Genomic DNA, 113,851 nt, shown 5'->3' on the forward strand with positions numbered 1-113,851 from the left:
CAATGCCGCCAAAGTAGGGGCCTACGGCCGGGCCGAATACCGCCAGGATACCGAAGATGCCCATGGCGAAACCCTGTCGCTCGGCCGGGAAAACCCGTGTCATCACATACATGGCCACCGGCAGGAAAAAGCCGTAGGCCAGCCCCTGGACGATACGGGCAGCAATCAGGATGCCGGCATTGGGGCTGGCACCGCACACGGCGGAGCTGACCAATACCACCAGGCTGGACATGATAAAGGTGTCGCGGGTGCCGAAACGGCGCAGGCACCAGCCGGACATCAGCATGCTTACGGTGGCGCTGGCGAGATAACCGGTGGCCAGCCATTGGGCTTCACTCTGGGATATGCCAAACGCCGTCATGATGGGCGGGATGGCCACATTGACGATGGTGGAGAGCAGCATCACCGCGATGGTGCCGGCGCCGACCGCGGCAATGGCCAGCAGGCGGTAGCGCTCGCCGTAGCGCTGAAACAGGGATTCAATGGACTCCTGGTTGCCTTTGGCGAGCCAGTGAGACGCAGTGTCAAAAAGTGCCAATGGAGTACCTCGGCCAATTAGCATGGGTGTCAGGTGTGGGTGCCGGGCGCGCCGGCTGTGCTCAATCGCTGCTGTCGGAGGCGGGTGCCGACAGCTGCTGGCGAATACCCAGCAGGTTGTTTTGTACCCGGTCCAGCAGGTTGGTCAGTGTTTCCACTTCCCCGGGCGTCAGCCCATCGACACACTGCTGCCGCAACTGCAGGGCCTGCTGCTCAATAATAGGCAACAGCGGCGCGGCTGCCGGTGTCATATAGACCCGCCGTACCCGGCGATCCCGCTCGTCTGCCCGGCGCTCAACCAGGCCGTTCTGCTCCAGCTTGTCCAGCAGTGTGCCGAGGGGGGCTTTCTCCATCAGCAGGCGCTCCGCCAACTCCGACTGGGTGGGGCCATTGCCGTGGTTCAGGTGAGCGATAACCCGCCACTGGGAGGGGGTGAGGCTGATACCGTCAGCGCGCAGGTTGCGGAACAGGGTGGCACTGAAAAAGCGGTGAATATTGGCTACCAGTGTGGGAAAGCCTGCCGGGGGTGGCTGTGATGGCATGCCTGAATATTCCGTAACAATAATTAAAGTAACATATATTACTATTTTGTCCGCGGGCTCGCAATCCGGCTGTGGTTTGGTGGCCGCGGAAAACGCATCTGCGGTAAAAATCCGGTAGAATGTCGCCCTTTCTTCAGGCTTTGGAAGTATCTGTGAGCGGTTTTTCCCCATCCTTTGAGCGGCGTGCCGTGGTGTCGCTGGCCAGTCTTTATGCGTTTCGCATGTTGGGCCTGTTCATGGTGCTGCCGGTACTGGTCCTCTATGGCGGGGATTACGAAGGTGCCACGCCGGCGCTGTTGGGGCTGGCGCTGGGAGCCTACGGGTTCAGCCAAGCACTGCTGCAGATCCCCTTCGGCATGCTTTCCGACCGTCTGGGGCGCAAGCCCATTATCGCGCTGGGGTTGCTGATCTTCGCCGCCGGATCGGTGGTGGCGGCTACCGCTGACAGTGTCTACGGGTTGATTCTTGGTCGCTGCCTGCAGGGTGGCGGTGCCATTGCCAGTGCCATCATGGCGCTGGTGGCGGATCTCACCAATGACGCCAGCCGTACCAAGGCCATGGCCAGCATCGGGGCTTCCATTGGTATCTCCTTTTCGGTGGCGCTGGTACTGGGCCCGCTGCTGGCCGGCTTCGGTGGTTTGCCGCTGCTGTTCTGGGCAACCGCCGGACTGGCGCTGGCCGGTCTCTGGATCCTCCTGCGCCTGGTGCCGAGCCCGGTGGGTGCCGCCGGTGGCCACCGGGAGGCGGGTGCGGTGCCGCAGCTGTTTGTTTCCACGCTGCTGAATCGTGAACTGCTGCGCCTGAATGTGGGCATATTCACGCTGCATTTTGTGCTGATGGCCTGCTTTCTGGTGTTGCCCGGGATTCTGGAGAGTTCGATTGGCATCGCCCGTACCGATCACTGGATGGTCTACCTGCCGCTGCTGTTGCTGGCGTTTATAGCCATGGTGCCGTTCATCATCATTGCCGAGAAGCGCCAGAAGATGAAGCCGGTGTTCCTGGGCGCCATAGCCCTGTTGGGCTTGAGCCTGGCAGGCATGTCCCACTGGCAGCAGCCGGTACTGTTCCTCCTGTTGCTCTTTACATTCTTTATTGGATTTAACCTGTTGGAAGCCACCCTGCCATCGCTGATGAGCAAAATGGCGCCAGCCGGCGGCAAGGGTACCGCCTCCGGGATTTACGCCACCTGGCAGTTTCTGGGGGCCTTTGCCGGAGGTGCCTGTGGCGGCTGGCTGCAGCAGCATTATGGCGGTAGTACCGTGTGGCTGGTGGGTGCCGGTTTGATCGCCTGCTGGTGGTTGCTGGCCAGTTTTATGCCGCCGCCACGTCACCTTGCCAGTGTGCAGGTGCCGCTGACCGCAGCCGCCATGCCGTTTGCATCGGCGCGGCTGGCGGCACTGCCCGGGGTCGTAGAGGTAGTGCTGATCCGCGAGGAGTGTGCCGCCTACCTGAAGGTGGATCCCCGCCACTTCCATCCGGAAAGTGCGGCCAGCATCGACTGGGCCGCCGAGGCCGTCTGATACACACCACTTCCGTGCTCCAACCTTTTTCGGGGGTGGTTGTCATCCGGTTGCTGGTGTAGCATCGACCTTTATATCTGGCGTGACGCCAACGGCAGTCAGGCATACAGATTTCAGTACTTTTAGCGGGTGGCAGGTGGTTGGCCGGCCAACCCGTTTTGCATATACCAGGAGAGGCAGGATATGGCGCGTGGCGTTAATAAAGTGATATTGGTTGGTAACGTGGGGCAGGACCCGGAAATGAAGTACATGCCCAGTGGCGGTGCTGTGACCAATGTCAGTATTGCCACCTCCGAGCAGTGGAAAGACAAGCAGACCGGCCAGCCACAGGAGCGTACCGAGTGGCACCGTGTCGTGTTCTTCAATCGCCTGGCGGAGATCGCCGGCGAATACCTGCGCAAGGGCTCCAAGGTCTATATCGAGGGTTCCCTGCGTACCCGCAAGTGGCAGGACCAGAGTGGCCAGGACCGTTACACCACCGAGATTGTGGCCGGCGATATGCAGATGCTCGACAGTCGTGGTGACGCCGGTATGGGTCAGGGCGGTGGTTACGCGCCAGCCGGACAGCAGTACGCCCCCCAGCAGCCTGCTGCCATGGGTAACCCAGGTATGAACCAGGCGCCCGCCCGCGCGCCGATGGGCGGCGCTCAGGCGCCCGCGCCCCAGCAGTCTTATGCCCAGCCGCAGCGCCAGGCTCCCCAGCAGGCTCCAGCGCCTCAGGGTCCGCAAGGCTTTGATAATTTCGACGACGATATTCCGTTCTGACGGAAGCTGTTTCATCAAAACCGGCGACCGGCGTTCTGCGGGTCGCCACAATTCCGGTGTTCCTCGCGCGGTTAATGTTGAGTGGCCAGTAAAATTCTTATAACCGATGCCTTCTCCTCCCTTGGGCAGGCCATCTACAGTGCCTTTGAACACTCTCCCTACTCGGTGCTGACACCGACCCGCAGCAAGCTCGACCTGCAGGCAGCGGATGCTGCTGCGCTGGTGGATTACATCCGCCGTCACGATGTGGCAGTGATCATCAATACCTTCGGTTGGAGCGAAGAACCTACGGTGGAGGATCAACGCGCCCTGGTGACGGTTGCCGGGGTGGTGGCGAAGGCGGCCAGCGAGACCGGTTGCATTGTCATGCACATCTCCAGCTACCGGGTATTCGGCGGCGAGAACAAGTCCAGCTATGACGAAGAGGATGTGCCCTCGCCCCTGAGCACTGCCGGTGAGGCTTTCCTGCAGGCAGAATCCCTGTTGTCGGATCAGTTGCAGCGTCTGGTTTGCCTGCGCCTGAGCTGGGTTATTGACACCCTGGGAGACTCCATCTTTTCCTCGTTGTTGGGGCAGCTGAGTACCACCGGGCCGGAATTGCAGGTCACTCACCAGCGCCGCGGGGCACCGGTAAGCACCATGGAAGTTGGCTGGGTGTTGCTGGGCATGGTGAATCAGTTGCTGTGCGGGGCTGACAACTGGGGGGTCTTCCACCTGGCCTCCAGTGACACCTGCACCTCTGCCGAGTTTGTGGAGGCACTGGCGGATGTACTGGAGCGGGAAGGTGAGTTGCGCCGCCAGTGGCAGCTGCAGCAGCTGTCAACGGCGCAGCTGGAGACGCAGCAGGAGCCGGACAGCTCCGTCCTTACGGTGCGACGCTGTCGTGACAATTTCGGTTATCAGGCGCGCAGCTGGCGGCAGGGACTGACCGCACAGGTGCGCTCCTGGCTGCAGTTGCAAAAAAGGCTGCAGGCCGAAGCCTAGCCATCGCTGCAGCTCTGCCTGCGGGTAATGAAGGGGTAGCAGTCCCTGAGCCAGTTACTCACCTCCAGCCTCGATTTGACACCGATCTTGCGGAAGAGATTGTACATATGGCTCTTTACCGTGTGTTCGCTCAATCCCATCTGTATTGCTATTGCCCCGTTGGTCAGCCCGGCGTAAATGCCGTGTAGCATCTGTTGCTCCCGCTGGGTGAAGTGCAGCCCGGGGTTGTGCAGTACATTGTGTGAGGGGGCGTAGCGCCGCCGCCGCAGAAAGTCCTGACAGAGTCGCCGGCAAAACCACAGATCTCCCTCGCGAATATGCTGTAACCCCTGGTAAAACAGGGTGCCGGCGGTGTTGCGGGAGAAGATGCCGCGCAGCTGGGGCCATTCGATCAGGCGTTCATGGTCGCTATTTCTACTGCAGTTAATCAGTGCACAGGGCGGTGCCTTGTGTCCGTCTGCGCTCAGCTGGTTGAACCAGAACTGGATATTGGCTGCGGAGACTTCCCGGCAGTCGATCAGTACCAGCGCACTGTCAGTGAGGGGCAGGGCGGCGGTAATGTCGCTGCCGCACTCCAGTCGCGCCTGGATCTCGCGGCTCAGCAAGATGTTGTCGATACTGCGTGCGGGGCTGAACAGCAGTATGGGCAGGTGGAGTAGTGGTTCTTTTTCCGGTTGGGTGGACGGTAGTGCAGAGGGGTATGTTAAGTGCGTCATTGCTCAGCATCCTTTGCTTGTCAGTATCGAGCCTGAGGCTTTTATTGTTGTGTGTGGGCTTCCTGCCCGTTATCAATATAAAAAGCGTGTTCAACAGGCGCAACGGCTCACGGTGCCAGCCTTGTGACGGACTCGTCAAAATGGGAGGGGTTAAACCCGGATTTTAATGCTTTGGTAGGAGGAGGCTGCCGGCGGAGAGGGCCGCCGGCAGTTCAGGCGATCAGCCCTTGAAGCGCTCAAACACCAGGCTGGCGTTGGTGCCGCCGAAGCCGAAGCTGTTGGACATGACGCGGTTCAGTTCCACGTTTTCCTGAGTCTGCTGCACGATGTGCATACCTGCCGCTTTTTCATCGAGGTTGTCGATGTTGGCGGAGGCGGCGATGAAGTTGTGCTCCATCATGATCAGGCTGTAGATGGCTTCCTGTACGCCGGTGGCGCCAAGGGAGTGGCCGGTGAGGGATTTGGTTGAGCTGATGGGCGGCGTCTTGTCGCCGAACACTTCAGCGATCGCTTTCAGCTCGGCCATGTCGCCGACCGGGGTGCTGGTGCCGTGGGCATTGATGTAGTCGAGGCTGCCATCCAGGCTCTGCATAGCCTGGCGCATGCAGCGGGCCGCGCCTTCACCGGACGGGGCAACCATGTCGTAGCCGTCGGAGGTGGCGCCGTAGCCAACCACTTCAGCGTAGATCTTGGCGCCGCGTGCCTTGGCGTGCTCCAGCTCTTCCAGTACCAGGCAACCGCCGCCGCCGGCGATCACAAAGCCGTCACGATCGGCGTCATAGGCGCGTGAGGCCTTGTCCGGAGTGTCGTTGTACTTGGTGGAGAGCGCGCCCATGGCATCAAACAGGGCGGTCAGGGTCCAGTGCTCCTCTTCGCCGCCGCCGGCAAAAACCACGTCCTGCTTGCCCAGCTGGATCAGCTCCATGGCGTTGCCCACACAGTGGGCGCTGGAGGCGCAGGCGGAGGAGATGGTGTAGTTGACGCCCTTGATCTTGTAAGGGGTTGCCAGACAGGCGGAGGTGGTGCTGCCCATGGTCTGGGTAACCCGGTAGGGGCCCACTCGTTTGATGCCCTTTTCCCGCAGGATGTCGGCTGATTCCACCAAATTCTTGGAGGAGGCGCCGCCGGAGCCCATGATAATGCCGGTGCGCTCGTTGGAGACCTGCTCCTCGCTGAGGCCGGAATCGGTAATGGCTTCGCCCATGGCGATATAGGCGTAGGCCGCGGCCTCGCCCATGAAACGGAGGGTCTTGCGGTCGATGAATTCCGCCGGATCCAGGTCGACGCTGCCAGCTACCTGGCTGCGGAAGCCCATCTCCTTGTACTCCTCTTTGTATTTAATACCTGAACGCCCGGTTTTGAGGGCGTCCAGTACCGCGCCCTTGTTGTTACCGAGGCAGGAGACAATGCCCATTCCAGTCACCACGACTCGTTTCATAGTAGTCCTCTGTTGCTGTATATGTTGTAGTTGCAGCCGTCAGTACGACGCTCAGAAGTTGTCGGTGCTTTGGAAAAGCCCTACACGCAGGTCGCGGGCGAGGTAGATCTCGCGTCCGTCGACGCTCACAGTACCATCGGCAATACCCATAATCAGCTTGCGCTCAATCACTCGCTTCAGGTTTATACGGTAGGTTACTTTCTTGGCAGTTGGAAGTATCTGGCCGGTGAATTTCACCTCGCCGGAGCCCAGTGCCCGGCCCTTGCCCTCATTGCCTTTCCATGCGAGGAAAAAGCCCACCAGCTGCCACATGGCATCCAGGCCGAGACAACCCGGCATTACCGGGTCGCCGGGGAAGTGGCAGTCGAAAAACCACAGGTCCGGAGAGATATCCAGCTCGGCAACGATCTCGCCTTTACCGAATTCGCCGCCCTCGGCACTGATGTGGGTAATGCGGTCCAGCATCAGCATATTGGGAATAGGGAGCTGGGCGTTGCCCTCGCCGAACATGCGGCCGTGGCCACACTCCAGCAGTTCATCGCGGCTATAGGCATTCTTGCGGGTGGATAAATCCATAGATTTCGACCTTAAAACACTGATGGGCAAGCCGGCCACTGGCCACTTGCAAAAAGGGCACCATTCTACCGCCTGCGGGCACCATGTCCAGCCTGACCAACGTCGATTGATCGCCATTCCTGGGCCTGAATGAAGTTGGTGCAACGTAATGGCGGGTTTGCCTCCGGATTGGGCGAGGCAAAGTTTCCCTGTTGGCCGATAAATTGCACCAGAGTTGTAGTAATCTTGCGCTAGGATTAGGGTGAGCGCTACCGCCGCTCGATTGTTGCGCAGGATCACGCACCAAAATAAAGCAAGGATCTGGATTCATGATTAAAAAGTGTTTGTTCCCCGTTGCCGGCTACGGCACCCGTTTTCTGCCTGCCACCAAGGCCATGCCCAAAGAGATGCTGCCCATCGTTAACAAGCCCCTGGTTCAGTACGGGGTGGAGGAGGCCATCGAGGCCGGATTGGTGGATATCGGCCTGATCACCGGTCGTGGCAAGCGGGCTATCGTTGATCATTTCGACGTCAATTATGAGCTGGAGCACCAGATCTCCGGCACCAGCAAAGAGGAGTCACTGGCGTCCATCCGCAATGTGATGCAGAAGGCGTCCTTTTCCATCACCCGCCAGGTGGAAATGCGCGGTCTTGGGGATGCGATCCTCAATGGCAAGCGGCTGGTAGGTGATGAACCCTTTGGCGTGGTGTTGTCCGATGACCTGTGTCTGCCCGGTGAAGAGGGCGAGGGCGTTATGGCGCAGATGGTCAAGCTGTTCAAGCAGTTCCGCTGCAGCATTGTGGCCATCCAGGAAGTGCCCGATGAGCTGATCCACAAGTTTGGCGTTATCCAGGGTGAGCAGATCAAGGACGGGCTCTACCAAGTGACCGATATGGTGGAGAAGCCCAAGCTCGAAGACGCCCCCAGTAATCTGGCCATTATCGGTCGCTACATCCTCACGCCGGACATCTTCGATATTATCGAAAATACCCCTCCCGGCAAGAACGGCGAGGTGCAGCTGACCGATGCCCTGCTGACCCAGGCCAAAAATGGCTGTGTGCTGGCCTATAAGTTCAAGGGCCGCCGCTTCGACTGCGGCAGTGTGGAGGGCTTTGTGGAAGCCACCAACTTCGTCTATGAGAATATCTACAAAGGCTGAAAGCCGGCGGGCCACACCCGGCCGGTTGTGATAGCCGGGCGTGGCCAGCGGTGTGATACCGCCGGGGAGTGACGCCGCTCGTGCAGCAGGCGGATCCCCCGCGCTACTTCTTTTATCTTTCCCATCTTTTGGGCTCAGAACCTGGAATTGAACCGGACAGAGGTCTATGGCGCATCCTGAAGCAGGCAAACAACCCCATCACAGTACGTTGATCAATATCCCGGCACTGGTAGCGGCCTATTACCGGCAGCAGCCGGACATTGATACCTACCCGGAGCAGCAGGTCAGCTTTGGCACCTCGGGCCATCGCGGGTCGGCAGCGAATACCACGTTCAATGAGTGGCATATCCAGGCCATCTGCCAGGCGATTGCCGAGTATCGACTGGCACAGGGCATTGACGGGCCGCTCTATCTTGGCAAGGACACCCACGCGCTCTCCGAGCCGGCTCACACCACGGCACTGGAGGTGCTGGCGGCCAACGGTGTGCGGGTGCGGGTGGCGCAGGACAATGGTTACACGCCCACCCCGGTTATCTCTCATGCCATCCTCACCCACAATGCCGGCTCGACGGATGTGGCCGATGGCATCGTGATTACGCCGTCCCACAATCCGCCGGGTGACGGCGGTATCAAGTACAACCCTCCCAAGGGTGGGCCGGCCGATACCGATATCACCGGCTGGATTGCCGATCGCGCCAATCAGTTGCTGGGGGCAGGGCTGGCCGGCGTCAAACGCCTGTCCGCCGAGCAGCTCGCCAACAGCGAACGGGTGGAGGCTTTTGACTACATCAGTCACTACGTTGACGACCTGGGCTCGGTGATTGATATGGAGGCCATTGCGCGCAAGGGTATCCGTATCGGCGTGGATCCCATGGGGGGCTCCGGTATTCACTTCTGGAAGCCCATTGCCGACAAATACGGTCTCGATATTGAGGTGGTGAATGACAGGGTGGATTTCACCTTCGGCTTCATGCCGCTGGATAAGGACGGCAAGATCCGTATGGATTGTTCGTCGCCCTATGCCATGCAGAATCTGTTGTCCCTGCAGGATCGCTTCGATGTTGCCATTGGCAATGACCCGGATTATGACCGTCACGGTATCGTCTGCCGCGGTTCCGGGCTGATGAACCCCAATGCCTATCTGGCGGTGGCGATTGAATACCTCGCCACACACCGCCCACAGTGGCCGGCAGAGCTCCAGTTCGGCAAAACCCTGGTGTCGAGCGCCATGATTGACCGGGTGGTGGCATCGCTGGGCAAGAACCTGTGCGAAGTTCCGGTGGGGTTCAAGTGGTATGTGGACGGGCTGTACGAGGGCAAGCTGGCGTTTGGTGGTGAGGAGAGCGCCGGAGCATCGTTCCTGCGTCGCAATGGCAGCGTCTGGAGCACGGATAAGGACGGCATTATTCTCGGTCTGTTGGCGGCGGAGATGCTGGCGGTCACCGGTCAGGATCCACAGCAGCACTACGAATCCCAGGTGGCGCGGTTTGGACGTCCCTACTATCGCCGCCTGGATGCGCCCTGCACTGCCGAACAAAAAGCCCTGTTGTCCAGGCTCGATGCCGGTGCCGTGACCAGTGACAGCCTGGCGGGAGATCCCATTACCGCGGTCTTGACCGCAGCGCCGGGCAATGGCGCTGCGATCGGTGGCCTGAAGGTGGCAACGGCCAATGGCTGGTTTGCGGCGCGGCCGTCCGGTACGGAAGACATCTACAAGATTTACCTGGAGAGCTTTGTCTCTGAGGAGCACCTGGCCCTGCTGGAAGCGGATGCCCGGGCCCTGGTGGATACGGTACTCAGCTGATTGCCGACTGCCGGATGGGGGCTTTACCAGTCCTCCGTCCGGCGCAGTTGCCGCCCCCGCGCTCTATCCGCTAGAGTGCGCCCCTGATTGACCCGATTCCCTTTTTTGAATAGTTACAAAGAGTTGAGGCCCTGGATGGCAGAGTTAACCTGTTTTAAAGCCTACGATATCCGTGGGCGACTCCCCGATGAGCTGAATGAAGACGTTGCCTACCGCATCGGTCGTGCCTACGCGCAATACCTGCAGCCGCAGTCTGTGGTGGTGGGGCATGATATCCGTCTCACCAGTGCCGAGCTGACCGACGCGCTGGCGCGGGGGCTGATGGATGGCGGCAGTGATGTGATCCACATCGGTCAGTGCGGCACCGAGGAGGTCTACTTCGCCACCTTCCATCTCGGTGTTGATGGCGGTATCTGCGTGACCGCCAGCCACAACCCCAGGGACTACAACGGCATGAAGCTGGTGCGCCAGGGTTCACGCCCCATCAGTGGCGATACCGGCTTGCTGGATATCAAAAAGCTGGCCGAGGCCAACGACTTTGCCGTGGCGGACAAGCGCGGCGAGCTGAAGCAGCTGGATACCCGGCCGGCCTATGTGGAGCATCTGCTGCAGTATGTGGATCGCGGGCAGTTGCAGCCCCTGAAGATCGTCTGCAACGCCGGCAATGGCGGCGCCGGTCTGGCAGTGGACGCGCTGGAGCCACACCTGCCGTTTGAGTTTATCAAGGTGCATCACCAGCCGGATGGCAACTTCCCGCACGGAGTGCCCAATCCTCTGCTGGAGGAGAATCGTCACTCTACCGCCAGTGCGGTGATGGCCAGCGCTGCCGACCTGGGTATTGCCTGGGATGGGGACTTTGATCGCTGTTTCTTTTTTGATGCCTCCGGTCGCTTTATCGAAGGCTATTACCTGGTGGGACTGCTGGCGGAAACCTTCCTGCTGAAAAGTCCCGGCGCCAAGGTGGTACACGATCCGCGCCTGACCTGGAACACGGAAGCCATCTGCGAGCGCATGGGTGGCATTGCCGTGCAAAGCAAAACCGGCCACGCCTTTATCAAGGAGCGTATGCGCGCCGAGGATGCCATCTACGGTGGCGAGATGAGTGCCCACCATTACTTCCGCGACTTCGCCTACTGCGACAGCGGCATGATTCCCTGGCTGCTGGTGACCGAATTGATGAGCCGCACCGGCAAATCCCTGGCCCAGCTGGTGGATGACTGCATCGCCGAATTTCCCTGCAGTGGCGAAATCAATAACCGCATTGAGGATCCCAAAGCGGTGTTGGCGGCGGTGGAGGCCCATTACGGCGAGCTGGCCGAGGCGGTGGATCGCACGGACGGTATCAGCATGAGCTTCGGCAACTGGCGCTTCAACCTGCGCCTGTCCAACACCGAACCGGTGGTACGCTTGAATGTGGAGAGTCGTGGCGACTACGCCCTGATGGAAGCGAAGCGGGATGAACTGCTGGCACTGATGGGTGTGAGCTGATCAGTCATCCGGGGCCTTGTGGCCCCGGACGGTTTCCGGTACTTGCCGGATCAATCTGCGCCTGCGCTTTGGTTTTTCCCTGCCGGCCTCAGTAGTTGGCCATAATCAGGTCGCGCACATAGCGGAACAGCTTGCGGGCCGTGGCTGGCGGTTTCTGCTCTTTCTGTTCTTTCTGGGCGTTGCGCAGTAGCTGGCGCAGGTGCTGCACGTCGGCATCGCTGTACTGGCTGACAAACTCCTGCACCGCATCATTACCCTCGCTGAGCAGGCGGTCGCGCCACTGCTCGGCCAGGTGCTGGATGTGGGTGTGCTCCTGCCCCAGCTTCTGTATCCGCTCAAACGCCTGCTGAATCTCCTCCAGATTTTCCGCCAGTCGCATCTGTTTGCCAATGTACTGCAGCATGCGCCGCCGGGCCTCGCGGTGCTTCATACCGCGGGCTTCGTGGATGGCCTCGCCCAGGCGCCCATGGAGAGGAATCATGGCGATGTGTTTATCGCTCAGCTCGACGATCTGTGTACCCAGGTCCTGCAGGGCCTGCATCTCTTTCTTGATGGCCGTTCTGGATTTGGGCTGGTCGTCGTGGTTGTCGTAGTTCAGGTCGTCAAAATCAGACATGGGATATCCGTGGTTGGTGTGCCGTGGCCTGGTGTGCCAGGCTCATGGGGGGGTCAGGCGTAAAAATAGGTGGCCAGGCCCAGAAACGCAAAGAATCCCACCACATCGGTAACCGTGGTGAGGGCGACGCTGCCGGCTAAGGCGGGGTCAATATTCATTTTGCGCAGGGTAATGGGCAGCAGTGCACCTGCGGTCGCGGCGGTCAGCAGGTTGATCACCATGGCGACGGCAATAATAAAGGCAATAACCGGGTCGTTAAACCAGGCACCGGCGACCGCGGCCATCAGTAATGCCCACAGCAGGCCGTTGATGGTGGCGACCTGAAACTCCCGCGACAGCAGCCAGCTGATGTTGTTCTGGCCGATCTGGCCCAGCGCCATACCGCGGATCACAACCGTCAGGGTCTGGCTGCCGGCTACCCCGCCCATGCTGGCAACGATGGGCATCAATACCGCCAGTGCCACCACCTTGTCGATGGTGTCCTGAAAGATATTGATGACCGACGAGGCGATCAGTGCGGTGAGCAGGTTGATGCCCAGCCAGATGGCGCGCCTTGGCGTGGTGCTCATGACGCTGGCGAAGGTGTCCTCCTCCTCGTCGAGACCGGCCATGCTCATAAAGGAGTGGTCGGCGTCCTCGCGGATTACGTCCACCACGTCATCGATGGTAATCCGGCCCAGTACCACGCCGTCGCTGTCGATCACCGGCGCGGAAATCCAGTCGTGACGCTCAAACAGTTTGGCCACCTCCGTGTCCGGCATCTGTGCCGGAATCGCCTCGACGTCGGTGAGCATGATTTCGCGCACGGTCATGGCGGGGGAGGAGGTGAGCAACTTGGTCAGCGGCAGCAGGCCGACAAACTGTCCCTTGGTGTTTACCACGATCAGGTTGTCGGTAGAGGCGGGCAGCTCGTCGTGGCGGCGCAGGTAGCGCAGCACTACATCCAGGGTCAGGCGTGGACGGATAGTGATGGTATCGGTATCCATCAGGCCGCCAGCGGTGTCCTCGTCGTAGGAGAGCACCTGCTCGACCCGGGCGCGGTCCTGGGCGCTCATGGCCGCCAGTACTTCCTGGATCACCTGGTCCGGCAGGCGCTGCAGTATGTCCGCCAGGTCGTCGGTGTCCATGCCTTCGGTCAGTTCCACAACCGCGGCGGTGTCCATGCGCTTGAGGATCTGGGCCTGCAGGTCTTCCGGCAGTTCCTGCAGTACCTCGCCTTCCAGCTCCTTGTCGATCAGTTGCCAGAGGATTTTGCGGCTGGGGGCGGGTGAGGACTCAATGAGGTGGCCGATTTCCACCGGGCGCAGGCCGTTGAGCATGCGCCGTACCTGTTGAAAGGTACCGCTGTCGAGGGCGTTGCGGATCTCTCCCAGCTGGGTCTGAATCGAATCGCGATGTTCGTCGGCTTGTGCCATGGAAACTCTCAGCTGGAGGGGAGGGGGGCTTGCGGCGCTATTCTAAGTGGCCGGGACCGCCGATACCAGTGCCGCGGGGGTGGCACCGGGGCAGGGCTTCTATTCCTCTTCGTTAAAGCGGTTGGCGATCAGTTGCAGCAGGGTTTGCATGGCTTCCTGCTGGTCATCACCTTCGGCCAGCAGGGTAATGTCGGTGCCCTGGCTGGCGCCCAGCAGCATCAGTGACATAACACTCTTGCCGTCGACCTGTTTGCCCTTGACGGCCACCAGTACCTGGCTGGAAAAGCGCGCGGCGGTGCTGGCAAACAGTGCTGCCGCGCGGGCGTGCAGGCCAAGTTTGTTGATGATGGTGGTGTTTTCGCTGAGCATGGATGTCGTCGTTACTTGTCCAGTTCCCGGTGGCGGCGCTGGGTGTTGCCGTAGTGTTCGCGGAAGCTATTGTACAGTCTTTCGCAGAGATAAACCGAGCGATGTTGCCCACCGGTGCAACCGATGGCCACGGTGAAGTAGCTGCGGTTGGTGGCAACGAATTTGGGTAGCCAGCGGGCCAGGTAGTTGGCGATATCGCTGTACATGGCCTCCACATCCTCGTGCCCTTCGAGGAACTCGATCACCGCCTGGTCGCGGCCGGTGAGGGTGCGCAGGTGCGGTTTCCAGTAGGGGTTGGGGAGGCAGCGCACGTCGAATACCACATCCACATCGGCGGGGATGCCGCGCTTGAAGCCGAAGGACTGGAATTGCAGGGCCATGCTGCCGTGATCCCGGCCCACCACCCGCTGCTTGATCATGTCACGCAGCTCGTGCAGCGTCAGGCTGGTGGTGTCGATGGTGAGGTCGGCGGCGTTGGCGATGGGCTCCAGATAGCGGCGCTCCAGGGCGATGGCGGCAGACAGGTCGGTGGCCTGGCCGCTCAGCGGGTGGCGGCGACGGGTTTCGCTGAAACGCTGGATGAGGACGTTGGAGCGTGCATCCAGGAACAGAATCTCCACGCTCAGCTCGGGTTGCTTGATCTGGTTGAGTAGTTCGGGAAAGCGCTGCAGCTCCTGCCAGGTGTTGCGGGCATCAATGCTGACGGCAAACTTCTGGCTGGCGGGGTGCACGTGCAGCTGCTGCACCAGTGCCGGTAGCAGTGAGGCAGGCAGGTTGTCGATGCAGGTAAAGCCCACATCTTCGAGGACGTGCAGTGCAGTACTCTTGCCTGAGCCCGAGCGGCCACTGATGACAACTAAACGCATACGGCTTTATGGCTCCTGCAGCGGGTAAGTGGTTCAGGACAAAGACGTTAGCGCAGTTTATCCCCGAGCACCAGTGTCCGGAGGATCAGTCGCGCTGGTCCAGGCTGATGGCGGCGGCAAACAGGGATTCGTCGTCTGCGGCGTGCCTCAGGGTCTTGAGAAAGTCCGGATTGTGGAGGCGCTCGGCGATGGCGGCCAGGGTCTGCAGGTGCGCATCGTGAGCCTCTTCCGGGACAATCAGGGCAAACAGTATGTCCACCGGTTGACCATCAATGGACTCGTAGTCGATGGGTGAAGGCAGGGTGACCAGGGCGCCGATGGTGCTGGAGCAGTTGCTCAGCCGGCAGTGGGGTATGGCGATACCCAGGCCCAGCCCGGTGGATCCCAGCCGTTCGCGGGCGGTCAGATTGATAAAGATTTCGTCGGCATTGAGGGCGGGCTGGTCTTCCGAGATGATCAGGGAAAGGACTTCCAGGGCCCGCTTCTTGCTGTTGGCCTCAACACCGCAGCGGGTGCGGTGTTGGGACAGAAATGATTTTACATCCATAAATTCAGCGGTGGTTTCGCATTTTCTCTTTGTGTTTGATCAGCTGGCGATCCAGCTTGTCGGTCAGCAGATCAATCGCGGCGTACATGTCTTCCGATTCGCAGTCGGCGTGGAAGTCTTTTCCGCTGACGTGAATAGAGGCTTCTGCTATCTGGCGTAGTTTATCAACAGTTAGTATCACGTTGGTACTGGTAATTCGATCGTGATGCCGCTCCAGCTTTTCGAACTTGTTACTGACGTAGTCTTTCAGGGCTGGGGTCAGGTCAACATGATGTCCGCTGATGTTGATTTGCATGCGTAGCTCCTATTGTCATGAGTGGACCGGAAGTCGGTGCCTCCGGCGGCGGGGTGACAACCCCGCCTGTTTATCCTAGGGCGACTCATCCGTAGACCCCTTGACGTGGATCAGACCAGACGCTTGCGCTCGTTGGATGCGGGTATGCCGAGGGATTCCCGGTACTTGGCGATGGTGCGGCGCGCCACCTGGATGCCCTGTTCACTCAGCAGGGAGGTGATTTTGCTGTCGCTGAGCGGCTTTTTCGGGTTCTCGGCGGCCACCAGTTTCTTGATGATGGCGCGGATGGCCGTCGAGGAGCACTCTCCGCCGCTGTCAGTGCTGACGTGGCTGGAGAAGAAATACTTGAGTTCGAAAATTCCCTGCGGGGTGTGCATGTACTTCTGTGTGGTCACCCGGGAGATGGTGGATTCGTGCATGCCCACCACTTCGGCGACATCGTGCAGCACCAGCGGGCGCATGGCTTCTGCGCCGTGGTCGAGGAAGCCGCGCTGTTTTTCCACAATACAGGTGGCCACCTTGAGCAGGGTTTCATTGCGGCTCTGCAGGCTCTTCAGGAACCAGCGGGCCTCCTGCAGGTTGTCCCGCAGGAAGGCGTTGTCGGTGCTGCTGTCGGCGCGCTTCACCAGTGCGGCGTAGGAGTCGTTGATCCGCAGTCTGGGGGCGATATCCGGGTTCAGGTTCACAATCCAGCGGCCATCCTGTTTGGTGACAAAGACATCGGGCACCACATACTCGGTCTCCCCGGTGTTGATCAGGTCGCCCGGGCGGGGGTTGAGGGTCTGGATCAGCAGGATGGCATCCCGCAATTGTTCTTCCTTGAGGCGGGTTTTGCGCATCAGCTGTTTGTAATCGCGACTGCCCAGCAGGCCGAGATGATCTTTTACGATCAGTTTAGCATCTGCCAGCGCGGGCGTGGCCGGCGGCATCTGGTTGAGCTGTATCAGCAGGCACTCGCTGAGGTTCTGGCCGGCCACGCCGGGCGGGTCAAACTGCTGCACACGGTGGAGGACGGCTTCCACTTCATCCAGTTCCAGCTCCTCCAGCTCCTGTTCCAGCCCGGAGAAGATCTCCTCGGCGCTGGAGCTCAGCAGGCCGGAAGGCTCAACGGCGTCGATGATGGCCATGGCGATGAGCTGGTCGCGATCTGACATGGGGGTGAGGTTCAGCTGCCACATGAGGTGTTGTTGCAGGGACTCCTCGGAGCTGTTGCGGTTGTCGTAATCGTTCTCTTCCGTGTCCGGTGCCGACAGGCCGGTACCTGTGGGGCCGGATTGGTAGATGTCGTCCCAGCTGGTGTCTACCGGCAGGTCTTCCGGGATGGCGTCGGCCCAGTTGTCGTCACTGCTGCCGGCGCTGTCGCCATCCATGTCGGCGTCGCTGTCAGCGGAAGCGCTTTCGGAGTTGGTGCGGGTATCGCTGTCTGGTGTCTGTTCGTTGCGGTCGTTATTGCTGCGCTGCTCGTCGGCTCCCTGGTCTTCGTCTACCAGTTCGAGCATGGGATTGGAGTCCAGGGCTTCCTGGATTTCCGCCTGAAGATCGAGGGTCGACAGCTGCAGGAGCCGGATGGCCTGCTGCAGTTGTGGGGTCATGGTGAGTTGTTGACCCAGCTTCAGTTGTAAGGACTGTTTCATAGGGTGCAGCGCGTTCGTTTACCGGAATTTCTGGGCGCTCTGCCGGCGGTTGCCAAGGCGGCGGGGTCGCAGAGCGGGAGTATCACTGACGGGTTCGCTGAGGCGCGGTGGCAGTGTCAGATTCAGGTTAGCGGACGCAGGCTGAATTGACAAGCAAATATTGTGCCGAGTTGGCTTGCTTGCGGGTTTTTTGCGGGGGAGGCGGACACTATAAGCTGAATTGGTGCCCGAGGTAAACCTCCCGCACCTGGTCGTTGTTGAGAACGGTCTGCGGGTCTCCCTCGGCGATAATGTGGCCTTCGCTGACAATGTACGCCTTCTCGCAGATGTCGAGGGTCTCGCGCACATTGTGGTCGGTAATCAGTACCCCGATGCCGCGATCCTTGAGGTGCTGGATAATCTGTTTGATATCGCTGACCGAGATGGGATCGACGCCGGCGAAGGGTTCGTCCAGCAAAATGAAGTCGGGGTCGGTGGCCAGGGCACGGGCAATCTCCACCCGTCGCCGCTCGCCGCCGGAGAGCGCCATGCCGAGGCTGTTGGTGAGGTGGGTGATGTGGAATTCCCGCAGCAGCTGGTCCAGCTTCTGCAGGCGCTCGCGGCGATTGAGATCCTTGCGGGTCTCGAGGATGGAGAGGATGTTTTCCGAAACCGTGAGCTTGCGGAAGACCGAGGCCTCCTGGGGCAGGTAGCCAATGCCGGCGCGGGCCCGGCCGTGCATTGCCAGGTGCGTGATGGAGCGGTCATCAATCTCGATCTGGCCTTTGTCGGCCTCGATCAGCCCGGCGATCATGTAAAAGCAGGTGGTTTTACCGGCGCCATTGGGGCCCAACAGGCCAACGATCTGGCCGCTGCTGACCGACAGGGATACGTCGATGACAACGCGGCGTTTCTTGTAGCTTTTGGCCAGGTGTTTGGCGCGTAAAGTTGGCATGTGGTCAGCGGATCCCTGGGGTGTCGGTTCAGTTGCGTTTGGGCTGAATAACAATGTGTACGCGCTCGCCTTCAGTAGTGTTGTTACCTTCGGCGGTAGCGACAGACTCTTTGATGTTGTAGTCGATGCGCTGCCCGGACATGGATGTGCCGTCCGCCTGTGTCAGCGAGGCGTTGGTGGTCAGGTGCAGCATATCGTTGCTGATCAGGTATTCAATGCGTTCACCCCTGGCGGTGACTACCTGCTTATCCGGTGCCGGTTGCTGCTGGTAGTGGGCGGGAGTGCCGGTGGCGATGATGCGGTCCACCTCGTTGTTGACCGAGTGGATCACCACCTTGTCAGCCAGTATGCGCATGCTGCCCTGATCCATCTGCACGGCGCCACTGTAGATGGTGGTGCCGGCTTTCTCGTTGCGCTCTGCCCGGTCCGAGCTGATGTAAATAGGTTGCTCCCGATCGCTGGCTAACGCCCACAGGGAATTGCTGGCAGTGGCGCCCAATGCGCACAAAAGTACACCGCACAGCATTTTACTGAATTTCATGTCTGCCTCGGACTCGCGATAAAAGTTTGATCAGATCCTGTTGCAACATCGCCTGCATGCCGACGGCTTCGGTGGTATTGCCGGGGGCGCTTAGCTTAACAGCTTTGTCGGTCTCGGCGTATTGCTGCCCGGGTTTTACGACCAGTCGGGTAGTGGTGAGTTCCGAGCGTTCGCCGGTGGCGGTGACCTGCCAGATGCGCACGTCACCGCGCAGCTCAATCCACTGGCCATTCTCCCGCGCGGTTCCCTCTTTGGCGGAGAGGTGCCAGGGTGGCTTGTTGTCAGAGTAGAGGGTCAGGCGTGGCTCCGTGAGCTCCGCGTAGTCATCGGGTGTGCGCCGTTTCGGGTGCATCTGGAAGTAGCGCGATTCGCTGGCGCTGAATTCCGAGTGCAGGGCCCCGGCCTCGTCGAAGTGGCGGTCGCTGAGGTTATAGGCGATGTTGGCGGGATAGCTGCTGGGGGCGGCATCTGCGGGGTCTTCGCCCAGCAGGTTCTGCGGCGGGGTGTCCCACAGCAGAATGGCCGCCAGTACCAGGCCGCCAACAATCAGGGGGGTGAGCCAGTTCTTCAGCATAGGGGTTGCGGGCTCAGATCACGCCGGCGCGCAGAATGTCGTGCATGTGAATGAGCCCGATAACGTGTTTGTCGTTATCTTCTACCACCAGTGCCGTGATCTTGCGCTCTTCCATAATGCCCAGTGCTTCGGCTGCCAGTGTGTTGCCGTTGACGGTTCTGGGGTTGGCGGACATGACGTCAGTAATCAGGGCGGTGCTCAGGTCGAGGCCATGATCCACGGAGCGGCGCAGGTCGCCATCAGTGAAGACACCCAGCAGCTGGTTGTCGGTATCGATAATGGTGGTCATACCAAAGCCTTTGGTGGTCATCTCCACCAGCGCCTGTGACAGCGGTGTGGTTGCGGCTACCCGCGGCACTTCGCTGTCCTTGTGCATAATGTCTTCCACTTTCAGCAGCAGTTTGCGGCCCAGTGCCCCGCCGGGGTGGGAAAAGGCGAAGTCCTCGGCGGTGAAGCCGCGAGCTTCCAGCAGGGCCACCGCCAGGGCGTCGCCCATGGCCAGGGTAACGGTGGTGCTGGTGGTGGGGGCCAGGTTGAGCGGGCAGGCTTCGGTCTCGATACTGATGTCCAGCTGCGCACTGGCGGCCAGTGCCAGCGGCGAGTCCGCTTTGCCGGTCATGCTGATCAGGGGTATGCCCATGCGCTTGAGCAGCGGCAGCAGGGTGACCACCTCGGCGGAGGAGCCGGAGTTGGAGATGCCGATGACCACGTCGTCACGGGTGATCATGCCCAGGTCACCATGGCTGGCTTCCCCGGGGTGCACAAAGAAGGAAGGAGTGCCGGTGCTGGCCAGCGTGGCTGCGATCTTGTTGCCAATGTGGCCGGATTTACCCATGCCGGTGACGATGGTGCGGCCACGGCAGTTGAGGATCAATTCGCAGGCTTTGATGAACTGGGCATCAATGCGCGGCGTCAGCGCCTGCACAGCCTCAGCTTCCAGGCGCAGGGTGCGCTGGCCGGACTGGATCAGTTGTTCAGGATTGAGGGGCTTTTGCATGATCTGTTCCGCTGCTTCTGTTGTTCTGTGCGTGGCGACGGGTGGCCGCAGGAGGCGGAATAGTAGCTGATGTTGGCAGGCAACAACAGTCGCCGGTCTGCTTGTTCAGCAGGCGTTCACCCTAGGCTGATGGTATAGTAGCCGCTTCTCTGGTTGGTGGGGGCAAATAGCGCCCACGCCGACGATTATAGTTATAACAGGGCAGTGTTGATAAACGGGGCAGCGGCAGCTGCTGCCGTTGTGGAGAGAGTGAATGCAGGTTTTTAAGAGATTGAGTGTGGTGTCTGGCATGGTGCGGCCCGGGGCTGCGGTGCGGGGATTGGCGCTGGTGCTGGCACTGCTGGCGCTGTCGGTGCAGGCCCGGGCAGAGGAGCTCGGGGCGCCGCAACAGGTGGTGGCGGAAGTCACCGAGCAGGTGTTGGCGGTAGTGCGGGAACAGGGTGCGAAGCTGGACAGTGAGCCAGAGGCCTTTTTCGCCGCGATTGAAGAGGTGTTGGCGCCGGTGGTGGCGTTTGACTTTATTGCCCGCGGGGTGATGGGTAACTATGCGAAAGAGGCGTCAGAGGAGCAGCGCAAGCGTTTCAGTGAAGTGTTCCAGCAGGATCTGGTCAGCACTTATGCCCGTGGACTGGCCATCTACAGTGCCAATCCCATTACCGTGGATCCGGGCTCCGATGCGCAGCAGGGGCAGCGCCGGGTGAGTGTGATCCAGCGGGTGAAAACCGACGCCGGTGAGCACGTGCTGGCTTACACCATGGGTCTGGATCGCAATGACAACCGCTGGAAGCTGCTGAATGTGGTGATCAACGGGGTGAATCTGGGCAATACCTTCCGCTCCCAGTTTGCCCAGGCGATGCAGAAGAGCGGTGACCTGGACAGTGTTATCGAGGGCTGGGGCCGCAACGGCTGAGCCGCCGGCACCCGTGCTGCCTGGAAGGCCGGTTGAGGGTGCGCCCGCCGGCCTTTTTCATTACACTAGCGCCCTTTTTCAGAATTCACCCTGCCGGCCCCGCAGCCGGGGGCTATTATCCAGGAGAGGCGTATGCAACCCGAACAGATTCAGGCGCTGCTGCAGGCACAGATCGCGGACAGCCAGGTGCAGGTCAGCATCGATGGCAGCCACGTCAATGTGGTGGTGGTCAGCCCGGCATTTGAGGGGCTGACTCCGGTTAAAAAGCAGCAGCTGGTTTATGCTGTGTTGTCCGAGCAGATCGCCAGTGGCGTCATTCACGCCGTGCACATGAAAACCTATACCCCCGCGCAGTGGGCTGCAGCACAGTAATTCCATTGCCGTCGGGTACCCAGCGGCACTCAACATAAGAAGGTCAGATCCTCTCAATGGATAAATTAATCATCACTGGTGGTCGCGCGCTGTCCGGCGAAATCCGTATTTCCGGCTCCAAGAACTCGGGGCTGCCCATTCTGGCGGCCACGCTGCTGGCGGATGAGCCGGTGCACATCTGCAACCTGCCGCACCTGAACGACATTACCACCATGCTGACACTGCTGCGCTGTATGGGCGTTGGAGTCACCATTGATGAGCGTATGTGCGTCGAAGTTGATGCCTCCCTGATCAATGATTTCACCGCTCCCTATGAGCTGGTGAAGACCATGCGTGCCTCCATTCTGGTGCTGGGGCCGATGCTCTCCCGCTTCGGGGTGGCCAATGTCTCCTTCCCGGGTGGTTGTGCTATCGGTAGCCGGCCGGTGGATATTCACCTGCGTGGCCTGGAGGCCATGGGGGCCGAGATCGAGGTTGATGGTGGCTATATCCGTGCCCGCAGCAACGGCCGCCTGAAGGGCGCCCATATCTTTATGGATACCGTCACCGTAGGTGGTACCGAAAACCTGCTGATGGCGGCGGCGCTGGCACAGGGCACGACTATTCTTGAAAATGCGGCCCGTGAACCGGAGGTGGTGGACCTGGCCAACTTCCTGGTGGCCATGGGGGCACAGATTGAAGGTATTGGCTCCGATACCCTCACCATTCACGGGGTAGAGCGTCTCACCGGTTGTACCTATCCGGTTATGCCGGATCGTATTGAAACCGGCACCTTCCTCACGGCTGCCGCTGCCGCCCGCGGTCGCGTACTGCTGAAAGACACTGACCAGCACATGCTGGAGGCGGTGTTGCTGAAGCTGGAAGAGGCGGGCGCCTTTATCAATACCGGTAAGGACTGGATTGAGCTTGATATGAAGGGCAATCGCCCCAAAGCGGTGAACCTGAAAACCGCTCCCTATCCGGCTTTCCCCACGGACATGCAGTCGCAGTTCACCGCCATGAATGCGGTGGCTGAAGGCACGGGTACGGTGATCGAGACCATCTTTGAAAACCGTCTCATCCAGATTCACGAGCTCAATCGCATGGGCGCCAGCATCAAGCTGGAGGGCAATACCGCGATTGTCACCGGTGTGGAGCGGCTGAAAGGGGCGCCGGTAATGGCCTCCGACCTGCGCGCGTCTGCCAGTCTGGTGATTGCCGGGCTGGTCGCAGATGGCGAGACGGTGGTGGACCGCATCTACCACATCGACCGCGGCTACGAATGTATCGAAGAGAAACTGCAGCTGCTGGGTGCCAACATTCGCCGGGTGCCCTCCTGACACTGGCCTGACGGGGCCGGTTATTAACTGAACTGAAAGACTGAAGATCATGCCTCAATCCCTGTTGACCATTGCGCTGACCAAAGGGCGCATTCTGAAAGAGACTCTGCCGTTGCTGGCCAAGGCCGGCATTGAGCCGCTGGAAGACATCAGCAGCAGTCGCAAGCTGATCTTCCCCACCACCCAGGACGATGTGCGCCTGCTGGTGTTGCGCGGCAGCGATGTGCCCACCTACGTCACCTTTGGGTCGGCTGATATGGGGATTGCCGGCAAGGACACCCTGATGGAGAGTGGCAGCGACGAACTGTACGAGCCGCTGGACCTGGGTATTGCCCGCTGCCGCCTGATGACCGCCGCAGTGAAAGGCAGCAAGACCCCGGAAGGGCGTATTCGTGTCGCCACCAAGTACGTCAATGTGGCCAAGCGTTACTATGCGGCCCTTGGGCGTCAGGCGGACATTATCAAGCTCTACGGTGCCATGGAGCTGGCTCCCATCATGGAGTTGGCGGACGAGATTGTGGATATCGTGGATACCGGCAACACCCTCAAGGCCAATGGCCTGGAACCCCGCGAGCACATTGCCGACATCAGCTCCCGCCTGGTGGTGAACAAGGCTTCCATGAAAATGAAGCACGAAAAGATTCAGGCGGTCATCGACGCCATTGCCACCGCCGTGTGATGCCGCGGTACCCGCGGATTTGAAGTAGAGAGACGTTATGACTGCTACCACGCCCATTGCCCGCCTGGACGCCAGTGCCGACAACTTTGAACAGCAATTGCAGCAGTTGCTGGCTTGGGAGGCGGTGTCTGACCAGTCAGTGGCCCAGTCAGTGGCCGATATCCTCGCCGCCGTGCGCCAGCGGGGCGATGCCGCAGTGCTGGAGTTCACCAACCGCTTTGACGGCCTGCAGGTCGGGGATATGAATGAGTTGGTGGTGCCGCAGGCGCGACTGCAGCAGGCGCTGGAGAGTATCAGTACCGAGCAGCGCCAGGCGCTGGAGCAGGCGGCGGAGCGGGTGCGTCGCTACCATGAACACCAGCGCCAGGAGTCCTGGCAGTACACCGAGGCGGACGGCACGGTGCTGGGGCAGCAGGTGGTGGCCATGGACCGGGTGGGGTTGTATGTGCCTGGCGGCAAGGCCTCCTATCCCTCGTCTGTGCTGATGAACGCCCTGCCGGCCAAGGTGGCGGGTGTGGGTGAGATTATTATGGTGGTACCCACGCCGCGGGGCGAAGTGAACGATGTGGTGTTTGCGGCGGCGGCCATTGCCGGTGTGGACAAGGTGATTACCATCGGTGGCGCCCAGGCGGTGGCGGCACTGGCCTATGGCACGGAGGCCGTGCCCAAGGTGGACAAGATTGTCGGTCCCGGCAATATCTATGTGGCCACAGCCAAGCGCGCTGTGTTCGGTGAGGTGGCTATCGACATGATTGCCGGGCCGTCGGAAATCCTGGTGGTCTGTGACGGCAAGACCGATCCCGACTGGATTGCCATGGATCTCTTCTCCCAGGCGGAGCATGACGAGCAGGCACAGTCCATCCTGGTATCTCCCGATGCGGAATTCCTGCAGCGGGTGCAGGAGAGTATCGATCGGCTGCTGCCGACCCTGGCCCGTGAGGCCATCGCCCGTCAGTCCCTGAGCGACCGCGGGGCGTTTGTTCTGGTGAGGGATATGGAGCAGGCCATTGAAGTGGCCAATCGTATTGCGCCGGAGCACCTGGAGCTGTCAGTGGGTGCGCCGGAGCAGTACCTGCCGCAGATTCGCCACGCCGGCGCTATCTTCCTGGGGCGTCACACACCGGAGGCCCTGGGCGACTACTGTGCCGGGCCTAACCACGTGTTGCCCACCTCGGGTACCGCCCGTTTCTCCTCGCCGCTGGGGGTGTATGACTTCCAGAAGCGCAGCTCCATTATCAACTGTTCCCCGGAAGGCGCGTCCGTCCTCGCACGGGTGGCTTCGGTGCTGGCCCGCAGCGAGTCGCTGGAAGCTCACGCCCGCTCGGCTGAATACCGCATCAAGGATTAAGGCTGCTGCAGAGGGGCTGGCCATCATGAGGGGCCGGCCTTGTAGCCGGCCACGGGCCCCTATTGCGGGGTCGGCTTGGTGCCCAGTACGGCATTCACAACCTGTTGTTTTCCGTTGCGGATAATCCCCAGCTCCACCGGGTCGCCGGGATGCCCCTGGGCCACCTGGTGCATGCTCAGGCGACCATCGATAACCAGGGTGTCGTTGATACGCAGGATGATATCCCCCGGGCGCAGCCCTGCCTGATGGGCGGGCCCCTGATTGTAGATGGCGGTTATGATGACGCCGTTGCTTTCGCTGAGACCAAAGGATTGCGCCAGCTCCGGTGACATCTGTTGTGCTTCAATTCCCAGCCAGCCCCTGACAACCTTGCCGTAACTGACCAGATCGTGCATCACCTTGATGGCGGTATCGGCCGGGATGGCAAAGCCAATTCCCACCGAAAAGCCGGTTCTGTCGAGGATGGCGGTGTTGATGCCCAGCAGCTTGCCGTCGGCATCGATCAGTGCGCCGCCGGAGTTGCCGGGGTTGATGGCGGCGTCGGTCTGCAGGTAGTTCTCGTAAGTGTTGATGCCGAGCCCATAGCGGCCGGTGGCACTGATAATGCCCTGGGTGACGGTCTGGCCAACTCCGAACGGGTTGCCGATGGCCAGCACCACATCGCCGATGCGGGCGTTGGCGGGGTCACCCACCTGGATTGCCTGCAGCTTTTTCAGTTCTATCTTGAGTACCGCCAGATCGCTCTCCGGGTCGGTTCCCACCAGTTTGGCCTGGGCTTCGCGGCCATCCTGCAGCAGCACCAGAATTTCGTCGGCGGCGTCAATGACATGGTTGTTGGTGAGCAGGTAGCCGTCATTGCTGATGATCACCCCCGAGCCCAGGGCCGACTGCATACGCTCTTGTTGGGGCAGATCCGAATTGTTGAAAAAGTGCCGGAACAGCGGGTCGTCCAGCATGGGGTGACGGCGTCTTTTCAGGGTTTTGCGGGTATAGATGTTGACCACCGAGGGGGCGGCATTGTGGACTGCGTCGGCGTAGGAGCGGGGCTCGGTAATGGCCTGGCCGGATTGTGTTGCCGGTGTGGCGAGCGCCGGTTGTTCGTTGTTGCTGCCACTGTCAGGCAGGCGCAGCCAAAGGATAATGCACAGGCCCAGCAGCGTGCCGGTCGCCAGGGGCCAGGCCCAATAGCTGTGGGATTTTCGGGGTGACATGAAGAGCCTTGTCTGGGGGTGGTTAGGGGCGTGTTTCCTGGCGGCCGGGGCGGGAATCAGCTGCGCGGTGGTTCCGGATCCTGGTTGGAATCGTCCTGGCGCAGGTCGAAGTCCTCGCTCAGCTGGCCTTTGGCACCGGGCTCCCGTGGCGCCCAGTCTCGGGGCGCCTCAATGCTGTTGTCACCGTCATCGTTGGCCTGGGTGTTGTGGGACAGCAATTTGCCATCGGCGGCGTCGATCAGCTGGCGGCTGATGTCCGGGTTAGTCAGCTTCAGGGCGCTGCTGGCCAGGTGTTCGTGGACCTCCTTATAGCTGTGGGTGAGGCGGTTCACCAGCTGTGAGGTCTCCATGAAATGCTCGGTCACTTCCTGCTGGTAGTTGCGCAGCTTTTCTTCGGTGTTTTGCAGGCGCTGTTCCAGCTCTTTGCTCTGCTGCTGTTGTTGCGGATTCATGCCTTTGACCGCCAGTGCGCCTATGGCACAGCCAACCAGCAGGGTGATCACAGCGATAATGATAAGAGTAGTGAGACTGAACACGTTGCGCTCCTGAGTCGGCGGCCGGAGGTAAGTCGGGGCCAGTTGCAGACGGCTCCCACCTCAAGATGGTGTTTTGGTATTATAAACAGCTTCTTAGTTACTTTGCTCCTGTTTGGCGGATGAGTCCGACCAAGGTCGGGTTGCATTGTTGTCGGTCGGGAAAAGGACATGAGTAATCAGGAACCCTCCACTACGCTCCCAGCCCCCTTTGCCGGGCGCGATGCGCCTGTTTGGCTGCCCGGCGGTGCCGGAATAATTGAGGCCCGTATCAGTGAGCCGGCGACGGCCGGTGCGTTGGCGGGGCAGGCGCTGGTGGCCGTGGTGTGTCATCCCCATTCGCTGCACGGTGGCAGCATGGACAATAAGGTGGTCACCACGCTGGCGCGCGGTTATCGCGACCTGGGGGTGCCGGTGTTGCGCTTCAATTTCCGCGGTGTGGGTGCCAGTGCCGGCCAGTTCGATAACGGCGCCGGTGAGAGTGAGGATCTGTTGCAGGTGGTGGCGTGGGTGCGCCAGTGCTATCCGCAGGCGCGGCTACTGCTGGCGGGCTTCTCCTTTGGTTCGGCGGTGGCCGCCCGCGCCAGTCATCAGCTTGACGGGTTGTTGCAACACCTGGTGCTGGTGGCGCCGCCGGTGGAGCGCTATCCCTACGATCAGGCTGGTCGCTTCTGTGCGCCGCTGACAGTGGTCATGGGAGATCAGGATGAGCTGGTGGATGCGGCTGGTGTCTATCGCTGGGTGGAGGAGTTGCAGAGTGAAGTGACACTGTTGCGCTACCCGGAGATGACCCACTTTTTCCATGGTGGCCTGGGTCCGCTGCGGCAGGACCTGATGCAGGCCGTGGCGCAGCACTGCCCTGACTAACGGGTGAAAACAGTCGATTTACCGTATTAACCTTGTCTGTCCGGCAGTGCGCCGCTAGAGTGTGCGCCGCGCCGGAATGCTGTCTGTAAGAGTTATCGCTATGCCTCAACAAGCCTCTGCTACCCCCCTGGAACGCTATCACAATGATCTGCAGCGGGAAGGATTTCGTCACGACCCGGCGCAAGAGATGGCGGTGCGCCACCTGCAGGATCTGTATGAGCGGCTGGTGGCCGATTGGCGGGCGGAGCAAAACCAGAAAGGACTGCTGGCGAAGCTGAAAGGGCTGGGGGGCAACAAGTCCCGTCCGCTGCAGCGCGGGCTCTATTTCTGGGGCGGGGTAGGGCGCGGCAAGACCTACCTGATGGACAATTTCTTCGAGAGCCTGCCCTTTCCGCAGAAGATGCGTGCCCACTTCCACCGCTTTATGCGCCGTGTGCACCAGGAGCTGAAAACCCTGGGTGGTAAAAAGAACCCGCTGGAGATTGTGGCCGACCGGCTGGCGGCAGAGGCGCGGGTGATCTGTTTTGACGAGTTCTTTGTGTCGGACATTACCGATGCCATGATTCTCGGCAATCTCATCCAGGCCCTGTTTGATCGCGGCGTCTCGCTGGTGGCCACCTCCAATATTGTGCCGGATGGCCTGTATAAGGACGGCTTGCAGCGGGCCCGTTTCCTGCCCGCCATCGCCATGCTCAATGAGCACACGCTGGTGGTGAATGTGGATGGCGGGGTGGATTACCGCCTGCGGGCACTGGAGCAGGCCGAGCTCTACCACTATCCGCTGGATGCGGCGGCCGATGCCAGCCTGCTGGCCAGCTTTGAAAGCCTGGTGCCGGATAAGCAGGAGATTCGTGCCGACGTGGAAATCGAGGTGGAGGGGCGTCCGATCCTGGCCCGCTTTGAGGCTGAAGATGTAGCCTGGTTTGACTTTAAGGCCTTGTGTGACGGACCGCGTTCGCAGAACGATTACATCGAACTGGCGAAAGAGTATCACGCGGTGCTGGTGGCCAATGTGCCTTGCCTGGGGCGTGATACCGACGATCAGGCGCGCCGCTTCATCAACCTGGTGGACGAGTTCTACGACCGCAACGTCAAATTGATTGTCTCCGCCGAGATGCCACTGGCGGAGATCTACGCCGGCGGCAAGCTCAATTTCGAATTTGAGCGCACCACCAGCCGCCTGCTGGAGATGCAGAGCAAAGAGTATCTGGCTGCCCCTCACCGCCCCTGAGGCGTTAGTTCGGGTGGCGGCCAGAAGGGTGGGGCATTCCTGACCGGGAACGCTGGGCCCTGTCCGGGAGAAGGCCCTAAGTGGCTCTGGCGCCAGCTTGCAAAGCCTGCCCAGTATCCGTATAATCCGCGCTCCCAATTTGTTGGGCAATATTTAGCTCGTCATCTTATTGACTTGTCGAAGATTTTTAACACGTCGAAGGCACTACAACATGAAGACATATACTGCCAAATCGGAATCAGTCCAGCGCGACTGGTACGTAATCGACGCAGAAGGCAAGACTCTGGGCCGCATGGCTGCCGAGATTGCGACCCGTCTGCGCGGTAAGCACAAGCCGGAATACACCCCACACGTGGATACCGGTGATTACATTGTTGTTATCAACGCCGCTAAAGTGGCTGTGACCGGCAACAAGGCCAAAGATAAAATGTATCACGCTCACACCGGCTTCCCCGGTGGCCTGAAGTCCATCAGCTTCGAAAAGCTGATCCAGAAGGCCCCTGAGCGCACCATTCAGAGCGCTGTGAAGGGCATGCTGCCCCGTGGTCCTCTGGGTCGCGCCATGTTCAAGAAGCTGAAAGTTTACCCAGGCGCCGAGCATCCACATGCGGCTCAGCAGCCTAAAGAACTGAACGTCTAATCAGGAGCGGATACAACATGGCAGCAACACAATACTACGGCACCGGTCGCCGTAAGACTTCCACCGCTCGCGTATTCATTACTCAGGGCACTGGCAATATCGTTGTTAACGACAAGTCTCTGGACGACTACTTCGGTCGTGAAGTGGCCCGCATGATCGTGCGTCAGCCTCTGGAGTTGGTGGATATGACTGAAAAGTTTGATGTAAAAGTAACCGTTAAAGGCGGTGGTAGCTTCGGTCAGGCGGGTGCTATCCGTCACGGCCTGACCCGTGCCCTGATGGAGTATGATGAGACCCTGCGTAAGTCTCTGCGTGCCGCTGGTTACGTTACCCGTGACGCCCGTGAGGTTGAGCGTAAGAAAGTGGGCCTGCGTAAAGCCCGTAAGAAGCCTCAGTTCTCCAAGCGTTAATTGGATTTGTGGCTGCTGTGTGGGCATTCATGTTCATCCTGCAGCGCACATAAAAGTTTTGCCCGGACTGGTTTCAGTCTGGGCTTTTTTTTGCCTGTTCCAGATCAAATACCCTTATATGACAAGTGGTTTTGCCTTGTCAGTCGGGGGTAACTTCTTTAATATGTGGCGATTTTTTAAAAACTGTCCGACTCAACCGTAAACCTTTGGAATTCAGTAAGTTACTGGATGTTTTCAGCGGTCTTACCGCGTTGGGCAACAGTAGCGCTGTAATGGGAGAAAGACGTCATGAGCAATGACGGAGTGAATAAAGGACGGCGCCGTTTCCTGACGGCAGCTACCTCCGTGGTAGGTGCTGCAGGTGCTGTGGGTGTGGCCGTTCCTTTTGTGGCTTCTTGGAATCCAAGTGCCAAGGCGAAAGCCGCAGGCGCCCCTGTAAAAGCTAACCTTGCCAAGATCGAGCCGGGCCAGATGGTGGTCGTCGAGTGGCGAGGCAAGCCGGTCTACGTGGTGCGCCGCACGCCGGAGATCCTGGCTAACCTGCCAAAAATGAACGACAAGCTGCGCGATCCCGAGGCTCTGGAGCTACAGCAGCCGGAGTACGTCAAGGGTATTGCCCGCAGTATTCCCGGTCATGAAGAGTTCCTGATCCTGCTGGGTCTGTGTACGCACCTGGGTTGTGCGCCGATGTTCCGCCCCGAAGTGGGTGCCGCGGATCTCGGTGGTGCCGAGTGGCTGGGAGGCTTCTTCTGTCCTTGTCACGGTTCCAAGTTCGACCTTGCCGGTCGCGTGCTGAAAGGCGTTCCCGCTCCGTTGAACCTTGAGGTTCCCCCGCATAAGTACGAAACCGACACCGTGGTTACCATCGGTGTGGATCAGGAGGCTTGAGCATGAATTGGATGACTAACCTGGTCAATTGGGTAGACGCTCGCCTGCCGATCGTGCGCACGTGGGAAACCCACATGAGCAAGTACTACGCGCCGAAGAACTTTAACTTCTGGTACTTCTTTGGTGTGCTCTCCATCCTGGTTCTGGTAAACCAGCTGCTGACCGGCATCTGGCTGACCATGAACTTTACCCCCAGCGCTGAAGAAGCGTTTGCGTCTGTTGAGTACATCATGCGCGACGTGGATTACGGCTGGCTGCTGCGTTACATGCACTCCACCGGGGCTTCGGCCTTCTTCGTGGTTGTCTACCTGCACATGTTCCGCGGCCTGCTGTACGGCTCCTACAAGGCGCCCCGCGAGCTGGTGTGGATCTTCGGTATGACCATCTACCTGGCGCTGATGGCAGAAGCCTTCATGGGCTACGTACTGCCCTGGGGTCAGATGTCCTACTGGGGCGCACAGGTGATCGTATCCCTGTTCGGTGCTATCCCGGTTGTGGGCGATGCGCTGGTTGAGTGGATCCGTGGTGACTTCCTGATTTCCGGTGCCACCCTGAACCGCTTCTTCTCCCTGCACGTGGTGGCCCTGCCTATCGTGATCCTGGCGCTGGTTGTGCTGCACATCCTGGCCCTGCACGAAGTGGGTTCCAACAACCCCGATGGTGTTGAGATCAAGAAGAACAAGGACGAAAACGGTATTCCTAAAGACGGCGTACCTTTCCACCCGTTCTACACCGTGCACGACCTGGTGGGTATCTGCGTCTTCCTGTTCGTATTCTGTTTTGTCATCTTCTTCCTGCCGGAAATGGGTGGCTTCTTCCTTGAGTACGCCAACTTTGAAGAGGCTAACGGCCTGAAGACTCCGCCGCACATTGCGCCGGTCTGGTACTTCACCCCGTTCTACGCTGTGCTGCGTGCGGTGACTTTCGACCTGGGTCCATTGAGCTCCAAGTTCCTTGGCCTGGTGGGCATGGGTGGTGCGATTGCGATCCTGTTTGTCCTGCCCTGGCTGGACAAGAGCCCGGTTAAGTCCATGCGTTACAAGGGCTTTATGCCACGCATATCGCTGATGGTGTTTGCAGCCATGTTCGTGGTGCTGGGTTACCTGGGTGTTAAGTCGCCAACTCCTGAGCGTACCATCCTGTCTCAGCTGGCAACCGTCTATTACTTTGCCTACTTCCTGCAGATGCCGATCTTCACTAATCCGCAGGGTAACAGCAAAGGTCCTGTGAGCATTGTGATCTCGCTGTTGCTGGGCTTCTGGTTGTTCTACATCACCTTCTTCACCGCGGTGGAGTACCACTCAATAGTACTGACTGGTTTCGGTGTGCTGCTGGCGCTGTTTGTTGCCGCCACTCCATGGCTGACTGCCAAAGACAGTGTTCAGCAAGAGCCAACCCGTACCCAGGCCAAGGGTCTGCCAGCGATGCTGGTATGGGGTGGTTTCCTGTTGTTCCTGGTGTTGACCATTGCGCCTATCAAGGCGGTAGCTGCAGGTGGTGCCTTTGAGTGTGGCGCTATCCCCTGTGATCACATGGAGCCGGACCTGAAGGACAAAGAGTCCCTGCAGCGCGGTGCCAAGTGGTTTGCCAACTACTGCATGGGTTGTCACTCGGCCAAGTTCTCCCGCTACGAGCGCGTAGCGGACGACCTGGGTATCCCCCATGACGTGATGATGGCGAACATGGTATTTGGCGATCAGAAAATCGGTGACCTGATGAAGATCCCGATGCAGCCGGCTGAATCCAAGGCCTGGTTCGGTGCTACCCCGCCGGACCTGACCCTGGTGGCCCGCTCCCGTTCGCCCGAGTGGCTCTACACCTACCTGCGTAACTTCTACAAGGATGACAGCCGTCCTACCGGGGTGAACAACAAGGTGTTCGACAAGGTGGCCATGCCGCACGTGATGCTGGAGCTGCAGGGTCTGCCTGAGTGTGCCCCGGGTCCTGTGCTGGATCACCACGGGCACATCAAGCGTGACACTGTTACCGGTGCCCCGATCGCCGATGCACCTTGTGGCAGCCTGAAGGTTGGCGCCGAGAAGGGCAGCATGAGCACTGAAGAGTTCGACGAGGCCGTCTATGACCTGGTGAACTTCCTCGAGTACGTGGCTGAGCCAATGGCCCTTGAGCGTGAGCGCCTGGGCATGTGGGTACTGCTGTTTATCGCGGTATTCTTCGTGTTTGTTTATCTGCTGAACCGCGAGTATTGGAGAGATATCCACTAAGACGCGGTACAACAGTTTTTCCGGGCGGGCTGCTTGTAAGGGCACCCCGCCCGTTTGTGTTTTAATTTTCCAGAGATTGAGGTGAGCCTAATGGGCGTTGTGGCCAAGCGTTCTTCCATGACCTACTTTTCCGATGCTGCGGATCACTACAGCCACCGCGTGCGCATCGTATTGGCAGAGAAGGGTGTATCTGTCGACATCATTGATGTGGACCCCAAAAACAAGCCTGAAGAGCTGGCTGAACTGAATCCCTACAATGCGCTGCCGACTCTGGTGGATCGTGATCTGTCGCTCTACGAAACCAAGGTGATGATGGAGTACCTGGACGAGCGCTTCCCGCACCCGCCCCTGCTGCCTGTCTACCCAGTTGCCCGCGCCCAGAGTCGTCTGTGGATGCATCGCATCGAGAAGGACTGGAGTCCGCTGGTGGATATCATTCTTGGTGGCAAGAACAAGGAAGCGGCCGCGAAAGCGCGCAAGGAGCTGAAGGACAGCCTGCTGACCATCGCCCCGATCTTCTCCGAGCTGCCTTTCTTTATGAGTGAAGAGTTCACCATCGTTGACTGCTGTCTGGCGCCGATCCTGTGGCGTCTGCAGGTGATGGAGATTGAACTGCCGAAAACCAAGCAGGCCAAGCCGCTGCAGGATTACATGGACCGTCTGTTTGCCCGTGAATCTTTCCAGGAAAGTCTCACTGAGATGGAAAAAGAGATGCGCCTCTAAGGGCGCATCGCTGTTATGAGCCGAATCAGGGAGTACCGCCCATGGGTATGACGTCCAGTCGCCCCTACATGATCCGCGCGTTGTATGAGTGGATCATCGACAACAACTGCACGCCCTACCTGTTGGTTGACGCTCACGCTCCCGGCGTGAAAGTGCCACTGCAGTACGTGAATAAAGATGGCCAGATCGTTCTTAATATCGCCCCCAGTGCGGTAATGGGGCTGGTTATCGAAAATGGCTCAGTGGCTTTTAATGCCCGCTTTGGCGGTATTCCCACCGATATCTTTGTGCCCTGCAGTGGTGTGCTCGGAATCTACGCCCGGGAGAACGGCCAGGGTATGATTTTCGAGCCGGAACCACACCCGGATCCGGATCCAACCGACCCGGAAACCGACGGTTCTGAGCCAGAATCAAAATCGGGCGCCAAGCGCCCGAGTCTGAAAGTCGTTAAGTAAAAAGCAGGACGCTGCGCTTCCAGGTCGCTTCGCTACTAGGCACTAGGAAAAGCAGGGGGGTACAATCCTGCAGCTCCTAGCTCCTAGCTCCTAGCTCCTAGCTCCTAGCTCCTAGCTCCTAGCTCCTAGCTCCTAGCTCCTAGCTCCTTTTACTGCTGCAACTCCTTCTCGCCAAACTCCCCGGCAAACAGCGGGCTGGAGAGATAGCGTTCGCCGGAGTCTGGCAGGATCACCACAATATTCTTACCGGCGTTTTCCGGCAGTTCAGCCTGGCGCAGTGCGGCGCACATGGCGGCACCGCTGGAGATGCCGGCCAGAATACCTTCTTCCCGCATCAGTCGGTGCGCCATGGCCATGGCCTCTTCATTGCCAATCTGTTCGGTGCCATCGATGATGGAGAGGTCCAGATTTTTGGGCACAAAGCCGGCACCGATACCCTGAATCTTGTGGGGGCTGTGGGTCAGTTCCTCACCGGCCAGGGTCTGGCGAATCAGCGGTGAAGACTCGGGTTCAACCGCTACCACCTTCACATTCAGCCCGGCGCTCTGCTTCAGGTAGCGACCGGTGCCGGAGATGGTACCGCCGGTACCGACGCCTGCCACCAGCACATCCACCTTGCCGTCCAGGTCCTTGTAGATCTCCGGGCCGGTGGTCTTTTCATGGATGGCCGGGTTGGCGGGGTTTTCAAACTGGCGTGGCATGAAGGTGTTGTCCGGGTCGGCCGCCACCAGCTCTTCCGCTTTGGCAATGGCCGCCTTGATGCCCAGTTCACCGGGGGTCAGTTCGAGGTTGGCACCCAGCGCCTTGATCAGCTGGCGACGCTCCAGGCTCATGGTGCTGGGCATGGTCAGGGTCAGCTTGTAGCCGCGGGCGGCACAGACGAAAGCCAGGGCGATACCGGTATTACCGCTGGTGGGTTCCACCACTTTCATGCCGGGCTTCAGCAGGCCGCGCTGCTCGGCGTCCCAGATCATGTTGGCGCCGATACGGCACTTGACGGAGAAGGCGGGATTGCGGGATTCCAGCTTGGCGTAGACGTTCTTGTCGGTCAGGTGGCGAACCCGGACCAGTGGCGTGTTGCCGATGCTCTCGGCATTGTCCTCAAATACGTGTGACATGGGGGCTCCTTGCGGGGTTAATGGTGCGCAACCCGGTAATTGTAGCGCCTGAAGCAGACGCGGGTGAAACCTTGTGTGCTTATGCCCCCGAAGAGGGCAGTCTACTGCAGGGAGAGGGCCAGCTTCTGGGAGGCGGGTGCGAGACTGAAAGTGCCGCTCAGGTTGAGGGTGAGGTCCATCAGTTCGTCCCAAGGGTCGGCATCGCGCAGTCCTTTGATGGATTTGTCGATGGCGTTGGCCTTGCGCAGCAGGGTGTTGAGCTGGGGCAGTCGCAGCCGTTGCAGGGCGCCGCGCACCAGTGGCTTGCGCTTGTCCCAGACGCCCTGTGACTGGGCGGCGCGATCAAAGGGCTGGCCCTGCTGTTGCTGCAGCAGGATCTGGTTGAGGGTGCGGATCTCCCGCGCCAGTGCCCACAGGATCACGGTGGCGTCGGTGCCTTCGCCGCGCAGCCCCTGCAAGGTGCGCACGGCGCCGCGTGCGTCGCCGTGCAGGGCGCGATCAATCAGGGAGAAAACGTCGTAACGGGCGCTGTCGGCGACGCTGCCGGCAACGGTTTCGGCGGTGATGAAATTGTCCGTGGCCAACAGCTTGAGCTTTTCAATCTCCTGCACCGCGGCCAGCAGGTTACCTTCGGTACGCGCAGCCAGCAGTTCTACGGCGTGGCGGTCGGCGCGCAGGCCGGCCTGTTGGATACGCTGCTCTATCCAGCGCGGCAGTTGGGGGCCGGCGATGGGCCATATCTGCACCACGTCACCGCAACTCTCGATGGCCTTGAACCACTTGCTGCGCTGGGCACTGCCGTCCAGTTTGGGGGTCACCACCAGCAGCAGGTTGTCTTCCGAGGGGTTGCTGCAGTATTCCAGCAGCGCCTTGCTGCCCTTGTCACCGGGCTTGCCGTTGTCGATGCGCAGTTCCAGGATTTTGCGTTCCGCAAACAGGGACAGGCTGTTGGCAGCGGTGAGCAGGCCTTCCCAGTCAAAACCGGCGTCAGCGTGATAGAGCTCGCGTTCGCTGAAACCGTTGGCGCGGGCCTGCTGCCGGATCTGGTCACAGGTTTCCTGGGCCAGCAGCGGCTCGTCGCCACACACCAGGTAGACTGGTGCCAGTTGGCGCTTCAGCGCGGCGGCCAGCTGGTCAGGGCGCAGCTTGGCCATCGTCGCCTGCTGCTGCAGTGGCCTGGCTGACAAATTGCAGCCGGCGGATAATCTGCTGGATCAGGTTGGCGCGCAGCTCGCGCTCAATCAGTTTCTCCTCTTCGGCGATGGCCACCACGGCGTTGCGATCGAAGTTGTAGGAGCGCAGCGCCATGGCTTCAGAGGTGGGGGCCAGCACCGTGCCGGCGCGGTCGGTGAGCAGGTAGTTCACACTCAGTGTCAGCTCATACTCCGAAGCCAGTGCCTCGTTGCCCACTGACACCACGCGACGATCACGCCGTTCCTTGCTCAGGCGAATCTGGTACTGGGCGCTGCCGGCGTCCTGACTGACGCTGACGTCGCTGGCTGTCAGTGCCCGGCGTAGTTCCGAGGCGAGTTCGCCGTGCTGGTTGTCAGCCTTGACGTAAACGCTGTCGATGGCCAGTTCTGCGGTGGTGCTGCCGCGCAGGTGCCAGCCACAGGCGCTCAGCAGGCTGGTGACCAGCAGCAGGCAGGTGGCGGCGATCAGCTGTTTCATAGAGTGTCCCTAAATTCCGCTGGGTAGAGTGGGTTGGCCGTTATTTCACCGCAAAGGTGACCAGCTTGCCAGGGACCACCTTGCACATCTTGATCTCCTTGCCCTCGATGAACTTCTGCACATTCTCGTTGGCTTTGGCGATGGCGATGATGCTCTCCTCGTCGGCGTTGGCTGCCACTTCGAGTTTGGCCCTTACCTTACCATTGATCTGTACCACCATCTCAATGGAGGTTTTCACCAGAGCGGCTTCGTCAACCTGTGGCCAGCCGGCATCCACCACGTTGTCGCCATTGCCCAGCTCCAGCCACAGGCTGTGGGCAATGTGGGGAACGATTGGTGCCAGCAGCAGGATGGCTGCCTGCAGCGCTTCACGTTCCACCGCCAATCCCTGGGCTGATTCGCGGTCGGCACCGCGGGTGATGTCGTTAAGCAGTTCCATCACGGCGGCCACGGCGGTGTTGAAAGTCTGGCGACGACCGTAATCGTCGCTTACCTTGGCGATGGTCTCGTGAGCCTTGCGGCGCAGGTCGCGTTGGGCATCGTTCAGTGCATCTGCATCCAGCGCGCCCGGTTGGCCGGCCAGCAGGTGGCCCTGCACGGTCTTCCACAGGCGGCGCAGGAAGCGGCTGGCGCCTTCCACGCCGGAGTCGCTCCACTCCAGGGTCTGCTCCGGCGGTGCGGCAAACATGGTGAACAGACGCACGGTGTCGGCGCCGTACTGGTCCACCGCGGTCTGCGGATCGATACCGTTGTTCTTGGATTTGGACATCTTGGTCATGCCGCCCATCTCCAGTTCACCGGCTTGCGGGTGAACCGCCTTGATCACCTTGCCCTTGTCGTCCTTCTCCAGCTGCACGTCGGCGGGGTTGAACCACGTCTTGCTGCCGTCGTCATTCTGCTTGTAGAAAGAGTCGGCCAGTACCATGCCCTGGCACAGCAGGCGCTTGAAGGGTTCATCGCTGGCGACCAGGCCTTCGTCGCGCATCAGCTTATGGAAGAAGCGGGCGTAGAGCAGGTGCAGGATGGCGTGTTCAATACCGCCCACATACTGATCCACCGGCAGCCAGTAGTTGGCGCGCTCCGGGTCCAGCATGCCCTGCTCAAAGTCGGGACAGGTGTAGCGGGCGTAGTACCAGCTGGACTCCATAAAGGTGTCGAAGGTGTCGGTCTCGTGCTCGGCACCGGCGGCGTACCAGTCGGCCTTGCGCCACTCGGGGTCGGACTTGATGGGGCTGCTGGTGCCGTCCATCACCACATCTTCCGGCAGCAGTACCGGCAGGCGCTCGGCCGGTACCGGAATCTCGCCGCCCTCGGGCAGGTTGAGCATGGGGATGGGGGCGCCCCAGTAACGCTGGCGGGAAACGCCCCAATCGCGCAGGCGGAAGTTGGTTTTTACGGAGCCTTTGCCGGCTTCCTGCAGGGCCTTGGCGATGGCGTCGAAGGCTTTCTTGAAATTGAGGCCGTCGAATGCGCCGGAGTTGACCAGCTGGATATCGGTCTTGCGGGCGTACCACTCCTGCCAGGCGCCGGTGTCAAAGGCATCGTCTTGCTTGTCGGTGCTGGCGATGACCTGCTTGATGGGCAGCTGGTATTTGCTGGCGAAGGCGAAGTCGCGCTCGTCGTGGGCCGGCACTGCCATTACCGCGCCGGAGCCGTAATCCATCAGCACGTAGTTGGCCACCCACACCGGGACCTCTTCGCCGGTCAACGGGTGTTTGGCGCGCAAGCCGGTGTCCATGCCCTTCTTTTCCATGGTGGCCATGTCGGCCTCGGCCACGGAGTTGGTTTTGCACTCCTGGATAAAGGCGGCCAGCCCGGTGTTGTCCGCTGCCAGTGCCAGGGAGATAGGATGCTCGGCCGCCAGACTCACATAGGTCACACCCATGAGGGTGTCGGGGCGGGTAGTGTAGACATCAAACGTGTTGTGACCGGCCACTTCGGTGGTAAGGTCGAAGGTCATCTCCACGCCCCTGGATTTGCCAATCCAGTTCTTCTGCATGGTTTTGACCTGCTCCGGCCAGTCGGGCAGCTGATCCAGACTCACCAGCAGCTCATTGGCGTAGTCGGTGATCTTGATAAACCACTGCGGGATCTCCTTGCGCTCTACCAGCGCACCGGAGCGCCAGCCACGGCCGTCGATGACCTGCTCGTTGGCCAGTACGGTCTGGTCAACCGGATCCCAGTTGACGGTAGCCATCTTCTTGTAGACCAGGCCTTTCTCGTACAGGCGGGTAAAGAACCACTGCTCCCACTTGTAGTAGTCGGGCTGGCAGGTGGCCAGTTCACGGCTCCAGTCAAAGCCGAAGCCGAGGCTCTTCAGCTGGCCCTTCATATACTCGACGTTGCTGTAGGTCCAGTTGGCCGGCGCGGTCTTGTGCTGGATGGCGGCGTTCTCCGCCGGCAGGCCGAAGGCGTCCCAGCCCATGGGATGCAGCACGTTCTTGCCCTGCATGCGCTGGTAGCGGGCGATCACATCGGTGATGGTGTAGTTGCGTACGTGCCCCATGTGCAGCTTGCCGCTGGGGTAGGGGAACATGGCGAGGCAGTAAAACTTCTCCCGCTGTGCATCTTCGCTGACGGCAAATGTGTTGTTCTGGTCCCAGTGCTGTTGCGCCTGGGCTTCAATGACCGATGGCTGGTATTGCTCTTCCATAGTCTCCGTGGACCTGTCAGGGGCACAGCGCACAAAGGCGCCGCGCGGGGGCTAATCTGGCTGCCGGGCCCGGGGCCCGCAAAGCCGCACATTATAGGGGTTGCGCCGCGAGAAAGCGATGCGCCCACCGGTCGCGACGTTTGCCGGGACGGTGTCGCCGGTGGCACTATGTGGGGCATTCGGGATGACTTATTTACGTGCCAGGAAGCCAGTCAACGTGCAGCTACACTATCTCCTTAAAACCCTGATTCTGCCGCCGGCATCCCTGTTTCTGCTGGCGCTCGCTGGCCTGCTGCTGTTGTGGCGCTGGCGCCGCCTGGGGGTAACCCTGCTGGCAGGTTCGTTGCTGGGCCTGTGGCTGCTGGCCACACCGCAGTTTTCCGGTTTTTTGCTGCGCCAGCTGTGGGATCAGTACCCGCCACTGGCGCAGGCCGGTGTGGATGAAGCGGGTGGCGCCCGGGCGATTGTGGTACTGGGGGGCGGGCAGAGAAACAGCGCCGGGGAGTTTGGCGGAGCCCCCACCATCAAGGCGATCTCGCTGGAGCGCCTGCGTTACGGGGCGTGGTTGCAGCGCCGCAGCGGGTTGCCGCTGCTGGTGACCGGCGGTCGGGTTTACAGCGCCATGGCCGAGAGCGAAGCGCAGATGATGGCGGCCATTGTGCAGCAGGAGTGGGGCGGTGGTGAGGTGTGGCAGGAAGATGGCAGCCGCACCACCTGGGAAAATGCTGCTAACGCGGCAACCTTGCTGCGGGCAAGGGGTATCAGCCACATCCTGCTGGTGACCCATAGCTGGCATATGCCGCGGGCGGCGTGGTCCTTTCGCCAGCAGGGGCTGGAGGTGATCCCGGCGGGAGTGGGTTATCCCGGCGTGGACAGCGCTTCTCTCAACCCGTGGCTGGAGTGGCTGCCCAGCGCCTCCGCGTTGACCAACAGTTATTATGCGTGCCATGAGTGGCTGGGATTGCTCACCTACCGTTGGCAGCATGGTTAGACTGCCCTCTATTGGTGCGCGAAAGGTGTTTGGTGCCCAACCTTTGTCCGGTTTGCCGGTAAGCTAATGGTGTCGGGCCTGTGACGCAGGCTCGCCACTGCCATATCGGAGGGCAGGGCCGGAGTTTGGGGTTGCTGGCACGGGCTTTGCTGAGGGGCTTCTGGGAGAGTGACAACAGAGGTAGCAAAGCGTTGATGGAAGCAAAGGCTGTGGTCGAAAATCACGAAAAATTACAGCTGGAGGCCATGACCCGAACCTATCGGGAGCGGCGTTCGGTACTGGTGCTGATGCGACAGCTCAATCGCCTGATCAGTGCTATTCAGCGACACCGGGGCGTGAGTCTTGCTCACCTGGCCGGTGACGGCCTGTTTATGGAAGATGTGCACCAGGTGCAGGCTCAGGTGGCCAAGCGCCTGTTGGTGCTGCGCAGCAGTGTCGACGACTTCGAAGCCCTGGTATCCACCCGGGAGCAGCAGAACATCCAGCACGGCTGGAATACCGTCACCCACGACTGGGAAGGGGACGCGCTGCTGGAAAACTTTGAATACCACTCCTTCCTCATTGATCAGTTGTTGCAACTGGATGTGGCCCTGGGGCGTCGTCTGGAGGAGCCCCTGCAGGTGGCTGCCGGTCTGCTGCAGCAGGAGCTGTATAAGGAGGATGACATCCTGCCGCTGGTCTGTCGTCGTATGCCGGAGCAGATCGAACAGCTGGCCCGCATCCGGGGTCTGGCCACCCACGCGGCGGTGGTGAACGAGTGTGATGGCGAGCATGACAAGAAGCTGCAGTACTGGCTGCAGTGTGCCGAACGCCAGAATCGCGAACTGATGCAGCAGATCGACACCCTCGAGGGCAACCTGAAAAGCAACTGGCGCACCCTGACCGAACTCAGGAACTATGAGCTGAAGCTGGCGTTTTTCCTCAATACCATCAAGAAGGACATTCTGCATGGCGACTGCCGCAAGGCCGACGCACGCCAGCTGTTTACCCTGGGCTCGGAGATTATTGAGGCCTATGTAGAGGCAGTGGATGGTGGTATTACCCTGCTGCATGTGCGACTGGAGGATGAGCTGGAATCCTGGCTCACTCAACTCTGACCTATGCAGTGGTGGCGCTTGGCTTGTGAGTGGTTGCAAACTCTGGAGAAGGCTCTGGCGTTGAAAGTTGCGCCTGTGCTAGAATCGCCCGGCGCTCACCGGTGCCTTGCTGGTGGCGCGATAATAATAACGAAACAATCGCAAACGATAATAAAAATAACGCTGTAGTTTAGTATCCATGAGTATGAATTTGACCATTGCACCGGACGTGGTGCACCTCCAGAACCGACTCGGCCGCCTGACGCCGGTCTCTCTCAACTGTTTTGTCTTTCGCGACCGCTATTGCGTCATTCTGCGCGCCAGTCGTGAATTTCCCTCCCGCCAGCTCAGCAACAGTGCCGAACACCTGGCGCACCAGATAGTAGTACGCCTGGGCGTCGCACCGGAGCAGGTAGACTTCTTTCAGTGGCAGCCGGGCGATCACCCGGAGTGGCTGCGCTGGGGCTTCCAGTGGGTGGGCATGTCACCCCTGAAGGGGCGCTGTGAGGCGGTGAGTGCGGGGCTGTTTGACAGTTACCTGCGTCCGCTGCAGATGCAGGGTCTCGGCTTTTCCCTGCTGCGGGGCGAAGAGTCAGCTGTCGCCTGATTCGTTTCCCTGCTGTTGATAGTTCCTGCTGTTGATAGCTACCTGCTGTTGATCGCCTCCGGCCATGCCGCCCTGTGGTAGCCGCTGGCATCAGTGGCGGGGGCGAATGGCCAGTCCTGCCAGCACAATGACCAGCAACAGCAGCAGCGGGTAATCCTGAAAGCGCATATACGGTGTGTTGCCCAGCATGGGGCGGGCTTCGCCCTGCAAGACGGTGGCGACAAACTGCCCGCTTTGTTGCAGCAGGGTGCCATCCGGAGCGATCACCGCGCTGACGCCGTTGTTGGTGGCCCTGAGTACGTAGCGGCCGGTCTCTACAGCCCGCATCTGTGCCATCTGCAGGTGTTGCAGTGGCCCCCACGAGCTGCCAAACCAGGCGTCGTTGCTGATGGTCAGGATCATGTCCCGGTCGCGGCTCATACGCGCCACCAGTCCCGGATAGACGATCTCGTAGCAGATGGCCGAAGCCAGTCGCAGGCGGCCTATCTGCAGGCCCGCCTGCTCTTCCCGTCCCGCGGTGATCATGGAGCGCGGCAGGTTAAAAAAATCAATCAATCCCCGCAGCCAGTTTTCCAGCGGCACATACTCGCCGAAGGGCACCAGCCGCGTCTTGTGATAAATCCCTGTGGCCAGTCCCAGGCCGGTAATGCTGTTGAAGTACTGCTGCCGTGCCCGGTCGTCGTACAGGATGCCGGTTATAAACGCCTGCTCGTTGGCGAGGGATTGTTGATGCTGATGCATCAGGATATCGCCGGCCTCGTGGTAGAGCAGGGGGATGGCGGCCTCCGGCCAGATGACCCAGTCCGCCTGTGGGGCCAGGGCGGACAGCTGCTGGTAGCGATCCAGGGTCGGTATCAGGAAGTCAGGCGACCACTTTTTTTCCTGTGGAATGTTGCCCTGTACCAGGGCCACCGTGACGCTGTCACCGCTGGGGGCGCTCCAGCTCTGGTTCTGCAACAGCCAGCCGCCGCTCCACAGCAGCGCCAGGCTGGCGGCGCTGGCCAGTCGCACACGGCTGGAGCCAAGCAGCATCAGCAGCAGCGCGCTGCCGCTGAGCAGAGTGGCCAGGCTGACGCTGAGTACGCCGCCAGCCGGCGCGAAACCCAGCAGCGGGGTCTGCAGCTGGCTGTAGCCCAGGTAGAGCCAGGGAAACCCGGTCAGTACCCAGCCCCGCAGCCACTCACCCACAACCCAGATGGCGCTGAAACAGAGCAGGTGGGCTGCCAGGCTGCTGCGGGCGTGGCTGCCGAGGCAGCGCAGGTTGGCCGGTGTCTGCCAGAGGGCGAACACCAGCCCGAGAAACCCGGTAAACAGGCCGGTGAGCAGCAGCGCCAGCGGCAGTGGCGCGTTGCCATAGGTGTAAATGCTGACAAATACCCAGGAGGCGCCGCAGGTAAAAAAGGCGACCCCGAAGGCCAGGTTGATCAGGAAAGCCTCGCGCGCGGTGCGTTGCCAGGTGAGCAGCGCCAGCAGTGGCGGGCACAGCAGGGCCAGCGGCCAGAGGTTCAGCGGTGCCAGGGCAAGCGGGGCAAGGGCGCCGGGCAGCAGCGCCAGCAATACGGCACTGCGCAGGCTCAGGGCTCTCAGCCGGGCGGGTATGGATGGCAGCATGGCGTCAGGGGGTGGTCAGTCGCAGCAGGTGTATCCGGCGGTTGTCGGCGTAGAGTACGCGGAAGGTGTAGCCATCTATCTCCACCACTTCGTTGCGGGTGGGCAGATGGCCGAAGGCGCGCATGAGGATGCCGCCGATGGTGTCGTGGTCATCTTCGTCAAAGCCGCTTTTGAAAAACTCGTTAAAGTCTTCCACCGGGGTCAGGGCCTTGATGATGTACTCGTTGTCGGAGACCTTGCGGATAAAGGCATCATCCACATCGTCATCGGTCTCGTCTTCAATCTCGCCGACGATCTCTTCCAGGATATCCTCGATGGTCACCAGGCCGGAGATACCGCCGTACTCGTCGATCACCATCGCCATGTGGTAGCGGTCTTCACGGAATTCCCGCAGCAGCACATTGAGGCGCTTGCTCTCCGGCACGATGGTGGCCGGGCGCAGGATGTTTTCCAGGTTGAAGTCTTCGGTGCCGTTGAGGATCAGTGGCAGCAGGTCCTTGGCAATGAGGATGCCGCGGATGTCGTCGGTGGACTCGCCGATGACGGGGAAGCGGGAGTGGCCGGACTCAATGACGGTTTTGAGAAATTCCTGGGGGCTGGCGTTGATACTGACCACCACCATCTGTGAGCGTGGGATCTGGATTTCCCTGACTTGCTGATCGGCCACATCCAGTGCGCCGGTGATGATGTCCAGCTCTTCCGCATCGACCACCTTGTTTTCGGCGGCCTCCTTGATGATGGCCAGCAGGTCTTCGCGGGATTTGGGTTCGGAAGAAAAAGCATGGAACAGTCGGTCCAGCCAGCTGCGATCCTGCGATCGGCCGCTGGCCGTCTGACTACTCGACGGGTCGTCGTTCATTGGGGGCGAGAACTCCTTGCTCGTTCATGGCCGGCGCCAGAGGTGTCATCACCTGCAGCTTAAAAAAGCGCATCATAGGGTGGCGGGTAACCCAGATCAACGAGAATCTGTGTTTCCAGTGCCTCCATGATATCCGCGTCACGGTCGTCGATATGGTCGTAACCCTGCAGGTGCAGGGTGCCGTGCACCACCATATGGGCCCAGTGGGCCTCCGCGGTTTTGCCCTGTTCCCGCGCTTCGGCGGCTACCACCGGTGCGCAGATGACCAGGTCGCCCAGCAGTGGCAGCTCCAGCTCCGCGGGCAAATCCGCCGGAAAGGAGAGTACGTTGGTGGGATAGTCCTTGCCCCGGTAGGCGCTGTTGAGCTGCTGGCTCTCGGCGTTGTCCACAATGCGAACGGTGATTTCGCCCTCATCCTTCTGCAGGGCGGCAGCGGCCCAGCGCTGCAGCTGCTCTTCAGCAGGCAGGTCACTGCAATCACTGGCGATCTGCAGGTCCAGGATCAGCTCACGGCTCAAGCGCGTGAATCCTGGTCGTCGTTCTCCCGGGCATCGTAGGCTTCGACAATGCGCTGTACCAGCGGGTGGCGCACCACGTCACGGGCATTGAAATGGGTAAAGCTGATGCCTTCAACGCCGTCCAGAATGCCTACCGCGTGGCGCAGGCCACTGGCGTGACCCTTGGGCAGGTCCACCTGCGAGGGGTCGCCGGTAATCACGGCGGTGGAGCCGAACCCGATACGGGTGAGGAACATCTTCATCTGCTCGCGGGTGGTGTTCTGGCTCTCGTCGAGGATGATAAAGGAGTTGTTGAGGGTACGGCCGCGCATGTAGGCCAGAGGAGCCACCTCAATCACGTTGCGTTCGATCAGCTTGCCCACCGTCTCGAAGCCGAGCATTTCGTAGAGGGCGTCGTAGAGCGGGCGCAGGTAGGGATCCACCTTCTGTGCCAGGTCACCGGGCAGGAAGCCCAGTTTCTCGCCGGCTTCCACCGCCGGGCGTACCAGCAGGATGCGCTCCACTTCGTCCTTCAGCAGTGATTCCACGGCACAGGCCACGGCCAGGTAGGTCTTGCCCGTACCGGCGGGGCCAATGCCGAAGTTGATGTCGTGGGTCTGGATAGCACGCACATACTGCTGTTGGTGCAGTCCACGGGGTTTGACTGTGCACTTTTTGGTGCGGATCAGGGTGATAGGCTGGAATTCCTGATCACTGCGGGAAGCCTCGGTCATAGGGTCTCGGTGGGTGAGGGTGGAGAGGGCGTCCATCTGGCTCTGCTGCAGTGCCAGGTGCACTTCGTCGGCGCTGAGAGTGGCGCCACCTTCGGTATCGCGATAGAGGGCTTTCAGCACAGCGCCGGCGGCGGCGGTGGAGTCCGGCTCCCCCAGCAGGGAGAACTGGTTGCCACGATTGCGGATTTCGATATTGAGGCGGCGCTCGATCTGGCGCAGGTGTTCGTCAAACTGGCCACACAGTGACGCCAGGCGACGACTGTCATCCGGTTCCAGTACCACCCGGGTGGTGGCTTGTTGCAGGGAGGATGTATCCAAGTGTTTTCAGTACCATCTCTAGTTGCGCCAGCCTGACTGCAAGCCTACCCCAAACGCGAACTTGCGCGGAAGGGGCTGCTTCTGCCAATCGGTTCTAAGGCGCAGGTTGTTTATAAATTGTCCAGTTCCGAGCTGATCAGGGTGCCGCGCAGGGAGTTGGGCAGAGCCTCCTCGATAAGGATGTCGGCAAAGCGCCCGATCAGTTCCGGGGTGTCGCAGCGGAAGTTGACCACACGGTTGTTTTCGGTACGGCCGGAGAGCTGGCCCGGATCCTTTTTCGAGTAGCCGCTCACCAGCACCCGCTCCACGTTGCCCACCATCTTGCGGGAGATATCCTGGGCCTGCTGGTTGATGCGTTGCTGCAGCAGCGCCAGGCGCTGCTTCTTCAGCGCTTCCGGGGTGTCGTCCGGCAGGTCGGCGGCCGGGGTGCCCGGGCGGCGGCTGTAGATGAAGCTGAAGGAGGTGTCGAAGCCCATGTCGCCAATCAGCTTCATGGTGCCTTCAAAGTCGGCTTCGGTTTCGCCGGGGAAACCGACGATAAAGTCCGAACTGAAGCAGATGTCGGGGCGGATGGCCCGCAGGCGGCGCAGCTTGGACTTGTACTCCAGCACCGTGTGGCCGCGCTTCATGGCCGCCAGGATACGGTCGGAACCGCTCTGTACCGGGAGGTGCAGGTGGCTGACCAGCTCCGGCACCTCGGCGTAGACATTGATCAGGCTGTCGGAGAACTCCACCGGGTGCGAGGTGGTGAAACGGATGCGGTCGATACCGTCGATGGCGGCGACAAAGGTGATCAGCTCCGCCAGGTCCACCAGGCCTCCGTCCGGGCCTTCGGCGCGGTAGGCGTTGACGTTCTGGCCCAGCAGGTTGACCTCGCGCACGCCCTGGCGGGCCAGGTGGGCCACTTCCTGCAGCACATCGGCCACCGGGCGGCTCACCTCTTCACCGCGGGTGTAGGGCACCACACAGAAGGTGCAGTATTTGGAGCAGCCTTCCATGATGGAGACAAAGGCACTGACGCCATCGGCCTCCGGCTGGGGCAGGTTGTCGAACTTCTCGATCTCGGGGAAGCTGATGTCCACGATCACGGCGCCGTTATCGCGCGGGGTCTCCATCATCTCCGGCAGGCGGTGCAGGGTCTGGGGGCCGAAAATCAGGTCCACGTAGGGGGCGCGCTTGGCAATGGCGTCGCCCTCCTGGCTGGCCACGCAGCCGCCGACGCCGATCACCAGATCGGGCTTTTGTTCTTTCAGGCTTTTCCAGCGTCCCAGCTGGTGGAACAACTTCTCCTGCGCCTTCTCGCGAATGGAGCAGGTGTTCACCAGCAGCACATCAGCTTCGGCCGGGTCGTCGGTGGGCACCATCTGGTGGGATTCGCCCAGCAGGTCGCGCATACGATTGGAGTCGTATTCGTTCATCTGACAGCCGTGGGTCTGGATGAACAACTTCTTGATGGGCTTGTCTGCGGTGTTCGCCATGGAGGAACCTGAATAAAAAGCGATCAATTTAAAAGGGGCGGCATTATAGCGCCGGCGGCCTGTGATTCCCATAATTGATTGGTAATCGGGCGGCTGGAGTGTGCTATCCTTGCGCGCCCCGGCGCATGGCCGGTTGAGGTTTCAGAAGTGGTGAATCGAGTTATGCCAGCCAGCCCCATTTACAAGGTTATTTTTTACAACCAGAGCCAAGTGTATGAACTGTACGCCCGCAATATCTACCAGAGCGAGATGTACGGTTTTATCGAGGTGGAAGAGTTCCTGTTCGGCGAGCGCACCCAGGTGATCGTGGACCCGGGCGAGGAGAAGCTGAAAACCGAGTTCGCCAGTGTCACCCGCTCCTATATCCCCATGCAGGCGATTATCCGCATCGACGAGGTGGAAAAAGAGGGGGCTGTGAAGGTCACCGATATCAAGAGCAGTGACAAGATCGCGCATTTCCCCCTCGGTGGCAGTATGCCGCCCGGCGGCAAGGGTGATAACTAACACCGCTGACAGGTGAGGTTTGACAAAAAAGGGCTGTCTTTGACAGCCCTTTTTGGTTTTTGCCGGGGACGCTCTGCTCAGTCGGTCAGGCGGAAAATGATCGGCAGGCTGAACTGGAACTGGTTGCCGGCAATGGCCGCGGGTATGGCGGGGAAGGGGCTGGCCTTCTCCACGGCCTTGATGGCGGCCTTGTTGAGGGCTTCAAACTCGGATTCTTCCAGGGTGCTGACATTCAGCACCTTGCCGCTGCGGTCAATGGTGACCGACAGGCGAATGGAACCCTCCTGGCTGCGACGTTCGGCGCTGCGAGGGTAGCTGATATAGCCATAGGTCCAGCGCAGCAGTTGCGACTGGTACACCTGGCGGCTGAGCAGCGACTCGGCGGTGAGGGCCGGGGCTGAGCGGTCTTCCCGTTCATCATCATCCGCGCGCTGGGGCTTGGCAGTCTTGGCCACGGCGGCCTTGGCAGGTGCGGCCGGGGCCGGGGCGGGTTTGGCGGCCGCGGGCTTGCTGGCTGCCGGAGGTGGGGCGGCCGCTGTCAGCTGGGGTTTGGCGATGGCAATGGCGACCGGGGCGGCAATGGCCGGCACTTCCGGCTTGGTATCGGCGGCTGCCGGGGGTGCCTCGCTGGCCAGTTCGGCCTTGGCCTCGCGCTCGGCCTTGTCTTCATCCGCCCACTGGGCAACCGCGCTGGCGCGGCCGGGAGCCGGTTTCAGGCCGTCAAACTGGGCTTGCAGGTTGCCATCGATTTTGCCGTTGGTCAGCAGGCCGGTACGGAAGTCGGAGGAGAGGGGGATGGGCCCCACCCAGGTGCGCAGCACCATCTTGAACAGCTTGGCGGAGGGGATGCGGCCCAGTTGGACACCATTGAGACTGACCGTGGTGGCGTTGTCGTCACCGCGGATGGCCAGTACGTCACCGTGGCGCAGCGAGCGCTTGATCAGGTCCGCGAACTGCACCATGTTTTCCGCTTCGGCGGCCAGGTCACTGTGGGGGTTGTTGATGGCCATGCCCTCAATCCACTGGCTGTTCAGGCGCCGGGAGGAGAGGCGATCGGCAACCACCCTGAGTTCCATACGCAGGGGCGAGCTGTCCAGCAGGGTTGCGGCGTCGTTGGTAAGCTGGTTGGTGTAGACAGCGCCGATGAATTGCTCCTGATTGAGCTCCTTGTGAACGGAGAGACCGTTCAGCAGGGAATCTGCGGCACTGGTAAAGGATAGAAGGCAGAGCCCAAGGGTAACCAGACCCGTTGGCCACCGTGCGGACGTCATCATAAGCTTACCACTCATTATTATTGTTGTTGGCCCTGCTCAAACCGCTGGGGAGTCAGGCGGGCCTGAGGGGCTCTGGGGCGACACTGTCGCGTTCTCGTTGTAGCTCCCTACTCTACAGAAAATCCATTCGACTTCAAGCGCCATATTGCCGCTGCTTGCCGCTGTGGCGGGGGTTGTGGCCGGCTTGCACGTGGTTGCCCGGGGCCCGTATCCTTGGCGCCTTTACCCCTGCCGGCTGCCGCTCGGCAGGGACGTTAGACCCTGATTGGGATGAATTAGCTGCTATGTTCCTGCTTCAACATCAGCTGCTGCGCATTCTGGCGCTGGCCGCACCTTTTATCACCCTCCTGAGTCTGTGGCACCTGAGCGCAGGGGAGTTGCTGTGGCTGGCCCCCGTGCTGGCGTGGTTACCGCTGCCGCTGCTGCAGTTGTGGCGTCGTTTCGTGGGCAATATCGCCTTTGCCGACCCCCGCGAGACGCCAGCGCTGTTGCCGGTGCTGCTGGCCACCGGCGGTGCACTGGTTCTCGGCGAGCGGGGGGCGCCGTTGTGGCTGACTCTGGCAGGGCTGTTTGCGCTGCTGCTGCACAACCGGGTGCTGACCGCTGTTCCCCGGGGTGTTCGGGAGGTGCAGGGGGCGGCCGGGGAGCTGTTGCAGCTGGACTTTGAGGATGCCGGTGGGGCGGTGCGGCGTCTGGCCGGGGCGGGGGATCGGCTGGTGCTGTTCCCGTTTGCGGGCTGGAGTGTCTACAGTCGTATGCAGTTGCGGCAGCTGCTGGAGCAACTGCCACAGCTGTCACTGGCGCAGCCGCCCCTGGTGGTATTCGCCGGTGCGGTTCCGCAGTGGGCGCAGATAATGGGAGCAGGGCGGTTTGAGTGCTGGGGTGATCCCGGGGCGGTCAGCAGTCAGGCACTGGGGTTATGGCTGCGGGGGGCGTCCGGCCCGGGCGGGACCCTGGCGCAGCGACCGGCACTGGCGATAGTCAGCGGCGGCGAGCTGCGTTTCTGGCAGGTGGCGGGTAATTACCGTGTGCCACCGTCCCTGCAGGATTGCCGCGGGCGGCTGCAGAAGTGGCTGGCCCGGGACTGACAGCCTCGGGATTGATACTCGGGATTGGTGGCTCGGGATTGATGCCCTGGGAGTGAAAGCCCGGCGGGGCGACTGCCCGGGTCAGGGGTTACAGTGCACCGTTGGGCAAAAAGCGGTTGCTGCTGTGACTGCGTATCCACTGCAGGCGTTCCCGTTGCAGTGCTGCTCCGCGCTGCTTCAGCACCTTGTTCAGCCATATGACCGGTGATTGGGCGCCCGCCTGCCAGCCGGCCAGCTGCTCTTCCGCGAGGGTGAAGAACCGCATCAGGTGCCAGATCTCTTCGTCGTCCAGGCCGCTCGCCGCTGAGTTCCAGCTGCCGGCGTCGAGGCTCATCAGGTACGCCTGCTGGTCAATGGTGGCCGGCTCCAGTGCTGCACCGAGATCCTGCAGCTGCTCGTTGCGGCTAAGGGTCACAAAGTGCTGCAGCACGTCCTGGTCAACAGGGCGCGGGGCGGATTGATCGGAATCGGGTGTCCAGGATCCCACTGTCATAGGGGCTTCTCTCTCGGTGCTTGTCTGGTGCTGGTGGCCTGCCCGGGTTTACGGGCCGGAGCCGGAGGCAGCGCAGTATACCCAAATCCGTGGCTGGCTGCTGTTGCTGTACCAGTCCGACACTGGTTTAATATACAGTATTCGGATTTGGGCAGTGCGCGAGGTGGGTCATGCCGGGGGTGTCAGGTGGTGCGATACCTGGGGTTGTTGAGGGTGGGCGATACCTGTCGTCGACCGCGATGGCTGAGGCGTCCTGTCGCAAGGTCATCCATATCGATGCTGACTGTTTCTTTGCCGCCATTGAGATGCGCGATGATCCGCGCTTGCGCGACCGCCCGCTGGCGGTGGGTGGGGATCCCTCCCGACGGGGCGTGATCTCCACCTGTAACTACGAAGCGCGTCAGTTTGGCGTCCGCTCTGCCATGGCGTCTGCCCATGCCAAACGCCTGTGCCCGGATCTGTTGATTGTGCCGCACAACATGGCGCGCTACCGGGAGGCGTCAGCGGCCATGCGCGATATCTTCTACGACTACACCGACCTGGTGGAGCCACTCTCCCTGGATGAAGCTTTTCTCGATGTCTCCGGCAGCGTCCGTTGCCAGGGCAGTGCGACGCGCATGGCTGCCGAAATTCGCCAGCGCATTGCCAGCCAGCTGGGGATCACAGTGTCGGCGGGGGTGGCGCCCAACAAATTTATCGCCAAGGTGGCCAGTGACTGGAACAAGCCCGATGGCATGACCGTGGTGGTGCCGGCCGAGGTTGACGGGTTTGTACGGGCGTTGCCGCTGCGACGCATACCCGGGGTGGGCAAGGTCACTGCCGAACGTCTGCAGCGCATGGGGCTGGAAACCTGTGCCGATTTGCGCGACTACAGCCTGTTCGAACTTACCCGGTTGCTGGGGAGTTTTGGGGCCCGCCTCCACGCCCTCAGCCGCGGCGAAGACAGCCGGCCGGTAAAGCCGTCCCGCACGCGCAAGTCTCTCAGTGTGGAGCACACCTTTGCCCGTGACTTGTCCGGCGTCGACAGCTGTCTCAAGGCCCTGCCGGAGCTTTTTTTGCAGTTGCGCCAGCGCTTGCAGCGTCTGGGGGATGAGCGGGTAATCAAGGCGTTTATCAAGCTCAAGTTTGACGACTTTACCTCTACTACTCTTGAGCGGGTCGGTACCCGGGCGGTGCTGACGGATTATCAGGAAATGCTGGCTGAGGCCTGGCAGCGGGGCGCTCGGCCGGTACGTTTACTGGGGTTGGGGGTGCGCTTGCTGGATCGTGAAGGCGAAGAGGGTGTTGCCGGCCAGTTACCGCTTTTCGGAGAGCAGTTGCCCACCTGATTGGATGCCCGTCTGCAGCCCCCACAACTGACCTTGTCTGTCAATGCTGTCTATTTTTTTTCGGCTCACTATAATCCCCCGCCCCAATCGATGCCGTAGTTCAGCAGAGGTAGTTCAGCTTTGATCGTTTTTACCGCCACCAGTGTGCACAGTGAGCAGGTGTATGTAGGCACAGCAAGGGAGAGCGTAGAGGAGGAGTGGGCCAGCCTGACCTCCCAGGCAGAGGCCGGCGCCAGCGGAGAGTTTTTTCATTTACTGCGCAACCATGGGGTTGCCGGTTTTACAGTAGAAGTGTGGGCATTTGCCGACAGCCCGGGCGAGGCCCGCGAGTCGATGCGTGAAGCCCGCGACGAGTTAGGTGCCGAGGCCATCCGGTCCTCGCGCAGTGCAGCAGCCCCTGCCGTCCCCAAAACCAAAAGCAAATCTTCAGCCGACGCGGTGAAGGCCCTGCTGGCCTCACTGGCGGATGACGATGGCCCGGTTGATGAAGATGCGTTATTTGAAGCCGCAGACTGGCGCAGCAGTGCGTCAGGGGATGTTGCTGCCGACGCAGGGCAGGCCACTGCGTCGCCGGTTTCGGCCACCCCTGCCGCTACGTCTTCCCAGTCATCGGTGGCTTTGGCAGCCGGGACTGCCACCGCAGAAGCGGAGGGGGATGACGAAGAGGCTCGCTTGCAGCAGCGCATCAGCATGATGAAAGAGGCCCAGGCCAGATTGCTGCAGGAGCGGGAGGCCAGGCGCGGTGGTGGTAACAGCCCTGCGGCGCCAGCGCCGCGGTCGACACCGGAGCGCCTGCCGGACGGGCGCGCCAGTTCCTCCAGCAAAGAAAAGCGTATCCGCGAGGCCATTGCCGAAGAGCGTGAGCGTCGCGACAACCAGAATCAGCGCCGCACCCAGGAGCAGTACGCCGAGATGCGTGATGTGCTGGCCCGGATCGAGCTGCGTCGTATTCAGACCCGGCGGGAGAATACAGAAAAGGCCAAGGTGGCCCGTTCGCGCCAGGTGCAGGCTGATCGCCGCCAGCAGCAGGCGGAGAAAGAGCGTCAGCAGGAGTTGAGACAGAAAGTCCTGGAGGCGTCCAGTCCGGCCGCAGAGACCGAAATCCCGGAGGTGCAGGGCAGTGCCGCTGACAGGGCCCGCGCCATAGCAAGGGACATTCAGTCCCGGGGTAAGCAGGTTGCGGCTGCCCCTGTGCCTGCAGAGCCAACGACACCTGCAGCACCCGGGGCGGAATCTCCGGCGACCGCCAGGCGTGCGGTCAAAGGCGGTTCGGCGGCGCGGGAGAAGCGTATTCGCGAGGCGATTGCGGAGGAGAAGGCGGCGCGTGAGATGCGCCACAGCCAGCGCCGCGCCGCCGAAGCCGATGAGATGGCCGAAATCCTCGGTCGGCTGGATGAGCGCAGCAAGGCGGCTGAGAAGTACAAGCGCCGCCTGTAAAGGCGGCTCTGCAGTGCCCTGGCGCCCGGGATTACTTGGCGGTCAGCGGGGTACCTTCAAAGCTCACACCGTCCCAGCCGCTGTGCATGAAATTGCGGATGTTCTGGTGATCGCTGCCGTCGGGATTCTGCAGCACGTCTACCCGGTAGTAATCACCAAAGCAGTGCAGGGTCTCGGCCGGTGTCAGCCCCTGCAGCCCGGCGAATGCCAGCAGCTTGCAGGATCCCTGGTTCTGGTCGGCGCTGTTGTGCAGTGAGCCGTTGCGGAAGGCGGTGGGCTGGATGTTGTAGTTGGCGTCGACGGTGGCCATGGTGTCGGCAAACTGGACGCTCTCCGGGCTCTGTTGCAGCTTGTTCAAAAAATCATCAATTTTCATTTGGTGTTACCTTGAGTGACAGCGTTATGGGTAAAAATGATACCCGTACAGACAAAAATGGGACGCAAGCTTAACAAACACCACGAAGGCCTTGCGAGTGTTAGTCACTGGCTGAGAGAGCTGATAAGATTGCCCGCCTGAGTGAAACTGCCAGCCGGAATCCGGGGGCAGCCCTGATGATAAAAGACACGATCGGCCTGCAGGCCGGCAAAGCGGAAGAGGTTCTACAGTGAGACGTAAGAAAGGTCATCTGGTTGAAGAGGACAACAGCGAAATCGATCTGACTCCTATGCTCGACGTTGTGTTCATCATGCTGATTTTCTTCATTGTGACGGCATCCTTTGTCAAGGAGAGCACCATCGACGTCAACTTGCCGGAAAATCAGGAGAAGCAGCAGGCGCAGAGCAATGACAACAGTGCAATTGTGGTCATGGTGAATGCCAGCGATGAGATCTGGATGGAAGAGCGCCGCATTGATGTGCGCGCCGTGCGTGCCAACATCGAGCGCATTCACGCCGAGCGTCCCAAGGCGCCGGTAGTGGTTAAGGCCGATGGCGCTGCCAGTGCAAAAATGTTTGTGGCGATCGCCGATGCCGCCCGTGAGGCCAAGGTCTATGACGTATCGCTGATCCCGCCGGAAGAGAAGTAAATTCCCTGCCGACAGCGGACACAAAAAAACCACCTGCGGGTGGTTTTTTTGTGTCCGCGATTTATGGCTCAGTTACGGCGCAGTCGGCGGCTGCTTTTGGCGCAGCTGATGGTGTCGTGCAGGCTGCTGGCCATCAGTCGCTGGAAGTCCGTGCCGGAGAGGTGCACCAGATGCTGGTGGTCGCCGGCCTCCAGCCATAACTCTGCCGGATCGCTGAGGCGGTCATCCCAGATGACGTTCAAGCCGTAGGCCTGGCCGCAGGAGGGTATGGCGCCCTGCCGGCAATCAAAGAAGATGGAGTCCAGCTCGTCCTCATCCGCCAACTCCAGGTGGCGATCAAGGATTTCGTTGAGGGTGTGCCTCAGTACCCGGTGGTTGGCTGGTACCACCGCCATGGTGTAGTGCAGGTCTTCATCGCGAAAGACCACGGCCTTGGCCAGGCAGTGGCTGGGAATGGCGGCGCAGAGTGCGGTATTGAAAGCCCCTTCACTGTAGTGGTGGGGCGTCAGGTCGAATGCGATGTTACAGGTCTTGAGGTATTGCTCCAGGGTTAACGCTACGCCCATAACCGACCTCCCGAGACGTTCGTCAGCAACTGGCCGTGCATCGTCTTGCCTATGCGCGGCTGGTGTTCAGCACCGGAGGTGGCGGCAGTAAACCTGTAGCTGTCCTCTGCGGTTTGCGCTCCACCGGGCAGCCTTGCACTTCAAGTATATGCACAAACCGCTGCGACTGCGTAGCAGTGGGATCAGTTGATGTATTCGAACGCCTTGACCACTTTCTGTACGCCACCGATATTGCTGACCACACTGGCCGCCTTGGCGGCTTCAGTCTGTGACAGGAGGCCCATCAGGTAGACCACGCCATCTTCCGACACCACCTTGATGCGGCCGCTGTCGATGTCCTTGTGGCCGATCAGCGTGCTTTTGACCTTGGTGGTCAGCCAGCTGTCGTTGGCGCGGGCGAGAAGGGAGGTGGTGCCCTGAACCTGAATCTCATTGAAGACCTGGCGCACACCGTGGATGCGCTTGGCGGTGTCGCCGGCCAGTGTGCGCAAGTCGTGGCGCGGTACCTGGCCGGTGAGCAGGAGAATACCGTTAAAGGCCACGACGTTGATGTGGGAGTTGTCCAGCACCTCATCCGCTTTGCGGATATTTACCGCCGCGGCAATTTCCAGCTGCTGATCATCAATCAGGGCACCGAGTGTGCGTTTGCCGGGGTTGAACTGCACCGGACGCTCGGTGGTGGCGTCGACCACTGACGTGCAGCCAATCACAGCGGTGATCAGGCTTATCAGTGTGCCGTATTGCAGGGTTTTCAGCATTCTTCTCCTCCGAATAACTGCTGATCGACAAGATCGCAGAGACAGAAAATACTCAACAGGTGTATTTCGTGCAGGCGCACAGTGTCGTAAACCGGCACCCGCAGTTCCAGATCATGGGCGTCCAGTACCGATGCCATGTTGCCGCCGTCCGGACCGGCCAGGGCGATCACGTTCATGTCGCGTTCGTGTGCGGCGGCGACGGCCTGCACCAGGTTGTTGGGGTTGCCGGTGGTGGAGATCAGTACCAGTACATCACCGGGATGGCCCAGGGCGCGAACCTGGCGGGCGTAAATTTCATTGAAGCTGATGTCACAGGCGATGGCGGTCTGGGTGGTAACGTCCATGCCCAGGGTCATGGCAGGAAGGCCAGGGCGTTCACGCTCAAAGCGGTTGCAGAGGCTGGCGCTGAGAATCTGCGCATTGGCGGCGCTGATACCGTTGCCGGCCACCAGTATACGGCCTTCGTTGACCAGGCAGTGCACCAGCATTTCACTGGCTTCACACAGCAGTGGCGCCAGGTACTCGCCGGCCTGCATCTTGGCCTCAATGCTCTCGTGAAAAAGCGTAATTATGCGTTGTTCCATAGTGTCCCGTTCAAGCCGTGGTTTGTGGCTGTCTTACTCTGCGCCGAAGGCGTTCCGGATCCACTCCAGCGGCTGTTGTTGGTGTACTGCCACCACGTCAAAACGACAGGGCGGATCGTCGCTGCCATTGTGCAGCAGGTAATACTGAGCTGCCCGCACCAATTTGCGCTGCTTGGCGGCTGTCACTGTCTCCTGTGCCAGGCCATAGCCGGCGTGCTTGCGATAGCGGACTTCGATAAAGACCAGTTGCTCGCCGTCGCGCATGATGAGATCAATCTCACCCAACTTGCACCAGAAGTTGCGCTGCAACAGGGTTAGTCCCTGCTGCAGCAGAAATTGTTCCGCTGCCTGTTCATGCTCTGCACCGGTGCGCTGTCGCGGACTGCGCAGTTTACTCCCGGATCCCGGTTTGCCGAACATGGGTGCCTCCTTGCGCTGCTGTCCGGTTGAGGTGGTAGCGGTGTCAGCTGCCGGGCTGGCTGTCGCTGACAACCCGGGGTAGCGAGCGGGCACTGCCACCTTTCATGGTGGCCCACACCTGCTCACGTTCAATCAGCCCCTTGTCGTTCATGCTGAGTGCGCCGGTAAGTCCGTGCAGTCGCAGATAGGGAGTGACCTGCAGCTGTTTCAGCCTGGGGTAGATCTGAAAACTGTCGGCGCCCAGGGCGTAGAGTTTCTCGAATGAGCCGGAGGAGCCGGCTTCCCGCAGAATGCTTTTGCGCACGGCATCTTCGCTGTCAAAAAACCACGGCAAGGTAGAGAAGCGGATGCCGTCCATGTCGCGATCCAGTTTGGGGTCGTTGCTGCCGGTATAAATGTGGCTGCTGGCATACACCGGCAGGTCACTGGCGTAGTGGAAGGCCAGGGTTGGCTTTACCTGGCGCGCCTGGTCCGGCGTGGCTACCAGATAGAGAAAGTCGGCGTCCTGGCGGCGGCGGGGCTCAAATTCGAAACTGCGTCCGATCTGTGCTCGCAGGTCCCGGGCGCGTTTCTGGCTGTTATCGATCTGCAGGGCGCTGCGGATGACGTTGGAGTAGTCGCCGCTGCCGGCAAAGCTGCTGCGGTTCAGCACTTTGCCGCCGAGGGCTTCCCAGGCGTTGCGGAAGGCGTCGGCGCTGCGGGTGGACCAGCTGCTGTCGTTGGTCAGGATCAGGGCGTAGCGGTGGCCTTCAATCCACGCACGCTGCGCGGTCTGGCTGGCTTCGTCTTCGGTAGAGAGCCCGAACTGGAACAGGTTGTCGGTAGTCTCGGCGCTCTGGTCGCTGTAGTTCACGGCCAGGGTCGGTACCGGCAGATCTTTCTGCTGGCTCAGCAGGTTGACCATCTGCTTGTCCAGTGGGCCAATGATCAGCTCGGCGCCATCGGCAACGGCGCGATTGTACTGGCTGTAGATGTCACCCTTGGCGCTGTCGTAGAAGCGTACGTCGGGCACTCTGGCGCCGTTCTGGCGGGCGTTGAAATAAGCGGCCATAAAGCCGTCGCGCACAGCGCGTCCGGCCCTTGCCAGGCTCCCTTGTTGAGGAAGCAACAGGGCCACCTGCCTGGGTTGCTCGTTAACCAGTTGTTGCAGCAGTTGCAGGTCGGCGGGCAGGTTAAAGCTGGCGGGGTGTTCCGGCCAGCGTGCAATCCAGCGGTTTACCTGTTGCAATTGCTGTTGCAGGTCACTGGGATTGTGCTTGCTGATGGCGGCCAGTTCATACCAGCCCTGCAGCTCATTTTTGGCGGTTTGTTTGGCCTGCTTCCGGCGCAGGTCAATCTCCGCTTCATCCATGGTCATCAGCGACTGCCACAGCGCTTCCTGGTTGGCGCGGAGCATCTCCGGATCCTGCAGCAGCGATTGCAGTAACAGTCGTTCCTGGATGCTGGCGGCGGTCTCGCCCAGGGTGCTGAACAACGTCGCCCGTCGCTCCCGCAGAGGTATCTCCTGCTCGGCCGGCAACCGCTGCCACTGTTGATTGAGGCGGGGGTTGGTTAGAATGCGCTGGGCCAGAAAATAGGACTGCTCAGCGAGGGCTGTGTCACTGTAGATCAGTGTATAGAGGACGAAATCGTCGTTGCTCAGCTGGTCGGGGTCGAGCGGAGTGAGCAGGTTGTGCGCCTTGTGCAATTCGCCGTTGGCGTGCATGGCGGCTGCGGCTTGCAACAGGAAGTGCTCCCGCTGGGGGGAAGCAGCGCTCTGCGCCTGGGTGAGCATCTGGCGGATTTCCGCTTGTGTAAAGTGCTGTGCCTGCCCGCTGCTGTTGTCCGTCGGTTGGGGAGAGCTGCACCCATACAGCACGAGTCCAATCAGGCCGGCTGCAGCGAGGCGGCCTGACTTGCGAAGAAGGGTCATAGGGTTTCACTCCCGGGAATCCGAAGCTCAAAGCAACATTTATTGACTGTAAAGAGAATCTACCATGACGGAGACCGTATCCGCACCGAACCAGTCTGCACTTTATGTGGTGGCGACACCCATTGGTAATTTGGGCGATATGGTACCGCGAGCGATTGAGACACTTCAAACGGTGGATGTCATCGCCGCGGAAGATACCCGGCACAGTGCGCGACTTCTGTCGCACTTTGGTATTCAGACGCCGCTGCTGGCCTATCACGATCACAGTGATGGCCGTCAGGTGCAGGCACTGGTTGCTCGTTTATTGAGCGGCGAGTCGGTGGCGTTGATCTCTGATGCCGGCACGCCACTGGTGTCCGACCCGGGGTACCGGCTGGTGCGGCGGGCGCGGGAAGCCGGGGTTCGCGTTGTACCGGTACCGGGTGCCTGTGCGCTGGTGGCGGCTCTCAGTGCCTCCGGGCTGCCTTCGGACCGCTTCAGTTTTGAGGGCTTTCTGCCGCCCAAAAGCGGGCAGCGACAGAACCGGCTGCAAACGCTGGTGGCCGAGACCCGCACCCTGATTTTCTACGAGGCGCCGCATCGGATTGAAGAGTGCCTGGCTGATATGGCGCTGGCGTTCGGCGCTGAACGGGAGGCGGTGCTGGCGCGGGAGCTGACCAAAACCTTTGAGACCATTGTGGGTGGTTCGCTGCAGTCACTGTGCGAGTTTGTGGCTGCAGATCCCAACCAGCGGCGCGGTGAGATGGTGCTGATGGTGCGCGGACGGGAGGCGGATGCCGGCGAGGGTCTGGATGAAGATGCCCGCCGCATTATGACCATCCTGCTGGCAGAACTGTCGGTCAAACAGGCCAGTCAGCTGGCGGCGGAGATTACCGGAGTGCGCAAAAAGCTGCTCTACCAGTGGGCGCTGGAGCAGCAGCCTTAATAGCACGCCGGTGGCAGCGAGCTACTCCCCCCTGAAGACCGGCGGGCGTTTTTCCTGCCGGGCCAAAAATCCCTCCTGCAGATCGGCGGAGCGGTTGCAGGCTGCGGCCAGCTGGTTGGCAGTCTCCAGGTCCAGTGTTTCACCGGCGGCGCGATCGCTGATGGCTTTCATGGCCTGTAGCGCCAGCGGTGCGTAACCGGCGAGGCGCTGTGCCAGTTGCTGCGTGGCAGCCTGCAGCTGATCCGGTTTGACCAGCTGGGTCAGGTAGCCGATGCCGAGCAGCTGTTCTGCATTGAACTCCTCACTGGCCAACAGCAATCGTTTGGCGGTGTGAATGCCCAGCACGCTGACAAAGCGCCTGATACCATTCACCGGGTAGCAGAGCCCGATGCGCGCCGGCGGCACAAACACCCGCATCCCTTCAACGCCTATGCGGAAGTCGCATGCCAGTCCAATCTCCGAGCCACCACCGTAGGCGCTGCCATTGAGGGCGCAGATGGTGGGCACGGCAACATCCGCAATGCGGTCGTTCATCTCTGCAAACAATTCACCGCTGATGGAGCCGGAGCCGAGCTGGTCCAGGGCAGCGCCGGAACAGAAGCTGCGATCGCCACTGCCGGTGATGATCAGTACCCGTACGGCCTTGTCGGCGGCGATGGTTTGCAGATGCTGTTGCAGTTGCGCGATGTCATCCCCGTCCAGCGAGTTGTGGCGCTGGGGCTGGTTGAGGGTGATGGTGGCAATGGCGCCTTCCACGTGCAGGTTGATACCCAGCGGGGCTTCACTCATGGGCAGTACTCCGTTTCACTGCAGATCGGTACGGTGGGGCGCAGTATACCCCGATTGTTGTGAGCTGATGACGTGGGCACCGGTCGGGCCTGCCGCTACAGATTGTGCTTGATGTTTGCAGGGGGCGCCGCTAGTCTTGCGCCCGAAGCTGGTCAGACAGTCGCCGCCTGCGTGCAGGGGGAGGAAAGTCCGGGCTCCATAGGGTGGAACGCCAGGTAACGCCTGGGGGGCGCAAGCCTACGGAAAGTGCAGCAGAGAGCAGACCGCCGATGGCCTCCTTGAGGCACAGGTAAGGGTGAAAGGGTGGGGTAAGAGCCCACCGCGCGACTGGTAACAGTTCGTGGCACGGTAAACCCCGTTCGGAGCAAGACCAAATAGGCCCTCGATGGTGTGACCCGCACTGAGGGCGGGTAGGTTGCTTGAGCCCTGTGGTGACGCAGGGCCTAGATGAATGACTGTCCATGACAGAACCCGGCTTATCGACCGGCTTCAATTTTCCTTGCCAGGCCGTGGGGCGTAGAGGCTTTATATCTGCGTGCCACGGCTCGGGCGCTCCCGTCTCAAGCGCCTCACCACCGTCTTGCCATTGCCATATATAAGACGGGAGAGCTGCTGACTGGCCGCAATCGTAGACCCTTGTTCGGCGAGCTTGTATCATGCCTCCCGTGGCACCTGATCGGCGAAGTGGAAAGTTTGGTCGGTGTGTCCGGCAGGCTGGTCGTTGAATGCGTCAGGCATGGGTTGACGCACTGTTGATTTGCCTGTATCTATGTACAGGTCTTTCGGGGCGGCTGCAGGTCGATCCCGGACGGCGGGCGAAAGCCGCTCCGATGTAAAAGAAGTGCCTCTTCCTATATATGCCTGTTGCTTCTATAGGCGCAAACCTCAAAGAAAGAATAATTCTTACACTTAAAGTATTACTTTAAGTTCGGCTTCTATTGTCCTGAAAATCCTGATGTTTGTTTTTTCCGGCCTTCGTGATGCTTTCACAATCCTTACATATTCCCCGAAGTTCCGCGCCGTTTCGTGCGTTTTCGCCCATTTGCTTCCTTGACTTTGAACCCCGCAGAATTACACTGGCGGTGGTGAAAAGTGGATAAAAGTGTTTATTAGTGGTGTCTGAGTGGCGGTGAGTGGTAATCAGGCATCAAATAACTCCGGGGATAAGCGTGTTTCAAGGCAGTCTGCCCATCAACATGGATGCCAAAGGCCGAATGGCGATACCGAGCAAGTATCGCGATCCGCTGGCGGCTGCCTGTGAGGGACGCCTGATCGTGACTGCCAGCCCCTATGAGCGTTGTCTCATGATCTATCCGGAGCCCCAGTGGCAGGTTCTTAGCAAGAAGATTGCCGGCCTGAACAACTCCCATCCCGCGACCCGCCGCCTGCAGCGCCTGGTGTTGGGTAACGCCACCGAGGTGGAGCTGGACAGCAACGGGCGGATCCTGTTGCCACAAATCCTGCGGGATTACGCCAGCCTGGATAAGAAGCTGGTGTTTGTGGGTCTGAGTGATAAGGCCGAGCTGTGGAGCGAAGAGGGCTGGAATGCCCAGCTGGATGCGCAGGATGACGGCGAGTTGCCGGACGAACTGCTGAACTTGTCACTGTAAAGGGCCGGGCATGACGGATAACCATGTAACCGTACTGCTGCACGAGGCAGTCGATGCCCTGATCGTTGATGGCAACGGTTTTTATGTGGATGGAACCTTCGGGCGTGGCGGTCACAGTCGCCTGATCCTGGAAAGATTGCAGTCCGGCGGGCGTTTGTTGGGGGTGGATAAGGACCCCCGGGCGATCGCCACCGGCAAGGCGCTGCAGGAGCTGGATGCTCGTTTCACTATTCAGCACGGTTCGTTTGCGCAGTTGCAGGAGTTCGCTCGGGAGCGGGACGCGGTCGGCAAAGTGGACGGCGTACTGGTGGATCTGGGTGTTTCCTCCCCGCAACTGGATGAGGCGGATCGTGGCTTCAGCTTCTTGCAGGACGGTCCGCTGGATATGCGGATGGACGACAGCCGTGGCATGAGTGCTGCGGACTGGGTAAACAGCGCACCCGAAGCGGAAATTGCGCAGGTTCTGAAAGATTACGGCGAAGAGCGATTTGCGAAGCGGATAGCCCGGGCCATTGTGCAGCGACGCGTGCAGGATCCTTTTACCCGCACCCTGCAGCTGGCTAATGTGGTAGCGGAGGCCAATCCCGCCTGGGAAAAAGGCAAAAACCCCGCTACCCGTGCGTTCCAGGCAATCCGTATCCGGGTGAACGACGAGCTGTCGGATCTGGAAGGGCTTCTGGATCAGGCGCTGGAAATCCTCAAACCCGGCGGGCGCCTGGTGGTGATCAGTTTTCACTCCCTGGAAGATCGCATTGTTAAGCGTTTTATTCGTCACCACGAAAAGGGATTACAGCTGCCCAAGGGCTTGCCGGTGACCGAGGCGCAACTCAATAAACGTTTGCGCTCCGTTGGTAAGGCAGTAAAAGCCTCGGCAGAAGAGGTTAATGCCAATGTTCGTTCCCGCAGTGCGGTGATGCGGGTGGCAGAAAAAATACAATAACGAAGCGGGTGATTGGTGTGGCGGAACGCTACAGCTGGAGATGGTGGTTGATGCTGGTGCTGCTGTGGTCGGCGGTGCTGGTGAGCGCGCTGGCCGTGGTGCGCACTGCCCATCTCACCCGGCAGAAAGTCAATCAACTGGAAGTTTTGCGTCGTGAAGCCAACCAGCTGCATGTGCAGTGGGGGCAGTATCTGCTGGAGCAGAGTGCCTGGTCGGCTTACGGTCGAATAGAAAAAGAAGCAACTGAGAAGTTGCAGATGGTCGTCCCCCGGGGGGAACAACTGGTGATGGTGTCTGAGTGAACGCGAAATCCGTGCTGACAAGTGCGTTGCCGTCAGAAAAGCTGGCTGTAGCCCGCTGGCGCTTTGCGCTGGCGGTGGTGCTGCTCGCGACTCTGATGAGCTTGCTGCTGTGGCACGTGGCGCGCCTGCAGGTAATCCCCGGTGAAGATAAAGGCTTCGAGTTCCTGCAGGGCCAGGGCGATGCCCGTACCGTCCGTACCGAGGTGATTCCTGCGCACCGTGGCGTTATTGCCGATCGCAATGGCGAGCCGCTGGCGGTGAGCACGCCGGTGGTTTCTCTGTGGCTCAACCCGCAGGAATTGCCACAGGACAGTCCAGCGCTGGCACCATTGGCTCGCGCCCTGGGAGAGAAAGAGCGAGACCTGCGGGAGAAACTCAAGCGCTACAGCGGCAAGGAGTTTGTCTACCTGAAGCGCCATATGCCACCACAGGATGCGGAGGCCATTCTCGCCAACCGCTGGCCGGGTGTGCATGGCACCACGGAATATCAACGCTTTTACCCCGCCGGTGAAGTTGCTGCCCATATTGTGGGCTTTACCAATATTGATGGTATGGGCCAGGAAGGTATCGAGCTGGCGTTTGATCGCGCCCTCACCGGTGTGCCCGGCTCCAAGCGTGTGGTGAAGGATCTGAAGGGTCGCGTTGTGCGTGACGACGGTGAGCTGGTAGCGCCCCGCACCGGTGCCGATGTGCACCTCAGTATCGACATGCGCATGCAGTATCTCGCCTACCGTGAACTGAAAGCCGCCGTGGCCCGTCACCGCGCCAAGTCCGGCTCGCTGGTATTGCTGGACGTTAAAACCGGCGAAGTACTGGCGATGGTGAACCAGCCCTCCTACAACCCCAATGACCGTACCGGTATGCAGATGGCTGCGCTGCGCAATCGTGCTATTACTGATCAGTTCGAGCCCGGCTCTCCCATGAAGCCGCTGACCGCGATGGCGGCGCTGGAGACCGGCCGCTACAAGCCGCACACCCTGATCGATACCAACCCCGGCTATATCCGTGTTGGCAAGAAGACCCTGGTGGATCCGAAAAACTACGGCATGATCGATCTCACCAAAGTCATCACCAAATCCAGCCAGGTAGGTATCAGCAAGGTGGCGCTGGATCTGGAGCCGCAAACCGTGCGTGACATGTTCTACCGGCTCGGGCTGGGACAGGGCACCGGTGTCGGCTTTCCCGGTGAGGGCGTGGGCCTGTTGCCCAATCGCAGCCGCTGGACCCCCATCGAGCGCGCCAACTTCGCGTTTGGATACGGTATGACCGTCACTGCCCTACAGCTGGCGCAAGCCTACGCCGTGGTGGCCAACGATGGCGTGCGCTATCCCCTCAGCATGATGCGTGTGGATCAACCTGCCAAGGTGCAGGGAACGCCCGTGGTTGAGCCGCGCTACACCCGCCAGGTGATCACCATGCTGGAGACCGTTCTGGGTAACGAAGGTACTGGCAAGCAGGCGCAGATTGAATCCTATCCTGCGGCCGGTAAGACCGGCACCGTGCATAAAATCGGTACCCACGGCTATGCCGAAGATCGTTACCGCTCAGTCTTTGCCGGACTGGCGCCAGCGGCCGACCCGCGGGTAGTGGCTGTGGTGGTGATTGAAGAGCCTGCCTCCGGTAAGTATTTCGGTGGTGAAGTGGCCGCGCCGGTATTCGCCAAGGTGGCGGAGGGCGCTCTGCGGTTATTGCACGTCCCGCCCAGGTTGCAGCAGGCAGAGGCAAAGGGCGTCACTGAGCGAGGGCCGCTGACATGATGGCCGCCGTCGACAGACAAATTTCGCTCGGGCAGCTGCTGCCCGCTTTGTCGTTTTCAGAGTGTGCGGCGACGCTGGTTGGCGCACTGCAGCTCGACAGCCGCCAGGTGCAGCCGGGCGACAGTTTCCTGGCTGTGAGCGGTACCCTGACCCATGGTGAGAAATTTATAGCGGACGCCCGGGACCGTGGTGCCAGGGTGATTTTTGAAAGCGGTGACAATTACCACGCGATGACCGATGCGCAGCAGGTGTTGCGCGTCAGGGTTCCGCAGCTGGGTGAGCGCATCAGCGAATTGGCCGGGCGTTACTACGGCGAACCATCGCAGGATATGACGGTGACCGCTATAACGGGCACTAACGGCAAGACCACCACCACCCAGTGGCTGGCGCAACTGCTGCAACTGCTGGGAACGCCGGCTGCCAGTGTCGGTACCCTGGGTTTTGGCCGGGTCGGTGAAGAGGTGGTTGCCACCGGTCTGACCACGCCGGACGCTGTTTCCCTGCAGCGCATCCTGCGGCAAATGCTGGATCAGGGTACGGCCGCTGTGGTGATGGAAGCTTCCTCCCACAGTCTCGACCAGCGTCGTCTGGCTGGTGTGAGTGTGGATGTGGCGGTGTTTACCAACATCGGCCGCGATCACCTGGATTACCACGGTGATATGAACAGCTACGTGGCTGCCAAGCTGAAGTTGATGGATTTCCCGTCGCTGCAGTCAGCGGTAGTGAATGCTGATGATCCTGTGGCTGCCGAGTTTATTGCACGTGCCGCCGGGCACTGCCGTGTGTTGACCTGCAGCCTGCAGGGCAAGGCTGACTTCATGGTCAGTCAGGTGCGCTACCACGCCGGTGGTATCGATGCCGAACTGGTCACCCCCGAGGGCGAGTTCGACCTGCAGCTAGCCATCTGGGGAGAATTTAACCTCAGCAATTTGCTGGTGGTGATCGCTGCGGCCTACGCCCAGGGGTTCAGTGTGGCGAGCATTCTCTCAGTGTTGTCACAGCTGCATCCGGTGGCTGGACGACTGCAGGCGGTAGAGGTGGATTCGGATATCAACGTGCTGGTGGATTTCGCCCATACCGCCGACGCGCTGGAGTCTGTCCTGCAGGCGCTGCGTGCCCACACCAAACAGAAAATCTGGTGTGTGTTTGGCTGCGGCGGCGACCGTGACAAGGGCAAGCGTCCATTGATGGCGCAAGTGGCAGAGCAGTTGGCTGACCGTGTGGTGATCACCAGTGACAACCCGCGTACAGAAGAACCACAGGCGATTATTGACGATATTGTGCAAGGCATCAGCGATCGCAGCGGTGTGCTGGTGGAAGTGGACAGGGAGCAGGCCATCCGACTGGCGGTGGCGCAGGCCGAAGCTGGCGACTGTGTACTGATTGCCGGCAAGGGTCATGAAGATTATCAGCAGATCGGTACGGAAAAATTGCCCTTCAGCGACCTGGCTGTGGCCGGGAAAGTGTTGCTGGAACGACGTGCGGGAGGTGTGCAGTGATTGATGCCATGCCGCTATCCGCCCTGATTACGCCGCTGCAGGCTACCCTGCACGGCGCTGATGTCAGCTTCGCCCGTGTCAGTACCGATACCCGTTCCGTGACTGCCGGTGACTGTTTTGTGGCCCTGAAGGGAGAGCGCTTTGACGCTCACGATTTTCTCGCCACTGCCCGGGATGCCGGCGCGGTTGCTGCCATTGTCGAAACGGTTGACCCGACGCTGGGGTGGCCGCAGTTGCAGGTGGCGGATACCACCAAGGCATTGGGACAGCTGGCACAGTTAAGTCGTCAACAGTATGGCGGGCCGCTGATCGGTCTCACCGGCAGTTGCGGCAAAACCACCGTCAAGGAGATGCTGGTGGCGATCACCGCCTGTCTCGGTGATGTGCACGCCACCCGTGGTAATCTCAACAACCATATTGGCGTACCCATGACCCTGTTGGCCATGCCCGCAGGCAGTGCCTGCGCGGTGATTGAGATGGGCGCCAGTGGCATGGGCGAGATCGATTATCTGGCGGGGCTGGCAGAGCCAACCGTATCGCTGGTGAATAACGTGATGGCGGCCCATCTGGAAGGTTTTGGTTCAGAGCGCGGCGTGGCGCAGGAGAAATCCAATATCTATCGCCGCCTGCGTCAGGGAGGCACCGCGGTGATGAACCTGGACGATAGCTACTGCGCCGAATGGCAAGCGGAGCTGGTGCAGACCCGCGCCGATATCCATCAGGTGACCTTCTCTGTCACTCGCGATGAGGCATCGGTGTACGCGAGTAACGTTGAACTGACTGCCTCAGGTCGCTACCGCTTCGATATCTGCACCGCTGAAGATCGGGTGAGCTTAGAGCTGCCACTGCTGGGTAAGCAGAACATAGCCAACGCGCTGGCGGCGACGGCCTGTGCCCTGGCAGTGGGTGTCAGCCTGGTGCAGGCCGCTGCTGGTCTGGCCAGGCTGCAACCGGTGGCGGGCCGCCTGGTGCCAAAAGCCGGTCTGCAAAACGCGCTGGTTATTGATGACACCTACAACGCCAACCCCGGCTCGGTACGTGCCGCGGCTGCGGTATTGGCGGACCTGCAAAGTGCCGGTCGCAATGTCTGGCTGGCGCTGGGGGATCTGGGCGAGCTGGGCGATGGCCAGCAGCCGTTGCTGCAGACACTGGGTGAAGACCTGGCCCGTCAGGGTATTGCCCACCTGCTTACCTGCGGCAACAACAGCCGCTGGATCAGTGAGGGTTTTGACGCTGTCTGCGGACAGGGGCAGGACTCGCAACATTTTATGGATCAGCAGTCGCTGGTCGCTTTTTTAACGCAACAGCTTGCTGAAAATACGGTTGTATTGGTGAAAGGATCCCGGAGCGCGCGCATGGAATCTGTCGTGCAGGCAATCACATCAGGCGGAGAACAATAACAATGCTTTTGTGGCTTGCAGAACACTTGCAACAGTATTCATCCCACTTTGCGGTATTCCAGTACCTGACGCTGCGCGCCATTCTGGGTGTGCTCACCGCGCTGGGTATTTCCCTGCTATTGGGACCATGGATGATCCGCCGCCTCAACTACCTGCAGATCGGTCAATCGGTGCGCGACGATGGTCCCCAGTCGCACCTGAGCAAGTCCGGTACTCCCACCATGGGTGGCACCCTGATCCTGGCGGCTATTTTCGTCAGCGCCTTGCTCTGGTCGGACCTCAGCAACCGCTACGTGTGGGTGGTGCTGATTGTGACCTCCATTTTCGGTCTGGTGGGTTGGGTGGATGACTACCGCAAGGTGGTGGAGTCCAACAGCCGCGGTTTGCCGGCGCGCTGGAAATACTTCTGGCAATCGGTAGCCGGCCTGGGAGCGGCGCTGTTCCTGTTTTACACCGCCGCCAGTCCGTCCGAGACCCAACTGATTGTGCCCTTCTTCAAGAGTGTGGCTCTGGACCTGGGCATCTTCTACATAGTGTTGACCTACTTCGTCATTGTCGGCTCCAGCAACGCGGTGAACCTCACCGATGGCCTGGACGGCCTGGCCATCATGCCGTCAGTGATGGTGGGCGGTGCGCTGGGCGTTATCGCCTACCTGGCCGGACACTCGGAATTTGCCCAATACCTGCATATCCCCTACGTACAGGGCGCCGGTGAGCTGGTGGTGTTCTGTGCCGCTTTGGGTGGCGCCGGACTGGGCTTTTTGTGGTTTAACACCTATCCCGCCCAGGTCTTCATGGGTGATGTGGGTGCGCTGGCTCTTGGGGCAGCTCTCGGCGTGATCGCCGTTATCGTGCGCCACGAAATTGTGTTCTTCATTATGGGTGGTGTGTTTGTGATGGAGACCGTGTCGGTGATTCTGCAGGTGGGTTCATTCAAGCTCACCGGTCGCCGCATCTTCCGCATGGCGCCACTGCACCACCATTTTGAGTTGAAAGGCTGGCCGGAACCGCGCGTGATCGTGCGCTTCTGGATTATCACCGTGATGCTGGTGCTGTTTGGCCTGGCGACACTGAAACTGCGTTAAGCATAAGAACCTGGATTAAGGGATTCCGCCAGTGGCAGAGTTGATCGCAAAAAGTAACGTGGCAGTACTGATCGGTATGGGAGTGACCGGTCGTTCTGCTGCCCGTTATTTGACCCGCGAGGGGCGAACTTTTGTCTGGCTGGATACCCGTGAGCTGCCGCCGACCCTGGCCGAGATCGAGGTGGAATTCCCCTCGGTTGCCAGGGAGTTGGGCGAACTGAAGGAAAGTACCCTGCTGGCGGCCAGCGAGATTATTGTCAGTCCCGGTGTAGCCATTGCCCATCCGGCGATTCGCGCGGCTGCCGCGGCGGGCATTCCGGTGCTGGGCGATATTGAATTGTTCATGCGCGAGATCTCTGCTCCGGTGATCGCCATTACCGGCTCCAACGCCAAGAGCACGGTGACCACGCTGGTGGGTGAGATGGCCAAAGCCTGTGGCAAGCGGGCGCTGGTGGGCGGCAATATCGGTGTGCCGGTGCTGGACCTGTTGCTGGAGCCGCAGGCGGAACTCTATGTGCTGGAACTCTCCAGTTTCCAGCTGGAGACCATTGCCCGACTCGGTGCGGAAGTAGCTACGGTGCTCAACGTCAGCGAAGACCACATGGATCGCTACGACTCACTGGCTCACTACCACCAGGCCAAGCAGCGGGTCTATTTCGGCGCCCGCGCTGTGGTAATCAATCGCCAGGATCCCCTCACTGCACCGCCGCTGGCGGAAGGTGTGCAGCTGTTCAGCTTCGGTCTCAATGCGCCCGATCGTCACGGCTTCGGTTTGCGGACCGTGAACGGCATAGAGATGCTGGCCTACGAGTTTATTGACCTGATGCCGGCCAGCGACGTGCGCCTGCCCGGTCGCCACAATCTGGCCAACGCGCTGGCGTCTTTGGCGCTGGGTAAGGCTGCCGGTCTCAGCATGGAGCCGATGCTGGAGACCTTGCGTCACTTTGCCGGTCTGCCGCACCGTTGTGAGTGGGTGGCCGGGCAGGATGGCATTACCTGGTACAACGATTCCAAAGGCACCAACGTCGGTGCCACCCTGGCGGCACTGCAGGGGCTGGCGTCGGAGCAGGGTCGTATCGTTCTCATCGCCGGTGGCGTTGGCAAGGGCGCAGACTTTGCGCCGTTGGCGCAGGCTGCCGCACAGCTGCGGGCGCTGGTGCTGATCGGTGAGGATGCGGACAAAATTGCGGCGGTATTTGAAGGCATCACTCCTATCGAGCACGCGGATTCCATGATGACTGCGGTGCAACAGGCGGCGCAGCTGGCGCAGCCGGGTGATTGCGTATTGCTCTCTCCCGCCTGCGCCAGTTTCGATATGTTCAGCGGATATGATGACCGCGGTCGCCAGTTTGTGGCGGCGGTAAAGGAGGTGCTGGGATGAAGCGCCTTTCCTTTGCCAGACCTGTGTTGAACCACGAAGCGGTGAACTGGCACCTGCTGCTGTGGGTCATGGTGCTGTCCTCTTTTGGCCTGGTCATGGTGACTTCCGCCTCCATGGCCACCGCTGAAACCTACTACGGTGACAGCTGGTTCTTTGCCAAACGCTACGCCACTTACTGGACCATGGGACTGAGTGCGGCCTTGCTGATCGCTATGGTGCCTGTGAGTGTGTGGGAGAAGCACGGAGGCTTGTTCCTGATTGCTGCACTGGTGCTGCTGACACTGGTACTGATTCCGGGCATCGGCCGCAAGGTCAACGGCAGCCAGCGCTGGTTGCAGTTGGGTCCCCTGGCGCTGCAAGCCTCCGAAGTGGTCAAGTTCTGCGCCATTATCTTTTACGCCAGTTTCCTCGCGCGTCGCGGGGCCGAGATGCTGGCAGATTGGCGCGGTGTATTGAAGCCGCTGCTGACACTGGCACTGCTGGTCTTCCTGCTGTTGCTGGAGCCGGATTTCGGAGCGTCGGTGGTGTTGGCTGGCACGGTCATGGCCATGTTGTTTGTTGCCGGCGTGAGAATGTGGCAATTCCTGCTTCTGTTTGTTGCAGCTGTCGGCGGGCTAGGTTTGATCGCGACCCTGTCGCCCTATCGCATGCAGCGCCTGATCACCTTTCTCGACCCTTGGGCCGATCAGTACAACAGCGGCTATCAGTTGACCCAGTCGCTGATCGCGTTTGGTCGCGGCGAGTGGCTGGGGCAGGGGCTGGGCAACAGTTTGCAGAAGCTGTTTTACCTGCCCGAAGCCCATACCGATTTTATTTTCGCCATCGTTGCTGAAGAGTTCGGCCTGCTGGGAGTGGCCTGCATCTTGGCGGTCTTTATTGGCATGGTGATCTGTGTACTCAATATTTCACAGCGAGCCATGAAGCAGGGGGCAAACTACATCAGCTTCGCCACTTTCGGTGTGGCGGTGATGTTTGCAGCGCAAGCCTTTATTAACCTGGGCGTTGCTTCCGGCCTGTTGCCCACCAAGGGGCTGACCATGCCCTTTATCAGCTATGGCGGCAGCAGTCTGCTGGTCACCATGATGCTGGTTGGCCTGGTCATGCGGGCAGACTATGACCTGCACACACGTATGGCCAAGGCGCAGCAGCAGACCCTGGCCCGTGCCGACAAGGCGGCGCGCAGCGCCCGCGGCAGCAGTCGCACACCATTACTTACTGACGTGGTGGAGGCTGCCTGATGGAACTCCTGCACCGCAAGATTATCGTCATGGCCGGCGGCACTGGCGGCCATGTATTCCCGGCGTTGTCGGTTGCTGCGGAACTGCAAAAACGCGGTGCCGCTGTGGAGTGGCTGGGCACTGCCCGGGGTATTGAGGCCGAGCTGGTACCGGCGGCCGATATCCCGTTGCACTGTCTCTCGATTGAGGGTGTGCGCGGCAAGGGTTTATTGACCCTGGTGAAGGCGCCTTTCCTGTTGCTGGGCGCGGTCTGGCAGGCGATGCAGGTGATTCGCAGCAGCGGCGCTGATGCCGTGTTGGGTTTGGGCGGCTTTGCTTCCGGCCCCGGTGGTATCGCCGCCCGCCTGTTGGGTAAGCCGCTGGTGATCCACGAGCAGAATGCAGTGGCCGGCACCACCAACCGCTGGCTCTCGAAAGTGGCCAATGTGGTGCTGGAGGCATTTCCCGGCAGCCTGCCGGAAGCGGTACATGTTGGTAATCCTGTGCGTCCGGAGATTGCCGATGTCCGTGAGCTGGAGTGTGGGACTGATCGGCCCATGCACCTGCTGGTGTTGGGCGGTAGCCTCGGTGCCCTGGCGCTGAACCAGACACTGCCGGCGGCTCTGGCTCAGCTGCCGGTTGAAGAGCGCCCCATGGTGCGTCACCAGACCGGTAAGCGTCACATTGCGGTTACCGAAGAGGCTTACCAGCAGGCCGGTGTCGAGGCTCAGGTAGAAGCGTTTATTGCGGATATGGCTGTGGCCTACGAGTGGGCCGATGTGGTGATTTGCCGCTCCGGAGCCCTGACTGTTTCGGAGTTGACCCTGGCTGGACGCGGTGCGCTGCTGGTGCCATTCCCGTTTGCCATTGATGATCACCAGACCCGTAACGCCGAGTGGCTGGTGAACAACAGCGCCGGTGTGCTGATGCCACAAAGTGAAATGAACAAAGAGAAGCTGGCGGAGTTTATCGTCAGCGTTAGTAAAGATCGTCAACAGTTGCTGACCATGGGCCGCAACGCCAAAGCACTGGCAATGCCAAACGCTGCCAGTGATGTCGCCGACTACTGCCAGCAGGTGGTGAGTCGCAAGCAGGAGAAGAACCATGGTGAATAAGCACATTATTACCATTCCCGAGATGCGCCGGATTAAGCGTATCCACTTTATCGGTATCGGTGGCGCCGGCATGAGCGGTATCGCCGAAGTGCTGCTGAACCAGGGTTACAAAATTTCCGGCTCCGATCTGCGTGAGTCGACTGTGACCCAGCGCTTGCAGGACAAGGGCGCCACCATCTTTATCGGTCACCACGAAAGCAATGTGGAAGACGTGGATGTGGTGGTGAACTCTTCGGCGGTGGATGAGCGCAACCCGGAAATGCTGGGTGCCCGTGAACGCCGCATTCCGGTGGTGCGTCGCGCCGAGATGCTGGGCGAACTGATGCGCTACCGCCACGGTATTGCGGTGGCTGGTACCCACGGTAAGACCACCACCACCAGCTTGCTGGCGTCCGTGCTGGCAGCCGGCGACCGGGATCCCACATTTGTGATCGGCGGTCTGCTCAACAGCGCCGGCGCCAATGCCCAGCTGGGTGCCAGTCGCTATCTGGTAGCGGAAGCGGATGAGAGCGATGCCTCCTTCCTGCACCTGCAGCCCATGGTGGCGGTGGTAACCAATATTGACACCGACCATATGGATACCTATGGCGGCGACTTCGCCAACGTGAAGAAAACCTTCATTGAGTTTCTGCACAACCTGCCGTTTTACGGGTTGGCGGTACTGTGCGGCGATGACCCGGTGGTACAGGAGATTATGCCGGAGGTTTCCCGTCCGATCCTGACCTACGGTTTTGAAGAAGGGAACGATTACCGCGCGGTGGATGTCAAGCAGAGCACTCTCAGTACCAGCTTTGTGGCGCGTCGCCCTGATGGATTGCCGGACCTGGCCGTCACCGTGAATATGCCCGGTCGACACAATGTGCTTAACGCACTGGCGACCATTGCGGTAGCGACCGACGAAGGCATTGATGATGCGGCAATCCAGCAAGGCCTGCAGCAGTTCCAGGGTGTGGGTCGACGCTTCCAGGTGTACGGCAACTTCGATGTTAAAGACGGCAGTGCCATGCTGGTGGATGACTATGGTCATCACCCCCGCGAAGTAGCAGCCACCATTGCCGCGATTCGTGACGGCTGGCCTGAACGCCGCCTGTTGATGGTTTATCAGCCGCACCGTTACACCCGTACCCGCGACCTGTACGAGGATTTTGTCGAGGTTCTCTCGTCGGTGGATGCGCTGGTGTTGCTGGAAGTCTACAGCGCCGGCGAAGAACCGATTGCCGGCGCCGACAGTCGCCACCTGTGCCGCACCATTCGCACTCGCGGACAGCTGGATCCGATCTTTGTTGAAGGGATCGACGGCGTGCCGGAAATTATTGCCGACCTGGTAGAGCCGGGCGATATCGTGGTCACCCAGGGTGCGGGTAACGTGGGCATGCTGGCGGTAGAGCTGGCAAAACGCAAATTGAAGTAAGCACCGGCAATTGATGCCGGAGCAAGGTGAGAGCAGTTAAGACGATGACTGATATAGACACACAAGCATTTGGTCGCGTCGCCGTACTCTACGGCGGCCAGTCGGCCGAGCGTGAAGTCTCGCTGAAAAGCGGTGCTGCGGTTTGCGCCGCGCTGCAAGCCGAGGGTGTGGACGCATTCCTGATTGATGTGGGTGCTGACATTGTTTCCCGCTTGCAACAGGAAAAGATTGATCGCGTTTTCATCGCCCTGCACGGACCTGGTGGCGAAGATGGTCGTATGCAGGCGCTGCTGGAGTTCCTTGGCCTGCCCTATACCGGCAGCGGTGTGCAGGCTTCTTCCATTGCTATGGATAAATGGCGCAGCAAGCAGATCTTTTCCGCGGCCGGTATCAGCACGCCGGAGTATCGCATGCTGACCGCCGACAACCTGGATCAGGTGGTGGCGGAGATCGGCAGCCAGTTGATGGTAAAACCGGCCCATGAAGGTTCCAGCATCGGCATGTCCAAGGTGGCCAGTCGCGAGCAGCTGGACAGTGCCTACGCCAACGCCATCCAGTATGACCGCTCGGTGTTTGCCGAGCAGGTTATTGAAGGGGCGGAGTACACCGTGGCCGTACTCAACGGAGTGGCCATGCCGCCCATTCGCCTTGAAACAGATCATCAATTTTATGACTACAACGCCAAGTACCTGGCCAACGACACCCGCTACCTGTGCCCCTGTGGCCTGAACGCGGATGATGAGGCGCGCCTGAAGGCGCTGGCGGTGGATGCGTTTGAAGCTTTGGGTTGTGTCGGCTGGGGACGGGTGGATGTGATGGCAGATGCCGACGGCAACTTCTACACGCTGGAAGTTAACACAGTGCCGGGTATGACCGACCACAGTCTGGTGCCCATGGCGGCGCGGGCCCATGGCCTATCGTTTGAACAGTTGGTGCTGAACATCCTGCAGCAGACGATTGCGGAGAATCACTGACTTTATGGCAGCTCAGGAGCGTGTCAACAAAGCCATTCGTGGCGCCACCCGGCAGCAGCAAAAGCCGGGCCTGTTGACGCGCGCCGGTTGGTTGCTGCGGTTGTTGCGCTGGACTGGATCAGTGGTACTGCTGTGCGCTGTTGGTTACGGCGTATCGCTCTGGTTTCAGCAGCAACTGCAACGGCCGGTGCAAAGCGTACAGATCAACGGTGAATTCCTGCGGGTTTCCCGTGAAGAACTGGCCGAGCGGGTGTATCAGGCCATGGGTAACAGCTTTATGAAGCTGGACCTGAATGCCATTCGCGAAGGGCTTGAGCAGGACCCGTGGGTGGATCAGGTGCAGGTTACCCGTCGCTGGCCCGATCAGCTGGCGATCACCGTAACCGAGCACCGTCCTATCGCCCGCTGGGGTGAGAGCGATGCACTTAACCAGCGCGGTGAACTGATTCGGCTGCAGGATGGAACTGTGCCCGAGAATTTGCTGACCGGCTTGCCGCGGCTCAGTGGTGTCGCCGGCAGCGAGCAGGAAGTGATGGCCAGCTACTACACACTGGCAAAGATTCTTGGCGAAGCCGGGTTGCAATTGGGTGCCCTGCGTCGGGATGCCACCGGCAGCTGGGCCATGGAAATTAACGATCAGGTGCCGGTGCGCATCGGTCGCGATCAGATGCTCGACCGCGTCAAGCGCCTGCTGAAGATCTACAACTCGCAGTTGCGGGTACGCTGGGCGGACGTCGCCAGTATTGATTTGCGTTATACCAATGGAGTGGCCGTCGGTTGGCAGTCTGGTGCTGCGGTCGGCGTACGGGGATAAAAAGGATGAACAACACAAAAGGCTATGCTAACGGCCTGACAGCGAGGGTGCGGAATGGCGCAGTCACATGAAAGTCGCATGGTGGTCGGCCTGGATATCGGTACATCCAAGGTGGTCGCCATTGTGGGGGAGTTGTCACCGGAAGGTGAACTGGAGATTGTTGGAATTGGCTCGCACCGCTCCACCGGTCTGAAAAAGGGTGTGGTGGTGAATATCGAGTCAACCGTGCAGTCCATCCAGCGCGCGGTGGAAGAGGCGGAGTTGATGGCGGGTTGCCAGATCCATTCCGTCTACGCGGGTATTGCGGGCAGCCACATTCGCAGCCTCAATTCCCACGGCATAGTGGCGATCAAGGATCGCGAAGTGTTCAGCCAGGATCTGGAGCGGGTGATAGATGCCGCACAGGCAGTTGCTATCCCTGCGGACCAGAAGATTCTCCATATCCTGCCGCAGGAGTTCATTATCGACGACCAGGAAGGGGTAAAAGAGCCCCTCGGTATGTCGGGTGTGCGACTGGAAGCGAAGGTGCATCTGGTGACCTGTGCGGTGAATGCGGCACAGAACGTCGAGAAGTGTATTCGTCGCTGCGGACTGGAAGTGGAGGATGTGATTCTGGAGCAACTGGCTTCCAGTTACTCCGTGCTGACAGAAGACGAGAAAGAGCTGGGCGTCTGCATGGTGGACATCGGTGGCGGCACTACCGATATCGCCGTATTTACCGAAGGTGCGATCCGCCATACCGGTGTGATTCCCATCGCCGGTGACCAGGTGACCAACGATATTGCCATGGCGCTGCGCACTCCGACGCCGCACGCCGAAGAGATAAAAATCAAGTACGCCTGTGCGCTTGCCAAACTGGCTGGGCCGGACGAGACCATCAAGGTCCCCAGTGTGGGTGATCGCCAGCCACGTGACCTGTCACGGCAGGCGCTGGCGGAAGTGGTGGAACCGCGTTACGACGAACTCTTCACGCTGGTGCAGGCAGAGTTACGCCGCAGCGGCTTTGAGGACCTGTGTGCTGCCGGCATCGTGTTGACCGGCGGCACATCAAAGATGGAAGGGGTAATTGAGCTGGCGGAGGAGATTTTCCATATGCCGGTACGTCTGGGTACGCCACAGGATGTGAGTGGTTTGTCCGACATAGTCAACAACCCGATTTACGCCACCGGCGTCGGCCTGCTGCAGTATGCGCGCAAGCAGTACATGAGCGGACAGGCGCAGCCGCAGTATGCGGCCAAGGTGGAAAACGGAAGCAGTTTGTGGGGCCGGGTGAAAAACTGGTTCCAGGGCAGTTTTTAAAACGTGTTAGTGCAAGTGGAAAAGCAGAGTCACACAAGGGAGAAATAAGGGGAATATTATGTTTGAACTCGTCGATAGCGTGCCACAAAACGCAGTAATCAAGGTTGTTGGTGTCGGTGGTGGCGGCGGCAATGCCGTCAAGCACATGATTGCCAATCAGGTAGAGGGTGTAGAGTTCGTCTGTGCCAACACAGATGCTCAGGCGCTGAAGGATATTGATGCCCGCACTGTGCTGCAGCTGGGTAACGGTATTACCAAAGGCCTCGGTGCTGGTGCCAATCCGGATGTGGGCCGTGAAGCCGCCATGGAAGATCGCGAGCGCATTGCCGAAGTCCTGGAAGGTGCCGACATGGTGTTCATCACCGCCGGTATGGGCGGTGGTACTGGTACCGGCGGTGCACCAGTGGTGGCGGAAGTTGCCAAGGAACTGGGCATCCTGACCGTGGCTGTGGTGACCAAGCCATTCCCGTTTGAAGGCAAGAAGCGCCTGGCCATTGCCGACGCGGGTATCCGTGAGTTGCAGGAGCGTGTTGACTCCCTGATCACCATCCCTAACGAAAAGCTGCTGGCGGTACTGGGTAAATCCACCAGTCTGCTGGACGCCTTCAAGGCCGCCAACGATGTACTGCTGGGTGCCGTGCAGGGTATTGCGGATCTGATTATGCGCCCCGGTATGATTAACGTGGACTTTGCAGACGTGCGTACCGTGATGTCCGAAATGGGTATGGCGATGATGGGAACCGGCGTTGCCCGCGGCGAGAATCGCGCCCGCGAAGCGGCCGAAGCCGCCATCCGCAGCCCGCTGCTGGAAGACGTCAATCTGCAGGGCGCTCGCGGTATCCTGGTGAACATCACTGCGGGCCTGGATCTCTCCCTCGGTGAGTTCTCCGAAGTGGGTGACACTGTGGAAGAGTTTGCCTCTTCCGATGCCACTGTTGTGGTGGGAACCGTGATTGATCCGGAGATGAGTGACGAGCTGCGGGTGACCGTGGTGGCCACCGGTCTGGGTGGTGCGATCGAGATGGCCAAGCCTACGGCAACCAAGGTTGTGGTGGACAATACCCGTCGCCCCAATGGCCAGCTGGACTATTCGGCGCTGGATAAGCCAACCGTGATGCGCAACCAGCCTGCGGCCCAGGGTAATACCGCCAAGAAGCCGCTGGCCGACGCCGACATGGAATATCTGGATATTCCGGCGTTCCTGCGTCGCCAGGCCGACTGATCTGCACGGACCTGGCCCTGTAGCCTCTGGCTGCGGGCCGGTTGGTGCTGCTGTCGACTTATGATCTGCCACCGTCCTCTCCCGCGGTGCGCAGATCGGCTTGCGGAACTGAAACCCGGTACCAGTGTCAGATGGCTGGCCTTCCGGGTGGACTGGGTGAGCGGGGCGGGCGCCCGCGGTAATTTCGCCTATTCAGTTATGGTTAAGTTCAGTCATTGTTCAATGCAGTGACCTCCTGGAAACGAGTACAGGCTGCTATGGCAGCTGGATTGCCTTGAGTGACGCGCTATTCCCGTATCAGGTCGGGAAACCATAGAAAACGCGCCATTTCAGTTGGTTTAGAGTTGCCAACTTTGGTAGTATTCGCCGATTAACTGATCCTGCTGGGTAAAAGACAATACAATGATCAGACAACGCACACTGAAAAACGCTATCCGCGCAACCGGCGTAGGTCTCCACACCGGTGAAAAAGTCTATCTGACGCTGCTGCCAGCGCCGGTAGATACGGGTATTGTCTTCCGGCGGGTGGATCTCGACCCTGTGGTTGAAATTCAGGCCAAGGCGGAGAATGTGGGTGATACCACGCTTTCAACCACGCTGGTAAAAGGCGACGTTCGCGTCTCCACCGTCGAGCACCTGCTGTCGGCCATGGCCGGTATGGGTATCGATAACGCCATCGTTGAGGTGAGCGCGCCGGAAGTGCCGATCATGGACGGCAGTGCCGGTCCGTTTGTCTTCCTGATCCAGTCAGCGGGTATCGAAGAGCAGACAGCAGCGAAGAAATTTATCCGTATCAAGCGCCCGATGGTGGTGGAAGATGGGGATAAAAAGGCTGAGTTCCTGCCTTTTAACGGCTTTAAAGTGTCGTTTTCCATTGATTTTGATCATCCGGTCTTCAAAGGTCGTCGCCTGGACGCCTCTGTGGACTTCTCCAGCACCTCTTTTGTGAAAGAGGTGAGTCGTGCCCGTACGTTCGGCTTCATGCACGAGATTGAGTACCTGCGCTCCAAGGGCCTGGCCAAGGGCGGTAGTGTGGACAATGCCATCGTCGTGGATGAGTACCGTATCCTCAACGAAGACGGCCTGCGCTACGACGATGAATTCGTGAAGCACAAGATTCTCGACGCCATTGGTGACCTGTACCTGCTGGGTAACAGCCTGATCGGCGAGTTCAAGGCCCACAAGTCCGGCCATGCGCTCAACAACCGTTCCCTGCGCCAGTTGATTGCCCAGGAAGATGCCTGGGAAGTGGTCACCTTTGAAGATGAGAGCGCCGCTCCCATCTCTTACATCAAGCCGGTACTGGCTGTCTGAAACACTTCTGTTATTCCCGGACGATAGGTTGATGCTGCAAAGCAGCATCAATTATTGTTGGTAATCGATTGATTTGTATGCCATATTTGGCCCTCAAAACCGGTTTTTAGCCGGTTTTTTGCGCTTTTTGGCCCGGAAACATGGCAAATTGAAGAGGGATCTCGCAGGGTTTGTGAGCCGCTTCACCAGAGGAGTGTGGGGTTGATACTGTCGCTCCGGTGTCCTTCCGTCCGGCCAAATACTGAATTGAGAAAAATCTGGACTTGATCACAAACTGCCCATGAAGGTTATTGTCGTCAGCAAGCATCACGGTCGCACCCGCAGCTTCTCCCTGGGGGGCTGGACTCGTGCAGTACTGTCTGTGTGCCTGCTGGGGCTGCCAATGGGTATGGGAGTCTGGATTGGTCAGGAGCTCAAGGGCGACGACAGCGCGGATCTGTTTACCGGCGGTTCGGCGCAGGCCTGGAACGATGCCCTCGATCAGCAGGGGGAGCAGTTGGCAGAGGCCAAACGCCAGGCCGAAGAGCAATTGGCTGCCCTCACCCTGCGTATGGCCGAGCTGCAGGCGCGCCTGTTGCGGCTGGATGCGTTGGGGGAGCGACTGACCACCATTGCCAAGCTGGACAGCGGCGAGTTTGATTTCAGTCAGGTGCCCGCGTTGGGGGGGCCTGAAGGTTCGGCTATGGGGGATGTCTACAATCCGCCCGAATTTATCGATGTTATCGACCAGCTGACGGACCAGATCGAAGATCGGGAACATCAGCTGGAAACACTGGAAGCCCTGCTGGCCAAGCGCAAGATTCAGCGCGACGTGTTTATCGCAGGCCGGCCGGTGACCAAGGGCTGGATGTCCTCCCGCTTCGGTCGCCGTACTGACCCCTTCAAGGGGCACATCGCCTGGCATAACGGTGTGGATTTTGCCGGCAAGATGGGCTCCGATGTAGTGTCTGTTGCGGCCGGTGTTGTTATCTGGTCCGGCGAGCGCAGCGGTTACGGCCAGATGGTCGAAGTTAACCATGGTAACGGCTTCAGTACCCGTTACGCCCACAACTCCGAGAATCTGGTAAGCGTCGGGGATGTGATTAAAAAAGGCCAGGTAGTTGCCCTGATGGGCAGCAGTGGTCGCTCTACCGGACCTCACGTCCACTTTGAAGTCTACAAAAACGGTCGCGCCGTCGATCCCGCTTCCTACATTCATCGCACCATCCGCTGATCCCATCTTTCGCTTGCCAATGCAGGCGGCATTCTGTTTACTTGTGCCCTTTGTGGCCGGGGCCAGCCGAGGCTGGTCAGCGACACCCTGACTCCCCCCAAACGCTGATGTTTAAAGGGCTCAGGGGCATCCGAACATAACAAGATTCTGGTAATTTCATGATAGGTAAACTGGCAAAGGCCGTATTCGGTTCCAAGAACGAACGCGAACTCAAGCGCATGCGCAAACTCGTCAAGCGCGTCAATGAACTGGAAGCGGAGCTGGAGGCGCTCTCTGACGATCAACTGCGGCAGAAGTCTGACGATTACCGTCAGCGCTTCCAGAACGGGGAGAGTCTGGACAGCCTGCTGCCGGAAGCCTTTGCCACCTGTCGCGAGGCCAGCCGCCGGGCGTTGGGTATGCGCCATTTCGACGTGCAGCTGATTGGCGGTATGACCCTGCATGAAGGCAAGATCGCCGAGATGCGTACCGGTGAAGGTAAAACCCTGATGTCGACACTGGCGGCCTACCTCAATGGCCTCTCGGGACGCGGGGTGCATGTGGTAACGGTGAATGACTACCTGGCCCGCCGCGATGCGGAGTGGATGCGTCCTCTCTACGAAGCACTGGGCATGACCGTGGGCATTATCCACTCCATGCAGGATCCGCACGAAAAGCATGAGGCCTATCAGGCCGACATTACCTACGGCACCAACAACGAATTCGGTTTCGATTACCTGCGCGACAATATGGCGCTGCGCAAGGACGATCGTATGCAGCGCCCGCTCAACTTTGCCATTGTCGATGAGGTGGACTCCATCCTCATTGATGAAGCCCGCACGCCGTTGATTATTTCCGGTGCGGCGGAAGACAGTTCCCGCCTGTATCAGCAGATGAATCTGCTGATTCCGCGTTTGGTGGAGCAGAAGAGCGAGGGCGAGACCGTTACCCAAAGCGGCGACTATGTGATCGATGAAAAGAGCCGCACGGTGGAGCTGACCGAAGCGGGGCATCAGAAGGTTGAAGAGATGCTCACCGGCGCGGGTTTGCTGGAGGAAAACGACAGCCTTTACTCAGCTGGCAACCTGGGATTGCTGCACCACGTGCATGCGGCATTGAAAGCACACAACCTGTTCCATCGCGATATCGACTACATCGTGCAGGAAAACCAGGTGGTGCTGATTGACGAGCACACCGGTCGCACCATGCACGGTCGTCGCCTGTCAGAAGGTCTGCATCAGGCCCTGGAAGCGAAAGAGGGAGTCTCGATCCAGAAAGAGAGCCAGACACTGGCATCCACCACCTTCCAGAACTATTTCCGGATCTTTCCCAAGCTGTCCGGTATGACCGGTACAGCGGACACCGAGGCCTACGAATTCCAGCAGATCTACGGTCTGGATGTGGTGGTGATCCCCACCAACAAGGCTATTGCCCGTCAGGATCTCAACGACCTGATTTACCTCACCAAAGAGGAAAAGTACGAGGCGATTACCAAAACGGTTAAAGAGCTGCAGGAGCAGCAGGTGCCGGTGCTGGTGGGTACAGCGTCCATCGAAGCCTCGGAGGAGATGTCCGCCCGGCTGAAGAAGGGTGGCATCAAGCATCAGGTTCTGAACGCCAAGTTTCACGAGAAAGAAGCCTCCATTATTGCCCAGGCAGGTCGTCCGGGGGCTGTCACCATTGCCACTAACATGGCCGGTCGTGGTACCGATATTGTGCTGGGTGGCAACCTGGATGCAGAACTGGCTGAGCTGGAAAATCCTACCGAAGAGCAGATCGTCAAACACAAGGCCGAATGGCAGCAGCGCCACGACCTGGTGATCGAGAAGGGCGGCTTGCACATTGTTGGTACAGAACGCCACGAATCCCGCCGCATCGACAACCAGCTCCGTGGTCGTGCCGGCCGTCAGGGTGACCCGGGTGTATCGCGTTTTTACCTCTCCATGGAAGATAACCTCATGCGCATCTTCGCCTCGGATCGTATCCGCGGCTTTATGCAGGCGCTGGGCATGGAGAAGGGCGAAGCCATTGAGCACCGCATGGTGACCAATGCCATTGAAAAGGCACAGCGCAAGGTTGAGGGTCGTAACTTCGACATCCGCAAACAGCTGCTGGAATTTGACGATGTTGCCAACGATCAGCGCCAGGTGGTGTATCAGCAGCGCAACGAACTGCTGGAGTCAGATGACATCGCTGACACCATTACCGCCATTCGCACAGACGTGGTGTTTGATCTGGTCAGTGATTTTATTCCGCCACAAAGCCTTGAAGAACAGTGGGATATTCCCGGGCTGGAGCAGTACCTGCATGCCGAGTTTGGCCTTGAACTGCCGGTAGCCCAGTGGTTGGCAGAAGATAAAAAGCTGCATGAAGAGACTCTGCGGGAGAAGATCCTGCAGGAAGTGCAGTCTGCTTACGACGCCAAGTGTGAACACTTTGGTCCCATCATGCGCGAAGTCGAGCGGCAGGTGATGTTGAGTGTTCTCGATATGCTCTGGAAAGAGCACCTGGCCAATATGGATCACCTGCGTCAGGGCATTGGCCTGCGCGCGTTTGCCCAGAAGAACCCCAAGCAGGAGTACAAGCGCGAGTCCTTCGAGCTGTTCCAGCAGATGCTGGAGAGTCTTAAGAGCGAAGTGGTGCGCATGCTGGCCCGCGTTGAGCCGGTGACCCGTGAGCAGATGGATGCCATGGAAGAGCGCCGCCGCCAGCAGCAGGAACAGCAGCGCATGCAGCTGGAACACGCCCAGGCCGGCGCCTTTGGAGAAGAGGATGCAGGCAGCGAAGAGCAGGACGATCAGCGTCCCTTCGTGCGCGAAGGATCCAAAGTAGGCCGCAACGATCCCTGCCCCTGTGGCTCGGGTAAAAAATTCAAGCAGTGTCACGGCCGTCTGGCCTGACCGTATCGAGGTTCAGAAAACTATGGCTGTGGGGCAATTTCCTTTTCCGCAGATGGCTGTCGTCCCTGGTGTTGAGCTGGCGACTGCCAGTGCCGGTATCAAGAAACCCGGTCGACAGGATGTGGTGGTGTTCCGCCTCGCGGAAGGCAGTCGTGTGGCCGGGGTGTTTACCAAAAATGCCTTCTGCGCCGCCCCTGTGACCCTGGCCAAACAGCACCTCGCCCAGGGCAACATCCGTTTTCTGATTATCAACTCCGGTAACGCCAATGCCTGTACCGGCGAACCGGGCCTGGCGGACGCGTTGCAAACCTGCAGCGAGCTGGCGGCGCAGGCCGGTGTCACCGCACAGCAGGTGTTGCCTTATTCCACCGGTGTGATTGGTGAGCGGCTGCCCATGGCAAAACTGCTGGGAGCTGTTCCGGCGGCGCTGGCGGGTTTGCAGCCTGACAATTGGGAAGCGGCCGGTCGGGCCATCATGACCACCGATACCCGTCCCAAGGGAGCCAGCGTACAGATCGAGCACGACGGAGAGACCATTGTCATCAATGGTATCTCCAAGGGCGCGGGCATGATCAAGCCCAACATGGCGACCATGCTGGGTTATGTGGCTACCAACGCCCGGGTTGACCAGGCGCTGCTCAACGAACTGTCCCGCGAAGCTGCTGATCAATCCTTTAACCGCATTACCGTCGATGGTGATACCTCCACCAATGACGCCTGCATGTTAATGGCTACTGGCCAGACAAGCCTGCCGGAGATCAACACCCGGGACGGTGAGCTGTACCGGAAATTCCACGATGCGCTGATGCAGGTGTACCGTTACCTCGCGCACGCTATCGTTGCTGACGGTGAAGGCGCGACCAAGTTTGTGACTGTGCAGGTCGAGGGTGCCGAATGCCAGGCCGAAGCATTGCGTGTGGCCTACGCCGTTGCCCAGTCGCCGCTGATCAAAACAGCCCTGTTTGCCTGCGACCCGAACTGGGGGCGTATCGTCGCGGCGATTGGTTATGCGGGCGTAAAAGGGCTGGATGCCACTGCGGTAAAAGTCTGGCTCAATGATGTGCTGATCGTTGAAGGGGGCGGTCGTGCCGCCAGCTATACCGAGGAGCAGGGCCAGGCGGTTATGGATGGTGAAGAGATCCTGATCCGTATCGACCTGGGACGTGGCGACATCCGCGAAACTGTCTGGACCACCGACCTGTCCCACGAGTATGTGACCATCAACGCCGAGTACCGCACCTGAAGTCGGCTCATTCTGTAGGAGCCCGGTCCCCCGGGCGATCCTTTCTATCCCCTTGTGCCGAGCTGGCCCGAAAATCACAGTGACCAGAGGATCACTTCTTGAGCAAGGTTATCCACGTTGCCGCGGGTGTTATTAAAGACGCCGCAGGCCAAATCCTCATCGCCCGTCGTCCAGATACAGCTCACCAAGGCGGCCTGTGGGAGTTTCCCGGTGGCAAGCTGGAAGCGGGGGAGTCTGCACCCCAGGCCCTGGCGCGTGAGCTCCACGAAGAGCTGGGTATCCATGTCGAGCACTGTGAGCCCCTGATTCAGATTCGCCACGACTATCCGGATAAATCTGTCCTGCTGGACGTGTGGACTGTCGATGCTTTTGCCGGCGAGCCTCACGGTCGTGAAGGCCAGCCTGTGCGCTGGGTCGCCGCCAGCGATCTCGGCAACTATGACTTTCCGGCTGCCAACGTGCCCATTGTAACTGCTGCCCGGCTGCCCAAATTGCTCGCCATTTCCGCTCCCACCGAAGACCAGACAAGCTTCTGCCGTAATATTCATTCCGCCATCGATAAAGGCGCTGCGCTGATTCAGGTGCGTCAACCGGGGTGGGGGGTTGAGCAATGGCTTGAGGGGCTGGAGGCTGCGGCAAACATTTGCCGGCAGCGACAGGCGAGATTGGTGCTGAATAGCCCACCTTCAGTTGTGCTCGAGCGATGTGCTGACGTCATCGCGGGTATCCACCTGTCTGCCGTTCATTTGCAGAATGATGGTAAAGACTGGCGAAAGATACAACCTGGCTGGTTGAGTTACTCCTGCCACAACCCGGAAGAGATTCGTCAGGCGGAACAGTTGGGAGCCGACTTTATTACCCTTTCCCCGGTTATGCCCACCAGTACTCACCCGCAGGCTGAAGCACTGGGGTGGGACGTGTTTGCGCAGTGGGTCGGAAGTGCGAAGATCCCGGTCTACGCATTAGGGGGGATGGATCCGGGCGCGCTGCTGTCAGCGATTAACTCGGGCGCCCAGGGCGTTGCCGGAATCAGCCTGTTCGCTGATTAGTTGATTGGCCGGTAATAGCAATTCGGGGCTGGAGGGCCAAGATATTTTCCTGGGTCTGTCTTTCCTGGGCCTGTCCGTATTCAGACGCTAGTGGTGAAAGCCGTTGCCGCTGGGATCATCGCCCGATAACAGGTCATCATATACCGAACTGCCTGCAATCTTGTGTTTCTCCTCTGCCCACTCGCCAAGGTCAATCAGCTTGCAGCGCTCGCTGCAGAAGGGACGTTGTGGGTAAGCCTCGCTGTACTCAATCGGCTTGCGACAACAGGGGCATTGGATCTCGAGAGGTTTTTTTGAGGTCATGTGGGTCGTTGGATCTGTTGGTGGTTCTAAAGCTGTCACTACAGCGATGGTGGAATAGTAGCGTAAATCCGCAAATAGCGCTTGGTCATTCCCATGGAGACGGGGATCAAGCGCATGCGGGTGTTAGCAAGGCTCACAATCTTTCGTCATTCCCGCGAAGGCGGGAATCCACTCCAAGCCAGGTCCACCACCACATGTCATTCCCGCGCAGGCGGGAATCCACTCCAAGCCAGGTCCACCACCACATGTCATTCCCGCGCAGGCGGGAATCCACCCACAGGCAAGTTCCGCCACCGCTGTCATTCCCGTGCAGGCGGAAATCCAGCGGGGTTACTGTTGCCGGATTCAGGCATCGTTGGCTTCTGCCGCCAACGACAGATACTTCTCATGCTGCTCCTGAACTTTTTGATGCAGCTGTTCCAGGGAGCCATCGTTAACAATCACATCATCGGCGTGTTGCAGCCTTTGCTCGCGGCTGGCCTGGGCTGACATGATGGCTTTTACCTGCTCGGCTGAGTTGTTGTCCCGCGCAACTGTCCTGGACAACTGCAGCTCCTCCGGGACGTCTACCACCAGCACCCGTTTGGTGAACTTGCTCTGACCGCTTTCAATCAGCAGTGGTGATACCAGCAGGGCGTAGGGGGATGAGGCATTGTTGAGTCCATCCATAATCTCCTGTCGGATCAGCGGGTGCAGGAGGCCTTCCAGCCACAGGCGCTCGCTCTCATCCTGGAAGATTCGCTTCCGCAGTTCCGCCCGGTTTAGCTGGCCATCAGCAAGCAGAATATCGGCGCCAAAATGCTCAGCAATGAGCTGCAGGGCCGGGCGCCCAGGCTCAACCACCACGCGGGAGGCCACGTCGGCATCCACCACCGTTATGCCCAGCGCTTTGAATCTGTCGGATACCGCCGTTTTACCGGAGCCAATGCCTCCGGTGAGGCCTACTACATAGGTCATGTGAAATCGGCTTCTAAAGTAGTTTTGGAGAATGTTCTTCTTTGGCAACCCCGTAGGAGCCCGGTGGCCCAGACCATCTCATCTTCCGGCTGCACCGGAATTCACCTTATCCCCCGGGCGATCTTTTCCGGCCGCATTGCAGGAAGTGAGGGTGGTCTGAGCTACCGCGCTCCTACAGTTTGGCGAACTGCAAATAAGAACCTGTGATTGTATCGCCCCAGATCAGAGCTATCCAACCGGCAATCGCCAGATAGGGGCCAAAGGGGATAGGGATATTCTTGTCACGTCCCTGGATCAATATGCCGGCGATACCTATTGCCGCGCCGACAAAGGAGGAGAGGATGATGATCAGCGGCAGCTGCTGCCAGCCCATCCAGGCGCCCAGTGCGGCCAGGAGTTTAAAGTCCCCGTAGCCCATACCTTCCTTGCCAGTCACAATCTTGAACAGCCAATAGACACCCCAAAGCACCAGATAGCCGGCAGCCGCCCCAATTACCCCAGAGTGCAGATCCGTGAGGCCAAAGCTTTGCGCATTGACCAGCAGGCCCAGCCACATCAGTGGCAACGTGATGTTATCAGGCAGCAGCTGGTGGTCGATATCAATCATGGTCAGGCTGATCAGCGCCCAGGTTAGCAGCAGCAACCCGGCGGTCAGCAGGGTGGGGCCAAAGGTCAGGGCGATAATGCCGCTGAGAATACCGCTGACGAGCTCGATTGAGGGATAGCGGATGCTGATAGGTTGGCGACACTTGGCGCACTTGCCACCGAGTATGGCCCAGGAGAGCAGCGGAATGTTGTGCCATGGCTTGATGGGCGTTTGGCAGTGGGGGCAGTGTGAGTCAGGCTTGAGTAGGTTGAAGGTGACAGGGGGGGATTGCGGCTGCTCCAGCAGCTCACAGCACTCGGCTTTCCAGCGGTTCTGCATCATCAGCGGCAGCCGGTAGATAACCACGTTCAGAAAACTGCCGACGGCCAGGCCCAGAATTGTAATAAGGCCAATAAAAAGGCCGGCGCTATCGCCGGCCAATAATTCAGTTTGCATGTGCTTTTCCGGTTAAACGATCTGGCCCATCTGGAAGATGGGGAGGTACATGGCAACCATCAAGCCACCCACCAGAATACCCAGAACTGCCATGATCATAGGCTCAAGCAGTGAGGTGAGGCTGTCCACCATGTTGTCGACCATCTCCTCGTAATAGGAGGCCACTTTATCGAGCATCTCATCCAGCGCGCCGGACTCTTCACCAATGGCTGCCATCTGCAGCAGCATCGACGGGAAGATCCCGGCTTTGCGCAGGGAAGCGTTGAGCTGTACACCGGTGGATACTTCGTCGCGAACTTTAAGTACCGCGTATTCGTAAACAGAGTTACCAGTGGCACCAGCTACCGACTCCAGGGCATCAATCAGGGGTACACCAGCCGCAAAGGTGGTGGAAAGGGTGCGAGAGAAGCGGGCGATAATGGAGTTATAAACGATATCCCCGACAATGGGCAGCTTGAGCATTACCTTGTCGATAAGCTCAGCGAACTTTTTGCTGCGTACCATCATTTCCTTGAAGGCCACGAAAGCCAAAACGGCACCGAAAAGTACAATAAACCACCACTCCTGCATGGTTTCAGACAGGGAGACCACCAGCTGTGTGAATGCCGGCAGCTCGGCCCCAAAGCTACTGAACGTATCGGCAAACTGGGGTACTACCTTTACCAGCAGAATGCCCGTTACGACAACGGCCACCACCACAACCGCAGCAGGGTAGGTTAGTGCTTTCTTGATCTTGGCCTTGATGGCTTCGGTCTTTTCCTTGTAGGTGGCGATACGATCCAGCATGGTTTCAAGAGCACCGGATTGTTCGCCGGACTCCACCAAGTTGCAGAACAGATCATCAAAATAACGGGGGTGCTTGGTCAGCGCGGCGGCAAAACTGGTACCGGCGGCAACATCCTCGCGGATGGCCAGGATCAGATCCCGCATATTGGCGTTATCAACACCTTCGGCCACGATCTCGAAGCTTTGCACCAGCGGCACACCGGCTTTCATCATGGTGGCCATCTGTCGGGTGAAGACGGCGATGTCCTGTGGCTTGATGGGCTTGCCGCGGCCCCCGAACAGAGGCTTGGGCTTCTTGCGCACGGTTCTGGCGTTAATGCCCTGCTTGATCAGCTGGGCTTTCACCAGCTGGACACTGGAACCACTGATCTCTCCCTCAACTTTGGAGCCCTTGCGATCAACGCCTTTATAAACAAAGGTCTGATTGGTTGCTGCAGCGGTCGCCATAATTTATCTAGTCCTTAGTGACCCGGTTTGCCTCTTCCAGGCTGATTAATCCCATCGCGGTCTTGCGCAGGGCGGATACCCGCAGGTTGTTGAAACCGGCCTTGCGTGCGGCGTCGGCAATCTGAATGGAATTGCCGCCCTCCATTATAATTCGTGAAATCTCGTCGGTGATGCGAACCACTTCATAGACCCCGACGCGCCCCTTGTAACCGCTGGAGCATTGATTACACCCTACCGGGTGGAATATCTGGAACTCGTCGCGGTGGATGCCGATATTGTCAAAGCCCTCTTCGCTCAATATCTCGTCAGGGATGTCGGTCGCGGGCTTTTTGCAGTTGTTACACAGGCGCCGGGCCAGTCGCTGGGCGATAATCAGGCTCACTGTGGTGGCGACGTTAAATGCGGGCACGCCCATGTTGAGCAGGCGGGTCAGGGTTTCAGGTGCGCTGTTGGTGTGGAGGGTCGAGAGCACCAGGTGACCGGTTTGTGCCGCCTTAATGGCAATCTCGGCGGTCTCCAGGTCCCGAATCTCACCCACCATGACGATATCCGGGTCCTGACGCAGGAAGGAGCGCAGCGCTTCGGCAAAGGTGAGGCCCACTTTGGTGTTCACGTTTACCTGGTTAATACCTTCCAGGTTGATCTCAACCGGGTCTTCAGCGGTGGAGATATTGCGCTCAATGGTGTTGAGGATGTTCAGGCCGGTATAGAGGGATACGGTCTTACCGGAGCCTGTAGGCCCTGTTACCAGAATCATGCCCTGTGGTTGATTCAGCGCATCCAGGTACATCTTTTTCTGGCCGTCTTCGTAGCCCAGTGCGTCAATGCCCAGCTTGGCACTGCTGGGGTCGAGAATCCGCAGCACAATCTTTTCGCCAAACAGCGTGGGGAGCGAGTTCACCCGGAAGTCGATGGCCCGGGTTTTGGTCAGTTTCAGCTTGATACGACCGTCCTGAGGAACCCGGCGCTCGGAGATATCCATTTGTGACATCACCTTGAGGCGGGCAGACAGCCGTGTGGCAAGGGCTGCCGGCGGTCTGGCCTTTTCCTCCAGCACGCCATCGGTGCGGAAGCGAATACGGTAGCTCTTTTCGTAAGGTTCAAAGTGGATATCCGACGCCCCGGTTTTGATGGCGTCCAGCAGGATTTTGTTGACGAACTTAACAATCGGGGCTTCATCTGCCTCGGAGGTGGTCCCGTCATCTTTATCGTCGGCGTTGGTGCCGGCTTCAATATCCAGGCTTTCCAGTGTGTCGTCGTCCAGCCCGCCGAAAGCTTCTTCAATGCTCTCCTCATGGGAGGCCAGGTACTGCTCAAGCTTGATCTGCAGCTTGTCCAGCTCCACCAGTACCGCGTCGGTATTCAGGCCGGTATTGAACTTGATCTCATCCAGTGCGTGCAGGTTGGTAGGGTCAGCAAGCCCCAGGAACAGGCGGTTGCCGCGTTTGTAGAGCGGCAGAGTGTTGTGTTTTTGCAGTAGTTTGAGGTCGACAATACTTTTGGGGAGGCTGTGCGGATTGATCGTATCAAGATCAAATAATGGAGTGCCGAACTCCTGGGACGCAAATGCGGCAATAGCGGTGGCGGAAACGCCGTGACCTTTGATCAGCTCTGAGACCAGGGTGCTTCTGTTGGATTTAGCCGATTGCTGGGCGCTCAGAGCCGTCTCTTCGTCGACGATGCCTTCTGCTACCAGTCTCCTGGCCAGGCCGCTCAGGGTTATTGCGGGTGCATTCATAAGGTGTCCGGATCTGTCCCCAATTCGACGGTACTGAAGCCGCCTCGGTAATTCATGGCCTTCCAGGCTTTTAATGCCAAAGGCAAAGAGTATTCCATAAGTGGTTGTTATAGATATGAATGCTCAAAATCTACCATTAATCCTTCCGGGGTGTCATCCCCCGCTTCAGGACTGGGCCGCTATTTGTTGCAAGGGGTGACGAAAAGTGTCACTGCCTGACAGGAATGGTCGTGGTGCGGGTGGCTTTTCGGTCTCGTGATTTGCTGTAAGTGAGGAATAATCAACGCTCCCGGTGTTTGGCACACCATTTGCTAAAAGGAACCACAGCTGCAGGATTGCTGCTAAAGACCAAGGCCAAGGCCATACTAATTAGGAGTCAACACAATGAAAAAACAACAAGGTTTTACCCTGATCGAACTGATGATCGTGGTAGCGATCATCGGTATTCTGGCAGCTGTCGCCCTGCCAGCCTACCAGGACTACACTGCGCGTGCGCAGGTGTCAGAAGCTGTAACCCTGTCTTCCGGTATGAAGGCTACTATCTCTGAAATCTGGGCTGACCGTGGTGATCTGACTGGTGTTAGCAGTGGTAGTCCTTTTGGCCTGCCTGCTGCCACCGAAACCAGCGGTAAGTACGTTGCTCAAGTTGATGTGCAGGATGGTCTGGTTGAGGCCCAAATGAAGACTTCTGGTGTGGCTAACACCATTGCTGGTAAAACCCTGTTGCTCAGCCCTGTAACTGGCAATGGCCCAATCTTGTGGGTATGTAAGGTTGGCGGCGCTGATCCTCTGGGTACACGTTACGTACCTAGCTCTTGTCGCTAAGCCTGAGTCGACAAAAGTGAAAAAAGCCGCCTTCGGGCGGCTTTTTTTTCGCGTGTTGAAGGCATAATAACGGTTTTGTCGCGATCAAGGGGTTTGGGGTGGCTAAGTTAAGACAGCCTTGGGTGCATGTGCTTCTTGGGGCTGTGGCTTGCCTGCTGGCATACTTGCCGGGCTTGAGTGGTGGATTCCTACTGGATGACTACGCCACGCTGCCATTCCTGGGGCAGTGGGGAGGGGTTGAGTCCTTCGCCGAGTTTTGGGAGTACGCCACCAGCGGTTTTACCGGCCCTACCGGTCGGCCGATAGCGTTGCTGACCTTTTTGCTGCACGGCGCTGATTGGCCGGCAGATCCAGCGCCGTTTCTTGTTTTTAATCTGGCCTTGCATCTTCTGAACGGTGCCTTGTTATTTCTATTTTTGCGCGGGCTGCTGGCGGCCTTGCAGTCAGCCCATGGTGAGTGGGTTGCGGCCATTGCGGCCGTGTTGTGGATTCTTCATCCGTATCAGGTCTCAACGGTGCTGTATGTTGTACAGCGCATGGTGTTGCTGTCGGTTTTATTTAATCTGGCTGCACTAATTACGTACTTATCAGCCCGTGTGCGCTTGGTGCGAGATGATCTGCAGGGAGCGGTGCTGCGATTTGCAGTGGCTGCGATATTGGCGGTTTTGGCGGTATTCAGCAAAGAGAGTGCAATCTGGATTCCCCTGCAGTTTCTGATTATTGAATTAACCATTATGTCTGCAGGACGTGCACCTCTGTGGGCTGCGGCTCCAGGACTTCGCGTTCTGGGGCTGCCTCTGGGGCGGTGGGTTACTCTGTTCGGGCTAGCTGTGCCTCTGGCTGTTTTTCTGGCCTACCTGGCGTGGCCATTGCTGAAAAGCCTCATTTATTATCAGGAGCATCAGCGGTGGTTGCCAACCAGCAGGGAATTTAATCTGATCGAGCGCCTGCTGACCCAGCAGCGTATCGTGGGCGATTATTTGTTGGGTTGGATAGTCCCTCGAGTTCAGACTGCCGGTGTCTTTTGGGATGGGTACGCTAAGTCAACCAGCCTGATAAGCCCCTTATCCACATTTGCTTGGTTGTTGGTACATGTTGCGGCTTTCGTAGGAGCCTGGATCGTGCGCCGCAGGTTTCCTTTGTTGTTATTCGCAGTGTTATGGTTTTATGGCGGGCTGTTGCTTGAGTCCACTACAGTAATGCTCGAACTGAAATTTGAGCATCGGGCGTACTGGCCAGGCATTGCGCTTACCCTGTTGATGTCAGCTGCCATGGTCCATCTGAGAGTGTCATCTCAGCTTAGGGTGGTGATAGCTTCTGCTGTTGTTGTTGTCCTGGCCGCTACGCTGACTGCCAGGGCATCCCTGTGGGGGAATCAGGATCAGGCCTTTCCGGTGTGGATGAAAGAAAATCCGCGCTCTGTGCGGGCCCTGGAAAGTGCCATGTTGGTCGTGCAAGGAACCCCGGAGGCTGACAAGTTCATGCCTATACTGATGCAGCGAGCAGTAAGCCATCCGAAGGCCACGGCTGGAACCCATTTGCAGAACCTGATGTACATGTGTGTCGCAAGTCCCGAGGCCATATTGCCTGTTGATGATGTTGCATTGAAGTTATCTCATGGGGCCCGGGATTGGCGAGTTGGAAACATGCTTGAGCTTCTGCTTGATCAGATGCTGGCAGGCCACTGTGAGATGACACTGGCGTCTTACCAAAAGCTGACCAGCGCTGTTCGCAGCAATCGCAGATATCGTAAGACACGACTGTATATGGCAGCAGGTAGTCTGTCTGCCAGCGCCGAATTTGTCTTCGGGGACAAGAGACGTGGCGGGCGTTACTTCCTCCGTCAGTATTACGCCAAAGTGCCTTTAAGCCTGATAATGAAGCAATCGTTGTTATTGGCACGCTATGGTGGGCTGCCTGTGGCGGTACAAAACCTGGAAAATGGCATAAGTGAGCGGTATGAGGCCAGCGACTATTTGGTTATGCAGGCGATGGATATGCTCAATCAGATGAAAGAAGACCTATAAACGAGAAAGAATAAATGAAGAATGTATCCGTGGTTATACCTGCGAAAAACGAAGCGGCAGGCCTGTCAAAAATACTACCCGAACTGATGGCGTTGTCCTGCATTGGCGAAGTGTTGGTGGTTGACGATGGGTCAGAGGATGCTACAGCTGAGGTTGCCCTTAGCTATGGGGCAAAAGTGATTAGCAGCCCTTACTCCAAGGGTAACGGGGCGTCAATTAAGGCCGGCGCGAGGGCTGCGGTTGGTGAAGTTATCATATTTATGGACGCCGACGGACAGCATGATCCGAAAGATATAGGTGCGCTATTGGCGGAGTATGAGTCGGGTTACGACATGTTGGTTGGTGCGAGGTCCGGGAGTTCTCAGGCAAGTATGGGGCGTTGGGCGGCAAACTCTTTATACAACAGGCTGGCGTCATGGATGGTGGGTAGGAAGGTAGAGGATCTTACGTCCGGATTCAGGGTGGTAAATGCGAACAAGTTTAGAGAATTTTTGCATCTTTTACCTAATGGATTCTCCTATCCAACCACTATCACTATGGCGTTCTTTCGGGCAGGTTATAACGTTGGATATAAAGCTATTAATGTAGAAAAAAGGTTAGGGAAAAGCCATATCTCCCTTAGTCGGGATGGAATTCGTTTTCTGCTGATTATTTTTAAGATTGGAACTTTGTATTCCCCCTTGAAAATATTCTTTCCAACCAGCGTTTTGGTTGGCTTGGTGGGGTTAAGTTATTACCTCTTTACCTATATAACCCAGGGCCGGTTTACCAATATGAGTGCATTGATGTTCACCACGTCGCTCATAGTGTTCATGATGGGGTTGATATCCGAGCAAATTACGTCGTTGATATATAAGCATGAAACCTAGTCTTGATTAAAGCTTGGCGAGTTCAAGGCTGAAAGGGTAGGGGTTGTAGGGTGGTTAAAGATTGTTCTGGGTGGGATTAATCGTCAGGTGTCCAGATTTTTGGAATTAAAGCTCCGCAGCTTCCGTAATAGGTACCTGGATTTGGCTGGCTGCTGAAAATTGCTGCCGGTGTAAATCTAATACTTTTATTTATATAAACCAGGTTGTCTCCAATGCTACAGCTTATTCTACAGTCTATAAAACTTGTGCCTGGGCAGTTCAGGGGCAGGTTGATTTTTCTGCAGTTTATACTGTTGCTGTCCGCTTGCCTGGAGCTGTTGGGTGTCGTTTCCGTGGGGCCATTTATTGCTTTGGCAATGAATCCATCGCATGTGCATGAGAATCAGCACTTACTAGTAGCTTATCAATGGATGGGAGCCGAATCGGAGGCTCAGTTTCTCGCTTGGGTGGGCTTACTATTTGGCATTTTGTTTATTGGTAGCAATGCAGTGTTGTTGGCGACACAGGTGTACTTGGTAGGGACCTCAAATAAGCTTCAGGCAGAATTGGTGAGCCGCATTTACCGGTATTTTTTGCGCCAGAACTATCTTTATCATGTCAGGCACAGGCCGGGAACGTTGATAAGTAAGATAAACAGCGACACAAGCCGCCTGTGTAATGGGCTTATCTTGGCGATACTGCAAATTAATGCGCGACTGTTTTCTATCATTATTCTAATTGCACTGTTATTCGTCGTGAATTGGGTGGCCGCCTTATCTATCGGAGGCGCCGTAGTTGGTGCTTACGGTCTTGTGTATTTCATGTCCAATCATCGGCTTAAAACAAATGGATTGGAGCGGACAGTTAATGACCGAGCGCGAAGCCGGTTATTGCAAGAAACCTTTGAAGGCATAAAGACTCTGCAAAGCTATGAGTTGGAGTCGGGGTTTTCGGAAAGGTTGAATGAGACCTCGAAAGAAAGGGTTCGAATCAATATATCAGACAAGCTGTTAAAGGACCTTCCCTACTTTGCGATTGAGTCAGTTGCATTCTCTATGATCGTGGTGATGACGCTTTTCGTTTTCACTGAGTCTGGTCGCTCGGAAGCCGCAATAGCACAGTTGGCAATCATTTGCCTTGCGGGATACAGGTTAATTCCAAAATTCCAACAAGTTTATCGGTCGATTGCATCTATTAAGACGAATCAACATGCGTTGAAACAGCTCTATAAAGATCTGTCCAAAGAAGACCCTGAACCGGCGCAATTGACCGCTAAGGGGAGCTTGGGACCGGATGTGGAAGGTGAGTTTAAACTGGCGGAGCTTGGTTTTACTTATGAGGGTTCTCAAGTTGTATTTCAGGGTGTCAATTTCCATATAAGTCCAGGAGAGTTTGTCGGTATAACGGGGGCCTCTGGGGCAGGAAAAAGTACTCTTATGGCTCTGATGTCCGGTCTTCTGGAGCCAGAATCCGGTCAGTTAAGTTATGGTGGAGTGACCATAGGGCGGGATAATAAACGAGTATGGAAGAAGATGGTCGGCTATGTGGATGCTGACGTTTATCTATTTGAAGGGACGCTAAAAAGCAATATTTTGCTAGGCCGGGACATGGATGGTGAGTTACTGGAAGAGCTTCTTCAAGCGACATGTTTGGATCAGGTGGTGTCGGGGGTTGCTGGTGGTCTGGAAGGGGACTTGGGCTCCAAGGGGGGGCGGCTAAGTTCTGGGCAACGGCAGCGCGTTGGTTTTGCTAGAGCATTGTACGGTAATCCCCGAGTCTTACTTCTTGATGAGGCGACTAATGCCTTGGACTTTCAAACTCAGCAGGAAATTCTATCCAATATCCGTAAAAAATGGCCGCACTTAAGTGTTGTTGTGATAAGCCATAGAGTAGATATGTTGGATAACCTGGATCGTTTCTATTGCTTGAAAGATGGTTGCCTGATTGAGGCTGGTGGAGATGGTAGAGTCGAGGGGGAGGCATGACAGTAGATTTTGTCAGAAAGCTTTTGAAATCAAAGCACCTGAAAAGAGGGCTCTATTACATTTTTCGAGTTTTTCCGATCAAGGAAAACGTAGTTTTTTTTGAAAGCCATAAGGGGCTTTCCTATTCCTGTAATCCTAAATATTTGCATAAGTATCTTTCTTCGAATTGCGGAAACCTGAAATTTGTTTGGTCACTAGTGGATGTTAATGTTCCTATTGAAGCTGATGTTGTAAAAGTTCGTCGATTTTCGATTAGGTACTATTGGTATATGGCGCGTGCCAAATACTGGGTGAATAACGCAGAGTTTGCCCAGGGGTTACCAAAGCGAGCAGGTCAGAAATATTTAAATACTCAGCATGGCACGCCTTTTAAAAAAATGGGTAAGCATAAGTTGGTTGATTTTCCGGAGCGTGTTCCAAAAACCGGGCGGTGGGACGCGTTAGTCTCTGCTTCTCCTTATGTGTCAAAAATATTTTCCGAAGCGTATATGTATGGCGGTTTGGTTCTGGAGTCGGGAACCCCGCGAAATGATGTGCTGTTGAATCCAGAGACGGATGCGGTTGGTATCAAGAAAAAGCTGGGCCTGCCAGTGGATAAGCATCTGGTTTTGTATGCCCCTACATGGAGAGAGGGTAGCGGCATTGATATCGATATGAAAGCTTTGCTGGATAAGCTGGGCGATGATTATGCAATTTTACTTAGGTTGCATCACTTGGTGGACAAAAGCATTGCTGGAATCGAAAAAATACAAGGCTTGCATGATGTGTCTTCGGGGCTAATTGATATTCAGGAGCTTCTGTTGGTAGCAGATGTTTTGTTGTCGGATTATTCAAGTGTCATTTTTGACTACTCTTTGCTGCGTAAGCCAATGGTGTACTTCATGTATGATTTGGATGAATACAGAGACCTGGAGCGGGGTCTTTATTTTGATCCATTGGCAGTCTTGCCGGGAAAGGTGGTGCTCCGTGAGAGTGAGTTGTCGGGTGCATTACTTAACGCGCAGACGGACTTCAATAAGAACAAGAATAAATATGAAGACTTCGTGGAAGTGTACTCCAAGTTTGAGCATGGTAATGCTTGTGAGCAAATAGCAGACAATTTTTTTGGTATTCCTCAGGTAGTCAGATGAAGAAATTTTTGGAATTGATGGCTGGCTATGTCGAGCGTTATCTGGGTTACGACAGGTTTATTTCCTGGCTTCTGGTTGTGCCTATTGTTCCGGATACCATATTGATAGCAGAAAAGATCCGCTATTTTGACCGGCGGGGAATGTCGCAGCATGCGTATGCCTATATTTCTCGACTTTTGAAGAAAAGAAGTTTCAAAGTTGCATCAAAGTTGCCTGTTATTTTGAATGCATTTCGACCTGAAATGTACGCTGATAGCTGTTTGTTAGCTGATGTTTTGGGTCAGAAGAAAATGTTGGATGAATATAGGCCAAAGACGGCTAAAGAGGTCTACTCGAAGATAGCGGCTCAAATTCGTTGTTTTAATCATTCAGGTGCCATGCGGTCATTTTCTGAATATCAGCATTGGCTTTCGAATGAAGATAAGCAGGCCTTTACATCCTATGCGAAGCAAAGAGATCTTTATGTGGGTTGGTTTCAGGATGTGGTCGACGAAGCTTGGGTAAATACCTTTGTAGATTTCAAGGGGGCTTTACGGGAGGGAGGGGTAGCTTTTTATATTCCTCCGGTGTTGAAAAAGCTTTCTATATGCCCTGTCTGTACATCCTCATTTTATGTTCAGGTTGTCGAGCTTTATAAGAATCTTTACTCCTCGTTTCCAGGTGGCGAGCGGTTGAAAATTGTACCTTTCTTACAGTTTGACTGGCGTAACGCCGGGGTAATTTCAGGGTTCTCTCAAGCAATTTCCTATCATACAAAAGTTAATAATGGAGTTTACTTAAACGTTAAGGAATCTGCTTTGTCAGGGTATTTCACCATTGATGCGGGTGGCTATTCCGGGTGGCATAGTGCAAGCAATATCTCTTTGGATGAAATAAGGGATATTGTGGCTCTTGAGGGGAGCGACTCAATTGAAGGAACTTTTAGGGGTTTGTTTTCCGAGTTTGTAGAAAAGAGTGAGTCCAAGTACTTTCAGTTTTCTGCGAACGTAACGGACTTTTCCGCTCTGGGCGAGTTCTATTTCTTGCCCATGCAGGTTACAAATGATGTTGTTGCAGGCCTTGCGGAAATTGACACTTATCAACTGCTTTGTGAAATGGTCAATCTGGCGAGAAAGCATGATCTGACCATTGTCGTCAAAAAGCATCCAAAGTGTCGCTCAGCTCTCGTTCGTGACCTCCTGGAGAAGGTCAGCACATGTCCCAATGTTATTTTATCTTCTGATTCCGTCCACAAGATAATCCCGTACGCGAAGGCAGTGATAACAGTGAACTCGGGAGTGGGTATGGAAGCGCTGTTGCATTTGAAAACGGTTATAACGACTGGTGGTTGCGACTATAGAGCAGCTACTTATGCCGTAAATGATGTTTCAGGTTTGGAGAAACGGTTGCTTAATTTTAAGGCGATCGATCCTGATGATATTAAGCGTTTCCTGCATTATTTCCTTAGGTATCACCTATATAGGTACGATGACGTAAATAAAATCAAGTTATTTTGGGGGCGGGCTCTTGGTTTAGATTTTCATGAAAATAATGATAACTAAAAGGCATAAATTGAATACTAATTATTGGGGTGTCTATGAACTGTCGTTTTTGTAATGGTGATATGAAGTACATCTACACACTGAATTCATTTGACATCATTCAGTGTGTTGGGTGCTGCTCGTCGACGGTATCGGTCCCGCCGTCAGAAGATGAGATCGAAAAGTATTACGACGGATTTATGTTTAATGCCAGGCCGTCCAGAAAAAAATTTATATTTAATTCGAAAATAGAGGGTTGGCTCAAAAATATGGGCCTGCCAGCTAATGCTGCGATGCTTGACATCGGAGGTGGTGGAGGTTTTTTCTCTCATGCGTTTGAATCGTTTGGACTAGGAAGGGCGTTCTATGTTGATCTGGATGCTAAAGCTTGTGAGTTTGCGCGTAACGAGCTTTCTTTGGATCGAGTGTATAACACCAAAGTTGAGGATATCTCCAGTCTCCCCAACAATAAGTTCGACTTTGTTTTTTGTCGTCATGTAATAGAACATCTGACAAGGCCAGACGAATTGATACTGCAGGCAATTGATGCCATGGCCGATAGAGGGGTGTTTCACCTGCAGTGCCCAAACGGGATTTCACTGGAAAGGCTGGGGTATTACAGCTATGCCAGGAAGCGAGTGAAGGCCTTGAGGAAGGGAAATCCGAACTTTTCCGGTTTATCTGCTTGGGCCTTGATGCTTGGCAAAAAAATTCCCTACGGAATTAATCCTATTAATCACTTGTGGTCTATTACGGAAGAGGGTTTAAACGCGTTTCTCGCAGGTATTGATGGAATTCAATATGAAGTTTTTACTGCCCCTCTCAATGACGCTGTTTATTCTCCCTGGCTCGCTTCTGGCGGCGTGAAAAAGACTGCGCATTCCTGGCTGATGGCTTCCACACTGGGGAAAATTCGTGGTGGAGCGCATCTAATAGCAACGATAAAAAAGTTGGATGGTAGTGTTTAGTCAATCTGAACGTTCGGTATGTGCTTTTGATGCCTGTCTTTTGCTCAGCGTGTAGTTATGAAGCTTTCTCAAAGGTTGGACAAGTTTCTTTTTAAGTGTGTAGAAAGGCAAAAGTACTTTCTCCCGTTTCTCTCTTGGTTTGCTATCGAGCGGTTGCTTTTTCGGCGATCAGGAATCATTGCTGTGGCAAGGGCTGCTCTTGAGCGGGGGGATGTAAAAACCACGTTTAGGCTGTGCAGGTTTTCAGCTTATCTTTCTGCCAGTACAGCGGTGGAGGGGAGGGTTCTGATAGCAAGCATGTGTCGGTGGTTAGCAGAATTTGGGTTTCTGGAGGAGGCATTAGGTTACTACTCCGAGCTTGATGGTGATGGCGGGGCATGGTCGAAGTTTGCGAAAGTTGAAATTACAAAGTTTGCCTTCAAATTTGCTTTGTATGGTGAACAATACCAGCGTTACATCAGGCAAGCATTGAGATCTACATCTTCGCCGAAGCAGGTCTATTATGCGATTCGTTATCTTCACATGCTCGGAGCACTACAGAAGGGTGTCTTTGAGGAGCTCGAATCAAGGGCTTTACAATTTTCCCGGAAAAATCCATATAGCCAGCGAATGCTTTCGGCCCTATTAAATGTGCGGCCTGGAATGGGATTAGGACGGCCTGATTGGCTGGATGATAGACGTTTTCGTGAGTTAGAGGGGGGGCTATCTTTCGCAGTTAAGCACAGGTTTATGGATGGTATGGGGGACAATAATTCCTCTTTGTATGCTGATGAAGATACAAGTTTGCATTTTTTTCTGGAGAAAAACCTGTCGGAGCTGGCCTCAGTAATAAGTGATCCCGCTATGACCATTGGGGTTGTTGGTAACTCGCCGTGTGAGATTGGACAGGGGAAGGGAGAGGCGATCGATTCTCACGATTTAATATTCAGGTTCAATTTTTCGGTCGCATATGACTACGCTCAAGATTATGGGCGTAATACAAATTACCTGGTGTGTAATGTCAGCAATTTGTCTCGGTTGGTTTCGAGTGCTTTTCCGCCTGGATTGATATTGGCGGGGCCGGACTTTCTGGATTTTCCGTCAAATATTGGAGTCCTTAAGCAGGCAGTAGCTCAGGGGGTTGCTCCTGCTATTTTGCCTAAGAGCTATTTTGTCGAATTGGCGGAGCTGTTGGGGGCGGCTCCCAGTTCGGGAATGTTGTTGGTATATTTTATATTTCGTATGAGGGGGAGCTTTCAGGGGGTTAACCTTTTTGGGATTTCATTGACTGATCAAGTGTCGGATCAGCCCGGAGCTGCCAATTATTTCCGAAAGTCCAGGCCTAGCTTTCGCCACAACTGGCCGGGGGAAATGAGACTCCTTCAAGAGCTGGTTTCAACTGAAGATTCTTTCGATTTCGACAGTTTCAAAAAAATGCAGTTGGAGAAGCTGCGTAATTCGCAGTGTATAACAAGAGACGAATTTCGACCTCTAAGGTTGAAGCTTGTGGGGGACCATTCCAGGTATCACTGCGGATCCGCTGCAGTGGTGTCGTTTATAAAAAGAGAAATGAATGTTCGTGGGGTAGTGGTCAAAGATGATAGCTATGATGTTTTGATTGTTAATGGCGAAGGAAGTATGCATGACAATCAGGATGACTTTCTCTATAAAATGAAAGCCATAACGGATGCCAAGACAAAGAATAAAGCCGTTTATTTGGTGAATTCTGTTTGGCAGAATAACTCAAACGAATATGACGATATTTTGAAAAGCTTAGATGGTATTGTGGTTCGGGAAAGTAAAAGTCAGTCTGAGCTGCTTAGCAAGCATGGTGTGAACTCGACCGTCTTGCCTGATTTCTCATACTTTGCAAAATTGTCTGCTGATGCAAGCATCGACAACTTCAATAACGAAGTGGTCTTAACTGACGTATTTTCCCAGGATCTTGGTAGTTTTGTGCGGTTCAATGGGACGTATCTGAAGAGGGCTCGCTACCTTGATATGCGTGATTACAGTTGGTCTTCATTGGTCGCGAGTCTGAAGACTGCCAGGATCTTGGTGACAGGTCGCCATCATGCAATGTACGCGGCCTGTAAGGCAGAGGTGCCCTTCGTTATTTTCCCTGGCAATACGCATAAGATGGAGGGGTTGTTCGAGGCCGCGGGAGTAGATATACCGATTTGTCGTCATTGGAGCGATGTGGCTGAGGCAATAGATTATGCCCTTTCTCATCGGTATGAGTTTGACAGGCTGTTTTCCTGGCTTCGAGCTCAGGATCCATGGAGGCTTCAAGTTTGAACAGTAAGTGTAAAAAGATAGTTATAACCTTTGGGACTTTTGATGTCTTTCACTTGGGGCACCTCAGGATTTTATCCAGGGCGAGAAGTATGGGGGATTGTCTTTGGGTAGGGGTTTCAAGTGATGCATTGAATATGGCAAAGAAAGGGCGGGCTCCAATCTACTCAGAGGAAGAGCGGCTCGAAATATTGGCAGGCTTAAAGTGTGTCGATGGGGTGTTTCTTGAAGAGTCTTTGGAGTTAAAGGCGGACTACATTAAGAGATACGAGGCAAATATATTGGTTATGGGAGACGATTGGAAAGGAAAGTTTGATCACTACTCTGACCTTTGTGAGGTTGTATATTTGTCCAGGACGCCTTCGATTTCCACCACAGAGGTGATTGAAAGAATTCAGACCTGTTGAAGCTCGGACCTGATGCGATCCAAATATCGAGATGCGGATTTGCCGTCTAATGTATGGTCATATACTGCTTCAATTGTTCTTCGATGAGTGGGCATATGCGCGGACCAGTATTCTTCGGGTCTGCTCAATGTTAGCTCGCTGTCTCGCGCAAGTTCCCTTCTGTTTGTCACAATCTGGCCATATCGAAACTCGGGCGTGAGGCTAAACCCTTTTGTAAAGGGGGGGGCGACGTCCAGGAATAATGTAGGGCGACTAAGCGCTAAATAGTCAAAGGCTATAGAAGACCAATCGCAAATTAATAGATCACTAATCAATAGTATATCTTCTGTGTCTGTGTATTGATCTGCAGGTAAATAGATAATGCTACTTTTGTCTTCTGATTTTTTCGTGGTGTTTAGGTGGTGCCGGATCACAAAGTAGGCATTGCAGTTGTCGCAAATACTTTGTGCCAGCTCCAGAAAATTGGTCTCGTCCATGTTGAAGGGGTAAATGTTTCTTCCCTCTAAATCCTGCTTCCATGTTGGTGCGAATAAAATAACCGGTTTGTCCGTGTCTGTAATCTTCAGGCTTCTTTTCAGGGAGCCAATATTCTGGTGGTTGTGTACCAGCTTGTCCGTTCGTCCATAACCCGTAATTACAACCTTGTGCTCCGGGAATCCGAACTTGTCTACGTAGAGGCTCTTTATAAGTTTAGAGCTAACCCAGATCTCCTCGTATCTGTGTTGAATTCGAAAGTCCTTTTTGTCAAACCCTTTAAATGGAATCCCGTGCCAAACATCAATAAACTTAATGTCCGAAAAACGGAGCAACAGTTCCAGGCAATGAAGGCCGTGATCGCTAACTATGGCGCTGGCGGTCGCCAGGATTTTGCTGTTGTGAGGATGGCATCCATCGATGGCTTTAATACCCTGTTTTTGGAGCTGGTCGATATAAGCCGAGTCCATACTTAGGAAGAAAACCCTAAATTCATCTGGATGCTTGATCAGCTCAAGGTACAAGGCTTTCAGGTTGCCATTGAATTTATGTCCGTAAAGAAGAATTTGGGGGATGGGGGGGGCAGTTTTCGTGTTTGGGAGGCTTCGCCTGAATAGCGCAAGCAGGGTGGTAAGGCTAAATCGAATTAACTGAAGCCAGTGAGTTGGGTTTTTTTTGTCTATTTTCATACGGCTGTATGGATGTTATCAGTTATATTCTGTCAGCTGTTCGATTATTATTTTTGTCGCTGATTCCCTGCTGGTAGAGGGGTGAATCTTATATTTAGTAATGTTTTCCAGAAACTCCAGGCAAATGTTTTTGCTGTAGTTGGAAAGTACGGCGTTTTTTCCAATGCCCTCCTGTCTCTCGGTCGCTTTTCTCATGATCAGGCAGGGCTTCCCAAGGTAGTAGCACTCTTCTTGATTGCTGCCTCCGTCTGTCAGGACGAACGAGCTCTCTCTCAGCAATCGATTGAAGTCAAAATAGTCATATCTTGGGCGCAGCTCAATATTGGGATTTTTCTCTATTCGATCAAGCAAGCCTTTCTTCTTCAGGGTTTTCTCTGTTGGGCTGTGAAGTATGAAAAGAATTTTAGAGTTGAGAGCTGCAAGCTCAATCATTTCGACAATGAAATTCAGATTCATTTCATTTGATAGGTTTTCGAAGCGGTGTATCGAGGCTATACCATAAGTAGAGCTGGGGATGTCAATTTTTCGGCTTTCAATGTGGTGGTCCGCGAGCGCAAGAGAATCCCTTAACGTATTTTCGAATGTGTTTATTTTTTTTCCGTGATGCGCGTTTAGATTGTCCAGGGCCCACTGGCCGGGAGCGAAGTAGACGTTTGAAAGTGAGAAAACGCAGACGCGGGTGAGTTCTTCGGGGAATGGATTGAAAAAGTTAAACGAACGCAAGCCGGACTCTACATGGGCAGACTTCAGTCCGGCCATCCGGGCACCGAGACTTCCCAGTAATGTGGATAACGTGTCGCCGTGGTTTAATACGATCCCGGTTTTGTCAGACTTCCAGATTTTGCGTCTAAAAAACAGCATTTGAAGGAGCAGTCGCAAAGACCAGAGGGCCATCTTGGGTATGCTGGTAATGTCATTTCCAGAATACAGAATATAATCGGGCTCTTTTATCCCAAAGTTTTTTCGTATGTCTTGTATTGTCGAGCGATGTTGGCCGCTAAAAACAAAGTTGTAGTCAACTCCCCGGTCCTGCAGCTCTTTCATAATCGGAGCCATTTTAATCAGTTGAGCTTTGGTTCCGAGAAATATGTGAATCATTTTATGTTTCTATACGCAGGAGGCGGGGATGGTCGCTGGTGAATTCATTACATCTGAAACCGCATCGACAAATCCACCGCCTTGCAGTCCTTGGTCAATGCACCAATAGAAATATAATCCACCCCGGTCTCGGCAATCGGCCGCAAGGTCGCGTCGGTAATGCCACCGGAGGCTTCCAGTTTAGTGCGGCCACCAAATTCTTCCTTGTTCAGTCTCACACCTTCACGCATATCGTCGAGGCTGAAGTTGTCGAGCATCACAATATCGGCATTAGCGGCAAGGGCCAGGCGCAGTTCGGCCAGGCTTTCCACTTCGATTTCCACTGGCTTGCCGGGGGCTTGCTGCTGGGCCGTTTGTACGGCTTCGGTGATACCACCGCAGGCAGCGATGTGGTTTTCCTTGATCAGGAAGGCGTCGTACAGGCCAATACGGTGGTTGAAACAGTTGCCGCAGGTTACCGCGTATTTCTGGGCGGTACGCAGACCGGGGATGGTCTTGCGGGTATCCAGCAGGCGTACCCCGGTGCCTTCCACCAGTTTGGCGTAGCGGCTGGCGACTGTGGCTGTGGCGGAGAGCAGTTGCAGGAAGTTGAGGGCGCTGCGCTCACCGGTGAGCAGTGAGCGGGCCGGGCCGCTGAGGTGAAAGAGTGGGCTGTTGGCCGCAACATGGTCGCCATCGGCGACTTCCCAGCGGACTTCAACACTGGCATCCAGCTGGCGGAACACCTCATTCACCCATTCCTGTCCGGCAATCACGCAGTCATCCCGGGTAATAATCGTGGCTTTGCCCTGACGGTCCGCCGGAATCAGCATGGCGGTAATGTCGCCGTCGCGGATGTCTTCCTGCAGGGCCGCGCGTACGCTGTTTTGTCGGTCCTGCTCCAGGCCTGGGATGGTGTTGATCATAACTCTCTGCCGCCGGGTTGTTACTGGTGTTGCTGGGGGTAAATTCAGGCGCTGATGATAGCAGAATATGGCGTGGGAGTGGCTATTAGAGAGGACGCTTCGCTACAGGACGCTGGCGCTACAGGACTCTTCGCTTTCAGGGGACAGGGGCTACAGGATTATGGTCTTTGGTCGTGACCTTCCATTCTCACAAGATCGCCCTCCTATAACCTGTAGCGAAGCGTCCTATACCCTGTAGCGTAAGCGTCCTGAACCCTTTAGCGCCAGCGTCCTGTAACCTGCCTTTTACCGATACTGCCGCAGCACCATCTGCCCATCCTGCAGGCTCAGCTCCAGCTGCCGCAGGGCGCTCATTCCCAGCAGTATCTGACCGCCCTTCATGCCCTGGTTGATGCTGGCGGGTACATCCTCAAGGTGTATGGGGCCCAGCTCCAGACTGTTGATCCGGGTGGCGTAGACGGTGACGGTGCCATTGGCGGTCATGGCCTGCTTGGCTGAACCCGGGGTCAGTCCCAGCAGTGAGGAGAGTGATTTGGGGACAATGACTTCGGTGGCGCCGGTATCGAGAATAAAGGTGACCGGCTTGCCATTGATCTTGCCGCTGGCCACGAAATGATGCTGGTGGTTGGCTTCCAGGGTGATTTCGATCACGCCCGTGGGCGACCCGGACTCGGTGCCTGCTACCGCTGACAGGTCGGTGTTGGGATTGATGCGGGATTCTTCCCAGTTGCCGAAGATCCAGGTCATAACGCCCAGGGCCAGCAGCCAGAAGATCCAGAGCATATGCCTGCCAAGGCGTTTCGAGGTGTCCGGGTTGTAGTCGCTCATGCTTCGTGGTGTACCTGTCGCCAGCCGTTGTAGTAAGGGCAGTGCAGTTGGTGGGCGTTCACTTTATCCAGTGGCGGGTCTGGCGTGCTCTGTGACCCGTTTCGCGAATTGCGACTGTATCACTCTGTGACACCGCCGGCTGATCTATACTCCCACAGCTTAAGTCATGTATACATTTGCCGTCACCTGCATGTAACCTGCGGCCACCGCCATGGCGGTATACCGTTGACCGGTGGAGTGCCCCCTTGTCTGATCCGTCTCCGCAAATTCTTACTGAAGTTCCTGCCTTTGAAGCGATGCAGCATCTGCCTGCACCGGTCTTGAGACTGCGTGACAACGCGGTTCGGTTGCTGACGCGCGCCTTCAATAACCTCTTTCTGGGCAGTGATGATGTGCTGTTCCGGCTGGCCGCCGAGGCCGGCAGCAGTGAGGAGCAGAACGCCTATTTTGAATACCTGCGCGAAATACGCCTGCAGCGAACTACGCTGGTGGATCGTTATATGCGCACCCTGGATCAGGCCTTCGCCAGGGTTTGCGGTCTGGCGGTCGCCCCGCAGGAGCTGGCCGCAGTGTCTGCCACGCAGGTGGATGTGCCCACTTTCGAGAGTATCGAGCTGGCCCTCGCCCTGGAAACCTCCGTTAGCGCGGTGCAGAAGCAGAGTTCTGCGACCCTGCAAGCCTTGATCGCGGTAACCAATCAATGGCTGCCGGTTCCCGTGTCGGTACGCAACTTTCCACTCGGGCCGCGGGTGCTGTGTGACAGTTTCCGGATGGTGGCCGAATCACTGCAGATGGATGGGCGCGGGCGCCAGATTCTGGGAAAACTCTTTGATAAGGCGGTGGTGCAGCAGCTGGAGAGGATTTACCAGCGCCTACAGGAGGTGTTGCGTTCCTCCGAACTGGCTGCGGCCGCTATTGAAATGGATGCATCTGCGCTGGCAAAAGATCCGCATACCGTTGAGTCGGCAATAGCTGGGGCGGTTACCCGGGAGCAGCTGCTGCAGGTGTTGACCGAGCTGCAGCGCAGTGACGCGCAGCGCCTGGTCGCCGGCAGTCCGCTGGAGTCGCAGACCCTGGAGCATCTGCAGAGGCAAATTCAGCAACTGTCGGGGCAAGCGGTTGAGGTGGCAGCCAGTGACTGGCAGGCCATTGAGCTGATGCAGAAGATGTTTGAGTTTATTGTCCGGGACCAGAGCCTGCCGCCTCCCATGCAGGCTCTGCTGCGGGGCCTTCATATCCCGCTGTTAAAAGTCGCCGTGCTGGATGATGCGGTGTTCAGCGAGGCGGGCCATTGTGCGCGGCGCCTGCTGAACGAACTGGCGAACGCGGCTCTGGGGTGGCAGGAAGGGGAGGATAGCGGTCCCCATGGTCTGTTTACCCAGGTGCAGAATTGCGTGGTCTACCTGCTGCTGAACTTTACCGAAGAGGTGGCCGTGATACAGCAGGCGCTGGATCAGTTTCACGGCAGCCGTGAGCAGGAGTCGCGCAGGGCGTCCCTGCTGGAGCGTCGCACCATTGACGCCGAGGATGGCAAGGCAGCGGGTGAGCGGGCCCGCCGCCTGGTAGACGCCGAGTTGCACCCCTACCTGGCCAGTGGGCAACTGCCAACGTGTGTGGCGGAGTTGCTGCAGGAGGCCTGGCACAAGGTGATGTTGGTTACCCTGTTGAAACAGGGGGCCACCAGTGATGATTGGTACGCATGCCGGCAAACGGTTGAACTGTTGGTGTGGTCGGTTACGGCACCGATGGATGGTGAGGGGCGCGCAAAATTGCTGCAAACCCTGCCGGATCTGTTGACCCGGCTGCGGCAGGGACTGGACCTGATTGCCATGGACGCCGGACCCCGCAGCCGGTTGCTGGATCAGCTGCAGCAGACCCACCTGCAGCGGCTTTCCGGGGACGAGGGGAGCGGGACAGCGGTTGCTGGCTCCCCGGTACTAGCCGACTCGGCTCCGGTTGCCGGGAAGGAGAGTCGTGACGAGGGCGATTCCGTCAGTGCCGGGCATCTGGCGCGGGTGGATCGGGTTGCCAAGGGATCCTGGTTCGAGGTGCGGGCAGAGGGCGCAGACCCGTGTCGCTGCCGTCTTGCGGCGGTGATCAGCAGCGTGGATAAGTACATCTTCGTCGACCGCTCCGGGGTCAAGGTGTCGGAGAAATCGCGGCGGGAGTTTGCCCGGGCGCTGCAGAGCGGCGAGTTTGTCGTCCTGGATGATGGCATGCTGTTTGATCGCGCCCTCTCTTCGGTGATTGGTGATGTACGGCGGGGCCGCGGGCGCAGCTGAGTCCGATTGGTCGGCCCGTCGCCAGCTGGCGCCGATGGCGGCCCTTGTGTAACCTTGGCCGATAACTTCAAAGATCCGGATAACTTCATGCCATCAGTCCCAGATCCTGTCGCTGACACGGTGGCCGCGCTCACAATCGACGGCGATGGCTGGTTGGTGAATGGCAGCCGGCAGCCATCGCCCAATTACGACGACCGCCCCGACCCCGAAGATGTTTCCCTGCTGGTGATTCACAACATCAGCCTGCCGCCAGGCCAATTTGGCACCGGCTGTGTGCAGGATTTTTTCTGCAACCGCCTGGACACTGCAGCCCACCCGTTCTTCGCTGAGATTGCGGATCTGCGGGTATCTGCCCATTTTCTGCTGGAGCGCGATGGCAGCATCACCCAGTTTGTGCCGACCCGCGGCCGGGCGTGGCACGCAGGCAAGTCCCGCTTTCTGGGGCGCGGGGTCTGCAACGACTTTGCGGTGGGCATTGAAGTGGAAGGCACCGATACCGAGGCCTATACCGATCAGCAGTATGCACAGCTGGCCCGTTTGACCCGGGCGCTGATGGCCCGGCATCCGGCCATCACCCCAGCACGCATTACCGGCCACTCCCACATCGCCCCGGGTCGCAAGACCGATCCGGGGCCAGCCTTTGACTGGCAGCGGCTGTTTGCCGGTGCCGGAATGACCGGCATACCCGATCCCCTCGTTCAGGAGTCCTGATGACATTTCTCACGGTGGTTATTGTCTTTGCGGTGGTGCAGTACCTGGGTTCTGCTGCCAGTGTGCAGCGCGATGGCTGGCTGAACGAATGGTTTGCCACCGCCAGGGTGCGGCTTGGGGCTGGCGTACCGGGTTGGGTGGTGCAGGTTCTGCTGCCGGTGGTGTTGCTCTGGCTGGTGATGTTCCTGCTCAGCCGGGTTTCTGCCTGGCTGGTGCTGTTGGCTTCGGTACCGGTAATACTGTGGAGCCTGGGGCGGGGCGAACTCAAGGCCAGCCTGCTGCAGTATTGCGATGCCAGTCGTCGCCAGGATAACGAATCCGGCGCTATCTATGCCTGCCGCCTCGGAGCCAATGTCGGGCGGGTGGAGGACTGGGCTGCGCTCAACCACGAGGTTCTGTTGCGCACGGCCTATATGGGGCTGGAACGCTGGTTTGTGGTCATCTTCTGGTTCCTGGTGTTGGGGCCAGCCGGCGCGGTGCTCTACCGGGTGGCGGCCTTGTCTGGTGCAGAGCCTGCGGCCAGCGGCGAGGAGGAGGGGGAGACCTGCGGTGCAGTGGAGGACCCCGGCAACGAGTGGCAGCAGCTGAGCCACCGCCTGTGCTGGCTGCTGGAGTGGCCGGTGGTGCGTTTGCTCGGGTTGACCTTTGCCCTGAGTGGCAATTTCTCGGGAGCCCTGGGCAACTGGCGCCAGTGGCTGTGGGATGTGGAAAAATCCTCCGCCGAGGCCATGTCGTTTGCGGTACTGGGAGCCCTGAATATTAACAGCAGTGAGCTGACCCGGGAGCACATCAACGAGCAGGAGCTGGAAGCCCTGATTCCCCTGCTGCGCCGCAGTTTACTGCTTTGGATTTGTGCGCTGGCTGTCCTGAGCCTGATGGGGTGGTAGGCGGTTGTTCAGGCGGGCGGCAGGAAATATGTTGTCCACAGCTGGCCTGCGCCAACCGGTACGTTAGTGTTTACGTACCTGCGGGGCCAGTGTCATAAGGGGTCCAGCTATCGAGAATAAATTAATCTAAGCTAGCCAAAGCCCTTGACCCGGTCCGGAGCTGCGAATACTATGAACTTCTTGCCGGCAGAGCTGTACAAACATACAGTTCTTCTCGACAGCAAGGATGCGCCACTAACACAGCACTTGAACTGCGCATGGCTCTGCCGGTAAGCCCTTCTTTCCAATCCTTTTCAGCGCCAGTCCGGGATGATCCCACCCCTTGATGGCAGGTGAACCAAGGTGCGTTTTACCCTCTTTTTCTGATTGGTCGATTCCGTACTGAGAGCACATCCGGTAGTAGGTTAATTCTGGTTTTTAATTTTGCTCTCAGTCTTGTCAGGACAAGTCCGGATGGTTGGATCCCCGCCTGCGCGGGGATGACGCGCTTCGGGGCGGGAATCCACTTGCTGGAGGCGCTGAAGCCGCCCGAGACCCCGGTCATTCCCGCGAAGGCGGGAATCCAGACTCGATAATGCGCCGTTTGCAGATGCTGCAAGGTTCGCCCTCCGAAATATAGTGCGTCTCCTCAGCGGACTCCAGGCACAAAAAAGCCCGGCACTGTGGCCGGGCTTTTTTGTATTTGCGAGAAGTGCTCGCAACGCTGTCAGCAGGACAGCGGCAGAGTCTTACTTCTGCTTACAGGCTTTCTTGGCAGCCTTGATCTTCTTCTTGCTGCAGTAAGAGTTGTCGGTCAGACACCACTCTTTGCTGCCTTCGAACTGCACAACAGTGCGTGGCTCGCTGGTGTTGGAGCAGCTGATTTCCAGCTTGGAGAAGGTGCGGCCGTCGGCGCCCTGCTCGGTGCCTGCGTCTTTCATGGAAGTAGGGCCAGCCAGGGCGGCGGCGGAGAAGGTCAGCAGGGCTGCGGTCAGTACACGTTTCATAGTAATGGTGCCTCAATAACTTTTGCTAAGCCCTACTGCATAAAGGGCTTTTAGGGATGGTGTCGATATCGGGGCGCCATTATAGACAGTTTGTGAAAAAAATACACAGTTCAGTGATGATTAGATGTGTAAAGGAGTGTTTTTTGTGTGGAAGGTACACAACAACCCTGTTGAACATTATTAATCCGCCCGCCAGCGAAATAATTTTGCTGCCAAAAGCAGGAAAACCGCTGTCATGGCCGCCAGGACCAGCAGGTGATAGCCCACCTCGTTGATACCGGCGCCGTCCAGCATGACGGAGCGGGCCGCCTGCACTATGTGGGTCAGGGGCAGGACTTCGGCCACCACCGACATCCAGTGAGGGGCTCCATCCAGGGAGAACCAGACCTCCGAGAGCAGCAGCATGGGAAAGGTGAGAAAGTTCAGCAGGCCGTTGGCCAGTTCCTCATTGGCCAGGCGGCTGGCGATAATCAGGCCCAGGGAGAGGATGCAGATGTTACCCAATACCGCAATCAGTAACAGTAGCCAGTAACTGCCCAGCATCAGGAAATTGAGGAACCAGTCTGACACCAGATACACCATAACGCTGACCATCAGCATGATCAGCAGCCGGGACAGCAGCTGTGCGGAGAGGAAGGTCAGGGGGGAGACCGGGGCGGCCTGTAATCGCTTGAGGACACCATTTTTACGGTAGCGCACAATCACATAGCCGACGCCAAAGAGGCCGCTGAACATCAGGTTCATGGCCAGGATCCCCGGTATGACCCAGTCCACATAGCGAACCTTGCGACCGGCCAGGGTCTCTGCGCTCCAGTTGGCTCCGCTGGTGTCGCTGGCGATCAGGTCCCGTAGCGGCTGTGCCCGCACGGAGGTGGGGTTGTACAGGTAGTGGTTGCTGCCATCGGTGTAGAGGAGCAGATCCAGTTGGTGGTGCTCGATTCTCTGGCGGGCTTTCAATTCGTCGCTGTAGGGCAGCAGTTGCAGATACCCCTTGTCGGCCAGCACGGCTGGCGGGGTTTCTGCAGGGTAGTAGCCCACCTTGAACAGGGTGGGGTCTTCGCGGGAAAAGGCCAGTGCCACGGCCGCAATAATGAGCGGCGGCATGATAAATGACCAGGAGAGCGAACCGCGGTCACGGTAGTACTCCTTGGTGCGGGCCAGAAATAAGTTGAGGAGCTGCTTCACG

The 113,851-nt window shown here is 58.2% G+C and carries 107 protein-coding genes and 1 other RNA gene (1 of these 108 running past the window's edge); 61 read left to right on the plus strand and 47 right to left on the minus strand.

Annotated elements, in window-relative coordinates; genetic code table 11:
* Both GSF27_RS14620 and GSF27_RS14625 read right to left on the minus strand, forming a co-directional pair.
* Positions 1-538: the start of an MDR family MFS transporter gene (locus tag GSF27_RS14620; protein WP_160970442.1), read on the minus strand. It extends 938 nt beyond the left edge of the window; 538 of the gene's 1,476 nt are visible here — the first part of the coding sequence; the start codon lies at positions 536-538; the stop codon falls past the left edge of the window.
* Positions 539-599: 61 nt separating this feature from the next.
* Positions 600-1,079, minus strand: coding sequence for a MarR family winged helix-turn-helix transcriptional regulator (locus GSF27_RS14625; protein WP_160970444.1), 480 nt, complete (start codon positions 1,077-1,079; stop codon positions 600-602).
* A 152-nt stretch (positions 1,080-1,231) separates the two neighbouring features.
* Between GSF27_RS14625 and GSF27_RS14630 the strand changes: the two genes are divergently transcribed.
* The 3 genes from GSF27_RS14630 to GSF27_RS14640 all read left to right on the plus strand — a co-directional run bounded on the left by GSF27_RS14630 (position 1,232) and on the right by GSF27_RS14640 (position 4,348).
* Complete coding sequence (locus GSF27_RS14630; protein WP_370462614.1) at positions 1,232-2,599, plus strand: MFS transporter; 1,368 nt, start codon at positions 1,232-1,234, stop codon at positions 2,597-2,599.
* Positions 2,600-2,782: 183 nt separating this feature from the next.
* Positions 2,783-3,364: a single-stranded DNA-binding protein gene (gene ssb, locus GSF27_RS14635; RefSeq protein WP_160970448.1), complete on the plus strand. Its 582-nt coding sequence runs from the start codon at positions 2,783-2,785 to the stop codon at positions 3,362-3,364.
* A gap of 81 nt (positions 3,365-3,445) precedes the next feature.
* Positions 3,446-4,348: a sugar nucleotide-binding protein gene (locus GSF27_RS14640; protein ID WP_160970450.1), complete on the plus strand. Its 903-nt coding sequence runs from the start codon at positions 3,446-3,448 to the stop codon at positions 4,346-4,348.
* Here the strand turns inward: GSF27_RS14640 and GSF27_RS14645 are convergent.
* The 3 genes from GSF27_RS14645 to fabA form a co-directional block, all read right to left on the minus strand.
* The gene (locus GSF27_RS14645; RefSeq protein WP_160970452.1) at positions 4,345-5,064 is read right to left on the minus strand and encodes a LuxR C-terminal-related transcriptional regulator; all 720 of its coding nucleotides are present in this window, start codon (positions 5,062-5,064) and stop codon (positions 4,345-4,347) included. The two genes, GSF27_RS14640 and GSF27_RS14645, sit on opposite strands and share 4 nt — an antisense overlap.
* Positions 5,065-5,284: 220 nt before the next feature.
* Entirely contained in the window at positions 5,285-6,502 is a 1,218-nt protein-coding gene (gene fabB / locus GSF27_RS14650; protein WP_160970454.1) for a beta-ketoacyl-ACP synthase I, read from the minus strand.
* Between the two features lie 51 nt (positions 6,503-6,553).
* Complete coding sequence (gene fabA, locus GSF27_RS14655) at positions 6,554-7,078, minus strand: 3-hydroxyacyl-[acyl-carrier-protein] dehydratase FabA (RefSeq protein WP_160970456.1); 525 nt, start codon at positions 7,076-7,078, stop codon at positions 6,554-6,556.
* Positions 7,079-7,386: 308 nt separating this feature from the next.
* Between fabA and galU the strand changes: the two genes are divergently transcribed.
* The 3 genes from galU to GSF27_RS14670 all read left to right on the plus strand — a co-directional run bounded on the left by galU (position 7,387) and on the right by GSF27_RS14670 (position 11,509).
* Positions 7,387-8,217: a UTP--glucose-1-phosphate uridylyltransferase GalU gene (galU, locus tag GSF27_RS14660; RefSeq protein WP_160970458.1), complete on the plus strand. Its 831-nt coding sequence runs from the start codon at positions 7,387-7,389 to the stop codon at positions 8,215-8,217.
* Positions 8,218-8,383: 166 nt separating this feature from the next.
* Positions 8,384-10,021 (plus strand): phosphoglucomutase (alpha-D-glucose-1,6-bisphosphate-dependent), encoded by a 1,638-nt coding sequence (gene pgm, locus GSF27_RS14665; protein WP_160970460.1) that lies wholly within the window; start codon positions 8,384-8,386, stop codon positions 10,019-10,021.
* Between the two features lie 135 nt (positions 10,022-10,156).
* Positions 10,157-11,509 carry a phosphomannomutase gene (locus tag GSF27_RS14670; RefSeq protein ID WP_160970462.1) on the plus strand — a complete coding sequence of 451 codons (1,353 nt, stop codon included), beginning with the start codon at positions 10,157-10,159 and terminating at the stop codon, positions 11,507-11,509.
* A gap of 88 nt (positions 11,510-11,597) precedes the next feature.
* Here GSF27_RS14670 and yjgA read toward each other — a convergent pair whose 3' ends face one another.
* The 11 genes from yjgA to GSF27_RS14725 form a co-directional block, all read right to left on the minus strand.
* The gene (yjgA, locus tag GSF27_RS14675; protein ID WP_160970464.1) at positions 11,598-12,125 is read right to left on the minus strand and encodes a ribosome biogenesis factor YjgA; all 528 of its coding nucleotides are present in this window, start codon (positions 12,123-12,125) and stop codon (positions 11,598-11,600) included.
* A gap of 53 nt (positions 12,126-12,178) precedes the next feature.
* Positions 12,179-13,540: a magnesium transporter gene (mgtE, locus tag GSF27_RS14680; RefSeq protein ID WP_160970466.1), complete on the minus strand. Its 1,362-nt coding sequence runs from the start codon at positions 13,538-13,540 to the stop codon at positions 12,179-12,181.
* 99 nt (positions 13,541-13,639) lie between these two features.
* Positions 13,640-13,909: an HPr family phosphocarrier protein gene (locus GSF27_RS14685; RefSeq protein ID WP_160970468.1), complete on the minus strand. Its 270-nt coding sequence runs from the start codon at positions 13,907-13,909 to the stop codon at positions 13,640-13,642.
* A gap of 11 nt (positions 13,910-13,920) precedes the next feature.
* Positions 13,921-14,775: an RNase adapter RapZ gene (rapZ, locus tag GSF27_RS14690; protein ID WP_160970470.1), complete on the minus strand. Its 855-nt coding sequence runs from the start codon at positions 14,773-14,775 to the stop codon at positions 13,921-13,923.
* Between the two features lie 85 nt (positions 14,776-14,860).
* Positions 14,861-15,322 carry a PTS sugar transporter subunit IIA gene (locus GSF27_RS14695; protein ID WP_160970472.1) on the minus strand — a complete coding sequence of 154 codons (462 nt, stop codon included), beginning with the start codon at positions 15,320-15,322 and terminating at the stop codon, positions 14,861-14,863.
* A 4-nt stretch (positions 15,323-15,326) separates the two neighbouring features.
* Positions 15,327-15,617 (minus strand): ribosome hibernation-promoting factor, HPF/YfiA family, encoded by a 291-nt coding sequence (gene hpf, locus GSF27_RS14700; protein WP_160970474.1) that lies wholly within the window; start codon positions 15,615-15,617, stop codon positions 15,327-15,329.
* Positions 15,618-15,727: 110 nt separating this feature from the next.
* Positions 15,728-17,251 carry an RNA polymerase factor sigma-54 gene (locus GSF27_RS14705; RefSeq protein WP_160970476.1) on the minus strand — a complete coding sequence of 508 codons (1,524 nt, stop codon included), beginning with the start codon at positions 17,249-17,251 and terminating at the stop codon, positions 15,728-15,730.
* Between the two features lie 208 nt (positions 17,252-17,459).
* A complete protein-coding gene (gene lptB, locus GSF27_RS14710) occupies positions 17,460-18,185 on the minus strand; it encodes an LPS export ABC transporter ATP-binding protein (protein WP_160970478.1) in 726 nt (241 codons plus the stop codon).
* Between the two features lie 28 nt (positions 18,186-18,213).
* A complete protein-coding gene (gene lptA, locus GSF27_RS14715) occupies positions 18,214-18,726 on the minus strand; it encodes a lipopolysaccharide transport periplasmic protein LptA (RefSeq protein WP_160970480.1) in 513 nt (170 codons plus the stop codon).
* Positions 18,713-19,300 (minus strand): LPS export ABC transporter periplasmic protein LptC, encoded by a 588-nt coding sequence (gene lptC, locus GSF27_RS14720; RefSeq protein ID WP_160970482.1) that lies wholly within the window; start codon positions 19,298-19,300, stop codon positions 18,713-18,715. The genes lptA and lptC overlap by 14 nt, the downstream gene beginning before the upstream one ends.
* Positions 19,301-19,313: 13 nt before the next feature.
* The gene (locus GSF27_RS14725) at positions 19,314-20,297 is read right to left on the minus strand and encodes a KpsF/GutQ family sugar-phosphate isomerase (RefSeq protein ID WP_160970484.1); all 984 of its coding nucleotides are present in this window, start codon (positions 20,295-20,297) and stop codon (positions 19,314-19,316) included.
* A gap of 253 nt (positions 20,298-20,550) precedes the next feature.
* Between GSF27_RS14725 and GSF27_RS14730 the strand changes: the two genes are divergently transcribed.
* The 5 genes from GSF27_RS14730 (at position 20,551) to hisD (ending at position 24,925) form a co-directional block, all read left to right on the plus strand.
* Entirely contained in the window at positions 20,551-21,207 is a 657-nt protein-coding gene (locus GSF27_RS14730) for a phospholipid-binding protein MlaC (RefSeq protein WP_160970486.1), read from the plus strand.
* A 132-nt stretch (positions 21,208-21,339) separates the two neighbouring features.
* A complete protein-coding gene (locus GSF27_RS14735; RefSeq protein ID WP_160970488.1) occupies positions 21,340-21,579 on the plus strand; it encodes a BolA family protein in 240 nt (79 codons plus the stop codon).
* Positions 21,580-21,635: 56 nt separating this feature from the next.
* Entirely contained in the window at positions 21,636-22,898 is a 1,263-nt protein-coding gene (gene murA / locus GSF27_RS14740; protein WP_160970490.1) for a UDP-N-acetylglucosamine 1-carboxyvinyltransferase, read from the plus strand.
* A 61-nt stretch (positions 22,899-22,959) separates the two neighbouring features.
* The gene (gene hisG / locus GSF27_RS14745) at positions 22,960-23,577 is read left to right on the plus strand and encodes an ATP phosphoribosyltransferase (protein ID WP_202410484.1); all 618 of its coding nucleotides are present in this window, start codon (positions 22,960-22,962) and stop codon (positions 23,575-23,577) included.
* Positions 23,578-23,614: 37 nt separating this feature from the next.
* Complete coding sequence (gene hisD / locus GSF27_RS14750; protein WP_160970494.1) at positions 23,615-24,925, plus strand: histidinol dehydrogenase; 1,311 nt, start codon at positions 23,615-23,617, stop codon at positions 24,923-24,925.
* Positions 24,926-24,984: 59 nt separating this feature from the next.
* On the opposite strand, the gene GSF27_RS14755 is transcribed toward hisD, so the two are convergent.
* Together GSF27_RS14755 and GSF27_RS14760 are read right to left on the minus strand one after the other, a co-directional pair.
* Positions 24,985-26,136: a trypsin-like peptidase domain-containing protein gene (locus tag GSF27_RS14755; protein WP_160970496.1), complete on the minus strand. Its 1,152-nt coding sequence runs from the start codon at positions 26,134-26,136 to the stop codon at positions 24,985-24,987.
* A 56-nt stretch (positions 26,137-26,192) separates the two neighbouring features.
* The gene (locus GSF27_RS14760; RefSeq protein WP_160970498.1) at positions 26,193-26,672 is read right to left on the minus strand and encodes a YhcB family protein; all 480 of its coding nucleotides are present in this window, start codon (positions 26,670-26,672) and stop codon (positions 26,193-26,195) included.
* 168 nt (positions 26,673-26,840) lie between these two features.
* Here GSF27_RS14760 and GSF27_RS14765 point away from each other — a divergent pair, with 168 nt between their 5' ends.
* The 8 genes from GSF27_RS14765 (at position 26,841) to GSF27_RS14800 (ending at position 34,108) form a co-directional block, all read left to right on the plus strand.
* Positions 26,841-27,536, plus strand: a complete 696-nt coding sequence (locus GSF27_RS14765; protein ID WP_160970500.1) for an alpha/beta hydrolase — start codon at positions 26,841-26,843, stop codon at positions 27,534-27,536.
* A gap of 100 nt (positions 27,537-27,636) precedes the next feature.
* Positions 27,637-28,767, plus strand: coding sequence for a cell division protein ZapE (zapE, locus tag GSF27_RS14770; RefSeq protein WP_160970502.1), 1,131 nt, complete (start codon positions 27,637-27,639; stop codon positions 28,765-28,767).
* A gap of 211 nt (positions 28,768-28,978) precedes the next feature.
* A complete protein-coding gene (gene rplM / locus GSF27_RS14775; protein WP_160970504.1) occupies positions 28,979-29,407 on the plus strand; it encodes a 50S ribosomal protein L13 in 429 nt (142 codons plus the stop codon).
* Positions 29,408-29,424: 17 nt separating this feature from the next.
* Entirely contained in the window at positions 29,425-29,817 is a 393-nt protein-coding gene (gene rpsI / locus GSF27_RS14780) for a 30S ribosomal protein S9 (RefSeq protein WP_160970506.1), read from the plus strand.
* A gap of 288 nt (positions 29,818-30,105) precedes the next feature.
* Entirely contained in the window at positions 30,106-30,705 is a 600-nt protein-coding gene (gene petA / locus GSF27_RS14785) for a ubiquinol-cytochrome c reductase iron-sulfur subunit (protein WP_160970508.1), read from the plus strand.
* Positions 30,706-30,707: 2 nt separating this feature from the next.
* Positions 30,708-32,930, plus strand: a complete 2,223-nt coding sequence (locus GSF27_RS14790) for a ubiquinol-cytochrome c reductase (protein WP_160970510.1) — start codon at positions 30,708-30,710, stop codon at positions 32,928-32,930.
* 90 nt (positions 32,931-33,020) lie between these two features.
* On the plus strand, positions 33,021-33,653 hold the full coding sequence (sspA, locus tag GSF27_RS14795) for a stringent starvation protein SspA (RefSeq protein ID WP_160970512.1): 633 nt from the start codon (positions 33,021-33,023) through the stop codon (positions 33,651-33,653).
* A gap of 41 nt (positions 33,654-33,694) precedes the next feature.
* Positions 33,695-34,108 (plus strand): ClpXP protease specificity-enhancing factor, encoded by a 414-nt coding sequence (locus GSF27_RS14800; protein ID WP_160970514.1) that lies wholly within the window; start codon positions 33,695-33,697, stop codon positions 34,106-34,108.
* Positions 34,109-34,257: 149 nt separating this feature from the next.
* Here the strand turns inward: GSF27_RS14800 and cysK are convergent, their stop codons facing one another.
* The 4 genes from cysK to leuS form a co-directional block, all read right to left on the minus strand.
* Positions 34,258-35,226, minus strand: a complete 969-nt coding sequence (gene cysK, locus GSF27_RS14805) for a cysteine synthase A (protein ID WP_160970516.1) — start codon at positions 35,224-35,226, stop codon at positions 34,258-34,260.
* A 101-nt stretch (positions 35,227-35,327) separates the two neighbouring features.
* Complete coding sequence (holA, locus tag GSF27_RS14810; protein ID WP_160970518.1) at positions 35,328-36,380, minus strand: DNA polymerase III subunit delta; 1,053 nt, start codon at positions 36,378-36,380, stop codon at positions 35,328-35,330.
* Positions 36,361-36,897 (minus strand): LPS assembly lipoprotein LptE, encoded by a 537-nt coding sequence (lptE, locus tag GSF27_RS14815; protein ID WP_160970520.1) that lies wholly within the window; start codon positions 36,895-36,897, stop codon positions 36,361-36,363. Before lptE ends, holA begins: the two co-directional genes overlap by 20 nt.
* Before the next feature lie 40 nt (positions 36,898-36,937).
* Complete coding sequence (gene leuS / locus GSF27_RS14820; protein ID WP_160970522.1) at positions 36,938-39,550, minus strand: leucine--tRNA ligase; 2,613 nt, start codon at positions 39,548-39,550, stop codon at positions 36,938-36,940.
* A gap of 217 nt (positions 39,551-39,767) precedes the next feature.
* Between leuS and GSF27_RS14825 the strand changes: the two genes are divergently transcribed.
* From GSF27_RS14825 to GSF27_RS14835, 3 genes are all read left to right on the plus strand, one after another.
* Complete coding sequence (locus GSF27_RS14825) at positions 39,768-40,541, plus strand: YdcF family protein (RefSeq protein WP_160970524.1); 774 nt, start codon at positions 39,768-39,770, stop codon at positions 40,539-40,541.
* A 194-nt stretch (positions 40,542-40,735) separates the two neighbouring features.
* Complete coding sequence (locus tag GSF27_RS14830; protein WP_160970526.1) at positions 40,736-41,638, plus strand: hypothetical protein; 903 nt, start codon at positions 40,736-40,738, stop codon at positions 41,636-41,638.
* Between the two features lie 178 nt (positions 41,639-41,816).
* A complete protein-coding gene (locus GSF27_RS14835; protein ID WP_160970528.1) occupies positions 41,817-42,224 on the plus strand; it encodes a hypothetical protein in 408 nt (135 codons plus the stop codon).
* Between the two features lie 90 nt (positions 42,225-42,314).
* Here GSF27_RS14835 and lnt read toward each other — a convergent pair whose 3' ends face one another.
* The 5 genes from lnt to miaB form a co-directional block, all read right to left on the minus strand.
* A complete protein-coding gene (gene lnt / locus GSF27_RS14840; protein WP_160970530.1) occupies positions 42,315-43,835 on the minus strand; it encodes an apolipoprotein N-acyltransferase in 1,521 nt (506 codons plus the stop codon).
* A gap of 4 nt (positions 43,836-43,839) precedes the next feature.
* Complete coding sequence (locus GSF27_RS14845; RefSeq protein WP_202410472.1) at positions 43,840-44,694, minus strand: HlyC/CorC family transporter; 855 nt, start codon at positions 44,692-44,694, stop codon at positions 43,840-43,842.
* A 59-nt stretch (positions 44,695-44,753) separates the two neighbouring features.
* Positions 44,754-45,212 carry an rRNA maturation RNase YbeY gene (gene ybeY / locus GSF27_RS14850; RefSeq protein ID WP_160970532.1) on the minus strand — a complete coding sequence of 153 codons (459 nt, stop codon included), beginning with the start codon at positions 45,210-45,212 and terminating at the stop codon, positions 44,754-44,756.
* Entirely contained in the window at positions 45,209-46,243 is a 1,035-nt protein-coding gene (locus GSF27_RS14855; RefSeq protein ID WP_237457582.1) for a PhoH family protein, read from the minus strand. The genes ybeY and GSF27_RS14855 overlap by 4 nt, the downstream gene beginning before the upstream one ends.
* 110 nt (positions 46,244-46,353) lie before the next feature.
* A complete protein-coding gene (gene miaB / locus GSF27_RS14860) occupies positions 46,354-47,721 on the minus strand; it encodes a tRNA (N6-isopentenyl adenosine(37)-C2)-methylthiotransferase MiaB (RefSeq protein ID WP_160970533.1) in 1,368 nt (455 codons plus the stop codon).
* 162 nt (positions 47,722-47,883) lie between these two features.
* Between miaB and GSF27_RS14865 the strand changes: the two genes are divergently transcribed.
* Positions 47,884-48,225, plus strand: coding sequence for a DUF1820 family protein (locus tag GSF27_RS14865; protein WP_160970535.1), 342 nt, complete (start codon positions 47,884-47,886; stop codon positions 48,223-48,225).
* 77 nt (positions 48,226-48,302) lie between these two features.
* Here the strand turns inward: GSF27_RS14865 and GSF27_RS14870 are convergent, their stop codons facing one another.
* Positions 48,303-49,499: a TonB family protein gene (locus GSF27_RS14870; RefSeq protein WP_160970537.1), complete on the minus strand. Its 1,197-nt coding sequence runs from the start codon at positions 49,497-49,499 to the stop codon at positions 48,303-48,305.
* A gap of 284 nt (positions 49,500-49,783) precedes the next feature.
* On the opposite strand from GSF27_RS14870, the gene GSF27_RS14875 reads away from it, so the two are divergent.
* A complete protein-coding gene (locus GSF27_RS14875) occupies positions 49,784-50,587 on the plus strand; it encodes a hypothetical protein (protein WP_160970539.1) in 804 nt (267 codons plus the stop codon).
* Between the two features lie 88 nt (positions 50,588-50,675).
* Here the strand turns inward: GSF27_RS14875 and GSF27_RS14880 are convergent, their stop codons facing one another.
* The gene (locus GSF27_RS14880) at positions 50,676-51,080 is read right to left on the minus strand and encodes a hypothetical protein (RefSeq protein WP_160970541.1); all 405 of its coding nucleotides are present in this window, start codon (positions 51,078-51,080) and stop codon (positions 50,676-50,678) included.
* A 239-nt stretch (positions 51,081-51,319) separates the two neighbouring features.
* Between GSF27_RS14880 and dinB the strand changes: the two genes are divergently transcribed.
* Together dinB and GSF27_RS14890 are read left to right on the plus strand one after the other, a co-directional pair.
* Positions 51,320-52,408 (plus strand): DNA polymerase IV, encoded by a 1,089-nt coding sequence (gene dinB / locus GSF27_RS14885; RefSeq protein ID WP_160970552.1) that lies wholly within the window; start codon positions 51,320-51,322, stop codon positions 52,406-52,408.
* Positions 52,409-52,528: 120 nt separating this feature from the next.
* Positions 52,529-53,845: a hypothetical protein gene (locus tag GSF27_RS14890; protein WP_160970554.1), complete on the plus strand. Its 1,317-nt coding sequence runs from the start codon at positions 52,529-52,531 to the stop codon at positions 53,843-53,845.
* A 31-nt stretch (positions 53,846-53,876) separates the two neighbouring features.
* Here the strand turns inward: GSF27_RS14890 and GSF27_RS14895 are convergent, their stop codons facing one another.
* The gene (locus GSF27_RS14895; protein WP_160970564.1) at positions 53,877-54,221 is read right to left on the minus strand and encodes a HopJ type III effector protein; all 345 of its coding nucleotides are present in this window, start codon (positions 54,219-54,221) and stop codon (positions 53,877-53,879) included.
* A gap of 229 nt (positions 54,222-54,450) precedes the next feature.
* On the opposite strand from GSF27_RS14895, the gene GSF27_RS14900 reads away from it, so the two are divergent.
* Entirely contained in the window at positions 54,451-54,870 is a 420-nt protein-coding gene (locus GSF27_RS14900; RefSeq protein ID WP_160970566.1) for a biopolymer transporter ExbD, read from the plus strand.
* A 68-nt stretch (positions 54,871-54,938) separates the two neighbouring features.
* On the opposite strand, the gene GSF27_RS14905 is transcribed toward GSF27_RS14900, so the two are convergent.
* The 5 genes from GSF27_RS14905 to GSF27_RS14925 all read right to left on the minus strand — a co-directional run bounded on the left by GSF27_RS14905 (position 54,939) and on the right by GSF27_RS14925 (position 59,110).
* Positions 54,939-55,436: an aminoacyl-tRNA deacylase gene (locus GSF27_RS14905; RefSeq protein ID WP_160970568.1), complete on the minus strand. Its 498-nt coding sequence runs from the start codon at positions 55,434-55,436 to the stop codon at positions 54,939-54,941.
* Between the two features lie 182 nt (positions 55,437-55,618).
* Positions 55,619-56,194 carry a BON domain-containing protein gene (locus GSF27_RS14910; protein WP_160970570.1) on the minus strand — a complete coding sequence of 192 codons (576 nt, stop codon included), beginning with the start codon at positions 56,192-56,194 and terminating at the stop codon, positions 55,619-55,621.
* Positions 56,188-56,778 carry an SIS domain-containing protein gene (locus GSF27_RS14915; protein ID WP_160970572.1) on the minus strand — a complete coding sequence of 197 codons (591 nt, stop codon included), beginning with the start codon at positions 56,776-56,778 and terminating at the stop codon, positions 56,188-56,190. Before GSF27_RS14915 ends, GSF27_RS14910 begins: the two co-directional genes overlap by 7 nt.
* 33 nt (positions 56,779-56,811) lie before the next feature.
* On the minus strand, positions 56,812-57,198 hold the full coding sequence (locus tag GSF27_RS14920) for a YraN family protein (RefSeq protein WP_202410473.1): 387 nt from the start codon (positions 57,196-57,198) through the stop codon (positions 56,812-56,814).
* A 43-nt stretch (positions 57,199-57,241) separates the two neighbouring features.
* Positions 57,242-59,110 (minus strand): penicillin-binding protein activator, encoded by a 1,869-nt coding sequence (locus tag GSF27_RS14925; protein WP_160970574.1) that lies wholly within the window; start codon positions 59,108-59,110, stop codon positions 57,242-57,244.
* 64 nt (positions 59,111-59,174) lie between these two features.
* On the opposite strand from GSF27_RS14925, the gene rsmI reads away from it, so the two are divergent.
* Positions 59,175-60,035: a 16S rRNA (cytidine(1402)-2'-O)-methyltransferase gene (gene rsmI / locus GSF27_RS14930; protein ID WP_160970576.1), complete on the plus strand. Its 861-nt coding sequence runs from the start codon at positions 59,175-59,177 to the stop codon at positions 60,033-60,035.
* Between the two features lie 21 nt (positions 60,036-60,056).
* Here the strand turns inward: rsmI and GSF27_RS14935 are convergent, their stop codons facing one another.
* Positions 60,057-60,824 carry an enoyl-CoA hydratase/isomerase family protein gene (locus GSF27_RS14935; RefSeq protein ID WP_160970578.1) on the minus strand — a complete coding sequence of 256 codons (768 nt, stop codon included), beginning with the start codon at positions 60,822-60,824 and terminating at the stop codon, positions 60,057-60,059.
* A gap of 144 nt (positions 60,825-60,968) precedes the next feature.
* On the opposite strand from GSF27_RS14935, the gene rnpB reads away from it, so the two are divergent.
* The 21 genes from rnpB (at position 60,969) to GSF27_RS15040 (ending at position 86,548) form a co-directional block, all read left to right on the plus strand.
* Positions 60,969-61,319: RNase P RNA component class A (gene rnpB, locus GSF27_RS14940), an RNA gene on the plus strand.
* Positions 61,320-61,993: 674 nt separating this feature from the next.
* Positions 61,994-62,434 carry a division/cell wall cluster transcriptional repressor MraZ gene (mraZ, locus tag GSF27_RS14945; RefSeq protein WP_370462615.1) on the plus strand — a complete coding sequence of 147 codons (441 nt, stop codon included), beginning with the start codon at positions 61,994-61,996 and terminating at the stop codon, positions 62,432-62,434.
* Between the two features lie 10 nt (positions 62,435-62,444).
* A complete protein-coding gene (gene rsmH / locus GSF27_RS14950) occupies positions 62,445-63,374 on the plus strand; it encodes a 16S rRNA (cytosine(1402)-N(4))-methyltransferase RsmH (protein WP_160970580.1) in 930 nt (309 codons plus the stop codon).
* Between the two features lie 17 nt (positions 63,375-63,391).
* A complete protein-coding gene (gene ftsL, locus GSF27_RS14955; RefSeq protein ID WP_370462616.1) occupies positions 63,392-63,676 on the plus strand; it encodes a cell division protein FtsL in 285 nt (94 codons plus the stop codon).
* The gene (locus GSF27_RS14960; RefSeq protein WP_370462617.1) at positions 63,673-65,433 is read left to right on the plus strand and encodes a peptidoglycan D,D-transpeptidase FtsI family protein; all 1,761 of its coding nucleotides are present in this window, start codon (positions 63,673-63,675) and stop codon (positions 65,431-65,433) included. Before ftsL ends, GSF27_RS14960 begins: the two co-directional genes overlap by 4 nt.
* A 47-nt stretch (positions 65,434-65,480) precedes the next feature.
* On the plus strand, positions 65,481-66,932 hold the full coding sequence (locus tag GSF27_RS14965; RefSeq protein ID WP_160970582.1) for a UDP-N-acetylmuramoyl-L-alanyl-D-glutamate--2,6-diaminopimelate ligase: 1,452 nt from the start codon (positions 65,481-65,483) through the stop codon (positions 66,930-66,932).
* The gene (gene murF, locus GSF27_RS14970) at positions 66,929-68,332 is read left to right on the plus strand and encodes a UDP-N-acetylmuramoyl-tripeptide--D-alanyl-D-alanine ligase (RefSeq protein ID WP_160970584.1); all 1,404 of its coding nucleotides are present in this window, start codon (positions 66,929-66,931) and stop codon (positions 68,330-68,332) included. Before GSF27_RS14965 ends, murF begins: the two co-directional genes overlap by 4 nt.
* A 2-nt stretch (positions 68,333-68,334) precedes the next feature.
* Entirely contained in the window at positions 68,335-69,417 is a 1,083-nt protein-coding gene (mraY, locus tag GSF27_RS14975) for a phospho-N-acetylmuramoyl-pentapeptide-transferase (RefSeq protein ID WP_160970586.1), read from the plus strand.
* 31 nt (positions 69,418-69,448) lie between these two features.
* A complete protein-coding gene (murD, locus tag GSF27_RS14980) occupies positions 69,449-70,798 on the plus strand; it encodes a UDP-N-acetylmuramoyl-L-alanine--D-glutamate ligase (protein WP_370462618.1) in 1,350 nt (449 codons plus the stop codon).
* Entirely contained in the window at positions 70,795-72,036 is a 1,242-nt protein-coding gene (gene ftsW / locus GSF27_RS14985) for a putative lipid II flippase FtsW (protein ID WP_160970588.1), read from the plus strand. The genes murD and ftsW overlap by 4 nt, the downstream gene beginning before the upstream one ends.
* A complete protein-coding gene (murG, locus tag GSF27_RS14990; protein ID WP_160970590.1) occupies positions 72,036-73,130 on the plus strand; it encodes an undecaprenyldiphospho-muramoylpentapeptide beta-N-acetylglucosaminyltransferase in 1,095 nt (364 codons plus the stop codon). The genes ftsW and murG overlap by 1 nt, the downstream gene beginning before the upstream one ends.
* Entirely contained in the window at positions 73,120-74,541 is a 1,422-nt protein-coding gene (murC, locus tag GSF27_RS14995) for a UDP-N-acetylmuramate--L-alanine ligase (protein ID WP_160970592.1), read from the plus strand. Before murG ends, murC begins: the two co-directional genes overlap by 11 nt.
* Before the next feature lie 44 nt (positions 74,542-74,585).
* Positions 74,586-75,515 carry a D-alanine--D-alanine ligase gene (locus tag GSF27_RS15000; RefSeq protein ID WP_160970594.1) on the plus strand — a complete coding sequence of 310 codons (930 nt, stop codon included), beginning with the start codon at positions 74,586-74,588 and terminating at the stop codon, positions 75,513-75,515.
* A gap of 4 nt (positions 75,516-75,519) precedes the next feature.
* Entirely contained in the window at positions 75,520-76,329 is an 810-nt protein-coding gene (locus tag GSF27_RS15005; RefSeq protein WP_160970596.1) for a cell division protein FtsQ/DivIB, read from the plus strand.
* A 54-nt stretch (positions 76,330-76,383) separates the two neighbouring features.
* Positions 76,384-77,628, plus strand: a complete 1,245-nt coding sequence (ftsA, locus tag GSF27_RS15010; protein ID WP_160970598.1) for a cell division protein FtsA — start codon at positions 76,384-76,386, stop codon at positions 77,626-77,628.
* A 58-nt stretch (positions 77,629-77,686) separates the two neighbouring features.
* Positions 77,687-78,850, plus strand: a complete 1,164-nt coding sequence (gene ftsZ / locus GSF27_RS15015) for a cell division protein FtsZ (protein ID WP_160970600.1) — start codon at positions 77,687-77,689, stop codon at positions 78,848-78,850.
* A gap of 402 nt (positions 78,851-79,252) precedes the next feature.
* The gene (lpxC, locus tag GSF27_RS15020) at positions 79,253-80,164 is read left to right on the plus strand and encodes a UDP-3-O-acyl-N-acetylglucosamine deacetylase (protein WP_160970602.1); all 912 of its coding nucleotides are present in this window, start codon (positions 79,253-79,255) and stop codon (positions 80,162-80,164) included.
* A 280-nt stretch (positions 80,165-80,444) separates the two neighbouring features.
* Positions 80,445-81,377, plus strand: a complete 933-nt coding sequence (locus tag GSF27_RS15025; protein ID WP_160970604.1) for a M23 family metallopeptidase — start codon at positions 80,445-80,447, stop codon at positions 81,375-81,377.
* 158 nt (positions 81,378-81,535) lie between these two features.
* A complete protein-coding gene (gene secA / locus GSF27_RS15030; protein WP_160970606.1) occupies positions 81,536-84,256 on the plus strand; it encodes a preprotein translocase subunit SecA in 2,721 nt (906 codons plus the stop codon).
* A gap of 22 nt (positions 84,257-84,278) precedes the next feature.
* Positions 84,279-85,499, plus strand: coding sequence for a bifunctional glutamate N-acetyltransferase/amino-acid acetyltransferase ArgJ (gene argJ / locus GSF27_RS15035; RefSeq protein ID WP_160970608.1), 1,221 nt, complete (start codon positions 84,279-84,281; stop codon positions 85,497-85,499).
* 98 nt (positions 85,500-85,597) lie between these two features.
* Positions 85,598-86,548 carry a Nudix family hydrolase gene (locus tag GSF27_RS15040; protein WP_160970610.1) on the plus strand — a complete coding sequence of 317 codons (951 nt, stop codon included), beginning with the start codon at positions 85,598-85,600 and terminating at the stop codon, positions 86,546-86,548.
* Between the two features lie 87 nt (positions 86,549-86,635).
* Here the strand turns inward: GSF27_RS15040 and yacG are convergent, their stop codons facing one another.
* From yacG to pilB, 5 genes are all read right to left on the minus strand, one after another.
* Complete coding sequence (gene yacG / locus GSF27_RS15045) at positions 86,636-86,851, minus strand: DNA gyrase inhibitor YacG (protein ID WP_160970612.1); 216 nt, start codon at positions 86,849-86,851, stop codon at positions 86,636-86,638.
* 345 nt (positions 86,852-87,196) lie between these two features.
* A complete protein-coding gene (coaE, locus tag GSF27_RS15050) occupies positions 87,197-87,808 on the minus strand; it encodes a dephospho-CoA kinase (RefSeq protein WP_160970614.1) in 612 nt (203 codons plus the stop codon).
* A gap of 172 nt (positions 87,809-87,980) precedes the next feature.
* Positions 87,981-88,850 carry an A24 family peptidase gene (locus tag GSF27_RS15055; RefSeq protein WP_160970616.1) on the minus strand — a complete coding sequence of 290 codons (870 nt, stop codon included), beginning with the start codon at positions 88,848-88,850 and terminating at the stop codon, positions 87,981-87,983.
* Between the two features lie 12 nt (positions 88,851-88,862).
* Positions 88,863-90,083, minus strand: coding sequence for a type II secretion system F family protein (locus GSF27_RS15060; protein ID WP_160970618.1), 1,221 nt, complete (start codon positions 90,081-90,083; stop codon positions 88,863-88,865).
* A 7-nt stretch (positions 90,084-90,090) separates the two neighbouring features.
* On the minus strand, positions 90,091-91,821 hold the full coding sequence (gene pilB, locus GSF27_RS15065) for a type IV-A pilus assembly ATPase PilB (protein WP_160970620.1): 1,731 nt from the start codon (positions 91,819-91,821) through the stop codon (positions 90,091-90,093).
* Between the two features lie 384 nt (positions 91,822-92,205).
* Between pilB and GSF27_RS15070 the strand changes: the two genes are divergently transcribed.
* The 9 genes from GSF27_RS15070 (at position 92,206) to GSF27_RS15110 (ending at position 103,805) form a co-directional block, all read left to right on the plus strand.
* Entirely contained in the window at positions 92,206-92,646 is a 441-nt protein-coding gene (locus tag GSF27_RS15070; protein ID WP_160970622.1) for a pilin, read from the plus strand.
* A gap of 98 nt (positions 92,647-92,744) precedes the next feature.
* A complete protein-coding gene (locus tag GSF27_RS15075) occupies positions 92,745-94,673 on the plus strand; it encodes a hypothetical protein (protein WP_160970624.1) in 1,929 nt (642 codons plus the stop codon).
* Between the two features lie 14 nt (positions 94,674-94,687).
* A complete protein-coding gene (locus GSF27_RS15080) occupies positions 94,688-95,542 on the plus strand; it encodes a glycosyltransferase family 2 protein (RefSeq protein WP_160970626.1) in 855 nt (284 codons plus the stop codon).
* A gap of 212 nt (positions 95,543-95,754) precedes the next feature.
* The gene (locus GSF27_RS15085) at positions 95,755-97,506 is read left to right on the plus strand and encodes an ABC transporter ATP-binding protein (RefSeq protein WP_160970628.1); all 1,752 of its coding nucleotides are present in this window, start codon (positions 95,755-95,757) and stop codon (positions 97,504-97,506) included.
* Entirely contained in the window at positions 97,503-98,636 is a 1,134-nt protein-coding gene (locus GSF27_RS15090) for a CDP-glycerol glycerophosphotransferase family protein (protein WP_160970630.1), read from the plus strand. The genes GSF27_RS15085 and GSF27_RS15090 overlap by 4 nt, the downstream gene beginning before the upstream one ends.
* Entirely contained in the window at positions 98,633-100,177 is a 1,545-nt protein-coding gene (locus GSF27_RS15095) for a hypothetical protein (protein WP_160970632.1), read from the plus strand. The genes GSF27_RS15090 and GSF27_RS15095 overlap by 4 nt, the downstream gene beginning before the upstream one ends.
* Positions 100,178-100,239: 62 nt before the next feature.
* On the plus strand, positions 100,240-101,124 hold the full coding sequence (locus GSF27_RS15100; protein ID WP_160970634.1) for a bifunctional 2-polyprenyl-6-hydroxyphenol methylase/3-demethylubiquinol 3-O-methyltransferase UbiG: 885 nt from the start codon (positions 100,240-100,242) through the stop codon (positions 101,122-101,124).
* A gap of 57 nt (positions 101,125-101,181) precedes the next feature.
* Positions 101,182-103,401 (plus strand): glycosyltransferase family 29 protein, encoded by a 2,220-nt coding sequence (locus tag GSF27_RS15105; protein ID WP_160970636.1) that lies wholly within the window; start codon positions 101,182-101,184, stop codon positions 103,399-103,401.
* Entirely contained in the window at positions 103,398-103,805 is a 408-nt protein-coding gene (locus GSF27_RS15110) for an adenylyltransferase/cytidyltransferase family protein (protein WP_237457583.1), read from the plus strand. Before GSF27_RS15105 ends, GSF27_RS15110 begins: the two co-directional genes overlap by 4 nt.
* Here the strand turns inward: GSF27_RS15110 and GSF27_RS15115 are convergent.
* The 4 genes from GSF27_RS15115 to GSF27_RS15130 all read right to left on the minus strand — a co-directional run bounded on the left by GSF27_RS15115 (position 103,793) and on the right by GSF27_RS15130 (position 107,799).
* The gene (locus GSF27_RS15115) at positions 103,793-104,968 is read right to left on the minus strand and encodes a CDP-glycerol glycerophosphotransferase family protein (RefSeq protein WP_160970640.1); all 1,176 of its coding nucleotides are present in this window, start codon (positions 104,966-104,968) and stop codon (positions 103,793-103,795) included. The two genes, GSF27_RS15110 and GSF27_RS15115, sit on opposite strands and share 13 nt — an antisense overlap.
* 18 nt (positions 104,969-104,986) lie before the next feature.
* Positions 104,987-106,012, minus strand: a complete 1,026-nt coding sequence (locus GSF27_RS15120; protein WP_160970642.1) for a UDP-N-acetylglucosamine 2-epimerase — start codon at positions 106,010-106,012, stop codon at positions 104,987-104,989.
* Positions 106,013-106,113: 101 nt separating this feature from the next.
* Entirely contained in the window at positions 106,114-106,971 is an 858-nt protein-coding gene (nadC, locus tag GSF27_RS15125) for a carboxylating nicotinate-nucleotide diphosphorylase (protein WP_160970644.1), read from the minus strand.
* Between the two features lie 285 nt (positions 106,972-107,256).
* On the minus strand, positions 107,257-107,799 hold the full coding sequence (locus tag GSF27_RS15130) for a TIGR02281 family clan AA aspartic protease (protein ID WP_160970646.1): 543 nt from the start codon (positions 107,797-107,799) through the stop codon (positions 107,257-107,259).
* Between the two features lie 245 nt (positions 107,800-108,044).
* On the opposite strand from GSF27_RS15130, the gene GSF27_RS15135 reads away from it, so the two are divergent.
* The 3 genes from GSF27_RS15135 to ampE all read left to right on the plus strand — a co-directional run bounded on the left by GSF27_RS15135 (position 108,045) and on the right by ampE (position 111,679).
* The gene (locus GSF27_RS15135; protein ID WP_160970648.1) at positions 108,045-110,081 is read left to right on the plus strand and encodes a DUF1631 family protein; all 2,037 of its coding nucleotides are present in this window, start codon (positions 108,045-108,047) and stop codon (positions 110,079-110,081) included.
* A gap of 87 nt (positions 110,082-110,168) precedes the next feature.
* On the plus strand, positions 110,169-110,792 hold the full coding sequence (gene ampD / locus GSF27_RS15140; protein ID WP_160970650.1) for a 1,6-anhydro-N-acetylmuramyl-L-alanine amidase AmpD: 624 nt from the start codon (positions 110,169-110,171) through the stop codon (positions 110,790-110,792).
* Entirely contained in the window at positions 110,792-111,679 is an 888-nt protein-coding gene (gene ampE, locus GSF27_RS15145) for a regulatory signaling modulator protein AmpE (protein ID WP_160970652.1), read from the plus strand. The genes ampD and ampE overlap by 1 nt, the downstream gene beginning before the upstream one ends.
* A 728-nt stretch (positions 111,680-112,407) precedes the next feature.
* On the opposite strand, the gene GSF27_RS15150 is transcribed toward ampE, so the two are convergent.
* Both GSF27_RS15150 and GSF27_RS15155 read right to left on the minus strand, forming a co-directional pair.
* Positions 112,408-112,665 (minus strand): hypothetical protein, encoded by a 258-nt coding sequence (locus tag GSF27_RS15150; protein ID WP_160970654.1) that lies wholly within the window; start codon positions 112,663-112,665, stop codon positions 112,408-112,410.
* A gap of 180 nt (positions 112,666-112,845) precedes the next feature.
* Complete coding sequence (locus GSF27_RS15155) at positions 112,846-113,850, minus strand: ABC transporter permease (protein WP_160970656.1); 1,005 nt, start codon at positions 113,848-113,850, stop codon at positions 112,846-112,848.
* Between the last annotated feature and the right edge of the window lies 1 nt (position 113,851).

Origin of the sequence: Pseudomaricurvus sp. HS19 (genome assembly GCF_009857815.1) — a bacterium.
Lineage (GTDB): Bacteria > Pseudomonadota > Gammaproteobacteria > Pseudomonadales > Cellvibrionaceae > Pseudomaricurvus.

Excerpts from the sequence above, each read along its gene's own strand:
- lptA (WP_160970480.1), bottom strand. The coding sequence starts at position 18,726 with ATGAAATTCAGTAAAATGCTGTGCGGTGTACTTTTGTGCGCATTGGGC.
- leuS (WP_160970522.1), bottom strand. The coding sequence starts at position 39,550 with ATGGAAGAGCAATACCAGCCATCGGTCATTGAAGCCCAGGCGCAACAG.
- GSF27_RS14725 (WP_160970484.1), bottom strand. The coding sequence starts at position 20,297 with ATGCAAAAGCCCCTCAATCCTGAACAACTGATCCAGTCCGGCCAGCGC.
- ampE (WP_160970652.1), top strand. The coding sequence starts at position 110,792 with ATGACATTTCTCACGGTGGTTATTGTCTTTGCGGTGGTGCAGTACCTG.
- galU (WP_160970458.1), top strand. The coding sequence starts at position 7,387 with ATGATTAAAAAGTGTTTGTTCCCCGTTGCCGGCTACGGCACCCGTTTT.
- murG (WP_160970590.1), top strand. The coding sequence starts at position 72,036 with ATGGAACTCCTGCACCGCAAGATTATCGTCATGGCCGGCGGCACTGGC.
- GSF27_RS15105 (WP_160970636.1), top strand. The coding sequence starts at position 101,182 with ATGAAGCTTTCTCAAAGGTTGGACAAGTTTCTTTTTAAGTGTGTAGAA.
- GSF27_RS14935 (WP_160970578.1), bottom strand. The coding sequence starts at position 60,824 with ATGAGTGAAGCCCCGCTGGGTATCAACCTGCACGTGGAAGGCGCCATT.
- rpsI (WP_160970506.1), top strand. The coding sequence starts at position 29,425 with ATGGCAGCAACACAATACTACGGCACCGGTCGCCGTAAGACTTCCACC.
- mgtE (WP_160970466.1), bottom strand. The coding sequence starts at position 13,540 with ATGGCACAAGCCGACGAACATCGCGATTCGATTCAGACCCAGCTGGGA.
- sspA (WP_160970512.1), top strand. The coding sequence starts at position 33,021 with ATGGGCGTTGTGGCCAAGCGTTCTTCCATGACCTACTTTTCCGATGCT.
- petA (WP_160970508.1), top strand. The coding sequence starts at position 30,106 with ATGAGCAATGACGGAGTGAATAAAGGACGGCGCCGTTTCCTGACGGCA.
- coaE (WP_160970614.1), bottom strand. The coding sequence starts at position 87,808 with ATGACCTATGTAGTAGGCCTCACCGGAGGCATTGGCTCCGGTAAAACG.
- GSF27_RS14920 (WP_202410473.1), bottom strand. The coding sequence starts at position 57,198 with ATGTTCGGCAAACCGGGATCCGGGAGTAAACTGCGCAGTCCGCGACAG.
- GSF27_RS15000 (WP_160970594.1), top strand. The coding sequence starts at position 74,586 with ATGACTGATATAGACACACAAGCATTTGGTCGCGTCGCCGTACTCTAC.
- lptC (WP_160970482.1), bottom strand. The coding sequence starts at position 19,300 with ATGCTGAAGAACTGGCTCACCCCCCTGATTGTTGGCGGCCTGGTACTG.
- ftsW (WP_160970588.1), top strand. The coding sequence starts at position 70,795 with ATGAAGCGCCTTTCCTTTGCCAGACCTGTGTTGAACCACGAAGCGGTG.
- GSF27_RS14870 (WP_160970537.1), bottom strand. The coding sequence starts at position 49,499 with ATGATGACGTCCGCACGGTGGCCAACGGGTCTGGTTACCCTTGGGCTC.
- GSF27_RS15085 (WP_160970628.1), top strand. The coding sequence starts at position 95,755 with ATGCTACAGCTTATTCTACAGTCTATAAAACTTGTGCCTGGGCAGTTC.
- GSF27_RS14625 (WP_160970444.1), bottom strand. The coding sequence starts at position 1,079 with ATGCCATCACAGCCACCCCCGGCAGGCTTTCCCACACTGGTAGCCAAT.
- ftsA (WP_160970598.1), top strand. The coding sequence starts at position 76,384 with ATGGCGCAGTCACATGAAAGTCGCATGGTGGTCGGCCTGGATATCGGT.
- GSF27_RS14905 (WP_160970568.1), bottom strand. The coding sequence starts at position 55,436 with ATGGGCGTAGCGTTAACCCTGGAGCAATACCTCAAGACCTGTAACATC.
- GSF27_RS14670 (WP_160970462.1), top strand. The coding sequence starts at position 10,157 with ATGGCAGAGTTAACCTGTTTTAAAGCCTACGATATCCGTGGGCGACTC.
- GSF27_RS15025 (WP_160970604.1), top strand. The coding sequence starts at position 80,445 with ATGAAGGTTATTGTCGTCAGCAAGCATCACGGTCGCACCCGCAGCTTC.
- fabB (WP_160970454.1), bottom strand. The coding sequence starts at position 6,502 with ATGAAACGAGTCGTGGTGACTGGAATGGGCATTGTCTCCTGCCTCGGT.
- GSF27_RS15080 (WP_160970626.1), top strand. The coding sequence starts at position 94,688 with ATGAAGAATGTATCCGTGGTTATACCTGCGAAAAACGAAGCGGCAGGC.
- GSF27_RS14765 (WP_160970500.1), top strand. The coding sequence starts at position 26,841 with ATGAGTAATCAGGAACCCTCCACTACGCTCCCAGCCCCCTTTGCCGGG.
- GSF27_RS15130 (WP_160970646.1), bottom strand. The coding sequence starts at position 107,799 with ATGAGCGACTACAACCCGGACACCTCGAAACGCCTTGGCAGGCATATG.
- secA (WP_160970606.1), top strand. The coding sequence starts at position 81,536 with ATGATAGGTAAACTGGCAAAGGCCGTATTCGGTTCCAAGAACGAACGC.
- yacG (WP_160970612.1), bottom strand. The coding sequence starts at position 86,851 with ATGACCTCAAAAAAACCTCTCGAGATCCAATGCCCCTGTTGTCGCAAG.
- holA (WP_160970518.1), bottom strand. The coding sequence starts at position 36,380 with ATGGCCAAGCTGCGCCCTGACCAGCTGGCCGCCGCGCTGAAGCGCCAA.
- GSF27_RS14835 (WP_160970528.1), top strand. The coding sequence starts at position 41,817 with ATGAGTATGAATTTGACCATTGCACCGGACGTGGTGCACCTCCAGAAC.
- lnt (WP_160970530.1), bottom strand. The coding sequence starts at position 43,835 with ATGCTGCCATCCATACCCGCCCGGCTGAGAGCCCTGAGCCTGCGCAGT.
- GSF27_RS14735 (WP_160970488.1), top strand. The coding sequence starts at position 21,340 with ATGCAACCCGAACAGATTCAGGCGCTGCTGCAGGCACAGATCGCGGAC.
- miaB (WP_160970533.1), bottom strand. The coding sequence starts at position 47,721 with ATGGCGAACACCGCAGACAAGCCCATCAAGAAGTTGTTCATCCAGACC.
- GSF27_RS14830 (WP_160970526.1), top strand. The coding sequence starts at position 40,736 with ATGGAAGCAAAGGCTGTGGTCGAAAATCACGAAAAATTACAGCTGGAG.
- GSF27_RS15055 (WP_160970616.1), bottom strand. The coding sequence starts at position 88,850 with ATGCAAACTGAATTATTGGCCGGCGATAGCGCCGGCCTTTTTATTGGC.
- GSF27_RS14800 (WP_160970514.1), top strand. The coding sequence starts at position 33,695 with ATGGGTATGACGTCCAGTCGCCCCTACATGATCCGCGCGTTGTATGAG.
- GSF27_RS14925 (WP_160970574.1), bottom strand. The coding sequence starts at position 59,110 with ATGACCCTTCTTCGCAAGTCAGGCCGCCTCGCTGCAGCCGGCCTGATT.
- rplM (WP_160970504.1), top strand. The coding sequence starts at position 28,979 with ATGAAGACATATACTGCCAAATCGGAATCAGTCCAGCGCGACTGGTAC.
- pilB (WP_160970620.1), bottom strand. The coding sequence starts at position 91,821 with ATGAATGCACCCGCAATAACCCTGAGCGGCCTGGCCAGGAGACTGGTA.
- GSF27_RS15060 (WP_160970618.1), bottom strand. The coding sequence starts at position 90,083 with ATGGCGACCGCTGCAGCAACCAATCAGACCTTTGTTTATAAAGGCGTT.
- ssb (WP_160970448.1), top strand. The coding sequence starts at position 2,783 with ATGGCGCGTGGCGTTAATAAAGTGATATTGGTTGGTAACGTGGGGCAG.
- GSF27_RS14755 (WP_160970496.1), bottom strand. The coding sequence starts at position 26,136 with ATGTCACCCCGAAAATCCCACAGCTATTGGGCCTGGCCCCTGGCGACC.
- zapE (WP_160970502.1), top strand. The coding sequence starts at position 27,637 with ATGCCTCAACAAGCCTCTGCTACCCCCCTGGAACGCTATCACAATGAT.
- murC (WP_160970592.1), top strand. The coding sequence starts at position 73,120 with ATGGTGAATAAGCACATTATTACCATTCCCGAGATGCGCCGGATTAAG.
- hpf (WP_160970474.1), bottom strand. The coding sequence starts at position 15,617 with ATGCAAATCAACATCAGCGGACATCATGTTGACCTGACCCCAGCCCTG.
- GSF27_RS14895 (WP_160970564.1), bottom strand. The coding sequence starts at position 54,221 with ATGAAAATTGATGATTTTTTGAACAAGCTGCAACAGAGCCCGGAGAGC.
- GSF27_RS14705 (WP_160970476.1), bottom strand. The coding sequence starts at position 17,251 with ATGAAACAGTCCTTACAACTGAAGCTGGGTCAACAACTCACCATGACC.
- GSF27_RS15005 (WP_160970596.1), top strand. The coding sequence starts at position 75,520 with ATGGCAGCTCAGGAGCGTGTCAACAAAGCCATTCGTGGCGCCACCCGG.
- yjgA (WP_160970464.1), bottom strand. The coding sequence starts at position 12,125 with ATGTCTGATTTTGACGACCTGAACTACGACAACCACGACGACCAGCCC.
- GSF27_RS14875 (WP_160970539.1), top strand. The coding sequence starts at position 49,784 with ATGTTCCTGCTTCAACATCAGCTGCTGCGCATTCTGGCGCTGGCCGCA.
- cysK (WP_160970516.1), bottom strand. The coding sequence starts at position 35,226 with ATGTCACACGTATTTGAGGACAATGCCGAGAGCATCGGCAACACGCCA.
- GSF27_RS14910 (WP_160970570.1), bottom strand. The coding sequence starts at position 56,194 with ATGCTGAAAACCCTGCAATACGGCACACTGATAAGCCTGATCACCGCT.
- nadC (WP_160970644.1), bottom strand. The coding sequence starts at position 106,971 with ATGATCAACACCATCCCAGGCCTGGAGCAGGACCGACAAAACAGCGTA.
- GSF27_RS14685 (WP_160970468.1), bottom strand. The coding sequence starts at position 13,909 with ATGCTCAGCGAAAACACCACCATCATCAACAAACTTGGCCTGCACGCC.
- pgm (WP_160970460.1), top strand. The coding sequence starts at position 8,384 with ATGGCGCATCCTGAAGCAGGCAAACAACCCCATCACAGTACGTTGATC.
- GSF27_RS14880 (WP_160970541.1), bottom strand. The coding sequence starts at position 51,080 with ATGACAGTGGGATCCTGGACACCCGATTCCGATCAATCCGCCCCGCGC.
- GSF27_RS15120 (WP_160970642.1), bottom strand. The coding sequence starts at position 106,012 with ATGAAAGAGCTGCAGGACCGGGGAGTTGACTACAACTTTGTTTTTAGC.
- hisD (WP_160970494.1), top strand. The coding sequence starts at position 23,615 with ATGACTGCTACCACGCCCATTGCCCGCCTGGACGCCAGTGCCGACAAC.
- rapZ (WP_160970470.1), bottom strand. The coding sequence starts at position 14,775 with ATGCGTTTAGTTGTCATCAGTGGCCGCTCGGGCTCAGGCAAGAGTACT.
- GSF27_RS15070 (WP_160970622.1), top strand. The coding sequence starts at position 92,206 with ATGAAAAAACAACAAGGTTTTACCCTGATCGAACTGATGATCGTGGTA.
- ftsZ (WP_160970600.1), top strand. The coding sequence starts at position 77,687 with ATGTTTGAACTCGTCGATAGCGTGCCACAAAACGCAGTAATCAAGGTT.
- GSF27_RS14695 (WP_160970472.1), bottom strand. The coding sequence starts at position 15,322 with ATGGATGTAAAATCATTTCTGTCCCAACACCGCACCCGCTGCGGTGTT.
- GSF27_RS14845 (WP_202410472.1), bottom strand. The coding sequence starts at position 44,694 with ATGAACGACGACCCGTCGAGTAGTCAGACGGCCAGCGGCCGATCGCAG.
- ampD (WP_160970650.1), top strand. The coding sequence starts at position 110,169 with ATGCCATCAGTCCCAGATCCTGTCGCTGACACGGTGGCCGCGCTCACA.
- dinB (WP_160970552.1), top strand. The coding sequence starts at position 51,320 with ATGGCTGAGGCGTCCTGTCGCAAGGTCATCCATATCGATGCTGACTGT.
- murA (WP_160970490.1), top strand. The coding sequence starts at position 21,636 with ATGGATAAATTAATCATCACTGGTGGTCGCGCGCTGTCCGGCGAAATC.
- GSF27_RS15100 (WP_160970634.1), top strand. The coding sequence starts at position 100,240 with ATGAAGTACATCTACACACTGAATTCATTTGACATCATTCAGTGTGTT.
- rsmI (WP_160970576.1), top strand. The coding sequence starts at position 59,175 with ATGACGGAGACCGTATCCGCACCGAACCAGTCTGCACTTTATGTGGTG.
- GSF27_RS14730 (WP_160970486.1), top strand. The coding sequence starts at position 20,551 with ATGCAGGTTTTTAAGAGATTGAGTGTGGTGTCTGGCATGGTGCGGCCC.
- GSF27_RS14645 (WP_160970452.1), bottom strand. The coding sequence starts at position 5,064 with ATGACGCACTTAACATACCCCTCTGCACTACCGTCCACCCAACCGGAA.
- fabA (WP_160970456.1), bottom strand. The coding sequence starts at position 7,078 with ATGGATTTATCCACCCGCAAGAATGCCTATAGCCGCGATGAACTGCTG.
- rsmH (WP_160970580.1), top strand. The coding sequence starts at position 62,445 with ATGACGGATAACCATGTAACCGTACTGCTGCACGAGGCAGTCGATGCC.
- GSF27_RS15095 (WP_160970632.1), top strand. The coding sequence starts at position 98,633 with ATGAAGAAATTTTTGGAATTGATGGCTGGCTATGTCGAGCGTTATCTG.
- GSF27_RS15115 (WP_160970640.1), bottom strand. The coding sequence starts at position 104,968 with ATGAAAATAGACAAAAAAAACCCAACTCACTGGCTTCAGTTAATTCGA.
- lptE (WP_160970520.1), bottom strand. The coding sequence starts at position 36,897 with ATGAAACAGCTGATCGCCGCCACCTGCCTGCTGCTGGTCACCAGCCTG.
- lptB (WP_160970478.1), bottom strand. The coding sequence starts at position 18,185 with ATGCCAACTTTACGCGCCAAACACCTGGCCAAAAGCTACAAGAAACGC.
- mraY (WP_160970586.1), top strand. The coding sequence starts at position 68,335 with ATGCTTTTGTGGCTTGCAGAACACTTGCAACAGTATTCATCCCACTTT.
- GSF27_RS15150 (WP_160970654.1), bottom strand. The coding sequence starts at position 112,665 with ATGAAACGTGTACTGACCGCAGCCCTGCTGACCTTCTCCGCCGCCGCC.
- GSF27_RS14790 (WP_160970510.1), top strand. The coding sequence starts at position 30,708 with ATGAATTGGATGACTAACCTGGTCAATTGGGTAGACGCTCGCCTGCCG.
- lpxC (WP_160970602.1), top strand. The coding sequence starts at position 79,253 with ATGATCAGACAACGCACACTGAAAAACGCTATCCGCGCAACCGGCGTA.
- GSF27_RS15090 (WP_160970630.1), top strand. The coding sequence starts at position 97,503 with ATGACAGTAGATTTTGTCAGAAAGCTTTTGAAATCAAAGCACCTGAAA.
- argJ (WP_160970608.1), top strand. The coding sequence starts at position 84,279 with ATGGCTGTGGGGCAATTTCCTTTTCCGCAGATGGCTGTCGTCCCTGGT.
- GSF27_RS14865 (WP_160970535.1), top strand. The coding sequence starts at position 47,884 with ATGCCAGCCAGCCCCATTTACAAGGTTATTTTTTACAACCAGAGCCAA.
- GSF27_RS14915 (WP_160970572.1), bottom strand. The coding sequence starts at position 56,778 with ATGGAACAACGCATAATTACGCTTTTTCACGAGAGCATTGAGGCCAAG.